Raw genomic sequence first — 115343 nt, 5'->3', positions numbered from 1 at the left:
CGCGGGTTCTCGGCTAGCGAGCTTCGAAATTGCGCAAACGTGTCAGCGGCTTGAAGACCCGATAGCTCGAGGTCCCGATAGAGAATCGCGCGAATGTGCATCTAGGCGAGCTCATTTCTGATTGAGCCGTCGCTCGAACGCCTCCAATGTCGTCCCGCTGACGTGATGCTCGATCCCTTCCGCATCGCGTTCCGCGGTCTCTTTGTCGATTCCCAGGCTCAGAAGAAAGGCGACGACGACCCTGTGGCGGCGTCGACAGATCTCCGCGAGGTCCTGCCCGGCATCGGTGAGGAATATCGCGCGGTATGGCTCCCGCCGGACCAGACCAGCAGCCTTGAGCCGCGAGATGTTCTTGGTCACGGTCGGCGGCTTCACGCCAAGCCGCTCGGCGATCTCGACCGGTCTGGCCTCCCCGCGCGTCTCGATCAGTTCCGCGATCAGTTCGACGTAATCCTCCGCCATCTCGCTTTCATGTGCCTGACGCACGGTCGCAAAGCCATCGGCCTGCGCCTCGGGAGCCCGGTCGACCGCTTCGAATGGCTCACGCCCTTGTGATTGTAGCTTTGTCATACTCGGGACTTTGCAGCGAAACAGCGGGATTGACAACTTGTTTGCTTCGGCTAGATAAGTTAGCCGTGTCTAACTTTGTACTTTGGAGGCCGTGGTGATGCGAAATATTATGAGAGTGCTGCTCGCCACACTCGCAAGTGCGCTCCTCCTGTCCGGACCTGTCGCCGCGACGCCGGCCAAGGAGGCGCCTTGGCTTCCCGAGGCAGCGGCCTACCGTCTGACGCTCTTTCTTGGAAATCTCGAGCCTCTGCCCTGGGACGACATCGAGACCGCCTGGACGGAACCCTACCGGGGTTCGGAATTCTCTGTCGGGGCGCTGGCGTGGCTGGACCGCAAAAGCGATATCGAGCCCGACGGTCTCCTGGACGCTATAATGCGCGAAGACCTGCAGGCGGTCTTCGCCGAGGCGACGCGGCTTGTAGCGCTCAGGATTGAGGAGAATTTGGACCGTGCTCTCGCGGCCGAAGAATCGGCGACAGCACAGCTGGCGGTGCAGACGGCACGCGAACTCTACCGTGCGTTTGAGGATGGTATCGCGGCGGCCGATCCCGAAGCTGCAAGACGCATCGGCCTCGCCTGGCTGGAACTCAACAGCAGCACAGGTTCCGCTGGTGTTCTCGGCGCTGGCGCCACATCTGCGGATCGCGACACGATGGAAGCCGCCCGTGCAGTCATCTCCGGCTATCTTGCGGAGAACTACCTCCTGGACAGTTTCGCTCCGCGCCGGACGCTGAGCGCCCTGCCGGAAACAGCTGTGCTCAGCGGAAAGGCCATCGAGGTACCGCCAAGCCTGCCGCCTGGGTCCGACATCTTCGATCAGGACCCGCTGCCGCTGCTCGTGCTCAACTTCGAGGAACAGGGCATCGACGAGACCGATCTGCCGCTTGTTGCCTACGGCGACATGCTGTTCGACAGCGCGCAACTCTTTGGAAGCCCGGCGCAGGATCTCGGGATCGCCTGCTCGACCTGTCACAACCGCTCGGACGTCAACCAGCGGCTCTTCATCCCCGGCGCCAGCCACCAACCGGGCGCGATCGACGTGGACGGCGCCTTTTTCAACCCGATCTTCAATGACAGGCGCGACGACCCGCTCGACATTCCCAGCCTGCGCGGCTTGCGTTTTACCGGTCCCTACGGCCGCGATGGCCGCTTCGCCTCCTTGCGCGATTTTACCCGCAACGTGGTCGTCAACGAGTTCGGCGGGAAGGAACCGACGCCCTTCATGCTGGACGCTCTCGTCGCCTACATGCTCGAATTCGACTTCCTGCCGAATTCCATGCTGACGACTGATGGCCGTCTGACCGATACGACCCAAGAGGCCGCCCGGCGCGGCGAGGAGATCTTCAATACGCCCTTCGCCCGGCTCGGCGATCGGTCCTGCGCCAGTTGCCACGTGCCAGACGCGAACTTCCTCGACCGGCAGGCCCACGACATCGGCTCAGTCGCGCCGGGCTACGAGGGGGCCCGCGCCGGTGCGCTGGACACGCCCACGCTGCTCGGCACGGCCTATACCGCCCCCTATTTCCACGACGGGTCATTGCCGACGTTGGCCGCCGTCGTGGACTGGTTCGACGAGACGAAATCGCTTGGGCTTACCGAGGAAGACCGCGCCGACCTAACCGCCTATCTCGAGACCGTTGGCGCGGCAGACGAGCCCTATGAAGCCTTCGACACCGAGAACACCGCTTTCCGGCTGGCATTCGCCGAACTGACGACCTTCGCCTCGACAATCGATACGCTACTGCCGCGGCGGGACGCAGAGCATATCCTGCTGCTGACCGACACCGTGGCTGCGGACCTTTCGGCCGACGCCAGCACCATGTCGAACCTCCCCGCCCGGCCCGAGGTCTATGCGCTGGCCGAGCGGCTGGCCGCGGTCGGCGCCGCCGTCCGCGTGGAAGACTGGGAGGCCGCTGAAGCAAGCTGGACCGCGTTCAAGTCCGAAGCCGACGCAATCGAAGAGAGGGCATTCTGATGCCGGTCCATCTGACCCGTAGAACGATACTGACCTTGGTCGGCGCGGGCGCGGTGTCGCTGGCGACACCTCTCGCCGCGCAAGACGTAACCCTGCGGCTTGCCTTCATCCCGCAAGAGAACCCCGACAAGCTTCTGGGGGACATCGAGGCCATCACCGGATGGCTGGCAGAGGAGATCGGCGTCCCCGTCGAGGGGTTCGTCACCATCGACCATGCAGCGGCGGTCGAGGCGCTGCGCAACGGCGACGCGGATATCTCCTTCATGGGCGCCCTGCCCTTCGTTCTGGCCGAGGCCGAGATCGGTGCCGTGCCGCTCCTGTCCGAGGTCTACCGCGACGCGCCGAGTTATACGGGCCGCATCTTCGTGCGGCGCGACAGCGGCATCGGCGCGCTCGCAGACCTGCGCGGGCGCGACATCGCTTTTGCCGATCCGATTTCGGAATCGGGCTATCTCTACCCGCTCGCCGAATTCGTAGAAGCCGGGCTGATCGAAGACCCCGGACAGGCGGAAGCATTCTTCGGCCGCGTCTTCTTCGCGGGCGGCTACCAGCAGGCGATGCAGGCGATGGCCGAAGGCCTGGTCGATGCCGCAGGCGTCAGCCAGTATGCCGACCTGCTTCTGACGCCGCAGCAACAGGCAGAGGTAACCTGGATCGCGGAAAGCGCGCCGATCCCGAGCCATTTGGTGATCGCTCGCCCGGGGCTCGATGCCGCTCTGCGGGACCGTTTTGTCGACGCAATGCTGCGGCTCAACGAGCCGGAGCACCGCAACAAGCTGCGCTATTTTTATGGACCGGATGGGTACGTCAGGGCCGACGGCGCCGCCTATGACGGCGTACGCGATATGGCACGGCAATACGGGCTGTTGCGATGAGCACAGCTGTCGAAGTAGACGACCTGAGGTTTGCCCATACGGGCGCGGACCTCCCGGCGCTGGAGCGGGTCTCGTTTCGGGTTTCGGCGGGCGAGAGCGTCGCTTTGCTCGGCCCGTCCGGGGCGGGCAAGACGACCCTGCTGGCACTGCTCGACGGCAGGCTCCAAGGCTGGAGCGGGCGGGTATCGGTTCTGGGTGCGCCGCTCGATCCCGACCGTCCGCCGCCGAGCGCGCGCCGTCCGGATACCGGTTTCGTGTTTCAGGAGTTTGCATTGGTCGAGCGTTCCTCGGTTCTGCGCAACGTCCTGAATGGCCGCCTGGGGCGCATGTCGCCGCTGCGGGCCCTGTTGGGATCACCGACCAAACATGATCTGGAGATTGCGCGCACGGCACTTGCCGATTGCGGAATTGCCGATCTTGCCGAACGCAGGGTCGACAGCCTCAGCGGCGGGCAGCGGCAGCGTGTGGCCATCGCACGGTGTCTGGCGCAGGAACCGCGCCTAATCCTCGCCGACGAACCGGTGAGCAACCTCGACCCCGCGCATGCATGTGAGATCCTGGCGCTGCTGACCGGGGCGGCGCGAACGCGCGGCGCGACGGCGCTGTTTTCGTCGCACCAGCCCGACCTGGCGCGGCGTTTCGCGCAGCGCATCATCGGCATGCGGGACGGGCGGATCGTGTTCGATGTACCGACCTCCGAGTTGAACGATGATGCGACGGCGGAGCTCTATCGGGAGGTAGGGCCAATCCCCGGTATCGGCCTCAGGGCGGTGTCCTGATGGCGTTCCGCGGGTTTGGCGGCATTGCGACGAGCGGTCTGATCGCAGCCGCGATCCTGTGGTCCTTCGCCACGACCGATGTCGAGTTCTCGCGACTTCTGTCGGCCGGCCCGCGGATCGCCGATTTCTTCGGCCGGATGTTTCCGCCTGACCCGACGGTGATGGCCGAGATCAAGAAGGGCAGCGCGGAAACGCTGAGGATCGCGATCCTCGGCACCCTCGGTGCTGTGATCCTGTCCGTTCCCCTCGGCATTCTCGCGTCTGAGACGATGGTATCGCCTGCGGTGTTTCGGCCGATCCGAACGCTGCTTGCCTTCATCCGGGCGATTCCGCTGATCCTCGTGGCCATGCTCATGGTGGGCGCTGTCGGGCTCGGGCCGCTGCCCGGCATCATCGCGGTCGCCTTTCATGCAACGGGGATGCTCGCCAAGTTCTATGCCGAGGCGATCGACGGCGTGTCCCGCGCGCCGATCGCAGCACTTGAAAGCGCGGGCGCCGGGCCGCTCGTGCGGCTCAGATACGCGATCTGGCCGCAGATGGCGCCGGTCGTCGCCCGCGACACGATTTTCCGGTTCGAGTTGAACCTGCGCGAGTCGCTGATCCTCGGCATTGTCGGCGCGGGCGGGATCGGCTTTTACATCCAGACCTACGTGCGCTCTTTCCAGTATGATAAGGCGGCCAGCGTCACGATTGCCGTCGTCGTCATGGTCATCGCTATCGAAGCCATCAACGTTGCGCTGCGCCGTCGCTTCACCTGACGATCAGGCATAGATGTCGATGGGGGTTCCGTCCCTGACCATGGCGTAGATATCCTCGATTTGCCGGTCTGTGACGGAGATGCAGCCTGCGGTCCAGTCGCGCTTGTTCATCGGGTCGATCCCCTTGCGCGGCCCCCCGTGGATGAAAATGCTGCCGCCCGGCGATTTTCCTTGCGCCTTCGCAAACGCGATATCGGCCTCGTTCGGGAATGAAATGCCGATGGAGAGGTGGAAGAGGCTGTCCGGGTTGCGCCGGTCAATCAGATAGGAGCCCTCCGGCGTGCGGCCGTCTCCTTCGAACTGCTTGTGGCCTTCGGGCGCGAAGCCCAATCCGATGGGATAGGTCCGCAAGACATCATCCGTTCCGTCAAGAACCAGCAGCCGCTGCGCCTTGTATATACGCAGCCGGGTCACTTCGGGTCCGTTGTAGGACCGGAACTTGCTGGCACAGCCAGACAGGAAGGTGGCCAATCCGCCCAACAGCAAGACCCGCCGTGGAATTCTGGTATTCATCACTGCTCGACGCCCCTTTTGCGAGGTCTGGTTGATGTCAGACGTTACTCTACCGAAACCGCCGGATCAATGACCGTGCGCCAGTGCTCCTTTCGCCATCTGCTCGCCCACCGGTTCTCCGCCTGAAGGCCCGGCCTCAACCTGATGGCCGTTCAGGAGCCGAAGTGCGTTGGCGACCACCAGCAGAGACACGCCTACATCCGCAGCAATGGCGCCCCACATTGAGGCCATACCGAACGCGGTCAGCCCGACGAACAGCGCCTTGGTCGCCAGCGATATGCCGATATTCTGGTGGATGATCGTCATGGCACGGCGCGAATGGCCGATAAGCCAGGGTACCTTGCCGATGTCGTCGGTCATCAGCGCGATGTCGGCCGTCTCGATCGCGGCATCCGATCCGACAGCGCCCATGGCGATGGCATAATGCGCCCGCGCCATGGCCGGTGCGTCATTCACACCGTCGCCGATCATCGCCACCATGTCGTGGCTTTCGACGAGTTCCTCAATGGCCGTCACCTTGTCTTCTGGCAAAAGTTCGGCGCGCACCTCGTCGATGCCGACTTCGGCTGCCACCGCGCGCGCGGTGCGTTCGTTGTCGCCCGTCAACATCACGATGGTCTTCACACCCTGCGCATGCAGACGCGCAACGATCCCCTTTGCATCTGGGCGGATGCGGTCGCGAAGCTCCAGTACGCCGGTCACGCCGGTCTCGTCACCCACGGCAACGAGGGTGCTCCCTGCCCCTTCGATCCGATCCCGCAGATCCGCCGGAATGGCATTGCCGAACCCCTTCTCTTCGGCGAAGCGATCCGAGCCGAGCCAGATAGCGCGCCCGTCGGCGCGTCCTTCCAGACCGCGCCCGGGCACGGTACGGGTGTCCTCTGCGGCAGACACGGAAACACCATCGGCTTCGGCGCGCGAGAGGATGGCGCGTGCCAGCGGGTGTGAAGACCGCGCCTCCAGGCTTGCTGCCAGCGCCATGAGATCGCGTGCGGAAACGCCGACCAGTGGGTGAACCGCCGCCACCTCAGGCTCGCCCATGGTGATCGTCCCGGTCTTGTCCATCGCCAGTGCCGTGGTCCGCCCCGGCGCCTCGACATAGGCGCCGCCCTTGATGAGCACCCCCGCCCGTGCCGACGCGGTCAGCGCTGCCACGATGGAGACCGGCGTAGAAATGACCAGCGCGCAAGGACATGCGATGACCAGAAGGACCAGAGCATTGTAGAACCAGTAGTCCCAGGCGCCGCCGAGCAGCAGTGGCGGCACCAGCGCGATGGCGATCGCCAAAGCCATCACGATGGGTGTGTAGATGCGCGCGAACTTGGCCACCCACTGTTCGACCGGCGCGCGGCGGGCATGGGCATCGCCCACCATGCGAATGATTTTCGCCAGCACCGTGTCCGAGGCGGCTTTGGTCGCCCGCACCGTCAGTGTGCCCTCGCCGTTGATAGTGCCGGCATAGACCTCGTCGCCGGGCTCCTTGGGCACCAGTGCGCTTTCGCCGGTAATAGGAGCCTGATCGACGGCCCCTGCCCCGTCCACGACTTCACCGTCGAGAGGGATCCGGTCGCCGCCGCGCACGATAAACCTTGCATTGACTGCCACGGCAGCGGCCGGAACGTCGGCTTCCGATCCGTCGTCGTAAAGAACCCGAGCCGTAGGCGGCGCGAGGTCGAGGAGAGATGAAACCGCGTTGCGTGCGCGACCGACACTCCAGCTCTCAAGATAGAGCGACAAAGAGAAGAAAAACGCGACCGTCGCGGCCTCGAAGAATTCGCCGAGCCCGATGGCTCCTGCAACGGCCACCACCATCAGTAGGTTCATGTCTGGCGAAAGTCGCCGCGCCGAAGACCATGCCTTGGGCGCAACCAGCCAGACCCCAAAGAGGATCGCGACGGCGAAGATCCCTGCTTCCGCCATAGGCATAGGCACCTCGCCATGCCCCGCAAAGAGCCCGAGCGCGCCGCCCATGCCGGTCTCGACAATGTGAAAAAGGAATCCCGCCGCCCAGAAGCCGCCGCTCAACGAGGTAAAGCGCTTCTGACGTGCCAGATGCGCGGCCTGATCCTCTGCTGCGTTGTCGGCGTCCCACGGTTTTGTGCTCATGCCGGTACTCGCGACCAGTTGCGAAACCTCGTTGTCCGAAATTCCGACTGCGGTATCCAGAATCGTCATCCGACCATTGATGACATCGAACGCCAGATGCTCAGTCCCGCCGACTTTTGGACCGACCACCCTATTCAGGATTGCCACCTCTTCGGCACAATCTAGACCGGAAACTTGAAAACTTCGCCCATTCGAGGGGATGGATTGTGCCGGTCCCGTGTTGGCTCCAGCACCGCAGCACGCAGCACCTTTTCCATGAGAGTGGGGAACTACGCTCGCATGTTTGTGATCATCACCATGATCGTGACTGCAGTCAGAGCTGTGCTTGTGGTCGTGGCGGTGGCCATTGGAAGACATGGGATTGACCTCGGGATTCGTTCATTCCACATTGAGATAGCCCCTACAGTAACTAGAGCTTCAAGAGCAAAAACAGAAACTTGGTCAAATAAGGACACAGACCTGCGGAACCTTGAAACGCGCCGCTAAGTCTGAGGACGCGGCTGACCTGCCAAAGAGTGAGATAGATATGCTTCAAAAATATGCGGTGATCATGGTTGCAACATTGGCCCTGGCTGGCTGCGCGGTGCCTTCTAAGGAAGACAACGATCCATTCAGGATCGGAAATGTTCCAGAATCTGTCGCAGCCCTCGCTGCACCCGACCAGGATCTCATCACGGCACGGCTACGTCCCGAAGATAATTGCTATTGGTATGCCCATAGTGGGCCGGTGGAAACGACCTTGGTCCCGTTGCGATCGGCAGGCGGCAATCCCATCTGCGTCGCGCGCCAATCCTGATTGACGCGTCCAAGCGTCGGATTGACGGCGCGGCTTGGGTCAACTCTGCGGAGTCACGCTGTCCTCGGCCGAATATAGGAACGCCGTCGAGCCAATCTCCACATTCGGATACAGATCGTTTATGTGCGCCATGACCATCCGGACGCAACCGGAACTGGCTCGGCCGCCGATGCTTCGCGGCTGTGGTGTACCGTGGATGCGCAGATAGGTGTCTCGGTCCCCGACATAGAGATAAAGCGCCCGTGACCCGAGCGCGTTCTCAGGTCCGGGTTCCATACCGTCAGCGATGTCGGCGTAGAGCTCCGGGTCGCGGTCAATCATGTTCTGTGTTGGCTGCCAATGCGGCCACCTGACCTTGCGCTTGATCGTGTAGACGCCTGGCTCATAAAGTTTGCCACGAGCAATCGCTACGCCATAGCGCATCGCCGTGCCGCCTTCCTCGATATGGTAAAGATAGCGCGCGACAGCATCGACATGGATGTCACCGGCCACAAGACCATCTTTAGTTATAACCCGCTGCGGCAGAAAGCGCGGGTGCAGGCCCCACGGGTTTGATGTGGCTGGGTTATAGCCCGGCGGTGTAATCTGTGCATCCCAAGCCGCCTTTTCCGCTTCAGTGGGCCAGGTGTCAGCGAGGAGCGGACTCGAGATAGACGCCGAGAACAATGCGGCAGTCGTCTGGATGAAGTGTCGTCTTGTCAGCATGTATCGTGCTCCGCGCAGTTTCTAATTTGGTGCTGGATCTGTCAGATCAATTTCTTTCATGCTAAAACGTCTAGCCACTAGAGGTTCAAGGGTTAAATTTTCACTTAACCGCGAGAAGCAGAGAATAGAATAGCGATTTCAATGCTAGACGTTCACGCGCCAACTGGGTCAGCAAAGGGCTAAATCTGAAAAGGCTTCTCTACTATATCGTTGCGCGCCACATCCGATAGCGCCCCTGCCCGGTCACCTCACGGATCAGACCCCGCGCTTCCAACCAGCTAAGGTTACGTTGAACAGCGGCGCGGCTGGCGCCAGTCAAGATCTCGGTCATCGGTGCAGAGACGAGTGGCCACTCGATCAGTACAGCGCGAAGAGCAGGTGGCGTCTTGCCCGAGAGCGGCGCCATTTCGGTGTCTGCGCGCATAGCCCATGCCTCTATGTCGTCTAGGTGCCGCATCGCGCTCAGGGATGCTATCATCATCCCATCGAGCCAACGCGACAGACGGTCAGCGGGTGGGCCGCCAGCGCGCAGCCCCCCTGATCCGCCCATGGCCAGAGGTACAAAGACCGCCCCCCTTCCCGCACCGGCCGCAATCCTTGCGGCTGTGACTGCCGCCTCCATCCCGTCTCCGTGCTGTCCGAGACCCGCGAGGTTCCAGAGGTGGAAGCCCATGCAGGCGCGGCTGATCGGATGCAGATCGACAGCTCTCGCCATCAGATCCAGCCACCCGCTCGCACGATTCATGAAAGGTTCGGCATCATCACCAAGGTTCTCGGGGTCGCGGCGGTCGAGAAAGGCGGAAAGGTCCACCTCGGGCCCCGGCCCGCCGCTCAAACGGCGAACTGCCCATCCGACACGCGCGAGTGCTGCGGTGTCCTCCTGAACGCCTGATAGGCGCATGGATATCCAAAGAGCAAGGCGATCCGGGCCGATACGATCACCCACAAACCAGCTGAGGTCAGCTGCCTCGATCAGTGCAAGCCTGTGTCGCCATCCTTCGGGGCCGCGCTTCAGGCGGTCGTGCAGCGCGCCGACGCGACCAGCTACACTGGCAAGACGCGCGGCGAGGCCCGCCTCTGCTTTCCGCCAGTCATCAAGGACCTCGGTTTCACGCGGTTCGGTCCGTGGTCCGGGTGGCAGATAATCCGGCTCTTCTTCCATCGGACCGGGCAGGAACCAAAGATCCTCCTCTGACGACTGTCCCACCTCTTCAGCGTCGAGGAAGAGAGCATCAAAATCATCATGTAATGTAGGCGCTTGAGGCTTCATATGTGCAAAATACTAGAATTTTGCACTTTACTAAAGGGTTTTGTCAGAGTGCGACCACGCTCTTTATATGGTACGCGCGGGCGATGGTCGGCGAGGGCTCTCACATCGCGCTCAGCCTATGGAAACCAAGGGCTTTCCGCTGAACCAGGCCACAGAGAGCATCCTTGCATCCGTTTACAAACGGTCGTTTAGTAGTGACACCTAAAACTGCAAACGGACCGTTTTCATGCCCTTGATAGGCTACGCGCGAGTTTCCACGGAGGATCAGACCCCCCTGCCCCAGTCTGAGGCCCTGCAAACAGCGGGATGCGTCGAGATCTTTGAAGAGCACGCCTCAGGCGGCAACCGCGCGCGTCCTGTGCTTGCGCGTGTACTCGAACGTGTCCAGACTGGCGACACGCTGGTCGTCGTGCGGATCGACAGGCTTGCGCGATCTCTGTCGCACTTGCTGGAGGTGATCGAGCGGCTGGAAGCCAAGGGCGCATTCTTCCGGTCCCTACAGGACCCGATCGACACGGCATCGCCGCAAGGCAAGTTCACGTTGCAGGTTCTGGGCGCTGCGGCCGAGTTCGAACGTGCTCTGATCCGAGAGCGAACCAAGGCCGGGCTGGCCTCGGCCCGCGCCAAAGGGCGAGTGGGCGGCAATCCTGGGCTTCGCGCCAAGGATCCTGCCGCGCAGCGCAAAGTGCGGCTGGCGCGACAGGATGGCTACATGGAGCGCCTGAACGAGACAGCGCAGGATTGGGTGCCCCATGTGCGCCGCTTGCGCCCCGATATGGCTTGGGAAGACGTCCTGCGGATTATCAATGGCCCCCTGCCCCCAGATCGCCATTGGACCCAAAGCCGCTTGCTGCGCGCCGTTAAGGCCTACGTCCGCGACGGCTTTCTGTCCGCTGAGGTGCTGGGCCGTGCAGGACGCCGCGAAACCGACGACCGCCTCCCCGCGATCGTCGCCGGCATCAAAGGAGCGGACCCAGACATCACGTTGCAGGCGATCTGCGACCGATTGGAGGCAATGCGCGAGCGCACCCCTCGTGGGCGAACCAGTTGGCAGCCATCCTCGGTCAAAATGTTGCTTGAACGAGCGGAAAGGCTGGGGTTGTTGGGGTGAATTTCGACGCAAAGCCTGCTCGTCGACCTTATGCTAGTGCGGCAACTAAATCCTTGGCATGAAAATGTCGGGAAGCTTCTTGTCAAATTCCCAGAGGTCTATGTCCGGGACAGCGGGATCGTGCACGCCCGATTGAATATTGGAACTTCGGCGGGCGTACTTGGGCACCCGGTCGTTGGCAGCAATAGGTAAGGCTTCTGCATCGAAGTTCATCTTGCCACAGTGCCTTCTGGTCCAGAACAATTCTTCTATCGCTCCTCTGCCGGGCCCAACTTGATTTGGTCCTTCGCCCGCCGGATGGCGACATCTGGGCCATCGAAATCAAACGTACGACGACACAGAAGTCACTCGCGACTTCCATATGGGTGCGGAAGATATCAAGGCGTACCGCAGCTACTGATCTACGCTGGCCGGCATGACGTCCTTGTAGCCGAAGGCATTCGGGCAATGTCTCGCGAACACGGAATCGAGGTGCTGAGAAGACTTAATGGCAGCGCAGGTTCTCCCCATTGGGTGCTTGTCTATGGTGTACTAGCCTCAGCACTTGAATGAGTTTCCGCTACTCGGCAAGATGGCCGAATGAATGGCAGTCGCTCGTGGACGGTAGCCTGGTCCTCGGCGTGTCTTCCGATGTAGTTAGGGCGCATCATTTGCATGTGGCAGCAGTCGTCACTTCCTAGTCAATTGTCGTCGACTCCCCTCCCCTGCCCCGCGGCGCTTCGTGTCCGGTGTGGCTCATTTTTAGTCAGCTACCTGGCTGCTCAACGTCTACCTGGAACCGATGTGCGACTAGGTCGATGACAGAAGGTGGCGAGATCGTTTTCACCACGTTTGGCGTCTGCATCTCGATGCTGATCTCGAGGAAGGGAGCATAGGATAAGGTACGAATGCTCGTTGTCACCACGTTTACAGCTGTAAACTCGGCGTAGATTGCGTTCGTGGATATAGTTCCCTGCCGTATGTTTAGACACTAAATAGAGGAAAAATCTTGACTTAGCCGCGTGAATCGCTGCTTTTATCCTCAAGTGGCGTGAAAAAGGCCACATTTTGGAAATTGAGGCAACCAGATGATTCCCGTGACACCATTGGCAAATGAGCGCCCATCGGCACTTGCGACCGAGATATCCGAACGGCTCAACGCTGCGATCAGAGAGCACCTACTATCTGCTTTTGCCCCAGACAATTCAAAAACGCTACGTTCTTTTTCAGCTCCAGAAACTGCTGAACTCTTGGGTGTGTCCGGGCAATTCATGCGAAAGGTCCACGCCGAAGGGACACTTCCGGAGCCCGAAGACATCCGGGGTGGCAGGCGGTACTACACAGCCCAAGAGATATGGGATGCCCGCGAAATCCTGGAAAAAACCTCTCGGAAGAAGGGGCGGTATATGCCTCGCCGCTCCGGCGAGGAAAAGCTGCAGATTTGGCAGTTGATGAATTTCAAAGGCGGTTCAAGTAAAAGCACAACGAGCGTCCACCTCGCTCACTACTTTTCTCTTCGGGGCTATCGGGTCTTGGCGTTGGACCTGGATCCACAGGGGTCGCTCACATCAATGTGTGGGATTAGCCCCGAGATCGAGTTTGATGGACTGACCGTTTATGATGCGATCCGCTACGACGATCCGGTCAGCATGGCGGACGTTGTCGTTCAGACATATTTTCCCGGGCTCTCGATTGCGCCTTCACGCTTGATGTTGTCGGAATTTGAGACGGAATCGGCCGTTCATTCGAACCCGGACCAACCATTCTTTACCCGCATCCGGAATGCCTTGGCGCAGGTCGAGGATGATTTTGACATTGTTCTGATGGATAGCCCGCCACAACTGGGTTTCTTGACCATTGCAGGGATGGCTGCCGCCAGCTCCCTTATCGTTCCTCTAACTCCATCGATGTTGGACGTTTCTTCAACAGCTCAGTTTCTCGAGCTGGCTGGAGCTTACATGGGTGTGATCGAAGATGCTGGCGCATCTCTGCAGTATGATTTCTTTAAGTTTCTCATCACTCGAGACGAACCAACGGACGTGCCTTCTCAGCAGCTGACCTCATTCATGCGGGCTCTGTTTCAAGACCGGGTCATGTCGTCAACTGCTTTGAAGAGCACAGCAATCAGTGATGCCACCATGCTCAAGCAGTCGATTTATGAAGTGGTGCGTTCGGAGATGACACGCGCCACATATGATCGGGCCAAGGGCTCGATGGATGCGGTCGGGCTCGAAGTGGAAACGATGATCCATCAATCGTGGGGGCGTAAGTAATGGCTAGGAAATCTCTTCGCGAAATGTCGGGAATTGCCAACACAATCGCCCGTTCCGGCGGATCACTGCCAGAGAGAGCGCCAAAGACCAGCGCTCCGGCTTTGGGGGCTCTTCAAGGCTCTTTGGCATCTATCCGTGAGATTGATCCCAATCTGATAGACGACTGGGGGCCAGTAGACCGGCTTGAGGAGTTTACAGCTGTAAACGTCGAAGACGACGACGAGAGCTTCGAACGATTAAAGAGCAGCATTCGCGAAGGCGGGCAGCAAGTGCCTATACTCGTTCGGCGGTCAAAAGCCGCTGACGGGCGCTTTGAAGCAATCTACGGGAGGCGCCGCTTAAAGGCCTGTCGCGAACTCGGCATGAAGGTACGTGCAAACGTCCAAGATATTGATGATGCTACGGCCTTGCTGGCGAAAGGATTGGAGAATGCAGCGCGCCGCAACCTGTCTTTCTACGAGAAGGCAAGGTTCGCCGAGGCCATCCAAAATGCTGGCCACGATGGAGCAACTGTTCGGCAGGTTCTAAACCTGTCGGCGTCAGGTCAGTCACACCTTACGAAGGTGACGCAGAATGTCCCAGTCAAGATCGGTGACCTCATTGGCGCGGCGCCAAAGTCCGGCCGCCCGAGGTGGACGGAGTTGGCCGAGCTCTTTCTCTCTAGGAAGCTCACTGAACGTACGGCTCTCGATATCTTGGCTAAGATCAGGGCAACATCGAATTCAGACGAGCGCCTTGAATTGCTCATTAAGGAAGCGACTAAGCGCGGCGCGAAGAACTCGCGCGAAACTCGGGAGATCACGCCCGTAGAGGGAGTGACGATCAAAGCTGGTCGCGCAACACTGTCACTTTCGGTGAAGAAGTCTGGCGCAAACGCTGAGTTTGCAACCTGGCTTGAGAGTAATCTCGCGGAAATAATCAAGCAATCCTATGCTGAATTTACGGATGTAAATTCAGTGGATGACAACTGAGGACGAGCAGAAAGGAGGAACGGCAAACAAAGAAAACCCCCGAAACCGGAGCTTCGAGGGCTGCTGCGCAGAGCGCAATTCTTAGATTAGACACCTAGAATCTAGCAGCCAACGAATCATCACACAAGAGAAAACGCTTCTGAGCGAACGGGATTTTTTTGCCGCTTACATAAAATGACAAAATTGAATGATGCTCCGCATGGAGCGACTGGGACAGTCATGCCTCAGAACGGCGGAGGTATGTCCAATATCAACCAACCCTCGGGATGGCGCAAAGCGACGGCCGGACTGGCGGTTGCTGAACAGCACGCACAAGCTGGTGAAAGAGCAGCCGTGCCCAAAACACAGGCCTTTGTCGCCGTGAAACGCGTTGGTGCGCATATAGGCCTCAAGGCTGGCGACATGCTGCTTCTCGACACGCTTGGGGCATTCACGCAAGCCCAGGACTGGGAAGAGGGACAGCGTCCGATCGTCTGGGCGTCCAACTCTTATCTGATGGAGCAAACAGGCTTCTCGCTCTCGGCGCTCAAGCGCCATTCCCGGCGTCTGGCCGAGATCGGCGTGATTGCCTTCAAGGACAGCCCTAATGGCAAGCGGTGGGGCCACAGGGACGCTGACGGCCGTATCATCGAGGCCTATGGCTTTGATTTATCGCCGCTTTCGGCTCGCGCCGAAGAGTTTGAGCGGCTACATGCTGAACTGCAGGCTGAACGTGAACTCTGCCAGCGCCTGAAGCGCCAGATCACAGTTGCGCGCCGAATGATCCGCGCGAGGATCGAAGCGGCCCAAGGGGGCGCTCTGAGTGGCCCCTGGACACAGCTCTCACGTCTCTTTGAGGATCTTCTGGACCGCTTGCCACGCCGGAACACGGCCTCTGAGGCGCTTGCGCGGCTCCTAGAATGGTTCAGGGAACTTCAGGAGCGTGTCGAGACGACCTATCTCAAGGCAGTTCGTGCGGATGAAGTTGTGGAAAACATGCCTACAACCCCGGAGCAAAGACTTCAAAAGACTCAAGAAATGAACCCCAGGGAGGTCATTTCTGATCCTCATATACTAATTACAAATCAACTTAATCCTGTAATCTGTAAGTCCTCAGAAAAAGAGAACGCAGCGGGCGTGGTGCCAAATGCGCCACCGGAAGAGAGGGTGGATAGGGAACTAGAAGACTGGGTAGCTGAAACACGTAAGAAACGTGGTGCAGCGCTTGATTTGCCGACTGTGATGCAGGCTTGTCCTGAATTCGCGTCCTGGGCACGCAATATGGGCGGTTATTTGAAGGATTGGGGCGATCTTCATCGCGTTGTCGGGCAACTCAGGCCGATGATCGGTGTCTCAGAACACGCTTGGAACCTCGCTCAGGACCGTCTCGGACCCCAAATCGCGACAGCAGCGCTGGTTCTCACGTTCGACAAGCATTGCGCCGGCGAAGTGGCGTCTCCGGGCGGATATCTGCGGGGTATGGTCGAGAAGGCTGGGGCAGGGGACCTGCATCTCGAGCGCAGTTTCTACGGTCGGCTCAGCGGACAGGCGGCGTAATGGGAAGGGTAGCAGTTATCCCGCGTTTGAAGTTCCAGGTCGAGCACGCGGAGATTGCCGCCCTTTTTCTCCGCACCTTCTGCGGTGTTTGCTGTTGTCTTGCGGAGATTGTGCCGTATAATCTCCGCAAGGAATGCGTAAAATATGACCTACATTCACGAACTCCCTGATTGGCCCCAGTTTACCTGGGACAAGGCCAAACTTTCGTCACAACTTGCTGCGGTCCGCCACCGCCAAGGCAAGCTCTTGGGACGCATGCAGGGTCTTGGCTTTGATCTTCGCAACGAGGCGATGCTCAGAACACTAACCAGTGATGTCGTCAAAAGCAGCGAGATCGAGGGGGAGATGCTCGACAGGGATCAGGTCCGGTCGTCCATTGCGAAACGTCTGGGTCTCGACGTTGGCGGGCTGATCCCGTCGGATCGTCATGTCGATGGGGTCGTCGAGATGATGCTGGAAGCGACCCAAGCGTATGACCAGCCACTGGACGCGGAGCGCCTGTTCGGTTGGCATGCGGCCCTCTTCCCGACCGGGCGAAGCGGAATGACCCGGATCAGGGTGGGAAATTGGCGTGACGGTCCCATGGAGGTTGTATCAGGACCCTATGGCCGCGAACGGGTGCATTTTGAGGGGCCTGCGGCCAACCGGCTGGAAACCGAGATGGCGCGGTTTTTGGAATGGTTTGACCAGCCCCCCGAAACAGATCCCGTCATACATGCCGCCATCGCCCATCTTTGGTTTGTCACCATCCACCCGTTCGATGATGGCAATGGTCGCGTTGCGCGCGCGATCGCAGACATGGCCTTGGCGCGTTCTGAGCTCAGTGCGCAGCGGTTCTACAGCATGTCGACGCAAATTCGGCAGGAGCGGAGCGCTTATTACGACATGCTCGAGACGACGCAGAAAGGCGGGCTTGATGTCACGGCGTGGCTCGTTTGGTTCTTGGCTTGCTTGGACCGCGCATTCGATGGCGCAGAGATCATCCTTGAGGCTGTGTTCCAGAAGGCCCGGTTCTGGGAGAAACATGGAACTGCCAACATAAATGACCGGCAGCGGGACATGCTGAACCGCCTGCTGGATGGGTTCGACGGAAAACTCACGACGTCGAAATACGCGAAGATCGAGAAGTGTTCACAGGATACGGCCTATCGCGACATTCTCGATCTGATCGACTTGGGAGCCCTTGAGAAAGATGAGGCTGGCGGACGTAGCACCAGCTATTCACTGGCCGCGACGTAAGAGCCTTGTCTTAGGCAGAGCCCCAGACGTCGACTCCAAGCAAGTATCAGACAAGCACCGGTGAGGCTTGCCGGTATGTTCATAATCCTAAATCGTTGATAAGGTGTGCCAATCAACCGGTTTAAACAATTCTTTGCCGATGTACGTTGCCGATCTTGAGGTGCTGAGTGCAATGAAGGTGAACCGTGGAACTGACGGCCTTGGAATTCCTCGGCCTGTGCCTCCGGGCGGGCAGAAAGGGAAAGTTTCCTTCGGGTTATGTGACTGACGGATGAGGGCCTTTGGGAACCCTCAGACGGGTCCGGGCCGGATTCCGGTCTGTCTTTCCTGATTAAGGGCATTCTCATGCAAACGGATGTCTTACGCGTAGTGCGCGCAACTGCTGCCTTCTGGTGGCGGCATAGAGAGCTGCACAGAACTGGCCAAACGGCGCTGGCGCGGCAGCTCGAACGCGAGACTGTCCTGCGTGATCTGGGCTATCTCAGGCAGGCGGCGACAATGCCGGACGCGCATGTGATCTGCGGGGAGGGTGGCACTTTCCTGCATCTCGGCTGGACCACCGTGTCGACTCTCACGCCGATCGAGTGCTTTCCCTTGGCCGCCCTGGCGGTCGCACGAGGGACGCCCCTCATCGATATCCGGCCCATCACCGATGTCATCGCCTTCGCGAACCTGCCGCAGGTGAGGCGGGACGGATCGGTCAACCCTGAGCATTCGGGTGTCGGCAGGTCTGTCACGCTGTCCACCTACATCGACATGGTCGAAGAGCTCGGCGCAAGCATCACCAACGATCCGCGCCCCTGTCGGTCAACCTAGTCGCCACTCCCTCTCATCAACACTCGAAAGGAGGCCAGCCATGGCCCGATCCCGCACGCCCAAATTCGATGCCTCCGAGGTCATCACCAACGAAATCATCCGCATCATCGAGCGCGGCGTCCTGCAGTGGCGCAAGCCCTGGACCGCAGGTGGCAGCTCACGTCCCCTGCGCGTGGGCGGTGAGCCCTACCAGGGGGTCAACAACTTCCTGCTGACGATGCGCACCGTGATGGCGGGCCACAGCTCGCCCTTCTGGATGACGCTGCCGCAGGCCAATGCCTTGGACGCAAAAGTGCGCAAGGGCGAAAAATCCTCTGTCGTCGTCTATTACGGCCAAAGCCGGAAAGACGCGGGCGGCGAGGGCGACCGCAGCGATGGTGATGATCACTGCGAGGAAGCCCGCGTCTTCCGCTTCCAGAAATCCTACCGCGTCTTCAATGCCTGCCAGATCGAGGGGTTACCTGATAGCTTCCATCCCGAGCCGGACCCGGTGCCTGAGCATCCGCCGTCCGAGCCCATCCCGCATATGCAGGCGTTTTTTGACGCCATCGACATCACGACCGTTTTCACGGGAACAGAAGCCTACTATTTGCCGCCCGTGGACAAGGTCTTCATGCCGTCGATCGCGCGGTTCGAGAACCCGCGGAACTTCTACGGGGTCTGGGCACATGAACTAGCCCATGCCACGAAAGCCCCGCATCGCCTGAACCGTGATTTTGGTATTTCGAAGTTCGGCAACACCTCCTACGCGCGGGAAGAAATCGTCGCGGAACTGACCTCCGTATTCCTGGGACAAACGCTCGGCTTCACGGCCCATACGCTCGAGATGAATGCCGCTTACCTCTACAACTGGCTGCGGGTGCTGCGCTCGGACAAGCAGGCGATTTTCAAGCACGCGGCCGATGCGCAGCGCGCCTGTGATTACCTGATCGCGCGATCAGAGGCGGGCAGGGCAGGGGAGGTCGACCAGGCCGCTTGAGGAGATGTGTGTCGGCAAAGGGAAAGCAGGCTTTGGGAAGAGTGTTTCAAACTTCTCAAAGGACAGACCTATGACCAACGCAGCACAGCCTCTGACAGACCGCCCAGACCCCGCCTTAATCGCCGCGCAGAACGACGCGTTTCGCAAGCTCGCGTGCCTTGGAGTGCCGCCCGCGCAGCCCATCCAGGGCCGCATGCATGTCACCCGCTCGCTTATGGAGGCGGGGGACGGCTTCATGGCCGAGGCGGTGAAGGCCACTGGTGAGTTCGACACTTTCGAGCCTGAGAATGATCCCGAGGGATGGCATGATTTCGGGGCGGTCGAGATCCGGGGCGAGACCGTGTTCTGGAAGATCGATCTCTATGAGGCAGGCTCTGATTTCCGTTACGCGGCTGAGACCCCGGACAATCCCGCCACCACCACGCGCGTGCTGACCATTATGATGGCGCGCGACTGGTAAAGGGGCAGGGGACGCCTCCCCCTGACATCTCAGACGATGAAGGCCCGCTGCCCCTCAAAAGGCAAAGCGGGCCTTCTGTCGTTTTGATCCCCGAAGCCGGGGATTGGTCGCGCGCCAGCGCGGGCCGCACCATACCCATCGAAAAGGACATCCTATGACCGCAAGTTTCAAACCCGTCTCCGTCGCTATCGGCGATCTGACCGCCCATCCCGCCAACGTGCGCAGCAACTCCCCGGAAACCTATGACCCCGAGAACATCGCGCATCTCAAAGCCAGCATCGCCGTTCTGGGCCTGCTCCAGCCGCTCCTGGTCCAGAAGCTTGACGGCAAATACGCCGTCCTCGCTGGTGGGCGGCGCCATGCCGCGCTGAAGGAGCTGGTCGCCGACAAGGTCGCGAAGGGGTTCACCGCGAAAACCAAGATCGACTGCCGCCTCGTGCCGGACGATTGCGACGTCACCACGGCGCTGTCGCTCGCCGAGAACATCACCCAGGCACCCATGAATGCGATTGACGAGTTCGAGGCCTTCGCGCGGATGATGGAGGTCGATGGCCAGACGCCTGAGACCATCTGACCTGCCCCCCGCTGGTCCCTCGCTCATGACGAGAGTCTGCCGGTTTGATTTTGGTAGTCGTCGGTTTCGGGCTTGGCAAGCGTGGCAGGCGCGGAGCCCTCAAATAGCTCAAGCGCCTGCCGCGCTTGCTTTGGCGTTCTGTTCCCCAGCGAAGAGTGCGGCCTGACGTTGTTGTAATCGTAGCGCCACAGCGCCAGCTTGCGGCGGGCATCGTCGAGGGTATCGAACAGCTCTTCATTGAGAAGCTCGTTCCGCAGGCTGCCGTTGAATGACTCGATAAAGGCATTCTGCTGCGGTTTTCCGGGGTCGATGTAATGCCAATCCACGCCGTTCCTGTCGGCCCATCTCAGGATTGCCCGGCTGGTGAATTCCGTGCCGTTATCACTGACAATGCAAGCAGGCTTTCCGTAGATCCGGACGAGCGCGTCCAGTTCTCGGGCAACTCGCTCACCTGAAATGCTGGTGTCTGCCGCCAGGCACAGGTTTTCCCGGCAGCAATCATCATTCACGGCCAAGATGCGAAACTTCCGCGACGCCCCGAAGCTGTCCGACAGGAAATCCAGGGACCAGCGCTGGTTGGTCTGTGTGGCTTCAGGCATTGGCGTTCTCGAGCCCCGGGCGCGTTTACGGCCCCGCCGTCGTTTCACTGCAAGGCCCTCCTCTCGGTAGAGGCGGTAAAGCTTTTTGTGGTTCATGATCATGCCTTTTCTCTCAAGCAGCACGCCGATCCGCCGGTAGCCGAACCGGCGGCGTCTGCCAGCGATCTCCTTCATCTCCTGGCGGATCTCAGGATGGTCGGGCGGGCGTTCGCGCCGGACCGTCTTGGGGTCGACACCGACAAGCCGGCAGGCCCTGCGCTGCGAGATGCCATGATCCCGCATCGCATTGAGCGCTGCCTCTCGCCGCTCCTTCGGTGCCGTCAGCTTTTTCCCAGCAGGTCTTTCAGAACCACATTGTCGAGCATCGTGTCTGCCAGCAGCCGCTTCAGCTTGCCGTTCTCATCTTCCAGCGCCTTCAGCCGCGCGGCCTCTGACACCTCCATGCCGCCATACTTGGACTTCAGCTTGTAAAAAGTCGCCGGGCTCAGGCCGTGCCGACGGCACACCTCCGCTGTCGGCATCCCGGCTTCCTGCTCTTTGATCATCCCGATGATTTGCGCCTCGGTGAAACGGCTCTTACGCATTCGTCTGCTCCTTTAGAGTTGGCGCAGACTCTACATCATGGTGAGGGATTTTGCGGGGGGCAGGTCACATCGCAAAGACTTTCGGCACGACCGTTGCCGCCGTGAAAGGCCGGTTGCGCTACGGGCTGATCCACCCCGATATCCGCGCCGCCGCTCGGGCGAAGACGATCACGCTCGACACGATGAAGGCCTTTGCCGAGCACCCGAGCCAGGAGGTTCAGCGCGAGGTCTACGAGGCGCTCACCAAGGAAGACAGCTATCTGCAGGCCTATACCGTCCGGCAAGCGCTCAAATCCCGCGGCGTGCAGGTCAGCGACGATATCGGAGCCTTCGTGCGCGCGGACTACGAGGCGCGTGGCGGTGCCGTCGCGGCTGACCTTCTGGAAGAGCATTCCGTGCTCGAGGATGCGGCGCTGGTCGAGACCATCCTGCTCGAAAAGCTCACCGCCACCGCCGAGGACGCCCGCGCCAAACTGGGCTTTGCCTGGGCCGATGCGATGGTGCGCTATGATTACGCGACCATGGCCGACTACGGCCGCGTTTATCCCGGCCCGATCGAGCCTGATGAGGCAGCGCAAAAGCGCGTGGATGAAATCACCGCCGAACTCGAGAAACTGCAGCTTGAGATGGAGGATGAAGGGCTCGAGGACAGTGCCTACAATGCCCTTTACGAGCGCGTGGACGCTCTGGAAGAGGAAGCCCGCGACCTGCAGGAGGCCTACAGCGCCGAGGACCTGGCGCGGTCTGGGGTGATCGCGTCGTGGCAGGGTGGGCAGATCACGCTCCATGTTGGCCTCGTCCGCCCGGAGGACACCGCGAAAGAGGAGGGCGCGCCCAGTTCCTCGACCAACACCACCGGAGAGGAGGCCCCCGACGCTGGCGAAATCACCTATCCGGCCTCGCTGGCAGAGGACCTCAAGACCGAGCGGGCCACGGCGCTCGGGGCGGCGATGGCGCTGCATCCCGAGGCCACGCTCGATCTGACGCTCTTCAAGCTGGTCAGTGACGTTCTGGCCAGTGGCATGAGTGTCACGCAGGCGATCAAGATCGATGCCCGCAAGGAATACCGCAGCCACGCCAAGATGGACGAGATCGACGAGACCTCGCTCGAGCAGGTGGCGGCGGCGCATGATGCGCTTGATCTCTCGTGGCTCGATGACACCTGCCCGCCAGCTGATCAGTTCGCGGCGTTTCGCGCGCTGGAGGCAGGGGAGAAGGCCAAGCTCGTGGCCTATGCGACGGCGAGCACGACGCAGTCCTGCTTCGCGCGGGACCGCCAGCGCGACAGCCTGATGCATGACTTCGAGATCGAGATCATGCCCGACATTCGCGCGCATTGGACGCCGAACGCTGCGCTGTTCAATCGCTTCAAGAAGGCCTGGCTCCTGAAGATCCTCGGCGATGATCTGGGTCTGGCCCAGGAGGCGGTGACGCTGGCCTCCTCAAGCAAGAAGGAGATCGTCGCCTTCTGCGACAAGCTCTTTGCCGAGCCCTTCGCCACGCTCACCGACGCGCAGCGCACTGCCGTGGCCGCATGGTGCCCGCCCATGATGCAGACCGCCGGTGTCGCCTTGGATGAGGCAGAGCCTACTGCGGAAACCTCCGAGCCTGACAGCGACATCGCACAAGCGGCCTGAGCCCTCATGCGACCCGCGCGAGGCATTCTCTGCGCGGGTCCACCCTCTCACACCCAACCGAAAGACATCCCCATGGCTATTCTCAAGTTCTCCGCGTCCGCTGTCGCGGCGCAGATCGCCCATGCGCGCGCCTGCAAGACCTTCCTGCCCAACTGGAACGGGCCCGTGGACAGGCCTGCTCTCATCCTCATCGTCGGCAATGGCGTGCATCTGCGCTCCAATGGCATCGATGGCACAACCACCCGCATCGTCACCACCGACCAAGCCGATCCCTCCTTTGCTTTCGCCGACGGCATGAACCCGTTCCGGGACACCGACTGGATGGCGCAGCGCCGCATGGCGTTTCGCGATCTGACCGGCCAGTTCTACACCGACATCCTGGATGACGTGCAGGTGCTCATCGACCGGAGGCGGGGTGCCATCCGGCTCGCCACCGATGGCCACAGCATCCGTGTCTTCGTGCGCCGCGCTTCGGACTATCTGATCGGCGGAACCTACGAGGTGCTCTCGGGCCTCGGCGGCACCTTCCGGGTCATCCTCAAGGATGCCTGCGACACCTTCGCGATCGTGCAGAACTGCGGCAATTGCGAGGATTTCGACGCCATGCAGCCCTACCGCGTACCGCTCGATGCGCTGATGGAAGTCGATGACCGGAGGGTGGCTTGATGGGTTGGCTCTTTTACACCGACCGCCGCGTCCAGACCTACGCGGATGAGAAAGCGGAGATCACCCGGCTTTGCAGCTTCGAGGGCGACACGCGCAAAACCGAACTGGTCAAAGCCTGCAAGGTCGGCTCGACCTGGTATGTGGCGGCAAGGGTCACCAGTTTCGACGGCAGCCCTGTCGAGGACGCGACCTATGTCACCGATCCTGACGGCTCGATCACCTTCGGCGCTGTCTTCCTCACCCGATACGATGACGGCTGCTGGGGCTACAAGGACATGGAGGAAAGCGCGGGACCGAACGAGTCGCGGGCTCCCCTTGGGCTGATCGAGCTCCTCTCCGACCTGAAAGACCCCGACAGCTACGCCCGGGACTGGCGTCAGCGCTGCCGGGATTGGGCTGCGATCCCGGACTACGAGGAAGGCGACAAGATCAAGCTCGCCACCCCTGTGACGCTCACCGATGGCAGCACCTGCCAGATCGTCACCGCGACGCACTACAGGCGGGGGCGGCAAAAACGCCGCTGCTACCGCATCGAGGAAACCGGTGGGCTCGTACGCCTGTCGAAGGCCTCGCTTACGGGCTCAGAGCTGCTCAGCTCCGCGAAAGGTGCTGCTAGCCCAGTGCTGGCGGAGTATCTCGCGGGGCGAGAATAGGTGCTGCGCCGGACAGTTGATCGACCTGCCCGGCGACAGCAGATCCTGCGGCTTATCTTGACAAGGCAATGCAAATGCATTACCTATCGCGGGCAGCAAAGCCCCCCATCCTTTAAGGAGACTGCCATGACAGCGCTCGCACAAGATGTCTCGAAACTCACGGACCGGTATCAGACGACCGTGCCGGCGGGTGTGCGCAAACAGCTAAAGTTGGGTAAGGGCGACCAGATTCGTTACTGTACCGAGCCGAGTGGCCGGGTCTATATCGAACCCGTGCGCAGCGACGAGGATGATCCCGCGCTCGGCGCCTTTCTCGATTTTGTCGAGGCCGATATCAAGGCGCATCCGGATCGCATTCGGGCGTTCGATGGGGCTTTGCATGACCGTCTTGCAGCACTGGTCGGAGACGTTGATGTCGATCTCGATGCGCCACTATCACTCGAGGATGAATGAGCGGCGATAGCGTGCCCGCCCAAGCGCCCCTTGTCGTAAACGGATGGTCGATTTATGCGCATCCGCTCTTTCTGGACCAGCTCGAAGGGCTGATCGAGGAAGTCGAGGCGCGTAAGGCACGCGACCCCAAGACCTGGCGCAAGAAAAATTCCACAAAACGGCTGGCCGCCATCTTCAAGCTGGTCACCGAGGCCATACCGGCGGACCCGGGTGCCGCCGCCTACCGGCAAGGCGGCACACTCGGCGATCACCGCAAGCACTGGTTCCGGGCTAAATTCTTCCAGCAGTATCGGCTGTTCTACCGCTTCAACAGCGATGCGAAGGTCATCGTGCTGGCTTGGGTGAACGACGACAAGACCCTGCGCGCCTATGGCAGCAAGACGGATGCCTATGCGACATTCAAAGGGATGCTGGAAGACGGCAACCCACCTGACAATTTCGACGCGCTCTTGAAAGAAGCTGCTGCGGCGTACAAGCGGTTCGAGACGTCCCTTGAAGCGGCGCCTGATCGGTAAGTGGGGTCGAATGCTGAAGGCGGCAGAATCCTAAGCTAAGGTTGTCCGTAATGGGGTCGTTTGGCGTTACAATCTCCCAGCATCTTTGAGCCGAGTGAAATAGGCGACATTGGTGTGTCATGTGGCTGGTAAGATGAAATTCTCAGAAGCCCCACCGTATCCGTACATTTGCCGTTCGCTGCAACGTATATGAACTGGTAAGGTGCGGACAAAGCCCCAATTCGCTGCGGCTGTGCCAATGGCTGTTTTCCTATTCTGCCGCCGCCATCAGCTTTCGCAAGGCACCATCCAGCGCAGCGATCTCCTCGTCGCTGAGCGCCGCCAGTAGTGATCGCTGCGTCTCCACATGCTCCGCGACGGCCACGTCGATCAACGCGAAGCCCTTTTTCGTCAGCTTCACCACCGCACGGCGGGCGTCCTTCGGGTCCGTCGTCCGGGTGACCAGGCCCAGCTTGGCCAGTTGGTCGATGCGATTGGTCATCGTGCCGGAGGTGATCATCATAGCTGCCATCAATTCGCCCGGTGACAGCGCATGCGGTGGCGTAGATCGGCGCAGGGTCGCCAAAACGTCGAACCCGGCGGCGTTGAGGCCGTGGCGGGCAAAGGTCTCGCCCATGCGCCGGGCATTGTGGTGGAACACGCGCGACAAACGCCCGACCGGCCCCATGGCGCTGACATCGAGGTTGGGCCGCGCTTGCCGCCATTGTTCGAGTATTCGGTCTACGAGATCCATGCGTGCAGTCTAGCGGGTGGTTGTCTTGACATCAAGATATCTTGCTATTATCTTGATGTCAAGAGAAATGGAAGGAGCCCCCCCATGCCCCGCTCTCTCGATCTGTTCCTGACCGCGATTGCCCCCGCTGTCTGGGGCAGTACCTATATCATCACGACTGAGCTGCTTCCGGACGGCTACCCGATGACGGCGGCGATGCTGCGGGCCTTGCCAGCGGGCATCCTGCTACTCATGTTAACTCGCACCTTGCCGCACGGGAAATGGCTGGTCCGGTCCTTCGTGCTTGGCGCGCTGAACTTTTCGATCTTCTGGTGGCTCCTGTTCGTCGCCGCCTACGAACTCCCCGGCGGGATTGCTGCCACGGTCGGGGCGATCCAGCCGCTGATCGTACTCTACCTGTCGAAGCTGTTGCTCGACCAAGGCATCCGCCCGGCGGCTGTGATCGCCGGAATCGGCGGCATCCTCGGCGTGGCGCTGCTGGTCCTGACGCCCCGCGCCGCGCTGGATTGGGTAGGCATTCTCGCAGCTCTCGGCGGCGCAGTTTCAATGGCGTTCGGCACCGTGCTGACCCGTAAATGGCAGCCGCCGGTGTCTGCGCTGACCTTCACATCGTGGCAGTTAACGGCGGGTGGTCTTATCCTGTTGCCCTTGGCACTCTGGGCCGAACCGGCGCTGCCGCCGCTCGACACGGGCGCGGTTCTCGGTTTCATCTATCTCGGTTTGATCGGCGGTGCCTTGACCTATTTCTTTTGGTTCCGCGGCATTGCGCGGCTCGGCCCCGCAACGGTGGCCCCGCTCGGCCTGCTCAGCCCCGTTGCCGCGACACTGCTTGGGCTTCTGATTCTGGGCGAGTCGTTGACCCTACTACAGACCACTGGGATGCTTCTGGTCCTCGTCAGCGTCTGGCTCGGCCAGCACGCGCAACGCACTGTCCCGATGCCCGCGCCGCAAGCGCCCGCTGCACCGATGTCAGCGAAAACTTGACGGACGCGGAAATCGAAAGGAGACGAAAATGACCCAGCCAATCTTCTGCTCGTCACCGGCTCTCTGCGCGCGGATCGTATACGCGCGGCCGCCTGAGACAGACACCCCAATCACAGTTTTTTGGTCAAATTCACGGATGCGGGCATTCGTGCGTAACGCAGCATCGGTCAAACTGGGCTCCTAGCTGTCGATCGCCGCGCGCTGCCTCAATGTCGGCTTTTTGATCAATAAATTCAGCTGTTTTGCTGCGTGGCTTTCTCTTTGTTGCTGAGGTGGGCGGACCACGTTGACGGCCCGCCCTTCTTAATGGCTTTTGGGTCGGATCTCCTGAAAAGCGAAAGCGGGCTTTTTGTCCTTTGGAACTCAGACCCTGATCCAAAGGAAAATCCCCATGACCAAGCCCAAACCGGCAAATCCGGCTCTCTCAATCTCCCACCCTGATCTCGCCTCTGCCCTCGCGCAGATCGGCGCGGAGGTCGACAACCAGCCCCTGCGCAGCTCAGCGCTCGCGCGCATCATGCGCGAGACGTTCCATGGCAGCGATGCCGGCGGTGCCTGGGACTGGCGCATGGCCTATGACCTGATGCAGGCCGCGGCCATCCAGGTGCTGCTGCGTGAGGACGGTGCAGCAGGTGACATCGCCGCTGCAAAGCTGCTTGCCTCACGGCTGCTGACGGAAACCCGCCGGTCAGAGCAGCAAATCCGGCTGCAGCAATTTTCCACGCCGTTGCCTTTCGCGGCAATGGTCGTGCGGGCGGCAGCCATTCGCAAAGGCGAGACCGTGCTTGAGCCCTCGGCTGGCACCGGTGCCCTGGCTGCTTTCGCCGCCCGGGCCGGTGCCACGCTTTTGCTCAACGACATCGACCCCTTTCGCCAGCGCCTCCTGCGCGCGGTTTTCGGCGGCGAGGTCACAGGCCATGACGGGGAGCATATCGACGATCTGCTGCAGGCACCGGTTCTGCCCGACGTGGTGGTGATGAACCCGCCCTTCGCCTCCTCGGTCGATCGCTCCCGCGACAAGCACATCGCCGCCAAACATCTCATCGCGGCTGCAAAGCGTCTCGCGCCCGGTGGGCGGCTGGTGGCGATCATGCCGCCGGGGTTCACGCCCGAACGCGATGCCGCGCATTGGTCCCGCGCCTGCGGCCTGCTCACGCCGCGCCTGTTCCTCACGATGCCGGGGCAGGTTTACCGCAAGCTCGGCACCTCGGTGGAAACCCAGCTGATGGTCTTCGACAAGGTGCAGGAGGACGGCGAGATGAACCGCGTCCCTGTGCGGGATCTGGATGAAGCCCTTCCTTTTGTCGACGCCGTGGCCGCAACCCGGACCGAGATGCGCCCCGTCCAACGGGCTGAAGCGATCCCTCATGCTCGGCCGACTGTTGCATCATCTGCCCCGCGCAAGACCGCCGCTGCGCCTGTCGCCCCCTCCAAACCCCGGGCCAAGGCCGTTGTCCCGCTAACTTTCACGAGACTTGAGACCCCGCGCGACAACACGCCCATCTCGGACATCTATGCGCGCTACCGTCCGCAGCGGATCGAGATCGCGGGTGCGCAGGAACATCCCACGCCGCTGGTCGAAAGCATCGCCATGGCATCGGTCGCGCCGCCGGTGCCCTCAAACACGGGTAGTGATGACTTGCGCCTGCCCGCACGGTTGATCGAGGAGGGAGATCTCTCCGAGGCGCAGCTCGAGACCATCGTCATGGCACATGATGCCCATGGGCGCGACCTGCCGGGGCGGATGCGCCTAGATGACGACCAGACCAAGCTGACGCGCGCTGATGATGACCCTAAAGCCCGGGCCTATCGCCTCGGTTACTTCCTCGGCGACGGCACTGGCTGCGGCAAGGGGCGCGAATGCGCGGGTCTCATCCTTGTGAACTGGCTTGCCGGGCGCAGAAAGGCGATCTGGGTCTCCAAATCCGCCACGCTCATCGAGGACGCCACCCGCGACTGGACCGATCTTGGCGGCTCGCCCGCCGACATCCAGCCGCTCTCCAAATGGAAACCGGACCAGCCCATCCCGATGGGCGACGGGATCCTCTTCGTCACCTACGCCACGCTGCGGTCCGCGGGCAAATGCGGCACCACGCGACTGAGCCAGATCCTCGACTGGATGGGCGAAGACTTTGAAGGCGTCCTCGCTTTTGATGAGGCCCATGCCATGCAGAACGCGGCGGGGTCCGAGCAGGGCAGGGGGGTCAAACCCTCCCAGCAGGGCCTTGCGGGCCTGCGGCTGCAACTGGCAGCACCCCGCGCCCGCGTCTTCTACATCTCGGCCACGGGCGCCACGAGCGTGCACAACCTGGCCTATGCTGCGCGTCTCGGTCTCTGGGGGCAAGGCCCCGAATACCCCTTCCCAAGCCGCGAGAGCTTCGTCTCGGCGATGGAGGCGGGCGGTGTCGCCGCGATGGAGGTGGTCGCACGCGATCTCAAGACGCTCGGGCTCTACACGGCCCGTGCCCTCAGCTTTGATGGGGTGGAGTACGACGTGCTCGAACACGCGTTGACCCCGGCGCAGATCGAGATCTACGACGCCTATGCGGGCGCCTTCCGCACGATCCACCATAATCTCGACGCGGCACTGACAGCGACCGGCGTCAACGACGCCTCGGGCGAGACCAATGCCTCAGCTGCACGCGCCTCGGCCAAGTCCCGGTTTGAAAGCACCAAGCAGCGCTTCTTCAACCATCTCCTGATGGGCATGAAGGCCCCGACCATCATCCGCGCCATCGAGGACGACCTGGCAGCGGGCAACGCTTGCGTCGTCCAGGTGGTCTCAACGGGTGAGAGCCTGCTGAAACGCCGGCTTGAAACGATGGACCCCGACGACGAGCTCGTCGAGGGGGCCTTGACGCCGCGCGACTATGTTCTGGGCTACCTCGAACAAGCCTTCCCGATCCACGCGCAAAAGCTCGTGGAGATTGACGGCAACATGGTGGCCGAGCCGCTCCGGGATGAGACCGGCGCGCTGGTCGTCTCGCGCGAGGCGCTCGCCTTGCGTGACGCGGCCATGATGGAGTTGATGACTCTGGCCCCGATCCCCTCGGCGCTCGACCAGATCCTCTGGGCCTTTGGTGACGAGGCTGTCGCCGAGGTCACTGGGCGATCTATCCGGCCCCTCAAGGCCGAGGACGGTCATCTCTTCATCGAAAAGCGCGCCGCCAGCAGCAATTCCTCCGAGACCCAAGCCTTCATGGACGGGGAGAAGGATATTCTGATCTTCTCCGATGCGGGTGGCACGGGCAGGTCCTACCATGCGGCACAAACGGCGAAGAACCAGAAGCGGCGGCGGCACTACCTGCTGGAACCCGGCTGGCGTGCCGATACGGCCATCCAGGGGCTCGGCCGCACGCATCGCTCGGCTCAGGTCAACGCGCCCTTCTTCCGGGTCTGCACCTCGGATGTGCATGGCGAAAAGCGTTTCACCTCGACGATAGCCAAGCGCCTCGACCAGCTGGGGGCCTTGACCAAGGGTCAGCGCGAGACCGGCTCGCAGGGCATGTTCCGCGAAGAGGACAATCTCGAAAGCCCGATCGCGCGGGCGGCGCTGCGTGGGTATTTCGCCGATCTTGCCGCCGGGCGCGCCGAGGCGATGAGCTACGAGAGCTTCACAGACTGGACAGCCCTGCGGCTGATCGACAAGGACGGTGTGCTCCTCGAGGAGCTTCCCCCGATCCAGCGGTTTCTGAATCGGGTGCTGGCGCTGCCTATCCACATGCAGAACGCGCTCTTTGCCGAGTTCATGCGCCGGATTGCCGATCAGACTGAACGGGCGCGCGCGGCGGGCACGCTCGATCTCGGCGTCGAAACCCTGCGCGGCGAAAAGATCGAACAGGTCGGGGCGGAAGATCTCTGGACCTGCCCGAAATCCGGCGCGGTGACGCGGATCATTGGGCTCAAAGTGACGGACCCGGTCCATGTTCTGGGCGCCGAAGAGGCCATGTCGCGCAATCCCGATAAGCTGCCGATGGTCAACCGCGCGTCTGGCCGCGCGGCGCTCATCTCGGCGCGACCGATGCAGATGTATGACGAGGACATCGTCACATGCATGCGCAAAGCGGTGCGGCCCAGTGGGTCCAGCTATCTGGAGGAGACGAGGTTCGGGTCTTCGGCCTGGGAAGAGATCGGCAAGCCTGAGTTCGCACGGCTTTGGGATGCCGAGGCTGCGTCCTTGCCGAAAATCACCACGACCAAGCTCTACCTGCTGACCGGGCTGCTGTTGCCGATCTGGAAGGACATTCCGACCACCAATGAGCGCATCTACCGGGTCACGCCGGATGGGGCGACCGCGATGATCGGGCGCACGCTGAGCGAGGAAGGGGCGGCCGCGCTGCGCGCCCGCTTCCTCGTCTCGAATCCGCAAACGCCGCAGGAGATGTTGACCGCCGCATTGGGCACTACCGCACCTGTGGATCTGGGCCGGGGTCTCACCTTGACCCGTCGCCGGGTCGCAGGCGAGATGCGTCTCGAGCTCTCTGGCACGGATCGAGGCATGATCGACAGCTTCAAGGCGATGGGGTGTTTTACCGAGATCATCGCCTTCCAGCTGCGGGTGTTCCTGCCGCATGGGGACGGGGTCGACACGGGGAGCATTCTGGCCCGGATCGTTGGGCAGGGAACCACCAAGGCGGCAGAACAAGCCGCCTGAAAAGTCAAAGCGGGCTTTGGGTCGGGCGTCGCGGATCGGGATTTGGCCGGTCTGCGCTTTCCGGGCGCGCGCTGACCAATGCCACGCCCGGCCCCCCAACTTCAGACAAGAGGACGGACCCATGACCAATCCCCAGATCGACTATGCCGCAATGGCGGCTCAGTGGCGTGCAGAGCGCGAAACCACCTTGAAGGCATCCCGCACGGAGCTGCTCGCGCAACTCCGTGCGCTTGGCATCAGCGAGGTCACCGCCGAATACGAAGGCTATGGCGACTCCGGCAATGTCGAGGATGTGACGGTGCAGCCTGCAGAGGTCCAACTGCCGGAGGCGCTTGCCACAGAGGTTGGCGACTTCGCCTGGTCGCTCGCCTACCACCATCACCCGGGGTTCGAAAACAATGAGGGCGGCTATGGCACGCTGACCTGGGACTTGCGCAACGACAGCATCACGCTCGATCACGCGGATCGTTACGTCGAATGCTCGCACAGCTATGACGAGGGACTGTGAGATGGCCCATCCGCTTCATCATGCCGAAAGCTCTGCCCGGAAATTCGGCGGGGTGCCGTCCGACTATCAGGCTGTGCACGATTGGTTTGACGCCTCGAAAGAGCACCTCGCGCTCTTCACGCACAGAGCCATGCGCCACCATGCCCAAGGCCTGTTCGAGGCGGAACGTGTCTTCGGCCTGACCCTGACCAATAGCGCGGGTCGGGACATTCCCGTGCGCTGGATTGGCGAGCAACATGTCCGCGAAGACTGCCAGGGCCGCATTCCGAGTATGGCAGACTGGCTGCGTCGGATCCAGCCTGAGCCATGGATGGCCAATGGCCATATCGACCAGCAAGCCGGCGATGAGCCCTGCGGCGACCCAAGGGTTGCCTGGGTCTCCGAGGTCGCCGCCGGCAGAACGGTTCTTGGCCTGAGAGCTTGGATGGCGGCGCGCGCGACGCAAGCCACGCAAGGTGCCTGACAGCTCCCGGCTCTTTGCCAAACAAATGCTGCATGGAAGCCCGGTTGGACGACCGGGCGTCTTGCGTCGTTTCCCCACCATTTTTCTTCTGGAGTTTCACATGACACTTGAAGACATCAAGGCAGCCGTCGATGCCGGCCAGACCGTGCATTGGGCAAATACCGGCTACGTTGTCCACATGGACCGGCTCGGTCAGTACTTGATCACCTATGTGCCGAACGGCAGTTGCATCGGCCTGACCGACCGGAGCGGGCAAAGGTTGAATGGAGATGAGGCAGAGTTCTTCATCGCGCGATCGAAGGACGGCGCGGTAAATCCGGGCAGCCAATCAAGACCAGACGGGCAGGGGAGGGGCGTCGCACCCGGAGGCGCGGGGGCATTCCCACTCGGACGGCAGCTCTGACCCCTCGGCGGGGCTGAAAGGAAAGCAGGCTTTCTGATTTGTGATCCCTCAAGGGGTCGAGAAAGCAATCCCGGATGCTCTGGCAAGAACGTCAGGCACCGGCCAATCTGAAAAGGAACCATCCCATGTTCGCAGGAACCCTCACCCGCAATGCCGAAACCGCAGCCGCCGAGTACACCGGCATGATCCATTCGACGCGCTTCGATGTCGCCATCCAGCTTGAAAACCGCCCGAAGATGTCCGAACGCAGCCCGGATTACGACGTGACGGCAGTCAACAAAACAGGCCGCAAGGTGCGCATCGGCACGGCCTGGAACGAGACCGGCAATACCAGCGGCAATCCCTACATCTCGATGCAGATCGATGTCGGCCTCGGCCCGTTCCGGGTCAACGCGGTGCAGACGAAAGAGGCGCGCACGGCCCAGAGCGGCGCATTCGAGATCATCCCGCTGGTCTCGAACGGCCTGATGAAATCCGGCTCGATTTCAGGCGAGCTCACCGCGATGGACGCGGACAACGCCTTCACCGGCTACATCGCCAACATGATGTTCGATCTGGAGGTCATGCTGATCGAGAACAGCTACAAGACCGAGGAGACCCACCCAGATTACCGGATCGAGGTCAGCTCGCCCCGGGGCGCACCGATCCGGGTCGGCTCGGCCTGGATGGCGAAAAGCAGCCGCACGGGCAATGACTACCTGTCGCTGCTGATCAACACACCCGATGGCGATCTGCGCGTCAACGCCGTGCAGAACGAAGAACAGCGCGGCGGTCAGACCTTCTCGATCATCCCGTTCATCGACAGCGGTGAGCAGCCGCAGGACGCGGGCGCGGGGCTGTCGCTGGTCGCGTGATCAGCGCACGCGGTTAGACGATACGCACCGAAAGGGGAGCCGTGGTAACACGGTTCCCCTTTTTCTTGTCTCGATTTTGCGGCGAGACAAATCCCACGATTCTTGTGACTGTGTCATCCATATCCTGCCAAAGGTTGAGATTGACATCAATTTCAGGATGCTACGCTGCAGCTTGGCAAATGAAACAATCGCTGTGGTCGTTAGGTACCGATTCAAGTGAACTCGCACATCGCTGCGCAGAGAGAGTTGTTTCGAAAAAGACCCGAAGACGCTGTTACGTCTCATAGAAACGCTTCAGATCGCATCGCTTGCTCAGTTGTTGCGGCCGATATGGTTTAACCTCTCCGAATTGAGCGACCGCGGTCGCCTGCATGCGTTCTTGTACAGATGGGTGGAGAGGGAAATCATCGCCAACTTCTCGGGTTCCTTTCTTCCATGGGATGCTGATTGGTCCTAATCTCACGATCGCGTCCTCGCGATGCTGCAGGCCCAAGGGGTCAGGAGCGCGGTTGAGATAATTCTCGTTGATTTTGATTGAAGGCACACACTCCCTCAACTCATCCACCATCCAGTCTAGGGCGATATCACTGAGACGGGATTCGGCCTCGGGGTAGCTGCCACCGATGTCGCTGTGACAACCCGGAAACCAGATCTGCTTGAGCCAAGCCGGTTCTCGATCTTTGGTCTCAATCGCGGCTTTTTTAGACGCCCATCCGACTCGCGGGAAGTCTGCGCGGTCTTCGTCGATCGCCATTGCGTGGCGGGCGTGGTTAACGTCGGGATCAAGCCACATGTCGTAGTTGCGCTTGTTCCAAGCGGCGAAATGTCCTGTCTTCAGAATCTGCGGCCAGTCTGTCGGGCGCCAAATCTTCAGTTTGCGATCAGGATCATCAGAGAAATACTTGAAATTATCGAGCAATAGAGAGCCCAGCTGCCAGATAAGCGCGCCGAGCAGGACGCCAAGAGGAATGACCAGAAGCAATGACCACCCTAGCACAAGACCGGCGACGAAGGCGGCACCGATTGCAAAGGTGCTGCCCCAGACCAAAGTGCGCACGACTGCTGTCCGCAGCGACGCCACCGTATCGAAAACCCCGATGAAGGTCGGCTGGACGTTGCCTTGGTTTTCGTCGCCCTCCTGCGGGGCACTTGAATACTTCTGGCGAAACCTGCGACCAAGCTCTTCGCGGTGCTTGAAGTAAGGGTTCTGCCCTCGAGGCTTTCCGGCACCGTGGTTATAGACAAACTTCACTGCATCCTTGGCGATCTTGCGTAAACCGGGCCCGTGGCGCGGAACGGGTTTGCCATCGGGCATTTGTGTCGGGATACCGCAAAGGTTCATGACATTCGCCAGTGCCCTGACCGTGTAAGCCCCGCGCGAGAAGCCGAACAACAGCACGCGGTCGCCGGGCTCATAATGGGCGATGATTTGTTCATAGCAATCGATGATATTGTGATCGATGCCGGTGCCGACTGCACTTTCGAGGATAGGTTTGACGCGGCCAAAGAGCCCCCCGCTTTCGCCCGTACCCAGCCCAGGATCGTAAAAGGCGACTTGATCCTTTGGGTTAATTGGTGAGTCTGGGCCGGGACGCATGGCGCGATACATCTTGTAGACGTTCGAAAGGCGTTGGTCCGGCCTAGACCCGCCCATTTGCCCGGTTCCATCGGAAAAAATACAGATATTCTTTGTCATTATTTACCTTTTGCCTTCAGTTTGATTGACTTCTTTCTGTTTAGGCCGTCCGCCGGATCGCTTTAGCGAGAGCGGAAGAAAACAGTCTATCTCGTCATCCGTGAAGGTCATGTCTTCCATCTCCTTCAGCCGTCTTTGGGTCTCCTTGTAGGCTTTTCCGTCAGTCTGAGGGGCTCCTTCATAGAGGGCTGCAAGCATGGCCTGTAGTTCGTCGCGACGCTCAACTGCGGCTTCATGTGACAGTCTCGGCAGATCGGTTAGCAGTGAGAGGTAGCATTCTCGGACGTTCCAGAGCTTCGCGGCTGCGTCACGATGTTTTTGGGCGGTAGCACCGGGATCGAAGTTCTTCAGATAGGCCGCAACAAATAGCGTCATAAATGAAATGCCGACAGTCGCGACCTCGACCCATAATTCTTCTCCCACCACGACTCCGATCGCCCCTGCGCTCGTCAGTGCTGAAAGGGTGATTTGCAAAACCTTGTACCTGCGAAGTGTATCGGCAGAGCGATCGGCCATACGTTCGTGGGTTTTGTGAGTATAGACCACCCGTCCAAAGCATTCACGGACCTGATCCTCGAACGCGATATCGTAATCAGGCGGCATAGTCTTCATCCTCGGCATCTCTCACACGGATCGGGACGTGGATGTTGTCACGCGCAACGACCACGCCTCGGCTGACCGCGTAGCATTCTACGAGGTGATCTCCGCGGAAGTTTGTGGTCTCTCGGCGCTCACCGCGACCTTCGTCGCGCACGATCTGTCCCCGGATCACGTCTCGACGCTCGGCTTCTTCGCCACGGTTCAAGATTTTCCAAAACAACTCGGTATCATCGGGAAGATCGGTTGCATCCGCGATGAAGAATCGAAGGCTCTTTTTCGGCAGCAGAACGCCATGCCGCTCCAATAGGTCCCGAAGCATTCCCGGACGGAATCCATCCTGCGTCACTTCGCAGTTGATACGAAGATGGTATCGAATATCGACCGGAAATCTGTCTTCGACAAACTGCTCAGTGTTCTTGAAGACATGCGCGAATGCGGCAGCCTCTCCCGCAGCACTCTTTGCCGGTGCTGGGTAGGCGTTCCCGAACAGATCCCGCCATTTTTGGCGCTCGTTCTTCTGTCCGCTCGCATCGATGGCTTTCAGACATAAATCGTATGCCTTCTTCGCCTTCCGCTCGAACCGCTTCTTGACGCGGACGCGTTGGCGACTGCCAAGCGCTGCATACTCGGATTGCTTGGGCTGATCAGCCAGGAATTCGAAGAAATCTCGGCACATGTAGTCGTAGTAGTGGAAGCTCTTGGTATCGTATTCGTCGGTCGACTTGAGGAAGTTGTAGGCGAGAGTGTCGATCAGAAGGCCGCCCATGGCGACGCCGTGCTTGTTCTTCCAGGCGCGCGCCATCTTGCACAAGCGGCGAAGGTTCCGGTTCTTGCGCTCATTGGCTTCTCTCATTTCATCGAGTTCAGCCTGCGGCTTGGTATTCTTCCACGACCCACCGTTTGCGGTGTCAGGGTACTTGTAGCTCCCATCAGCTAGCTTGAAGGCCGGCATCACTTCGATGTGGAAATCGTTGTAAAGCACCCGGACAACCAAACGATCCACCTTGACGGTCGTCGAAGGGTATCGCCGCTTGATCGCAGCCTTGGCATCGTGAAGAAGCCGATACTGGCCCCCATCCTTGTAGCTATCCCACTTCCCGGCAGGCATGATGTAGATCATGTCCAAGTCGGAAATGCCCTTGATCGCCGTCCAACGGCCATAGGAGCCAACTTGAAGGCTGTTAGCCGTTTTTGACTCTGTGTCGCGAAACTCCTTGTTAAGGGAAGCAGTGACTTCGCCGTATCGCAAGGCAATCGTCGCGGCATTATCGATCTTGATGTTATCGAGAAAGGTCTTGAAGTCTTCCGAGATGCCCATTGAAGCCTCGCGTTTTTGCCGGTTCAGCGCCTCTTAGGCCGGAGCGGCGGTTTACAAATTTGCCTTCCTTTTGGCGTCATGTTACAAGTTAGGGACAAAAAGCCGCGCTTTCAAGCGTTGTAGTTTACAAAATATTAATCACATGGGTGGAATGTAAACCACCCACTGGGAGGACGTTATGATTGGCAAGCGACTCAAAGGAGCCCGAGCGGCATCTGGCCTCTCGCTCCGTGCACTTTCCGATGCCATGGAGAACAAGGTATCCGCTCAAGCCATAGGCAAGTACGAGCGCAATGAAGACATGCCCGGATCGGGCGTGCTGCTAAGTCTTGCCCGAGCACTCGACGTTTCTGTGGATTTCCTGCTCAGCGATGACGAGCTTGAGTTGGAGGGCGTGGAGTTTCGCAAGTCAGCCAGCTCGTCAGCCAAGGAGATCGCGACGATCGAAGCCAAAACGCTCAATATGGTTGAAAAGTATCTAGCTATCGAAAGCTTGCTGAATCTTTCGAGTCAGGAATGGGATGCCCCGCACGAAGCGCCCTACTGGGTGGCCGATGTTCGTGATGCCGAAGACGCGGCTCGCAATATGCGTGCTTCCTGGCAGCTGGGTCACGACCCGATTCCAATGCTTGCCGAACTCTTAGAGGAGCACGGTATTAAGGTGTTGTCTTTGGACGTTGATCGAGTTGATGGGCTTGCGGCGAAAGTCCGTCGAAAAGAGCATCACTCCGCGCGGGTGATCATGATCAAGAAGAAGACCTGGTCTGAGCGGAAGCGCTTCAGTTTAGCTCACGAATTGGGCCACATGGTTCTTAAAGTCGCCGAAGGATGCGATTCAGAACGCGCCGCAAATCGATTTGCTGGTGCGTTCCTCGTTCCGGCAGAAGTGCTAAGGCAGGAGATTGGTGCCCGCAGAACGGACATAAGCATTGGTGAGCTCATTAGTCTGAAGGATCGGTTTGGCGTTAGCATTCAAGCGCTGACGTATCGATGCAAGGATTTGGAGATCATCAACCAGGCAACCTTTGCGCGCCTGTTCAAGGTCTATAAGCAACGTGGTTGGAGGGATGAGCCGTTCGAGGAGCCAAATTCCATTCCTTGGGAACGAGAAGAACCGGACCGCTTTCAGAGGTTGTGTTTTCGTGCCCTGTCCGAGGGGTTGATTGGGTTGTCTCGCGCAGCTGAGCTTCTCGAAATACGAGTAAAAGAACTGGAATTACGGTTGGACCACATGGCATAGTGCATATGTGCAAGTTCTTGTTTCTGATACCTCCGTCCTGATCGACATTGAAAGAGCCTCGCTGACGGCGAGGCTCTTTGATCTCCCCTATGATTTTGTTGTCCCAGATATTCTTTATGAAGCGGAACTCCTCGACTGGATGGGTCCTGATCTGATCGATCTGGGACTGAGAGTAGAAGAGCTCACGCCAGAAGAAACAGCACGCGCGACAAAGCTGAAGCGGGCGAAAGCTATGTTATCGACGCCAGATGTCTTTGCATTTTGCCTGGCGGCTGGAAGAGATTGGGTTCTCCTTACCGGAGACGGTGCGCTCAGGGCTGAGGCAGAGCGCCAAGAAATCGCGATGCACGGCGTCTTGTGGGTGTTCGATGAGATGGAACGTCACGAGGTTTGTTCGACCGCCCTCCTCAAGTCGGGTCTCGAGGCGGTTCGTGATCATCCGAGATGCAGACTTCCCATTAGGGAAATCAATAGGCGCCTTGTGAGATACTAATTTGTTTATTCGGCTCGATGGAATAAAATTGTTGCGAAGCTCTTCTTCGCTTCAGCCTGTCGGCCTCCCCAGCTCGGCTTCGCGTGTCGCAGGGGAGAACGGCCCTTCGGTCCGTCGCGCATTCGGCCATGCGGCCTCACCGCGGCGTCGCACCCGGCATCCCGGTTTGCCCGCCTCGCGAGCACGTCCCTCCCCGGCCGCTCCGCCGGATTGCGCTCTGGTCTGTTTTGCGGGGCAAAACGATCCCGCCGCTTCATCCGTCTCCCGCGTCCGGTCGGGCCGTTTGCCTGCTCGGGTCGGGCAAACCTACCGTCAGAACACACACACATGAGTGCGGAAGCATATCCTCCGGATGGCCCCCAAATCAGCCCGCGTCAAGGATCGCAAAACTTTTCGGCGAGGGCGGGGCCTGTGGCGGGGGCGGTCCTGTGCGTGAGGCCGCGCATGTGTCGGGTGCCGCGCTCGGAAAACTTTTGCGCCCGGCAAGCCGGCGGCTGCGCCGTCCCTGACCCGGGCAGATTCGGAAACCAGGCATTCGGCCATGCCCCCACACTCACGTGGTGGCCTTGGAACCGAACACTGGAGACCAGACATGGCTTACGAGAATGCGAACACCTACGAGACCATCGAACTTTTCGGACTGACTGAAAAGGACGCGCAGCTGCCGATCCCGGAGGATCACGTTCTGACCGACCACATCGTCCGCGAGAGCTTCGAGGCTTTGCTCGGCCAGCTGCGCGGGACCGGGCTTGAAGCAGAAATCGAACCGCTGGCCCATGGGCTCGCGACGATCCTGCAGCGCCGCAAGGTGGCACTCGGCAAGGAGGTCGACCGCACCGCCGACAAGATCGGTGCGTTGGCAAAATCCCACGACGGATCGGAGATCGCCGAGACCGCGCTTGAAGAGGCGCAGGCGCGCTTCCTGCAGCTGCGCGAGATCGTCGGCGCCATCGAGGTGATGAGCGAGGCGGCAGCGGAATGCTACGAGATTGAGACGGGCCACGCCTTCATCCCGGCAGCCGGGTCGCGCGCCAGCGTCCGGGCGCAGGAGACCGGGGCGGTCTTCGAGGCACGGCAGCTCCTGGAGCAGCACGACCGTGAAACCGCCGAAAAGTCGAAAGTCGAGGGGGTGCCCCTGATCGTCTCAGGTGCCACCGACTGGACCGATGTCGATGTGATCTTCAACACGCTTGACAAGGTTCGCGAGCGGATCAAGCAGAACCGCAACCAGGAGATCTTCCTCTGCCACAAGGGCGGCAAGCACGGGGCGGAGATGATCGCTGCCCGGTGGGCCCGGGCACGCGGGATAGCACAAGCGCGCTTCGATCCGCGCTGGTCCGCGCATGGGCGTGCGGCACCGTTCAAGTGCAACGATGAGATGCTGGACGACAAGTTCGCGGCGACGGGGGTTGTACTCTTCGGCGGCAACGGCGTCGCGCTGAACCTCGGGCAGAAAGCGGAAGCGAAAGGACTTACGGTCATGCGGGTTGCGGACCCGGCGAAGAATACGTCGCAGGATTGAAGAGAGTGGGTCGCGCTTGGCGCGGCCCTTTCGTCATGTCTCATGGCGCGTGCGGTCGGTCACGCGTGATCGGCAGCTCGCGGCGGCCAGCACCGTTATCCCTCTACCCGGTCCGTCACAGTGCGGCCCATCCGCAAAGGTACGGGCTGGGGATGGTGCGCACCTCACGCTCATCGCCAACTGCTCACGATGCCGGGGCTCGATACGCAGCCCTTGAGGCTGAAGACCAGCACGGGCCTCGGGGGGTGTTTCGGAACATCGCAGCCACGCGGGCGGGCTTTGTCAGCTCCCCGGCCAGGCTCGGTGGGACGCGGACATTGATGTTGGCGGCTGCGTGATGGCAGAGGTCATTTGGGTCTCTCCTTTTTGCTCATTGATGTGGATCGCACGGGGTCGGCCCAATCGTGCCCTGCGCTTGCGCTTCGGCAAGCACAAATACGGCTTCCACGGCGGGGCCGCGGACCCTCCGCATTTGCACTTGCGACTGGGCCTCTTGCCCCCGTGCTGGCAGATCCCCATCGCAACAAGGAGTAACCCAAATGATCAACCACTACGTCGCCACCGTCCCCGTCAAGTTCACCGATACCGATGGCCAGGAACGCACCCGTTTTCAGCGCGTGGGCGCGATGTTCCGCAACACCCGCAACGGGGACGGCTCGGAGTTCTTCAGCCTCAAGCTCGACTTCCCGGTCGCGGTCTCGGAGCTGGTGATGTTCCCGCCGAGCGCAAAGGACCCCCAGGACTGAATCCTGTGACGAGGATGGGCCGCCCCAGGATGATCCGGGGGCGGCCCGATCCCTGTTTCAGGGATGCCGGGTCCGGCGGTCAGATCGCGCGAGGCGACCTCACGAAGCTGCCGCTCGCTGCCCATTCAACGGACGCACTTCCCCAGGAATGATCAGGCCGCGACAGGGCGGCCAGTCAGCCTCAAGGGGGCCATCCACAAAAACCTATCGGCCAGGGCCTCCCGGTTTTTGCGGCAGAGATTTGGGGACCCAAATCTGGCCCTCCTTGACCCTGCCTGTCCGCCCTGTCGGTGGGGTTTGCGCCCGCCCGCGTTTCCGTCCGAACACGTGGCGTTCGGCCAGACCCTCGGGCGGTGCTGGTGGACGGGACCCCTAGGACAGGTAGGTCGCCCGGTGGTGAGGGCGGCAGAGCCGCGTCCCTGCGGGCCGCGGGGGAAGCGGACACCAAGGCTGCCTGAGACTGAATGCGACGTAAGTATATAATTGACAGCTAGGTATATTATCGTAAGGTGGGAGCAGCCTTGGTGGAAGGTGGCAGGAAATAGGGGGGCTTTCTTCGCATGTCTCGTTCAAAACGTCTCACAGATGTGGACCGCATGGAGATCGTTCGCGAGGCTGCGGAAGGTGTGTCGACATCCGTGTTGGCGGAGCGGTTTGGAGTGTCGCCGCGAGCAATCCAATACACCCTCAAAGCCGATGCCGAGCGCCAGACGGATGCTGCGATCCCGGTCTCAGCGGTCAGTGTGAAGGTGACCTCTGCGGAGCTTGCAGCCCTCGATGCGGTGCTGGTGACAGCCGGGATCGAGAGCCGGGCCGATGGGCTGCGGCGGCTCATTCAAGCGGCAGGCGGGGTGTTCGTTCCGGACGCGCAATTGGCGGCCGAGATGGCGCGCTACAGGGCCTCGCTGCACGAGGTCGGCAATGGCGTCGCGCAGATCGCCAAGCAGATGACGCAGGCCAACCGGCAGGGGCAAGGGGCCGTGGGGGGCACGAGTGCCGAGTTCTCCGAATTGCGCCTCGCGCAGATGCGCGGGCTGGCGCGGTTCATCCTCGATTCCGCCGACGAGATTGACTTGGCGATCCGGCGCCGTCGGGACGCGATGCAGCTCGAGGCCACGGCCGCGCTGAGGGAGTTTGCGCATGCGGCTGAATGATGCTGTCCATGCCGTCACGGGCGAGGTCTTCCGGGACGGCTGGAGCCGCGTCCGGGGCTCGATGCAGGGGCTGCATGTGGCCAAGCAGAAACAGCTCATGCGCGCGGCGGCAGGGCACCGGCCGGCGGTCTTTAAGGCGATCCGGAGCGGCGGCACGCATACCAAATCGCAGCTCGCAAACCAGCTCGATTACCTCACCACCAAGTCCACCCATATCGTCGACTCGAGCGGGTTCCTGGATGGCAAGGCGAAGCTCGAGGCGGGGGACATCAAGGACCTGACCGAGCGGTTTGCCAAGCGGTGGGATGCGGGCTTCAAGCCCAAGCTGGGCCAGACCACCCATATGCTCATGTCTTTCCCCATCGGTACGCGGGGCGAGGATGTGCGCGACATCGCGACGGATGTGGCCGAGCGGTTCTTTCAAACGGATGAGGGACATTTTGATTACATCATCGCGGTGCATGAGGACCGCGATCATCCCCATGCGCATCTGGTGCTGAACCGCCGCTCGCAAGAAGGCGAGTTCTTCTTTCTGGGGCGCAACCATCGCTTCAACTATGACGACTTCCGCCTCGCTATGGTCGAGGAGGCGGAAAAGTACGGCGTGCGCCTGGAAGCCACGCGCCGCGTCGATCGCGGGGTCGTGCATTACCCGGCTCGTACAAGCGAGGTCTACGCCGCGAAGGACGAGGGCCGCGCGCCCCGCGAGCGGGAGCGTGTGGGGCAGGACCTGACGCGGACGCTGGCGGAGATCGCCAATACCAGAACCGTCTACCATTCGCTGGCCGCGGAGGCTTCGCGCGAGGCCCGCGAGGATATTGCCGCGGCACTCTTCCGCGCGGGCGAGGTGCTGGCGCATGGCGGGCAGGTGGACCGAACAGGAGATGTCTATATGGCCGAGGATCAAAGCTTCGAGGATCTGAGAAGCCTCTATGCGGAAAAGCTCGCGCGGGTGCAGGGCATGATCGCCGAGAAGTCTGACGCGGAACGTCCCGTGCTGGAAAAACGTCTCATCGAGATCCAGACGCAGGTCGAGTACATGCAGCCTCTCGGATTGCGATCATCCACGCTGTCAGAGACCCCCTCGGAGGGCGGGATCTATTCCGAGGCCAATATTGACACCAACCAGCTCGCGCGTCTGGCCGAGCCCGATCTGAGAGCGCGCATTGATGCAGCACTACGGGGCACCGGGATCAGCACATCGGAAGTGGTGGCCCGGATCGAAACGGGCGCCTCAAATGCTGCTCTCGAGCATCAATGGATCGCCGATGATCTCTCCAAGGTGGCTGAGGCGCGCGATCTGAACCTTGAACGCCGCGCTGATCTGGACCAGGCGCGAGACATTCTCAACGATGTGCATGTCGCGCTTGGTACGCTGTTGGAGCGCGAGAACGTGCTGCGCCGGGATGGCGTCATGGAAGCGGAACCGATCAGCGAGCGGTTCCATTATCACCGGGACGCGGTCCGGGCGATGGAAGGGACAATCCGTCAGGAGATGCGCGCAGAGGGTCTGACAGCGCAGCAGATCGAGGACCGGGACTGGGAGGTTGTCTCACGGGCGGAGCGCCGGATCGAAACGGAGCAGCGTGCATATCTCGAGGCACACCCGGATCTGCTCGCACGCCCTGGCGATGTGATTGACCGGTCTGAGCCCTACAGGGAGACCATCACCGATGCGGCCCGCGCCAGCGAGATCACCCGTGAGGTCGACCGGATCATGGAGGCACGCGACCTCCGCACGTCCGTTGCAGATGCAGTCACGGATGACTTGCGCGCGCGCTATCCGGACATGCCGTCCCACCTTGCCCGCGGGCTCGGTGCGACCTATGCGGCCGTCGTCGAGATACGCGACACGGAGGTCATCAATCAGGTCCGCCGCGAAAACGAGATGCGCGACGGGCTTGGGTCTGGCACGCGCGACGACATCCCCGCCACCCGCGATGAAACGGCGGCGCAGTTTGACCGTTCCGACCGTGTCCCAGAGGAGATTGCACGTGTCCTTGATCATGAGCGGGCCGGGGAGTTGTCCGCGCCCTTCGAGACCGAGGCGGAGCGGGACGCCTTCCGTGGCGAGATCGCGCGGGTGCTGGACGTTCGCCAACTAGACCGGCTCACATCTGGCGATGCCGATGCGCTGGACAAGGTTCTCGAGGACCGTCTCGACCGGCTCTATGTCGCCAAGGTCTATCTGCAATCGGATGCAGCGACGGCCAACACGGAGGCCTTGCGCCAGGTGGTCGATGATCTTGCCGACACCGAATATGAAAAACACCGCGCGACAGACGTGGATGGCGAAACCGAGCGGGGACAGGTCCATTGAGCGCCTCCATGGGAAAAGCGCGGATCGCCACGGGCGTTCTGCTCGTGACGCTGGTGACCGGGGCCATGGGCTATACCATCGCCTCGGCGGTGCTGACCTACCAGGATCTCGGGTTCGGTGCCGAGATCGACTTTGCCTATATCGCGCAGAACTACCTGGCGATCCTCGATCGCCGCCCGGAGGATGCCCAACTTATTCACCTGATCATCGGCAGCTTTGCCGCTGCCGGCCTGATGCTGAGCCTCGCCCTCTCAGGGTCCGCCCTGACGCGTTTTGGCCAGACCCATTGGCAGACCGCGCGCGAGATGAAGGCCAATGGCTTCTTCGGGGCGCCGGGCACCGGGTTCATCCTCGGCAAGCTGGGGCCGCCGGGCTCCCGCGCCAATTACATTTGCTCGAAGGTTTTCCCGCATGCGCTGATCGTGGCGCCCACGGGTCGCGGCAAGACCACGGGCTTCGTCATTCCGAACCTGCTGACCTGGCAAGGCTCCACCGTGACGCTCGATGTGAAGGGCGAGTGCTTTGAGGCCACGGCCCGGCACCGCGCAGCCCAGGGCGACAAGGTCTATCGCTTTGCCCCCACCGATTGGGAGGGCAAGCGCACGCATCGCTACAACCCGCTCCTGCGCATCTTTGAGCTGAAAGATCCCGCGCGCCAGCAGATGGAATTGCAGCTCCTGGCGACGCTCTTCCTGCAGAGCGACAATGACCGGGTGCAGGGGCTGCTCAAGGGCGGGATCGATCTCTTTGTGGCAGCAGGCCTGCTGGCGTTCCAGCGCAAGCGTCCGACCTTGGGCGAGATCTACCGCATCGCGGCGTCGGGCGGGAACAAGCAGAAGGAGTATTTCGCGCGGGGCCATGAGGTCGACAACAGGGCCGCCAAGCTGATCTTCACCCGGCTGGCCTCGACGAACAACGACACGCTGACCTCTTACGTCTCGCTCCTGATGACCTCGGGGCTCGATCAATGGCAGAACCCGGCCATCGATGAGGCGACGGCAGTCTCGGACTTTGATTTCCGCACGATCCGCAAGAAGCCCTTTTCGGTCTACCTCGTGGTCCAGCCGCTGATGGTGAAGCCGCTCGCGCCGCTGATCCGGCTCTTCTTCTCCGATCTTCTCTCCGCCATGCAGGAAAAGGATCCCGGGCCGGATGAGCCATGGCCCGTGATGATCATGCTCGATGAGTTCAACCGCTTGGGCAAAATGCCGATAGTGGTCGAAAGCATCGAAACCCTGCGCACCTATCGCGGCCACTTGGCCGTGGTGACGCAAACCATCCCCGCTCTCGATGAAATCTATGGCGAGAACACGCGCCGTGCCCTGCAGGGCAATGCCGGTGTGAAGCTCTATCTGACACCTTCAGATGAAAAGACCGTCGAGGAGTTGAGCAAGGCGGTCGGTAAGACCACGAAGACCGTCATCACGCGCTCTCAGTCCATCGGCAAAAACCCCTTTGAAGGGCGCAGCCAGTCGACCCGGACCGAAGAAAGCTCGTTGTTACCTGAAGACGAGGCGCGCCGTCTGCCGCTCGATGAAATCGTCATGGTCATTGATGCCCAGATGCCGGTCCGGGCCAAACGGATCCAGTATTTTGACGACCGGCTCTTCAAGGCGATCCATGCGGCGCAGACGGGCGAGTTGCCGTTTCCGAAGCCGGGGGGAGGTGGACCGCAGGGCACGCTGCCGCTGAGTGTCCGCGCCATGCCGATGACTCCGCCTGCGAGTGGACGACATGGATCTGAAACTGACGCGGCTGTGGAGAGCGCAAGCCAAGTTGTAGGCAGCGACCAATCTTCAGGACAAAACGACACCGTTCCAAAGAAGACCGCGCCCGTCGTTCAAGCCGTCATCGCCGAGGAGCAGCGCCAGATGGAGATGGATTTTGGGAGCCAGGTTGCGGATGGCGAGGCAGCAGGCGTAGGCGATGAGGCGCGGTTGCGCTCCGCGGTGGATGGTCTTGATATGATGGAGGCAACCATGGAGCGGAGTAAGAACGGCTTGCGAGAAGGAATCTAGTCAGATTGGTTGATAGTCAGTTTTCGCGCGCTCAAGTCTAGCGCCAAGGGTATCCAACCCCCACCGCCGATCAAAAAAGAACTCTAAAGCTTTTCTGGTTTCGACCTGGAGCCATTCGCCTTCAAAGCCGAATTCACGTCTGACGACCTTTGCTTGCTGATCTGAAAGGTCTGCCTTCGGTCGCAGCCAGATGATTGCTCGAGTGTTCCATTCCACGTCCTCCGGCAGTGGCTCAACCAGGAGCTTTTCCTTGAACGAGCTGTCAGGATCGATGCGGATCGGGAGGTAGTTCCGATATTCGCCGTGCTTGAAGCTGTGGGCCCGCACGTGAACGCTTTCACCGTCCGACGTGAAGCGGGTCGGCACGATCCACTGCTCTTCGTCGGCACCGGACGACATCGACGTGTATCGTACGTGGATGGCTTTCCCCGACCTGATTGCCTGGTGAAGCAGCGCGATGGTCCTCCGATCTGCCTTTCGTTCCGGTCGTGGCAACGCGGAAGGTGGCGTGCATTCATCATCGATCATCAGGATATCAAAGGCTTCGGTCAGGCCGGATCGTGCTAAAGGCTCGTGTTCGCTCGCAGCTATATAGGTCTTTCGCACCGGATCATAGGTCGGCGGTGTAATGTGCGCGAGGCCGAGATAGACACGGAAGTCTAGCGCTGCCTGCGCGGTCGAAATACCAAAGCGGTCGATCAGATCCTTGCGGTTTGCCATACCCCGCCAGGTCAGGCATCGGTCCAGAAAGATCAGGCGCTCTCTCTGAGCATGTTTGAGGTCGTCGAGCTTCATGTGCCCATCCCTACCTTGACTCCCAGCGATTTGTCCATATAGAAATTATACGAATAAAAATTATATGGACTACTGTCATGAGGATTCTCCACACCGCCGACCTTCATCTCGGGCGTCAGTTCAACGGGATTCCTCTCGATGCCGACCACGGAGCAATTCTCGACCAGATCGTTTTAGTGATCAGCTCTCGCGGTGCCGATGTTCTTGTGATTGCAGGAGATATATTTGACCGGGCTGCCCCGCCGGCGTCTGCTGTGCGGCAGTTCAATGGCTTCCTGGCGCGCGTTGCCTCGGAGACGGAGGCGGCTGTGGTGATGATCGCCGGTAATCATGACTCTGGTGATCGAATCGGATCCATGGCGATCATGACAGACACACGACGCGCTTTGATACGCGGGGCGATCAGTGCGGACGAGAAGCCGCTGTTCCTCACCGACGCCTACGGACCTGTGGCGTTCACGGGGTTGCCCTTCGCCTACGAGTATGCCGCCCGCGAATGTTTCGCCGATGAAGCTCTCCACACTCCCGAGGACGTTCTCGCGGCTCAGGTGGCTTGCGGCCGGCGTAACATTCCCGATGGTACGCGTTGGGTCGTCGTTTCGCATGCTTTTGTAGCCGGGGCATCGAGCAGCGAAAGTGAGCGGCCTCTTACTCGGGTCGGAGGCATCGAGACTGTCAGTTCAGCCGTGTTTGAAGGTGCTCACTATGTGGCGCTTGGGCATCTGCACCGGCCGCAATCGGTCGGTGCCTCCCATATCCGGTATGCGGGATCGCCGTTGGCATTCGGATTTGATGAATCTGACTGCCAGAAGTCGATGAGCCTCGTCGAGATCGATGCGGTCGGGCAAGCCACGATTGAGAACATTCCTTTCGAACCCATTCGCCGGGTGCGCGTCTTGAAGGGACGTCACGCAGAGCTTCTCCTCGCAGACCGATCTGACGATTTCATCAAGGTCGTGCTTACCGATGATGCGCCTGTAATCGATGGAATGAAGCGCATCCGCGACGTGTTCCCGAACGCCTGTGAACTTGTCTACGAGCGGGATGAGCAGGCACCAGAAGTAAAGTCCCTAGCTGGACGTGCCCTAGCGGTCGCGAACCCTGTCGAAGTCATTGGCGACTTCCTCGAACACGTGCGGGACGAAGGGTTCTCAGAGAGCGAACTGGCCGTTGTAGCGTCGGCACTCGGTCGCTTGCGTGAGACGGAGGATATGCAATGAGACCAGTTCGGCTAACACTTCAGGCGTTCGGTCCCTATCCGGGCCGGGTGGTCATCGACTTTCGGGATGCCGTCGAAGCGGGTCTTTTCGGCATTTACGGACAAACAGGGTCGGGCAAATCGACCATATTCAGCGCGATGACCTTTGCGCTCTTTGGAGAAGCGGCGAAGGCGGAGCAAGACGCTCCTTCCCTGCGCTCGGATCACGCCGATCCGGATGTAATGACTGAGGCGGAGTTCGTGTTCGACATTGGTGAACGGCGATATGTTGTGCTTCGCCGACCCGACCAGATGCGACCCAAGGCACGCGGTGAAGGCGAGACTCGGAGCGCACATGAAGCCTATCTGTTCGATGCGACCGGAATGTCGTTGGACGAAATCACAGACGCGGCGCGGGGCAAGATCGTGGCCGAGAAGAAGGTGCGCGACGTCGATGCGGCGGTCGTCGAGATGCTCGGATATGGCTCCGAGCAGTTTCGCCAGATCGTCCTGCTGCCGCAAGGGCGCTTCGAGAAGTTCCTTTCGGCCAAAACGAAAGAGCGTCTTAAAATCCTGCGAGAACTCTTCGATGTCTCGTTGTACGAGAAGCTCATGGCCGATCTCAAGTCAGCAGCCGATGAAGCTGAACGGCAGGTGCGGCAGGAACGCGAACTCTGCGCGAGACAGCTCGCGGCCGAAGGATTCGAGAGCACCGATGCATTGATCGCGGGCATCGAAACCGCAACTGCGAAATGTGCAGAGTTTCGCGCAAATGAAGAAACCAAGAAGGCGACGGCTGAAGCTGCTGAGAAGGCGCTGCGCCAGGCAGAGGCCATCGAGGAAAAGTTTGCGGCGGCTGAAAAGATGAGGCAACGGCTTCGCGCAATTGAGGCGCGGAAGGGTGATGTCGAGGCGCTTTCGGAGCAGGCCCAACAAGCCGAGCGCGCGCGCGGTCTGATTGATGTCGAGGAACGTGTGAGGGATGCCGAACGCGAGGTTGGTGAAGCCGAGAGTGCGCGCGAAAAAGCAAATGAGACAGCTGAGGGTGCCAAGGAACAAGCAGAGAAGGCGGCAGAGGCGCTTCGAAGTGAGGAAGAACGCGCTGAGGAGGTCGAAAACCTGCGCAAGAGGAGCGCTGAACTGGAGAGGTATGGTCGTATCCTCGAGGCAGCAGCCGATAGCAATCAGACCGTCGAAATCGCGCTGAAAGAGCAGCGGGACGCCGATAACGCATTTAAGGCGGCAAAGGCACAACTGAGCGAAATGCAGGAGAAGCGCACCTCAAAAAGCGCAGCGTTAAAAGTGGCGCGGGAGACGGAGACGAAGCGCACAGAGATCGCGGGCCGGCGCACAGAGCTCGACAAAAGGCACTTGGCCGCCCAAACCTACGAGGGCGCTTTACAGGATGTTGCAACGGCTAAGGGCGCTGTCGAAGAACAGCTTCGGATGTCGGAAGCTGCCTCAGGAAGGGCCAAGTATGCGCAAGAAAATCATGAAACGGCCGAAAAGAATCTCGCGGCCGCACAGGCGGTCCACCTTGCGACAAGATTGGAAGCAGGGTCGCCATGTCCGGTCTGCGGCGCAACCGAACATCCTTTGCTGGCGACCGGCGCGATCAGTAGTGCCGGCCTGGACAAGGCATTTCGAGAGTCACGAGAAGCATGGCTGGCCGCCGATCGCGAAGCCCGGCAAGCCGGCGAAGCACTGGTCGGGGTGCAAGCGACGCTCGAAGAGCGACGGAAACGCTTGTCCGCCCTGGAGCCCCCAGAGGAGCGTGCGGACGTCATCGCTGCGCAAATAGGCCGTGAGGATGCCGCGCTCGCGGCGCTTGGCCCCCGGGTCAACATTGTTGTCGCGGAGGCCGGGATCGAGGACCTGGGACGGCAGATCGGGGAACTGGAGCGGAAATGCGATGAGTTGCGGGACTGCTTCGATGAGCGGCGGAACAAGGCAACGGAGGCCAAGGCGGCGCGCGATGGCAGGCTCGCCGAGGTCCCGGAGAACCTGCGCGATGCGCCGGCGCTGGCGGCCACACTGCAGAAGGTAGCCGGATCGCTGGAGTCGCTGCAGGCGGCGCGGATTGCGGCGGAAAAGGCGCTGAGCACTGCGCGCGAAAAGGCACTCGGCGCGGTCAAGGATCTCGAAAGCGCGGACAAGACGCTCTCGGACAGCAAGGCGCGCCATCAGAAGGCGGTGGAGGTCTTCAGGACCAGACTGGCTGGCGCTGGCCTCACATCAGAGGCGTTTCAGTCTCTCAAACCAGCCATCGAAACGCTCAATGAAGATAGAGAAACGGTCGAGACCTACCGGCGCGAGCACAAGAGTGCGTCTGATGCAGTCACAGATGCTGCCTCTGCGATTGAAGGCATGTCCCGGCCTGATATTGGAGCGTTACGGGAAACGCACCAGACCCATGCTGAGGCACTCGGCAGGGCGACCGAAGAACGCGTCGCCGCCCAGACCCGTGTCGATCATTTGGATCGGCTTAGGAAGGGGATGGAAGAGACGCTGCGCAAGCTTGACGAAGCCGAAGCGGCATCAGGCCCGCTGCGCGGACTAGCTGCGCTGGTGAACGGGCAGAACTCGCAAAGACTGACCTTGGAAACATTCGCGATAGGCGCGATGTTCGACCAGATTCTGGAAGCGGCAAACTTACGCTTCGGCCCGATGACAAACTATCAGTATAGTCTTGAGCGCGAGATGGAGAACGGAGGGCGAGGAAAACGAGGCCTTGGAACACAGGTGTTTGATGCGCACACCGGGAAATCACGCGCCACAAGCACACTCTCAGGCGGCGAGACGTTCATTGCGGCACTCGCTCTCGCACTGGGTCTTGCCGACGTGGTCGAAGCGGCGAGCGGCAAGGTCCGGCTCGACACGATTTTCATCGATGAAGGGTTTGGAAGCCTCGACACCGAAAATGGGTCGGGCACCCTCGAACAGGTCCTACAGGTCCTCAATTCCATCGTCCGGCAGAACCGCGCCGTGGGTCTGATTTCGCATGTCCCGCTCGTCCAAGAGGCGATCCCCAATGGCTTCTATGTCAGGAAAGGGATGTCTGGGAGTAGTGTAGAGGAAAGGGGGTTGGTGTGATGGCTTCCCAACGGGAGATCAGCGCGAAGAAGACCTTTGGCATTTTCAACTACAAAGGCGAGGATGTCGTTGCTATCTCGGTTTGTATGGGGACACTTCTGGTAGCACAGCATGTGCAACAAACCGCTAGGGTCAAATACAATGGCCTTTGGGGGCAGAGATCACTTGGAGGATATCGTGGCCGATAAGCTGAATATAGATCTAAGATATTGTTATGGTATTGGAAAACTAGAGGCGGAGCTGGAGTTCAAGCATAAAGGCTACGCCATCTACGCTCCGAACGGTGTTATGAAAACATCGTTTGCGAAGACAATGATGGATCTTTCGGAAGGCAACACGCCTAAGGACCTGCACTTCCCGAATCGCGAACCTACTTGCGAGATCACCCTGAATGGGGAGGGGCTTAAGAAAGAGGAAATTTTCGTCGTTAAGTCGTACGATGACAAATTCTCCTCAAGCCAGGTATCCACTCTTCTCGCAAACGCTGAGCTTAGATCGAAGTACGAAAAAATCCATCAGTCTATTGGCGAAGCAAAAAAATCTTTGGACAGAGCTCTCAGAAACGCTGCAGGGTTTGGTGAAAGGTCACGGGAGAATTTAGACTCGATTATCGAGGATGTGTTTGGCAGTAGCTACTATGAGGCACTTGCTGCAATAGAGGATGAACTCGGGGGAGTCAGCCAGTCAGACCTTTCCAAAGTCGACTACAAAATCATTTATGATCCCAAAGTTCAGCAATTCCTTTCCAGTGAAGACGTAGCGGCTGCAGTCGAAGACTTTGCGCAAAAGTATGATGAGATCACCGAGCAGTCTCCAATCCTACGAAGGAACTTTCAGTATCACAATGTTGCTCAGGTTCAGCAGCAGCTGGAGGCGAATAATTTCTTCGGTGCTGGGCATCGCATCAGCTTGGTAGATGAAAACACTGATCAGATGGAAGAGGTTTCCTCGGACCAATCTCTCCGCGAACGCATTGAGGAGGAGAAGCTTCGCGTTCTGAACGATGAGACAGTCGCGAAGAAGTTTGACACATTCAACTCGAAGCTCAAAAATAAAGAACTACAGGCTTTCCGGGACTATATCACAGAAAACAAACACCTTCTGCCGATGCTAAGCGATCCGGAAGGCCTTAAACGTGACCTGTGGATGCAGTATCTTCGGGTTGCATTTGATGAGTACAATACGCTTGTTTCTGAGTATCGAACCGGTCAACGGGACCTGGACGCAACCGTCACAGAGGCAGATGAAAGCAGAGGCGATTGGGATGCCGTGGTTGCCGACTTCAATCGCCGCTTTCTTTATTTGCCATTTGAACTTGCTGTTGAGAACAAATCAGATGCGATTCTCAAAGGCAGTGCTCCATCCATAGCCTTCGTTGTCAGAGATGCGGGCGAGGAGAGGCGATACGCGTCATCTGAAAAGCAGGATTTACTTTGTGCTCTGAGCACCGGCGAAAGCCGAGCACTGTACATCTTGGACATCATGTATGAGGTGTTTGTGCGGTGGAAGAACCGAGCTAAGACCCTCTTTGTTTTTGATGATATTTCGGACTCTTTTGACTACAAGAATAAGTTTGCGATCATTGATTTCTTGGAAGATGTGACCAAGGTCGAAGATACTAATTTCCTAGGCTCAGGATGCATTGATTTCGGCCGCACCGCGTGATTCACGGCTCTTAAAACGGAGCTGTGACATGAGCGATCTTTTCTGGCTGACCGACGCGCAGATGGCGCGTCTGAAGCCCTTCTTTCCGAAATCGCACGGAAAGCCGCGCGTTGACGACAAGCGTGTGTTGAGCGGCATAATCTTTATCAATCGTAATGGCTTGCGCTGGCGTGACGCTCCTGCCGCCTACGGCCCGCACAAGACGCTCTACAGCCGATGGAAGCGTTGGAGCGAGAAAGGCATCTTCGCGCGGATGATGGCGGGTCTGGCCGCCCTGCACGGCGAGAAGAATACAGTGATGATCGATGCGACCTACCTGAAGGCACATCGCACGGCGTCCAGCCTGGGCGTGAAAAAAGGGGGCGTGGTCGCCTGATCGGTCGCACCAAGGGCGGCATGAACACCAAACTGCACGCCATCTGCGACAGTCAGGGGCGCCCGCTCGACCTGTTCGTCACCGCCGGTCAGGTCAGCGATTACATCGGCGCGCGGGCATTGCTCAGCGGCCTTCCAAAAGTCAATTGGCTGCTCGGGGATCGCGGCTACGATGCCGACTGGTTCCGGGAAGCGTTGAAAGACAAAGGGATACGCGCCTGCATCCCTAGCCATCGTTCTGACTCATAACTTCGATTTCCTTCGAACAGTTTCAAGTAGAGATATCTGTCCAGCACATCAGTGTCGGCTGGCCTTTCGATCTGAGGATGGAATTAAACTTGAGCCTTTCGAGCAGACAGACATCCAGAGTCCGTTTCGTAAGTGGCAGGGAAGGTTGGCGGAACCGTCCGTTCTAATCGCGTATATCCCGTTCCTGCGTAATTTAATTGAATACACGATCGGCCCTAAAGATTCAGATGGGAACGCAAACGCTGATTACCTACAGCTTACTAGGATGCTCCACTTTAAGGATGAAACTGAAGCCCTTACTATTCAGGACTACAAGATAGTATTCGAACGTCATTTGACGGGTTGTACATTTCCAGATGTTGATTTGACGAAAAAAGTTGTGGAGCATTTATTCGCGACTGCCGATGAGTGTGAGAACGTTGCCGATGGCATAAATTTAGAGCATAAAATTGCTCTCTCAATTGCTATCAGGATGCGAGCCGAACGCTACATGGTCGCAAAGATCCGTTCTGCGGAAGCAGATTATGATGTTTCGAACAAAACGATGGGAAAGATACTACAAAAATTCAAAGACTTGTTCAACAACGAAGCCGAGAAAATTGGACTTCTACGCCGCGTCAATCTAATCACGCCAGCGAACATTCACCTCAATTCTTTCATGTATGAACCAATCCTAGACATGGGTATGGCTGAATTGGTGGCGCTGTATCAGGCCGTTAGGGTCAGGATTCATAACCAATAGATGACAATAGCTGCGAGGGCTATGGCAGAGAGGAATACCTTTGGACAGCGGTCATAGCGGGTCGCGACGCGCCTCCAGTCCTTGAGCCTTCCGAACATGATCTCGATGCGGTTGCGCCGCTTGTATCGGCGCTTGTCGTATTTGACCGGGGTCTTGCGTTGCTTTCGACCTGGGATGCAGGCGCGTATCCCTTTGTCTTTCAACGCTTCCCGGAACCAGTCGGCATCGTAGCCGCGATCCCCGAGCAGCCAATTGACTTTTGGAAGGCCGCTGAGCAATGCCCGCGCGCCGATGTAATCGCTGACCTGACCGGCGGTGACGAACAGGTCGAGCGGGCGCCCCTGACTGTCGCAGATGGCGTGCAGTTTGGTGTTCATGCCGCCCTTGGTGCGACCGATCAGGCGACCACGCCCCCTTTTTTCACGCCCAGGCTGGACGCCGTGCGATGTGCCTTCAGGTAGGTCGCATCGATCATCACTGTATTCTTCTCGCCGTGCAGGGCGGCCAGACCCGCCATCATCCGCGCGAAGATGCCTTTCTCGCTCCAACGCTTCCATCGGCTGTAGAGCGTCTTGTGCGGGCCGTAGGCGGCAGGAGCGTCACGCCAGCGCAAGCCATTACGATTGATAAAGATTATGCCGCTCAACACACGCTTGTCGTCAACGCGCGGCTTTCCGTGCGATTTCGGAAAGAAGGGCTTCAGACGCGCCATCTGCGCGTCGGTCAGCCAGAAAAGATCGCTCATGTCACAGCTCCGTTTTAAGAGCCGTGAATCACGCGGTGCGGCCGAAATCAATGCATCCTGAGCCTAAGGTTAGTGATGACGCGAAGAGGCAATACCTTGCAGATAAAAAATCGGGACAGTTCCTACTTCACGAATACAATGAGTGGGAGAACGACAGAGGCAAACCCGCGTACGTATTGGGGTTGTGGGCAAGATTGCATCCGCACGGCAGCCATCCGGGTCTATCAGATGAAGAAGATTGTGCTTTTCGGTTTCAAATAATCCTGATCACAGCCCGCATATTTTTAAGACGTTTTGATAAGCGAGTGAAAGGTCAATGATCAAAGGTTTTCCCTCCATTTCGATTATTTATGCCACCAACGGTAGCCCGGCCAAGCCGAACGATCAGCGTCGGCGGGCAATACAGGAATGCCCCTACGACAAACGCTGCCCAGGCGTGGTGGGTCAGAAAGTGGACACACTATGACCCTTGACCCTGTCATGAGCGCGGAACGCACCCGCAGGTTGGTGGACGATCTGCGTGCCAAACCAGCGGAAACCACATGGATCGAGTTCAAGGAAAACAATGCCGACGGGCCGTTGATCGGCAAGCTGATCTCGGCCTTGTCCAATGCCGCACGTCTGGCCGATCAGCACTTTGCCTATGTGGTTTGGGGGGTGCGAGACGGTGATCATGCGGTTGTCGGCACGAGTTTCGAGCCGACCGTGAAAAAGGAGAAGGGGCAGCCGCTCGAACTGTGGGTGGCCAACCACCTCCAGCCGGGCATCGAGTTCCGGTTCGAAGAGGTCGAACATGACGGGCAGCGCCTGATCCTGCTGACTATCCCCGCCGCCGCAACCGCTCCGGTAGAGTTTGACCGGACCGCCTATTTGCGCATCGGCAGTGCCACGCCGCGCCTGTCCGACCATCCGGAACGCCTGCGTGCCCTCTGGAGCAAGTTGCAGCCCTACGCTTGGGAGACAGGCGTCGCGGCGCAGTTCCTGTCCGGCGACGACGTTCTTGCGCGGCTGAATTACGCCAACTACTTCGATCTTACGGGCCAGCCCTTGCCGGATAACAGGCAGGGGATCTTCGACAAGCTATTGGCAGATCGTCTGATCCAGAAAGATGTAAGCGACCGCTGGAACATTACCAATCTGGGCGCAATCCTGTATGCCAAGAAACTTTCCGATTTCGGCCCCTCTGTAGAGCGCAAAGGGGTTCGTTTCGTGGCCTATGCTGGCACCGGACGTGCAGATGACGTGAGTCACCGCCAGGATGGCCAGCGCGGCTATGCAGCGGGTTTTCAGGGTTTGGTGGACTATATCGACGGTCTTCTGCCCCGCAACGAACTGATTGGTAAAGCGTTCCGCGAGGAGCGACCGCTTTACCCGTCGATAGCGATCCGCGAATTGATCGCCAACGCATTGATCCACCAAGACATGACAATCACCGGCGCAGGACCACTCATCGAGTTGTTCAGTGATCGAATGGAGATCACGAACCCGGGCGCCCCCTTGGTTAGCCCCGACCGGTTTTTGGACTCGCCGCCGCGTTCCCGAAATGAAGCCCTTGCGTCGTTGATGCGGCGGATGAAACTTTGCGAAGAACAAGGCACCGGCATCGACAAGGTGATCTCGGCGGTTGAGCTGCACCAGTTGCCCCCACCGGATTTCCGCATGGAGGGAGACGCCGTGCGCGTGGTTCTGTTTGCACCACGCCGATTTGCGGACATGACACCGGAAGAAGCCGTGCGAGCGTGTTACCAACATGCCGCGCTCAAATACGTAGGCGGTCAAAAGATGACGAACGCGACACTTCGGGAGCGGCTTGGCATCGACGACCAGAACGCTGCGCAGGCATCGCGGGTTATTCGCGCAACGCTGGATGCTGATCTGATCCGTCCTGCGGATGCTGAACGCCCTCGTGCCGGATATGTCCCCTCATGGGCGTGACAGGGACAACATTTGATCGGGTTTTGATTGTGCGTATGTGGGCTAGAGGGCGTAAATTGGAAAACACATATAAATCATACTGTTACGATAGGCAGGGTGCGGTATCGCTACTTGATCGGGTTTTGATTGCCTGCCCCAAAGCGAATGATTCCGCGCCCCTCAGAAGGAAAACATCATGACACAGCAGGTTCCTTCCGTCTCTGTCAATTACGCGGCCAATGGAAGCTCGACCAAATCGAACGAGCTTGGCATGCGCGAAATGCAAGAGGGTGCCTATGAGAAGCGGGGCGAGCAATACCTGCTGATCAAGTCGCCCCCGGCCTCGGGCAAATCGCGCGCGCTAATGTTCATCGCGCTCGACAAGCTGCACAATCAGGGCCTGCGTCAGGCCATCGTCGTGGTGCCAGAAAAATCCATCGGGTCCAGCTTCAACGACGAGCCGCTGAGCAAGTACGGCTTCTGGGCAGACTGGACCGTGCAACCGCGATGGAACCTATGCAACGCTCCCGGCGGGGATGACGGCAAGGTCGGCGCTGTCGGCAAGTTTCTGGCGAGCGACGACAAGATTCTGGTCTGCACCCACGCGACCTTTCGGTTCGCCGTGGACAAGTTCGGGATTGAAGCGTTTGATGATCGGCTCATCGCGGTAGACGAGTTTCACCACGTCTCTGCCAACCCTGATAACAAGCTGGGCACGCATCTGGGCGCACTGGTCGCGCGCGACAAGGTGCATCTGGTTGCGATGACCGGGTCCTATTTCCGCGGCGATGCCGAAGCCGTTCTGTCGCCCGAAGATGAGGCAAAGTTCGATACCTTCACCTATACCTACTATCAGCAGTTGAATGGTTACAAATACCTCAAGACGCTCGACATCGGGTATTTCTTCTATTCCGGGTCCTATGCGGACGACATCCTCAAGGTTTTGGATCCGACCGAGAAGACAATCCTTCACATCCCGAACGTGAACTCGCGCGAAAGCACCAAGGACAAGCATCGCGAGGTCGAGCATATCATTGACGCCCTGGGCGATTGGCAGGGAGCGGATCCCATCACAGGCTTTCAGCTGGTCAAGACGCCCGACGAGCGAGTCTTACGCATCGCCGATCTGGTGGACGACGAGCCATCCAAGCGTGACAAGGTTTCCGCCGCGCTGAAAGACTCCACGCAGAAGAACAACCGCGATCATGTCGACATCATCATCGCCCTGGGTATGGCGAAAGAAGGGTTCGATTGGATCTGGTGCGAACACGCCCTGACGGTGGGTTATCGCGCCAGCCTGACGGAGATCGTGCAGATCATCGGCCGCGCCACCCGCGATGCCGAGGGCAAGACCCGAGCGCGGTTCACCAACCTTATCGCGGAGCCCGACGCCGCGGCCGAAGCCGTGACCGAGGCAGTCAACGATACACTGAAGGCGATCGCTGCAAGCCTGCTGATGGAGCAGGTGCTGGCCCCACGTTTCAACTTCACGCCCAAGACCGTGAAAAGTGGCCCTGTCGAAGGGTTCGATTACGGCGAGGGCGGCTATGACCCCAACAAAGAGAACGTTGGCTTCAGCGAGGCCAGCGGGCAGTTCCAGATCGAAATCAAAGGTCTGGTCGAACCCAAGAGCAAGGAAGCCAAACGCATCTGCCAGGAGGACCTCAACGAAGTCATCACAGCTTTCGTTCAGGACAAGACCACGATCGAGCGCGGGCTCTTCGATGAGGAGCTGGTGCCGGAGGAACTGACGCAGGTCCGCATGGGCAAGATTGTCGGTGCCAGGTTCCCAGAGCTAGATGCAGAGGATCAGGAAGCGGTGCGCCAACACGCAGTTGCTGCGCTGAACCTGACCCAGAAGGCGAAAGAGATCGCGCTGTCGAACCGCGATGACACAGAAACAACCGGCAATACCGCCTTGATCGACGGGGTGCGCAAATTCGCAATGGACGTGCGCGAACTCGACATCGATCTGATTGATCGCATCAATCCGTTCGGCGAAGCCTACTCGATTCTGGCAAAGACGATGAGCGAGGAAAGCCTTCGGCAGGTTCAGGCCGTCATCTCGGCGAAAAAGGTGCAACTGTCACCGGACGAGGCGCGAGATCTGGCGAAACGCGCCGTCAAGTTCAAGCAGGAGCGGGGCCGTCTGCCTTCCATCACATCGCCTGATCCGTGGGAGAAGAAAATGGCCGAAGGCGTCGCCTATCTCGCGCGCATGAAGCAGGAGGCTACCAATGGCTAAGGGTTTCACCGACGAAGACGACGCCCTCCTTGCTGAGCTTGGCGTCGAGGTCGAGGTCAAGAAGCAGCTCAGCCGCACACCACGCGAAGAACGCATCATCGCAGGTTTTGAGGAAATCTTGCGATTTGCAGATGAGCATGGCCGGCCTCCCCAGCACGGGGAGGATCGTGATATCTTTGAACGCCTCTACGCCGTGCGTCTTGATCGGATCCGCGACTTGCAGGAATGCCGCGACCTCCTTGCCCCACTCGACGAGCAGGGTCTCCTAGCAAACACTCCTGCGCCCTCAGCATCAGACTCCGATGACCTCGATGACGATGCCCTCCTCGCCGAACTGGGCGTGGAAGTTGCTAAATCACCTCTCACGGAATTGAAGCATGTCCGGTCAACAGCCGAGAAAAAGGCCGCCGATGAAGTCGCAAACCGCGAGAAATGCAAGGATTTCGCGACGTTCAAACCCTTGTTCGAGCAGGTCCAGAAAGAACTGGATAGCGGCTTGCGCGAAACTCGCCCGTTCGAGATGAAAGCCGAGATCGAGAAGGGACGCTTCTTCATCGTCAGCGGTCAAAAGGCCCATGTCGCCGACAAGGGCGAGACCATCACCAACGAGCAAGGTCGCACGGATGCGCGTCTGCGGGTGATTTTCGACAACGGGACCGAGAGCAACATGCTGATGCGCTCGCTTCAGCGCGCGTTGAACAAGGACGACGCCGGACGGCGGATCACCGATCCTTCGGCAGGGCCACTTTTTTCCGATCAGACACTCGACGGTGATGAGGCGAGCGGGATCATTTATGTTCTTCGCAGCAAATCCGATCATCCACTCGTCACGGCAAACCGGGAACTCGTGCATAAGATCGGCGTCACCAATATGAGCGTTGATAAGCGGATTGCTGGCGCGCACTTGCAGCCGACGTTTTTGATGGCGAACGTCGAGGTGGTTGCAACTTATGAACTCTACAACATCAACCGAACAAAACTGGAGAACCTGATCCATCGCATTTTCGAACCCGCACGGCTCGAGATCGAAATCATGGATCGCTTTGGAAGGCCTGTGGTCCCACGAGAATGGTTCCTCGTACCCCTCTTCGTCATCAACGACGCTGTTGAAAAGATCAGGGATGGCACAATAACGAGCTATCGCTATGATCCCCGCGCTGCCGAACTCAAACGGATTTCGGGGTAGACGCCGCAATGGATGCTGCGTGCCGCTTTCTGGCACCCTCGACCAGCGGGATGTTGGCGGTCGTGCAGCTCATATCGGCAAGGCCGACGATGATCTTGAAATCACGCAGCTTGAGAACGCTGCGGCTGATGACGAGCATATTGTTGTCTCCCCAGTCAGGGAGCAACCGCCCGGGAGACCCGGGCTTCGCACCAGCCATTATGTCGCTTCTAGGAACCTTCCTTGCTGAGTGCTTCCATGAGATAGCAGTCGGCCAAGAGTAAAGTCGCATAATGAAGTTTATGTTAACCAACTGGCGCCCTGAGCCGCTAAAACATTACGATTTGATAATGCCCCGGCAAGGGCAGTGCCACCGTACCAAAGTTACTCCTTTGCGAAAGGAGCGACCATGTTCAGAACTTTCGGATTGCTCTTGGGTCTCGCAACTGCTGTAGCTCTTTTGTTTATGGTTTCGAACAGATGCTGTCTTCTGCGAAGGCATCTGATTGAAAGCTACTCTACCTTTCACTTGCCCAGGCGATTGCCGCCTTCATTTCCGCCGGGTCGAACTGACGGAGTTCTGCCGTGGTCAGCACGTCGGCGAACCTGGTTCCCCACTCCAACAAAGCCCCTTCGCCCACCACAGCGACGCGGCGGAAGTCATTCCTATGGGCTGTGTCGATTTTCAGATCTTCGAGCAGAGCGGACGGCCCATCGTAGCCTTCGAACCTCGTGAGATCGAGAACCAGGCCGGGCTTACTTGTCTCTTGCAGGCGCTCATGAAGCAGGGCGTGCATCCGTTTCAGGTCGCTTTCGCTGAGCTTGCCCTCGCAGGCGAGGCCAATCGTGTCGTCATGAGCTGTCAGTGTCTCGGTGAACATGGTTTTCCTCCTCTTTTTCCGGTTTGCCGTGACCGTAAAGGTCAGCGTTTTCGTGTGCGCGGTCTTCGTGCTCAAATTCCAGACTCGAATGACCGATGCTGAAATCGTCCTTCAGCCGGTCCTTGATCGCGGCCTTGATCTTTTCGATTTGACCCCAGCCGTCCGCTGTCAGCACGACGTGGCAGTCCAGAGCCGCCTCGTGCTCCTGCATCTGCCACAGATGCACGTGATGAACGTCCGCGACACCATCCACACCCCGCATCGCCTGAACGACGGTTTCATTATCGATGTCCGGTGGACTGCCGAGCATCAGCGTCCGAATCGGACCGCCGATCTCGGTAAATGCGAGGTAGAGGATGTAGAGAGCGATGCCGATGGTGATCGCCGGGTCGACCCACCGCATGTTGTAGAGGAGGATGAGCGAGCCGCCGATGATGACCGCCACGGAGGCCAAAGCGTCCGATAGGTTGTGCAGGAAGAGCGCACGGATGTTCACGCTGCCTTTCTGCATCGAATAGGTGAGCAGCGCCGTCAACGTGTCGACGACCAGTGCCACACCGCCCAGGATCACCACCGTCCAGCCCTGTACCTCTGGTGGGTCGATCATGCGCATGCCACCCTCGTAGATCAGGTAGAAGCCGATCAGGATAAGTGTCGTGTAGTTGATGAGCGCTGCGACGATTTCTACCCGCCCATAGCCGAAGGTCATGCGCTTGTCCGCCGGGCGGCGAGCGATCTTACGCGCGAAGAAGGCGATCACCAGCGACGCCATGTCCGAGAAATTGTGGAGGGCATCCGCGATCAGCGCGAGGCTGCCGGAAAGGATCCCGCCGACGATCTGCGCGACCGTCAGGAGGCCGTTGGCCCAGATGGCGATGGAGACGCGACGATCACCGGATTGAGGATCGATGTGGGCGTGGCCGTGATCATGCGGCACGGTTCGTCTCCTCATGGCGGTGGTTCGGCCGATCGAATCCGGGGACCGGCGGCAAGATTCCGCGGCGGATGCGGCGAACCCTGGCATTCATCCAGTGACGGATGACGTGGCGATAGAGCAAGTCGCGCACAAATCCGAAGTTCTGGCGGTGCTTTGAGTAAAAATCGTCGGGTGCGTTGAAGGTTCCAAGATCGCGAACAATACCGGTTTTCTGGATGTAGGTATCATTGCCGGACCAAGTGACAGGCGGGGCGCTCAGACACTCCGTTCCAACCCCGTAGCCGCACAGACTATCCGTCTCGCGGAATTTCTGCTGCAGCGTCTGCAGGAAAGGCGCGTCCAGGATGAAGCCTTCAAGATTGACCCATCCGTCGCCCAAGTCCACCTCTACCCAGGAGTGGAGGATTTCGGACGGCGCGAGGGGATAGACGAGTTCCGGAACGACGCCTCTCTGAAGCGCCTTGTGGATTGTGAACCCGTGCAGTCGGCAGCGAACTCCCACGCCACGCAGCAGGGCCATGAGGAGCGTGCCCTTGGTGTTGCACTGCCCGTGGCCATCTGCGAGGACCTCGGACGCCGGAATGTCGTCGGCGCGGTTGTAGCCGAAGGTAATCTCGTTCCTGACGAAATCGTAGATGGCCCCAATTCGGTCGTCGCTGGGAAGGTCTGCCCAGCCGCGCTCCTCGATCAGTTTTGCAATTGAGGTCGCGTCAAAATCCAGCAGCCGGGTTTTGGCCAAATGAGGGTCGGCGGGGTTCACGGGATATCTCCTCGAATCGTTCACGAGAATATGTAGTTGCTACAGTCACTGTAGCTTCAAGCCCCGATTTCAGGCCGAGTCCTTGGTTACCTGATCGTCATTGTGCACCGCCTTGTGGTGTTCACCATGCGCGTCTCTCAGGATTCCGACGCCACCCCAGGCCGCGATGCCGGCGACAATCACGCCCACGACAAGGTCCGGCCAATTCGTTCCGAGCCAGGCTACGAGCCCGCCTGCGACGACGATTCCGAGATTGGCCGCGAAGTCGTTCCAGCTGAACGTATTCGCCGCTCGGATGTTCACGTCCGGATCGCGAAGCCGTGCCAACAGCCAGACGCAAAGTGCGTTGATGGCCGCCGCTACCAGCGCCATGACAATCATGATCGTGCCAAGAGGATCCGATCCGCCGACGTAGCGGCGCCAGGCGTCATACAGGATTCCAAGGGCGAAGAGGATCAGCAGGCCGCCCGAAACGTTCGCCGCTCCGCGCTTCCACCTGGCGGAGCGGGACAGCGCGAAGAGGCTGATCGCGTAGACGAAACTGTCCGACAGATTGTCGAGGCCATTGGCGATAAGCGCGCTTGAATCGCCGAATGCGCCCGAGGCGAAGAAAGCGATTGCCAGCCCGATGTTAAGACCCAGCACGATCCAGAGTGTGCGTCTTTCCGTTGCGTTTCTCTGCTCCGCCATGCCGGGTATCCAAATTAGTGAATTGCCAATGAGTAACTAACACCGGGCTTTTTGCGTTCCGATCAAAGGTCGTCGAAATTGCTCAGGCGCCGATCTCTTCATGGTCGGTCAGGCATTCGGAATGGTCGCGCAGTACCTCGAGCACACGGCAATCAGAAGTCTGTCCGCCGCTGCACTCATGCACCATCCGCTTCAATTCCGTCCGCAGCGCCTCGAGCCGCGCCAATCGTTGCTCGACCTGTTTGAGTTGCCGACGGGCGATTGCATCCGCCTCTGCACAGGACTTTCCCGGATGATCGCTGAGATCGAGGAGCTCACGGATCGCGTCCAACGAGAAGCCCAGTTGCCGAGCGTGCCGGACGAATGACAAGCGGTCGAGTTCGGCGTCGCCATAGCGTCGTTGGCCCCCCTCGGTCCTGCCGGGCTCAGGCATAAGTCCGATCTGCTCGTAATACCGGATGGTCTGCACTTTTGTTCCGGTCTTCTTCGCCAGAGTCCCAATCGTCAGCATTTCCGCTCCCCACATTACCTACAGTGGGTGTAGCTTTATGCGGTGCGCATCACAAGCTTCACCTGAGTTTCACAGATAGGTGATTGTTGGCCGATCGGTGACAATCACGCTTGAACCTACAGTAGCTAGAGGATGTAAACGCACACAAAATATAGAATCAAGTTCGGGCGGAGCGGCGTGAGGCTTTCAGGTCTTCAGAAGGTATTGTGGGTGTTGGCGGGCGCGGCGGCGTTCGTTTTCATCTGGCTGTTGCTATGGTCCGACTACCGTGCCGACCTTGCCCGAGCCGAGAATGAACCACCGTTTCTTGCTGATTTCGAACTGACCGATCATCGCGGCATTGTCCAAACGGACGAAGATTTCGCAGGGCGCTGGATGCTGGTCTTCTTTGGCTTCACCAATTGCCCTGACGTCTGTCCGACAACACTGTCCGAAGTCGCGGCCGTGATGGAGGGCCTGGGCGATGAGGCGGCAGTGGTTCAGCCGATTTTCATAACGATCGATCCCGAGCGAGATACGCCGACGGCTTTAGCGGAGTACGTGCCCATGTTCGACGCAGGGATCATCGGGCTTACCGGTACACCGGAGCAGATCGCCGCGACATCCGAAACTTTTCCGATATTCTATGAACGGATCGAGCAGGCGACTGCGCCGGGCGGATACACGATGGGTCACACGTCGCATCTTTTCCTTTTCGACACGCAAGCAGGCTTCGCGGACTCCTGGCCCTACGGCACGCCCGCCGAAGAGATCCTCGCCGATCTGAGAGAGAGGATCTGATCGTCATGACCCGACTTTCCGGAGAGACGGCCCTCGGGCTGGCCTGGATCATCGCGCTCACCGCGTCGCTTGCAGTGCTCTTCATCGGCGAGGTTCTGGGGCAGACACCTTGCGTGCTTTGCTGGTTTCAGCGTGCCTTCATGTTTCCCTTGGCCATCGTCCTCGGGCTCGGGCTGTGGTGGCAGGATCGGCGCGTGGGTCGCTACGGGATCGCGCTGGCAATCGGGGGCGCCGCCATAGCGCTCTGGCACCTCGGCCTCTATGTCGAGCTGATCCCCGAACGCATCCAGCCCTGCACGGCGACAGGCCCATCCTGTACTGACGACAATCAACTGGTCTTCGGCATTCCGATTCCTCTGATGGCGCTCGTCGCCTTCGTGGTGATCGGGCTGCTGTCGGCTCTCTCACTGAAGGAAGCACAAGAATGAAACGACGCGGCCTCATCCTGTCCGTTCTCGCGCTCGGGGTCGCCGGTTTCGGCGGGGCCGCCTGGTATGCCACCCGCCCCGACCCGATTGCCGCGTCCGATCCCATCGACCCTGAAATGGCCAACGCGCTGATCCGACCCTATTCCCCGATCCTCGGGCCCGAGGATGCGCCCGTAACCATCGTTGAATTCTTCGACCCGGCCTGCGAGGCATGCCGCGCTTTCTATCCGGTCGTCGAGGATATCATGGCGGAGCACGGAGACGCGGTGCGCGTTGTAATCCGCTATACGCCTTTTCACGGCGAGGCGTCGGTAGAAGCGATCCGTGTGCTCGAGGCGGCGCGCATGCAGGACGTGTTTGAACCTGTGCTCGAGGCAGTCTTGCGAGAGCAGCCCAGATGGGCGTCTCACGGGACCCCGGCACCCGGATTGATCCTTGAGATTGCAGCAAGCGGAGGTCTGGATGTCGAAGCTGCCCGGACACAGATGCTGGCCCCCGGTGTTGTGGCGGTGCTCAACCAGGACCGCGCCGATGTCGAGACAGTCGGGGTCCGCCAAACGCCCACGTTCTTCGTGAACGGCAAGCCTCTCGATCCGTTCGGTGAGGCCGAATTGCGGAGGCTGGTGGCAGTGGAAGTTGCGGCAAGCCAAAGCTGATTTGCGGAGGCAGGAGAAACGAGTGGTGAAGAAGTTGAGATATACCAATGCATTGGCCGTGCTTTTGACGGTTGCAGGGCTGTCGGCCCCCGCACTGGCCGGTTCGGAGGATGTCGTGGTCGAGAATGCGTGGTCCCGCGCCTCGATCGGCGTCAACAGGCCAGGTGCCGCCTATATGACCGTGCGCAACACGGGTGAAGACGCCGTTACGCTGACCGGACTTGCGACACCGCTGGCAATGATGCCCGAGATCCATGAGTCGAAAACCAACTCCGTTGGCGTCAGTTCCATGGCACCTGCAGGCGAGATCACGATTGAGCCCGGCCAAAGCGTGGCATTGGAGCCGGGCGGGTTGCACGCCATGCTCATGAAGCTGCAAGAGCCGATGACCGAAGGCGAGAATTTCCCGCTGACACTGACCTTCTCGGATGGCGGCAAGGTGACGGTCGAGGTCCCAATCCTCGGAATCGCCGCGCGTGGACCGGAGGGCTGATGCAACGTCGGCAGGTCCTTCTATACGGCGCAGCCGGTGCCGGCGTTCTTGGCCTGACGCTCTTCGTGGGCTGGTGGCGGGTGGACGGGCCCGGTGCGCCTGAACCAAAAGGGCAGCGGCCCCTGCCCCTATCGGCGATGGAGTTCCGGCTGACCGACCACGAGGAAAATGAGGTAGGGCCTGGCAACCTGATCGGTCGTCCGACAATGGTGTTTTTCGGGTTCACCTACTGCCCGGACGTCTGCCCGACGACCCTATCGGATATTTCCGGCTGGCTTGAGGAACTGGGCGACGAAGCATCAGAGATGAACGTGGTCTTCATCACGGTCGACCCGGAGCGGGACACGGTCGAGGCCATGGCCGAATATGTCGGCTATTTTCATCCGGTCATTCGTGGTTGGACGGGGCCGGAAGACCAGATTGCCCGCGCTGCAGAAGGGTTTCGTGCCTCATTTGAGCGCGTCCCGACTGAGGGCGGCGGCTATACGATGAACCATACGGCAAGCGTATTCCTGTTCGATGCCGAGGGTGAGCTCGTCACCATGATCGACTATCACGAGCCAAGAGAATTCGCGGTGCCGAAGATCCGGCGCGCACTGACAGAAGACGTAGAGGGGGCAACATGAAGATAAGAACTGTCTTGGCGGCCGTTGCGGTCGCAGGCGCATTTTCGGTGACCGCCATCGCCATCTCTGGCGTTCTGTCCAAAGAACCGGTGCCCCCTGCGATTGCTGAAGCGACCCTCTGGACTCCCGATCCGCTTGCGCCGCCTCGGATTACCGAAACCAATTCGGTCCGCCCTACACTCGCCCAGGCAGATATCGCATTCGAGTTCAGACCCCGGCCCCTCCTGACCGTTTCCCCCGCTGATACCTCCTTGCCATCTATCGAGCCCCAGCTGGTCACCTGGTCGCGCGAGATTGCGTCGGGCGAGACGCTTGATGCGGTCCTTTCCGATGCGGGGCTGGATGCTTCGGATCGCGCCGAAATCGCCTTGGCGATTGGCGCGGAATACGATCTGCGCCGTCTGCGTCCGGGTCACATCATTACCGTGGTTTCCACAACGGACGACAACCCGCGTCGTGTAGAACTAGCCGTCGATGACGGTGTCCGGATAGAGGCGGTCTTCGGCGAACAGCTTGCCGCCCGCGTGTTGGAGCCGGATCCCGAATTGGTGACTTTCGCTGGCGAGGCGGTGATCGAGAGCTCGATTTTCGCCGCCCTAGACACGGCAGACATCCCCGCCCGTTTTGCGGTGGACCTGGCGCAGATGCTGGGCGGCACCGTGGATTTCCGTCGTGATCTTGCGGGTGGCGAGACGATGCGCCTCCTTTGGCGCGAGGCCCGAGACGGGAACAAGAGGATTGGTCAGCCCGAGCTTGCCTTTGCCGCACTGGATATCGATGGCTCGGTCTATGAAATCGTCTGGCCGAACGACGGCAGCGGCCAAGCGACGATCTATGTCGACGGAGAAGTCCTGCGCGTGTTTGCGCAACCGGTCGAAGGTGCACGGCTGAGTTCTGTGTTCGGGCGCCGCACCCATCCGGTCTACGGCAATGTACGGATGCACACAGGGGTCGACTTCGCGGCGGCGCGCGGCACGCCGGTACAGGCGACGGCGCCGGGCCGCGTTCGCTTCATCGGCCGACGCGGTGGGTATGGCCGGGTCGTCGAGATCGCTCATGGCTCCGACACCCTGACGCGCTATGCGCATCTGAGCGCCGTACCGGACGGGCTCACACAAGGGCAACGCGTGATGGCCGGAGATATGATCGGGCGGGTCGGTGCGACGGGTACCGCGACAGGCCCCAACCTACATTACGAAGTGCTGGTGGACGGTCGCCCAACCGACCCTCTCTCTGACGACCGATTGGCAGAGGCGGCCGAGCGTGAAGCGGACGACACGGCCGCGCTTGAGCGACTGCGTGAGGCGCGTTCACTTCTTGCTGAGAGGCTCGCCAGCGAATTTGCACAGACGACAACCGAAAGGCTTTGATCCATGAAACGATTTACTCCCGCCCTTGCCATCGCATTTGCCTTGCTTCCCGCGGCGCAGGCCGTCGCAGAGACGATTCAGATCGACGTCCGGAAGACAAACGGCTGCGGCTGTTGCCTGTCCTGGATGAAGCACCTCGAGGAGAATGGCTTCGCGCCGATGGGCGAGGACATGTTCGGAGGATCTCTTGTGCGCTTCAAACTCGACAATGGCGTGCCGCAGCGCATGGTGTCCTGCCATACTGCTCTGGTCGACGGCTATGTGATCGAGGGCCACGTGCCGGCGGCTGACATCCAACGCCTGCTGGAGGACCGGCCAGACGCGGTAGGCCTGGCGGTGCCGGGAATGCCCTACGGGTCGCCCGGCATGGGACCGGAGGACGACCGGGAGGCTTACGATGTCTTCCTGATCCACGAAGACGGATCGACCGAGGTCTACACCAGCTACTCGGCTCCTGACTGAACTCGCGGCAGAACCTTAACAATTGGAACCCCTCTCCCCCATAGCGCTTGGCTTTCTTGGAAGCCTGGCCGCCGGATCGCTGACCGCGGTCGGGGCGGTCCCCGTTCTTTTTGGGCGCATCCCGTCCCGGGCCACGCGCGATCTGCTGCTTGGCTTCGCGGCGGGTGTCATGCTCGCGGCTTCGTTCTTCTCGCTGATCATCCCGGCTCTCGACGCAGCTGAAGGACAGTTCGACAACGGTGCTCTCCCGGCGGCCATCGTATGTGTTGCGATCCTGCTTGGCATGGGCGCGGTCGCTCTGATGAACGAACGGCTGCCGCATGAACATTTCAAGACGGGGCGGGAAGGTCCCGACGCCGCATCGCTGCGGCGCGTCTGGCTTTTCATCATCGCGATCACTATCCACAATTTTCCCGAAGGGCTTGCCGTCGGCGTCGGGTTCGGGGCTGACGGTTTGTCGGGCGGGTTGCCACTTGCGATCGGTATTGGATTACAGAATGCCCCCGAAGGTCTGGCGGTGGCGGTTTCGTTGCTCGGCGAGGGCTATTCCAGGTTTCGCGCCTGGGGCATCGCCGCCCTGACCGGTCTCGTCGAGCCCGTCGGCGGGCTCATCGGCGCGGGTATCATCGGCATCTCGCAACCGCTGCTGCCTTGGGGTCTCGCCTTCGCAGCAGGGGCGATGCTCTATGTCATCAGCCACGAGATCATTCCGGAAACCCACCGGTCCGGACATCAGAACAGGGCGACGCTCGGCCTCGCGGTTGGTCTTGTGATCATGTTGTTCCTCGACGTCTGGCTGGGATAAGCGGATGAGATCTTGCCTCTTCGTCGGTCTGCTTGCTGCTCTGATCGCCTTTCTTGTCGATCAGGCAACGAAGGCAATCGTTGTTTCCAATGCGACTGTTCTTAGTTCCGGCGTATCGGTCTTTCCCGGCTTCAATCTCATCTACCTGCGCAATGACGGGGTGACCTTCGGGCTTCTCGGCGGTGCGCCGTGGTGGAGCCTTGTCGTATTGGCACTTGGCATCTGCGTCTGGTTGGCGGCTATGCTGATCCGTTCCAGCAGCCGGGTCGAGGCCATTGCCTATGGTGCGATCATCGGCGGTGCTCTCGGCAATATTCTGGACCGCCTGCGCTATCGTGCGGTGACGGATTTCCTCGATTTCTACATCGGGACGGCGCACTGGCCTGCCTTCAACATGGCCGATGTTTTTGTGGTTGGCGGCGTGATGCTGCTGCTCATTGCGCCGTGGGTTGGCGCTCGACTTCAGACCGATTCATGAAGCCGGGTTTGCCGCAGATCGTTAGTGAGGACCCGAACCTGTTCCAGTGCATGGGTCTTGCCCTTGTTGCCGGCGGATTGACGGTTTTGACCCTTCCGCCGTTTTCTTGGCTCATGGCGGTCCCTGTCGCCTTCTCAGTGCTCTTTATCGTTCTCCGGAACATCTCAACCTCGCGCGCTTTCCTTGTCGGTTGGGCTTTCGGACTGGGCCAATTCGGGATTGGAATTTCCTGGATCGCCGAGAGCTTTTACGTCGATGCCGAACGTTTCGGCGCACTGGCGATCCCGGCGGTCGCGGGTCTGTCCGCCGGACTTGCCATCTTCCCGGGCATGGCGGCGATGCTTTTTGCCGCCATCATGCAGCGCCGAGCTTTCGGCGGCATTGCGGCGGGCCTTCTGTTTGCAACCTGCTGGGTGGTCACGGAGTGGCTGCGGGGTCATATCCTGACGGGGTTTCCCTGGAACCTTGCCGCTTATGCCCTTGTCGACTATGCCGCCCTGCGCCAACCCGCCGCCTGGGTCGGCAGCTACGGTTTGGGCTTTCTCACGGTCTTCATCGGCATATTGCCAGGTGTCGCGTTGCCCTTAAATCTGAGACACGACGCGTTCGGGGATATTTTTTGCCCTTAATTATGAGATTCCACTGCCATCGCGCCTATGCTTTTCGCGCGCTGCCGGGCGATGTAAACAACCGCGGCAAGCAGACGTGGCTCCTTATCGAAGGCGCGCAATAGAGCAACCCTTGCATAGTCGTCGATGCCGGAGCTTGAGATGGCCGCTTTGACCAGTGGACGGGATTGGGCTGCATCAATTGCAGCAAGGCCAAACAGCCTTACTTCCAGCCTGTGGCCCTGAAGAGCGTATAACGGATCTCCGCGGAAGGCCTTTAATGATATGGCAAAGGTGACCGCGCGCATTGCGCGCCGAAATTGCTTGGAGCTGCGTAATCGCGCGGCGTATTCAAGCCGCGCGGCGCCGTTGCGCGCACGATTTATCAGCTTTTCGGGCATCTGTTCGCCACTGGCCTTGCCGAGCGTCGGCACAAGTCTCGTCCCACAAACCTGGCAGTCGAATGCCCAGGCTCGCCTCCAATGCTTGAGCGAAAGGCCCTCTCTGGAACATTGCAGGCAATGCTGGAATGGTATCTGGGCCGTCAGCGAGGCTTCTCGTGTCGTCATTGCTGGGAAGGTCAAAGATCGCACAACATCTGGGTCAATCCGTGCGGCGTTGGCAATCTTCGCCGCCGCAGCCGCGTCGACGTTGAAGTTCAAGGCGGTGCCATGCGCGGTATCGATTCTGAGATGAGCCAGTAGTTCCGCATCATCACAGTAGTTGGCCGCCGCCAGCCTAGACAACCAACCTGACAACAACTCGTCGGGCAGCGGCGCGACAGTCTTGGGCAGCGGGTGCGGCTTCACACCCCGGACTTCTCGAGCCGCCGATGGGGGTTCGCATGGCGCGACCAAACCGGCGTCCATTTTGCGATTGCGTCATCGGTGATGCATTCATCACCTGTGACAATGGCGTCGATGGAAAGATCCTTGATCAGGGCGAAGATGCGCGAGGTCACCCCGCCGGTCAGCGCAAGTATCTGCTTTAGTGACTTGACCTTCAGATTGGATTTCTTCTCGAGGGGCATTGCCGCGATGAGTGTCTGGATCATGTCCGAGAACTCGGCGTCGTCGCGCCAGTTTGGAAGGTGATGTTCGTCCAGCCGCCTGGCAAGCTGGATATCACCACGGATGGCATCGACGGCCTCGCTGACCCCCAGGCAGACCAGCGACACTTCGAGTTCATTGCTGAGATACCGCAGAACATTGAGAAAGCGGCGCTGTTCGCGGTGGGTCCCGGCCAAGAGGTTGTGGACTTCGTCGATCATGATCATCCGCAGGCCAAGGTCGCGCAAGAGCGCGACGACACGGACTTCGAGGGAGGCCACATTTTGAGCGCGCGCGCTCAGTGCCGTGGCCGGTGCCCCGACGGTCGCCAGGATGTGCAGATAGAACCGTCGTTCGTCGGGAGCTGGTGGTGCTTGTAACAGTAACAGCGGCGTTCGCGTAATTCCCGATGCTGGGTCATATTCCGGTGCATATCTGCGCGAAAGATTGCGGGCGATCATCGTCTTTCCGATCCCGGACGCGCCATGCACAAGAAGGCCAGGCATACGGGTTTGCCTTGGCGCTTCGATCATACACTGCAAACGGTCCAGAACTTGTTCGGCCCGCGGAAAGCCAATCCAGATATCCGATTGAATGAGGGTGATCCGACCGTCTTCCTCTGTTTTTCCTGCCCTCAATTCACCATCTCTCCACCTTGAACAATGGGCGCGATGTATCACCCGTATCGATCGCGCGCAGCCCTTCGGTTGTTGAGACGGCCGAGTTGGCGCCCTCCAATGTCCCTTTTCTTTCACGGGATCGGCGTTCGGCCCTCGTCAGGCTCCGGCTTTCAGACTCGATTTGGCGTTGCTGTCGGATCAGCTCAGCCAGGACCAGCTCATTGGACCCGGACTTGCCAAGGGCACGGGCATTCCTCATGGCTTCGCGATATTCCCAGAGCGACACAGGCGGAATTTCCAGGTTTCGGTACCGAGCTTCGACGTATCGGTCATTATCCAGTTCGACCCAGATCACCGAGAGGTCGCGAGGGTCGTAGCGGACGACCACCTTTCCATCCCCGCGCCCGATGTGGCCTGCAAGCGCATCGGACCAGTACCGTATCTGGAACAGATGGATGCCGTCACGCCTGACCTTGCGCAGTTCACTTGGCAGAAAGCTCACCCGAAAGGCTTCAATCTCGAAGGGGATATCGCCCATCATTTGCTCTGAGAGCGCCTCCCATTTGGCAACGGGCGTGCAGCCAAGACTTGAATGAATGCTGTTGTTGTAGCGGCAGATTTCCAGAGCAAACCAGCGATCGAAGTCGCTTAAGGTCATCGTGGCCATGCCCTCGGCGTCATAGTCGCCCTTGGCCACGACCGAGGATTGCGTTGTTCCAGGCAACAGGTGCACGGCCCCCATCATCGTGCCGATCAATCGTTCGATGTGCCCTCCGAAATGAGGACTGCCTGGCGGCCGATAGACCAGATCGATCCCCCATTCCGCACATGCCGACCGAAAGGCATGCGACCGGAAATCGCGCCCGTTATCGACGTGGATGCTATGCGGTTTACCCTGCGCGGGCCAAGGAACATTGCGCACCAATTCCGCCAGAAGTTCCGCCTTGGGGGCCACAGCCTGTGTCAGGCAAAGCGCCACCGACAGACGCGAAGGTGCCTCGAGAGAGGTGTAATATCCGGTCACCATCCGCGTTGCGACGTCGATCGCCAGCGTGACCCAAGGCCGCCCAATTGGTTTGCGTTCAAAACTGTCGACGAGAATGATGTCCGCAGGCGTATGGTCGATTTGCACGACCTCCAGTGGCCGGTTTGCCTTGTTGTCGCCTACGACCGGCGCAAATTTCTGGCGGGCCGCCTTTGCGCCTTCGCGTGCCTTGGCAATTTCACGGGCATCCATTGCATCCAGCCTGCGCTGAACCGTCCGACGTGTCGGCGGTTGCAAGCCCTGCTGCCAGCACGCGCTTCGGATTTCTGTCACGATGCGCGACAGGCTTGGGCGTTCCCGCCGTAAGAAATAACGGCGAAGATGTTCTTCGATCACCGCTTCCACCTTGCCGGATATCAAGGTTGTACCAGTCGGGCGGCCCCGTTTCCGAGAAGCCAGCGCGCTGGTGCGCCCACCCTCTTCGGCCAGACGCTTTATCCAGCGCCAGACAGTCGCCCTGCTGACACCAAGCTCCCAAACGGCGTCATTGATGCCACTTTCCAGACTGCCAGTTCCTTTGAGATATGCCTGAACAAGCGGACGCAGAACGGCCGCCCTGCGCGCCTCCTCAGCACCAGCGGCAACGAAGTCTTCGCGATCATCATCCATCAATATTTGCCACACGAAGCTGCGAACCCTGTCTCAGGTTTAAGGGCAAAAATATCGGATTTAAAGGCAAAATATCATATTTAAGGGCAAAGCAAGGCCGTTGATTTCGTTGGATTTCTCATCTCACAATTAAGGGCTACGCGACAGGCATGTTCATGCCGCTGCCCGGCCGGGCACATGGCTTGGCGAGATGCTGACGCGCAAGCCGCCGATGCTGGTGCGGGTCGCGCTGGCGAACAAAATGGCGCGGATCGTCTGGGCGCTGATGGCCCGAGGCGGCGCCTACCAGTCTCCGACCGCTGCGGCGTAAGCCGTCACTGGTCGCGAGGACGTCGGAGCGGAAGAGGGCAAGGAGACGTTTGGCGCACGGTCGTGAGACGGGATCGGGAGAACCAGAGCGCAACAGAGTGCCATCGAGCACGCGGCTTTGATCTGGACCCGACCTGCGAACACCATACGGGCCCGCGGCGTGATGATGGCCGCAACAGAGGCCGGATACATGTCAGCACCCGACACCGCGCGAAACTGATCCAGAAACCCTCTTGCGCAAGGGGCGGTTATACATGTTGCGCAAATGCTGTGAAGGTTTCACCTTGCGAATCCAGTCTGTTAGTCAGGCTGCATGAGCAGACCCATACCCCCGACCTACAAGACCAGGAACTGGCCAGCCTACAATGAAGCAGTCAAGCGCCGGGGCTCGCTGACGATCTGGTTTGACCCCGAGATGAGCTGGGATGCCGCGCCGACAGGCAGGCGTGGCCGCCAGCAGACCTACAGCGATGCCGCTATCCAGACGTGCCTCTCGATGAAAGTGCTGTTCGGCATGGCGCTCCGGCAGACGACCGGGTTCGTCGAGAGCCTGCTACGGCTGGTCGGCCTGAACTGGACGGTGCCCGACTTCAGCACGCTATCTCGCCGCCAGAAGACCTTGGCCGTGAACATCCCCTACCGCGGCTCCAAGGGGCCGTTGCACCTGCTGATCGACAGCACCGGGATCAAGGTCGAAGGTGAAGGCGAGTGGCACGCACGCAAGCATGGCGGCCCGAAACGGCGCGTCTGGCGCAAGCTCCACCTTGGGATCGATGAAGAAACGTTGGAGATCCGGGCCGTCGAAGTCACCGGGAGCCACATCGGTGATGCGCCCATCCTACCCACCTTCTCGACCAAATCCCGCAGGACCAGGAAATCGGTAGCGTTACGGCTGATGGCGCCTACGACACGCGCAAATGCCACGATGCGATTGCAGATCGCGGTGCCCATGCCGTCATCCCGCCCCGCAAGAACGCGAAGCCCTGGAAGACGATCACCGCCGGAGCCGTGGCGCGAAATGAGGCCCTGCGCGCGGCGAAATACCTGGGCCGCGCGCTCTGGCGACGATGGAGTGGATACCACCGCCGAAGCCGCGTCGAGACAAAGATGCATTGTATCAAGTTGCTGGGCCAGCGGCTCATGGCACGGGACTTCGATCGACAGGTCGCCGAACTCCAGGTCCGCATCGCCGTCCTGAACGGCTACACCGCGCTCGGAATACCCGTCACGGAAGCTGTGGGATAAGTCCGTCCGGGGAAAGGGGAACCTCGGCCTTAAGCCGATTTGTGCATCAGAGCCCTTGACACTAATAATTAGCTATCTATGTTTTTCCCGGCGATGGTTCCCCGGAAGAGGAGCCGGATTTCATCGCTGCATCAAACTGGAGGAAATTCATGTCACGGACAGCCAATTTGGCCGGCCCGCGTTCGCGGACCGGAATGGTGGTGCTTTGCCTCGCTCTGACCGCGGGCTTCGCCCCGCTCGCGTCGGCGCAGGAGCAGCCCGCCTTCAACGAACATGCGGGAACCCTGCCGGACGGGACGGCATGGCTGATCCGCGTGCCCGAGAACTGGAATGGTCGACTACTCAGGGATCTGGATTTCGCCAGCAACGTTTCGGTCGCGTCAGCGGTCCAGCGGTATGACGACCTGCTCGGTCGTGGCTATGCCTTCGCCGGGCTCGCCCGGCACCCGCTGCGCCTGTGGCAATACGATCCGCAGCGTGAAATCCTGAATCTACAAGCTGTTCAGGACATTTTCACGGACCTGGAGCGCGCTCCTGACATGGTGCTGCAATACGGCTGTTCTGGCGGAGGGCTCGACAGCCTCGCTTCGGCCGAGGATTACCCGGACAGGATCGACGGTGCCGCCGTGCTTGCCGCCCATACGCCGGTCTGGATCATGAGCAGTTTCCTGGATGGCTGGTTCGCCATGCAGACCCTGCTGGGCGAAAGCTATGAGGCCGCTGGGCACGGTCCGGCCAGCGATCTCGCCATCGTCGGCCTGCCCAATGCCGGAGCGGGTGGCGAGCGCAGCCTTGACGCGATCCGTGCGTCCTGGATGGCCGCCATCGAAACGGCGGGCGAAAGCCCGGAGGGCCGCGCGCGGCTGGCGCTTGCCTTCGCCATCGGACAGTGGTCGCCGTGGATGGTCGAGGGGACCGAACTACCCGACACCGCGGATGCCGGCGCCATGGCCGACATGATCGTGGCCTCGGCGCTGCGCATCGGCGGTAATGTTGGCGGGTCCTCGCGGCTTCTGTTCGAAAACGCCGCATCGGGGCAGCAACTTTCCGGGAACGAGGGGGTCGACTATGCCGCCTTCTACCAGAATGCCGCACCCGCGATGGCGCGGACGGTTGAGGCGCTCTACGAACAGGCCGGTTTGGACCTTCAGGCCGACATTGCCAGGATCGACGCCGCCCCCCGCATCGCGGCCTCGGATTATGCGCGCGATTTCTGGGCCGCAGACGGGCGCACGACGACCGGCGATCTGCAGGTTCCGGCGATCCGCATCCACATGCTGGGCGACTGGGCCATTCCCTACACGCTGATGGAAGGCTACGGCGCGCTGGTGCAGGAGCAGGGTACCGGCGATCTGTATCGGCAGTCGCTGGTCCAGGGCACGGGCCATTGCGAGTTCACGGCTGCCGAAAGCACGGCCATCGTCGAGACCCTGGTCGAACGGATCGAAACGGGCGCCTGGCCCGAGACATCGCCCGAGGCGCTGAACGCCGCAGCCGAGGCGCTGGAAACCGGGAGCGCCCCCCGGTTCATCGAACACGGTGATTGGCGCGTGGCAGCCTATAACCGGCCCTGGGTTCCGGCAGAATGAGCCGATGGGGAACTGGCGCTGCGCCGGTTCCCCCACAGGTCCGGTGGCGCAAGTCATTGGTGGACCGTCGCCAACGCGCAGTGGGCATCTCTGGCGAGGGCAAGTGTTCCCATGTCTGGACGACCCCTGCTGCGCAAGCTGGGAATTGACGCGCCTATGCCGAAAGCAGTCATGTCTACGGCCTTTGTGGTGCGGTCTAGCCGCTGGCCCAGATGAAGTCCGCGGATCGGGTCCCAATCAAAATTGCGCGCTTTCTGCGCCTTGACCCCCTGGGGTGTCCCGATCCCCGGTTCGACCGGTTTGTCATCTCTTCTCAGCTTCACGCATTCCGTCAGCGGTTCCGCGCTCAGGAGACAGGGGCCGCGTAGATCTCGTTGCGGCGCAGGAGCGCCCAAGCGATCCGGGCAGTCTTGTTGGCGAGCGCGACCGCAACGACTTTCGGTCGCTTGCGTGCTTTAAGCCCAAGCATCCAAGCCTTGCCGGCATCGCCCTGCCTTGCAAAGCGAAGCACCGCAGTCGCGCCGGAAACGAGCAGTCGCCGGATATATCCATCACCCTGCTTGCTGATCCCGGTCTGTCGATCCTTGCCACTGCTTGAGTTCGCCCGTGGCGTCAGGCCTAGCCAGGCCGCGAACTGTCGTGCCGAGCGGAACAGGCTCGGATCCGGAACATTTGCAGCAATTGCGCTGGCGGTGATCGGTCCGATACCGGGAATGGTCGCCAGTCGCCGGCTCGTCTCGTGCGTCCGGTGCCACTCGAGGATCCGTTTCTCCAGGGCCTCAGCCTGATCGGCAATCGCCTCCGCTTGGCAGATCAACGCATGGATGGCAGCCGCAGCATGGTCAGGCAACTGTCGCGTTGCCCTTAAATCTGAGACACGACGCGTTCGGGGATATTTTTTGCCCTTAATTATGAGATTCCACTGCCATCGCGCCTATGCTTTTCGCGCGCTGCCGGGCGATGTAATCGACCGCGGCAAGCAGACGTGGCTCCTTATCGAAGGCGCGCAATAGAGCAACCCTTGCATAGTCGTCGATGCCGGAGCTTGAGATGGCCGCTTTGACCAGTGGACGGGATTGGGCTGCATCAATTGCAGCAAGGCAAAACAGCCTTACTTCCAGCCTGTGGCCCTGAAGAGCGTATAACGGATCTCCGCGGAAGGCCTTTAATGATATGGCAAAGGTGACCGCGCGCATTGCGCGCCGAAATTGCTTGGAGCTGCGTAATCGCGCGGCGTATTCAAGCCGCGCGGCGCCGTTGCGCGCACGATTTATCAGCTTTTCGGGCATCTGTTCGCCACTGGCCTTGCCGAGCGTCGGCACAAGTCTCGTCCCACAAACCTGGCAGTCGAATGCCCAGGCTCGCCTCCAATGCTTGAGCGAAAGGCCCTCTCTGGAACATTGCAGGCAATGCTGGAATGGTATCTGGGCCGTCAGCGAGGCTTCTCGTGTCGTCATTGCTGGGAAGGTCAAAGATCGCACAACATCTGGGTCAATCCGTGCGGCGTTGGCAATCTTCGCCGCCGCAGCCGCGTCGACGTTGAAGTTCAAGGCGGTGCCATGCGCGGTATCGATTCTGAGATGAGCCAGTAGTTCCGCATCATCACAGTAGTTGGCCGCCGCCAGCCTAGACAACCAACCTGACAACAACTCGTCGGGCAGCGGCGCGACAGTCTTGGGCAGCGGGTGCGGCTTCACACCCCGGACTTCTCGAGCCGCCGATGGGGGTTCGCATGGCGCGACCAAACCGGCGTCCATTTTGCGATTGCGTCATCGGTGATGCATTCATCACCTGTGACAATGGCGTCGATGGAAAGATCCTTGATCAGGGCGAAGATGCGCGAGGTCACCCCGCCGGTCAGCGCAAGTATCTGCTTTAGTGACTTGACCTTCAGATTGGATTTCTTCTCGAGGGGCATTGCCGCGATGAGTGTCTGGATCATGTCCGAGAACTCGGCGTCGTCGCGCCAGTTTGGAAGGTGATGTTCGTCCAGCCGCCTGGCAAGCTGGATATCACCACGGATGGCATCGACGGCCTCGCTGACCCCCAGGCAGACCAGCGACACTTCGAGTTCATTGCTGAGATACCGCAGAACATTGAGAAAGCGGCGCTGTTCGCGGTGGGTCCCGGCCAAGAGGTTGTGGACTTCGTCGATCATGATCATCCGCAGGCCAAGGTCGCGCAAGAGCGCGACGACACGGACTTCGAGGGAGGCCACATTTTGAGCGCGCGCGCTCAGTGCCGTGGCCGGTGCCCCGACGGTCGCCAGGATGTGCAGATAGAACCGTCGTTCGTCGGGAGCTGGTGGTGCTTGTAACAGTAACAGCGGCGTTCGCGTAATTCCCGATGCTGGGTCATATTCCGGTGCATATCTGCGCGAAAGATTGCGGGCGATCATCGTCTTTCCGATCCCGGACGCGCCATGCACAAGAAGGCCAGGCATACGGGTTTGCCTTGGCGCTTCGATCATACACTGCAAACGGTCCAGAACTTGTTCGGCCCGCGGAAAGCCAATCCAGATATCCGATTGAATGAGGGTGATCCGACCGTCTTCCTCTGTTTTTCCTGCCCTCAATTCACCATCTCTCCACCTTGAACAATGGGCGCGATGTATCACCCGTATCGATCGCGCGCAGCCCTTCGGTTGTTGAGACGGCCGAGTTGGCGCCCTCCAATGTCCCTTTTCTTTCACGGGATCGGCGTTCGGCCCTCGTCAGGCTCCGGCTTTCAGACTCGATTTGGCGTTGCTGTCGGATCAGCTCAGCCAGGACCAGCTCATTGGACCCGGACTTGCCAAGGGCACGGGCATTCCTCATGGCTTCGCGATATTCCCAGAGCGACACAGGCGGAATTTCCAGGTTTCGGTACCGAGCTTCGACGTATCGGTCATTATCCAGTTCGACCCAGATCACCGAGAGGTCGCGAGGGTCGTAGCGGACGACCACCTTTCCATCCCCGCGCCCGATGTGGCCTGCAAGCGCATCGGACCAGTACCGTATCTGGAACAGATGGATGCCGTCACGCCTGACCTTGCGCAGTTCACTTGGCAGAAAGCTCACCCGAAAGGCTTCAATCTCGAAGGGGATATCGCCCATCATTTGCTCTGAGAGCGCCTCCCATTTGGCAACGGGCGTGCAGCCAAGACTTGAATGAATGCTGTTGTTGTAGCGGCAGATTTCCAGAGCAAACCAGCGATCGAAGTCGCTTAAGGTCATCGTGGCCATGCCCTCGGCGTCATAGTCGCCCTTGGCCACGACCGAGGATTGCGTTGTTCCAGGCAACAGGTGCACGGCCCCCATCATCGTGCCGATCAATCGTTCGATGTGCCCTCCGAAATGAGGACTGCCTGGCGGCCGATAGACCAGATCGATCCCCCATTCTGCACATGCCGACCGAAAGGCATGCGACCGGAAATCGCGCCCGTTATCGACGTGGATGCTATGCGGTTTACCCTGCGCGGGCCAAGGAACATTGCGCACCAATTCCGCCAGAAGTTCCGCCTTGGGGGCCACAGCCTGTGTCAGGCAAAGCGCCACCGACAGACGCGAAGGTGCCTCGAGAGAGGTGTAATATCCGGTCACCATCCGCGTTGCGACGTCGATCGCCAGCGTGACCCAAGGCCGCCCAATTGGTTTGCGTTCAAAACTGTCGACGAGAATGATGTCCGCAGGCGTATGGTCGATTTGCACGACCTCCAGTGGCCGGTTTGCCTTGTTGTCGCCTACGACCGGCGCAAATTTCTGGCGGGCCGCCTTTGCGCCTTCGCGTGCCTTGGCAATTTCACGGGCATCCATTGCATCCAGCCTGCGCTGAACCGTCCGACGTGTCGGCGGTTGCAAGCCCTGCTGCCAGCACGCGCTTCGGATTTCTGTCACGATGCGCGACAGGCTTGGGCGTTCCCGCCGTAAGAAATAACGGCGAAGATGTTCTTCGATCACCGCTTCCACCTTGCCGGATATCAAGGTTGTACCAGTCGGGCGGCCCCGTTTCCGAGAAGCCAGCGCGCTGGTGCGCCCACCCTCTTCGGCCAGACGCTTTATCCAGCGCCAGACAGTCGCCCTGCTGACACCAAGCTCCCAAACGGCGTCATTGATGCCACTTTCCAGACTGCCAGTTCCTTTGAGATATGCCTGAACAAGCGGACGCAGAACGGCCGCCCTGCGCGCCTCCTCAGCACCAGCGGCAACGAAGTCTTCGCGATCATCATCCATCAATATTTGCCACACGAAGCTGCGAACCCTGTCTCAGGTTTAAGGGCAAAAATATCGGATTTAAAGGCAAAATATCATATTTAAGGGCAAAGCAAGGCCGTTGATTTCGTTGGATTTCTCATCTCACAATTAAGGGCTACGCGACACCAAGCCTTCGTCCATCAGACGATAGATCTCGGTCAGCATGGCAAACTGAATTCGGTTCACAAGAAAGCCCGGACGTTCGAGGATCGCGACACCAACATGTTCGATGTTCTGCACCAGCTTGCGGCTCCATGCCACCAACTCCGCCGGTGTATCGGCCGCGTGGATCAACTCGATTACCGGAACGATATGACCCGGAGTAACATAGTGAATGCCCATCATCCGCTCTTTGCGCGTCATTTGCGCGGCGATGTCGGAGATCAGGAAGGACGAGGTGTTGGTTGCCAGCACCATGTTTTCTGGACAGATTCTGTCGAGTTCCGCGAACAGGGCCTGTTTGACTTCCAGGGATTCCTGCACTGCTTCATGCACGAGGAAGGCCCCTTCGACTGCGCTTGCAAGATCCGGCTCAAGTGTCACTCCGGCTAGCATGGCCTCCGATGCATCCGAATTCTCGACCAGTCCTGCCGCGATCGGGCGGGCCCGCTCCACATAAGTGTCAAGCATGGTCTGATTGCTGTCGCAGATCACCGCATCATAGCCGTGATGCGCATAGAGTGTCGCGATGACGCATCCCATGAATCCGGCCCCGACGACGCAAATCCTACCGGACCCGGGCGGCTCCGTACCGAACGCAAATTCCTTCAAACTTTCCTCCTCCCTTGAAATGGTATGAACCTTCGCCTCTTCTGGACGACAGGCTTATAGCCGACTGTTTCACCCGAGCCGCTGCGATAGCCGCGCGAGGATCAGGAATGTTCCGATTGTGCGATGCCGAGCGGCCTCGCGTCCAATACGCAAACGTCGACAATATATATGGCTATGGTTATGATTTAATGCCGGGCGCTCAATCAACTGAGTTGATTCCTGAACTTGCCCGACTGATTTATTGTGGTTTTGGTATGCTTCCGAGCCATCAAACCGGATGCCTGACACAGGAGAACAGGAATTGCCCAAAGATCGGCCAGAAGAACCGAGCGACACGCTGTCGAAAGACTTGCTTCGGTCGCGCAACCTCACGCTGCACAAGCTGCACGTCTTTTGCACGATCGCCAAATTCAACAGTGTAACCCGCGCGGCGGAGTATCTGAATATCGCGCAACCCGCAGTTACCGCCCACCTGCGCAGTCTTGAGAAGAGCCTTGGTGTCAAGTTGGTGCGCAAGGCTGGGCGCAACATCGAACTAACACAAGCCGGGCGTCGCACTCTTGCCTGGGCGAAGGAAACTATTCAGCGCAGCTCAGATATGTTTCTTGACCTTGCAGACATCAAGAAAGGTCTGGTTGGCCGAACGCGGATCGCCTCGTCGATGGTGGCCGGCACTTACAAATTGTCTGAAACTATAATTGCGTTCAAAAAGGAATTCCCATCAGCCAGGATTTCGGTGTCGATGGCCAGCCCCTACCTTGCCACGGAATCAGTACTGCTTGGGGATTGCGACTTCGGGATCACTTTGGTTGATCACAATCGCGACACCTCACGGTTGGAGATCGAATTGCTCTGGCGCGAGCCGCTTTATCTGGTGGCCGCGATAGAGAGCCGATTGGTCGGCGATGTCGCTTATATCGATGAGCTAGGGACATTGCCGCTGATCACCCCGCCGAAGGGGCAAATGGCGCGAGAACTCATCGACGAGGTGCTGCGCGCCGCTGGGGTTGTGAGAACCAACAGCGTACTGGCCTTCGGGCATCCCGAGCCGATCCTAAATGCGATCCGCGCCGATGTCGGGGCCGGTTTCGTCTTCAAGAGCGCATTGCCGAGGGACCCAGAGGCGTCGGGGCTTCGCCTTGTGGATACACCAGAGCTGGAAATTGCGATGCCACTGTTCCTAGTCTACGACAAGAAGACGGTGTTCTCCGCGCCGCAAATTCAGCTCATGGATCGAATCCGCCAATCCTTCGCCGAGCCTGCATGATCATGTACAGAAGGCCCCGCGCGGGGGGCGACACTGCGAGCCATGCAAAGGACACCCTCCGAAGGGCACGACGATGCGGTCAGTGGGACATGAACACCGGCACTTGGCTGCTCCTGATGACTTCGTGGGTAACGCCCCCGAACAGGTCTTGCGAAAACTTGCTGTGTTCGAAAGCCCCCATCACGATCAACTTTGCCCCCAACTCGGCAGCGGTCCGTTGAATAACGTCGGCTATGCCGTTCTTGCCTTTGGGGCGCTCGACCTGTTCCACGTCAACACCATGGCGTCGGAGGTGGGTGACAATGTCTGTTCCTTCGGGCATTTTCGGCAGGCTCGCGCCAACGCTCAAGATCGTGACCTTGCGCGGTCTCTCCTCCAAGATCGTCATAGCGTCGTTGAGCGCTCGGGCTGCCGAGCGCTTTCCATCCCAGGCGACGAGAGCATGTGAACCAAGTTTGTCGGTGGAGTATCCATTGGGTACAACAAGGACTGGGCGGCCGCTTTGTAGTGCCATGAGATCGGGGTTCACAGCACGAAATTCATCGGTAGGAAGGTTCGAGTGGTAGCCTGTCACCACAAAATCAAAATTACGTGCGATTTCGGGCAAACTTAACTTTCCGATCTCGCTTGGCATAACAAAACGCGACCGTTCGGCCACTCCAGCCGAAGAAGCTTGCTCCTCAAAAAAGGCTCGAGCAGCTTCGATTTTCTCATTCCGCACATTTCCGAGCTTGCCGAGAAGGTCTTCGGTCAGGCCGAGAACATGTTCGAAGTAGGAAGAAGTGCTGCCATATACCGCCGTCAGCCATGCATCGTGCTTGGCCGCAATTTTTGTCGCATGACCTACGCCACTCGGGAATCCAGCACTCCCGGAATGCGTAATAAGGATATTCTTGATGCTCATCTTCGCCTCACTGATCGAACGCTAAGGCACGCTATCATCTGATTACTTAGATGTCTATGTTTTTTGCCGCACTTCAAGAGATAGCCGGGTCGCGATCGCCGCTAGTAAGCGTCCGATAGCCCCGGCCATCAGCGGTGCGGTCCTGGACGAAGTCGTAGGACCAGACATGGTTGGGTCGCTCGGGCCGCAGGCGCACACACGACCCGTCGTTCAGCCAGAGCCGTCCCTTTTTCTTCTGCTTTTTGGGGTCCTTCAGCCCTTCGCGTCGCCAGATGCGCTCGACCCGCTTGTGGTTCACCAGCCAGCCCGCGTTGTTCAGCAGACCCGTCACCATCCGATATTCATAGCGCCCGTACTAATCGGCCAGCTCGATGATGTCGCCTGTCAAACGTGTCTCATCAACACAGCCCAGCGGAATTTTACACTGCGTGAATCGGTGCTGGGCCAAAGTACGGCAGGCGCGGCGCTCAGACACGCCCAGTTCCTGCCGAACTTGGTCAATGCACTTGCGGCGACGCGAAGGTTAAGAAGTTTCCCCTGGCTGCCTCGGTTGGAATGAGCTCGTCCAAGCTCAGATTAGACACCGCCCGTCTCAGCCTCTGGTTCTCTTTCTCAATCTCTCTCAGCCGAGCAAGTTGTGACCGCTGCATCCCGCCATAAAGTTTACGCCATCGATAAAACGTTTGCTGCGTCACGCCGATCTGACGCACCGCCTCGACAAGTGTCACACCTTGTCCCTGCAGCACTTCAACCTGTCGAAGCTTAGATACAATATCTTTCGGCTTCTCTCGTTTTGCAGCCATCGCTGATCCTCCAATCTATGGGACAAAGCTATCCCAGTTGGTGGACCACTTTCAGGGGGCTGCTCCAGAGTCACAGGTTCAATCCCTGTCATACCCGCCATTTTCTCAACTGGACGAGCGCTGAGCAGAGCCCGTATCCTGTGTTTGCGTTGGGCTGATTCTCTACGACTCGTTGATAAGAACTAGGATAAGATCAAGGATCTGATCGCTGTTGCGTTCGAGCATCATCATGTGTCCGTTTCCGGTGATGTCATGGTCGGGTAAGTATACAAAGCGGCTGATCATCCCCTGTTCCGTCAGGAAATCGCCGATAGCGGAGTCCGTAGCGGGGGGATGATCGGGGTCGCTGTCGCCGGTGACAATCAGAACCTGGGTCCCGGCCAGTGCATTTGGGGTCAACATTCGCAATTGCTGACCTTCGAAATTGACACGCTCCAGAAAAAGTTGTCGAGGGACTGCCTGCAGTCCGGCAAGGTAGCTGTCAGTGTGTTGACGGGGAAACTGCGTGCTTGAGCCTATGAGTTTGGCGCGGGCTGCCTCATGGCTGAGCACAACCGGCCCGTTCGGATGTACATCGAGTGGAACGCCGGCAAATTCCATGGTCAATCGATCCGGGCCTTGAGACATCAGTTTGGCGACTGGCTGGATGTTGCCAGGCGGGCCAGGCGCGATCGCGACCAAACGGCTGAGCCGGCCGGCCAGCAATTCGGCAATCCGCCAGCCAATGGCGCCGCCCATAGAATGGGTCCAGAGGATGATTTCGCCCTTGAGAGTTTTTACCGCCGCAGCTATCTGGTCGGCAACGAGCTGTCCCGTCAACTTTTCGGGCGGGACATAACCGCTGCGGCCGCACCCCGGCCAATCGACGCATATGACGCGATCACCGGTGCGAGCGAGCCGTAAAGCCCAACCTTCCCGGTTATCCGGCGTCCGCATCCAGCAGGCGCCAGTGTGCATGCCGCCGTGTACCATGACGTGGGTTCTTGCGAAATCGGTGTCAGCCGGGGCAATGATGTCGGCGTAAACGCAATCCAGCCCAAGGGGGCCGGATGTTTTGGACAGGCATGCGTCCTCAATCATTGGATTCCATTGCCTTGGGGCAACCTGAAGCTGCACCCTCCAGGGATCAATGCATTGGGACGCATCAGAGGACGCTGTCGATGGTGTCGGCCAATTCGCGTGGGCGTGTCATCATCGCCTGATGGCTGCCGGGACTTTCGGCGGTTTTGGGATTTTCCAGGCGGGACGCCATGTTGCGATAGACCTCAGCAGGCATGGCCATATCTTCTTTGAGGAAGACGTAGGCAGATGGGTGTTTCTTCGCCCAGAAGCTGTTGAGGCGGATCGGTTGATCGAGCCATCCCATCGGGCAGGGTATCAACCGCTGCGCAAGCCGGTCCAAGCTTTCCGCATTGGCGTCCTGCATGAAAGCTCTGTCCCACAACTCCCGGGTCATGGGGACCGTGTCGTCAGGAGATGCGCTGGCCATCGCGGTCAGACCTCCCACGAGTTCTGCGGGCAGTACATCATTTATGCATTCGCCATCGTGCAGGACCCAGGCGTCCACAAAGGTAATGTTTTTTACTGCATCCGGCATAGCGTCAGCCACCAATTGCGCCAGCGGGCCGCCGCCGCTATGTCCGACTATTGCGAACTCTGTCCAGCCTTGGTCCTTGATCCTGGCAATGAGGTCGTCGGCAATTTTGGAAATTGTCACCCCGGCCCTGTCGTCGTCCTTTTCGTGGCCCAACATTGTGGGGTGGAAGGTCTCATGGCCCTTCTCTTCAAGCGCTGCGGCGACGTCGTCCCACGCCCAGCCGCCCTGCCAGCCTCCATGCACCAATATGATTTTCATGATTACCTCCCATGGCGTTAAGATGTTATTCAGTGTATATATGATAGGATGAATTCGTTCCATATGCAACTATGAAATCCGATGAAAGCAAAAATGAGAAGGATGTGGGTTTACAGGACCGCGATGCGATCCTGAACGGTACTGAAATACCGTTCGCCTACAAAGCCTCCTATATTCTCAACTTCTATCGAGAGCCCTTATTCAGGGTTATTGAAAATGAGCTTGGCCTGAAGCGATCCGAGGCGATCTTGCTGCTTTTTTTGTCGTTTCGCGATGGCGTGGCGGCCCAGGAAATGTGCGATCTGACCGGTCATTCCAAGACCAATGTAAGCCGTGCAGTTAACGCGCTGAACAAAAATGGCATGATTACACGAGATGTCGATCCGGGTGATAATCGCCGTCAATTGCTCTACCTGACCGATCTGGGACGGCGTGCGTATAGTGCATTCATTCCCGAACTCATGGCCAGGGAGGCGTCCATGCTGGCGCCCCTTTCAAAGGCGGAGCGGCGGCAATATATGTCGCTACTGACGAAGATCGCTGGCGGCGTTCCAGGTTGGACTGGCAAGAGCGACGATCTGGATGCGAGCGCACGGCGCATGCGCCGTAAATTCGTCGATTAACCCCAAGCGTCAAAGGGGCACTTCTTATTGCATGTGCAGTGGGCGGCTATTTCCTTTGGAAACCTAGGACCTCACCCGTCAGCGATAAAAAAGCCGACATTCCAATCGGCGGTGACCAGTCAAGTGGGCAGAAAATTGCTGAAGAGTGGAACCGCAAGAGCATGCTCACCTAAAATCAGAGGCCATTTCGAATGACCGCAGATCGGAGGAAGATATAGACAACAACGACCAGATTTTCTCCATCAAACGTGTGACAGAAGATTTCCTGTGCCGCCTATGTAATGTGCTACCCAACGCGCCCTCGGCGGTTGTCAGAGTTTCCGCCCTTTGATCAGGTACACGGGCTGGTGTCGTGCGCTGTTTTCATCAGGTACGCCGGGACTTTGTGCCCGATGGCGCTGTGCGGCCGTTCCTCGTTGTAGTCTCTATGCCAAGCCTCCAACTTTTCCGCCGCATCTTCAAGGCTCATGAACCAATGGCTGTTCAGGCATTCTGCCCGGAATCGCCCATTGAACGCCTCGATGAAGGGATTGTCCGTCGGTTTGCCTGGTCTCGAGAAGTCGAGCGTGATGCCGCGCTGGTAGGCCCAAAGGTCCATGTCGCGCGAGATGAACTCGCTGCCCTGGTCGACCCGGATCGTGGCCGAATAGCCGATACGGCGGCATACCCGCTCGAGCGTAGCGACCACATCCTCGCCTCGATAGCTGAACCGCGGATCAAGCACCGGCACGAAGCCTGAGAAGGTGTCGACAACCGTCAGAACTCTGATCTTCCGCCCCGTTGCCAGTCGGTCATGCACGAAGTCCATGGCCCAGACATCGTTCGGCCCAACGGCTTCCGTACAGTCCTCTCGTAGCTTCGCCTTCACCCGCCGCTTGGGCGTCTTGTTCCTGAGCTGCATGCCCAATTCCTTGTAAATGCGATAGGTCTACTTAGCATTGATCTCCTAGCCCTCGCGCTTCAACAGCACATGGACACGACGGTATCCGAACCGGATCACCGCACAGGCCTGGCGGATCGACACCTGCCAATCCGCCAGCATCTCATCGACCAGCGTCCTCTTTCGGGCAGACCTCCGCGACGGGCGTCCCGTCCTCGGCCTGCTTGATGATGAACGCCTTCTACGCGTCCGTGAACTTCGATGCCTTCATGCGTTTCCGCTCCTCTCCCAGCCTGGGAAATCTAGCGAAAAACCCTAACCAGAATCGAGGGCGATTCCGGGGGTCACATCATCCTCGACACCGTTAGGGCGGGTTCAACGGACGCTCACGCCGTTAGACAAACTGCGCGCCGCTCGAGCATGAAAAAGGCCACCCGGATGTTCTCCGGGCAGCCTCGCAGCGATCCGTATATGCGTGTCCTGTTGGAAACGGACGACGAGAACGGCGTCAACCTTTGGCGTTTGCCTCCAGTTTCCACTCGGACATAACTGGGTCAAGATTGAACAGTTTCTGCGCGTTTCCACCTAGAATGCTCCGCTTGGCCTTCTCGTCCAAGAACGGAAGATCATAGATCGTGCTCGGAAGATCCATATCCCAATGCGGGTAGTCGGACGAATAGAGCAACTGCGATTCTGCGTTTATCATCTTGAAGGTGACCTCCAACGCTTCGCGGTTGTCCACCAGCTCCATCGGCTGCGTAGAGTAGAACATCTCGCGCATGTAATCGCTGGGTTTTTTCTTCAAGAGCGGGGCATCGGATGTACGCATCATGTACTCGTTGTCCAGCCGTTGCATCAGGAAGGGAACCCAAGCCAGACCACTTTCGATCCACATGGTTTTCAATTTTGGGAAACGCTCGGGCATGCCGTTCATAACCCAGTTGGTCATGTGGATGATGTTACAGAAGCTGAAACCAAGCGCGTGAACTGAGATAAACTTGTTCAGCTGTGCCAACGAGGTGTCGGCCCAGTGATAAGCCGCGTGGAAGCCAAGAGGCATTCCGTGCTCTTCCAGTTTGGCATAAATACGCATGTTTGCGCTGTCATGCACTGGGCGCTTGAGATAGCCAGTCGAAAGGAACCCAACGACGCCTTTCTTTTCGGCGAACTCGTCAATCATCTTCTCGGCTTCGTGCGGCTCGTTCATGGGCAGATAGACCATGGATACGAGGCGATTGTCTTCTTCAAGAATGCGCTCGCTCAGCCAACGGTTATAGGCGCGGGCCATTGCCACCTCGACCTCGACTTGGGGGTGCGTCGCCAACAGCAGCATTGGGGTTGGGAAAAGGCACGCCATATCCGTACCCATCGCGTCCATCCAGCGCCGGGCCAAAGTGATGTCGCGGTGCGGCTCTTCGGGGACAATTTCTTTGTCCCGACCCGCATAGCGCGTCACGCGCCCAGCCATGTCCTGCGAACCGATCGCCTGCGGAATAAGGCCGGCTCGACCAACGTTACCGGCTGACAAGCCAAGATGGCGCATCACTGGGTCGTCCATGTACTGCAGGATTTCCGGCAAGGCCTCAGTCTCATAGTGGTGGCTGTCCACATCGCAAATGAAGAAGTCTTTGTAGTTGCGATCTTCCGCTTGCTTACGTGCGTTCTTCAGCAGCTTGCTGGTATTAAATTCCTGGATCGCCGGATCGTTATCCGAACTGTAGTTCATCGTGTTGCCCGTTAATGACATTTTATCTCTCTCCCCTCGTGTTACGGATTTAGTGTCTGCCACATGCCCAACTCGAACACCGCCATATCGGCGGCATCGAGAATGCCGGTCGCGGCGATGGCGACAGCTGTCGCCGAGACATCGTTGTCTCGTGGGAATGCGGGCAAGCCGTCATTGGTTTCGCGAAGTTTTGCATATGCAGTCACAGCGTGTGAAAGCAGCGCCTGAAGTTGCTCGGCGCGCAGGCCACTGCTTTCGGGGTTGCGAAGTGCATTCAGGACAGCATCGAGCGATGCGTCCAGAGCAGGAGCTTCAGTGGCTATTTGATCAAATTTCGACATAGACCTCACCCCCTCTCTCCACCACGTTGTAGCGTTTCATTTTGTATTTCGGATCGCCGACCGCTTCGCCCGTCGCAATCTTGAATTCCCAGCCATGCCACGGGCAAACGAAATGCAGTTCGTCTTCGTTGAAGGTCTGCCGGAGCGTGCGCTGCTGGTCGTCGAGTTCGACGCAGACCTGCGGCATCTTTAGGCCTTCGCATACCGGCCCGCCCTGGTGCGGACACACGTTCTTATATGCAACGATGTCTCCTTTGTGCCGAATGACCCCGATCTCGATCCCGTCGACCTCGCAAATTTTTGCCGTCTTGTCGCTCAAGTCCGACACCGCGCATAGCAATCTTTCTGGCATCTTAGCTCCTCCGTCTGTTGCCCAGTCTTGCTTCAAGTTAGTAAGATTGCCTTACTATAAGAACAGCTTTAGAATTGTCAAGAAATAAGACATCTAAATTAGGGGGCGCAAGTCGTGCCGCAATCACCTTCCAAGAAACGTGGTCTTGGGGCGTCGCTCCGCCTGGCGCATCATCTTTATGGTAAGCTGCTGCAGGAGCAGTTGCGCGAAACCGGGCTCAGCATGGCGCAGTACATTCATCTCCGGTGCCTGAGAGAGGAAGGCAAGCTAAAACAATCCGAGCTTTCCGGGTTGTTGGGCATCGAAAAGGCGTCGTCCACACGCGTCCTGGACGAGCTCGAAAAGCGAGATCTTATCACGCGTAACCGCAGCCAGTCCGACCGGCGCGTGGTTCATGTCGACCTGACTGACGCAGGCCTTCGAACGATAGATGGCGCAATGAAATCTGCGCGTCTCGCGGCAGATCACGCCTCGGCGGGATTTGAACCCGACGAGTTGGGTCACCTTTTCGCTGCGATGGACAAGCTGCTGGACAATCTCGCAATTGCGTGTTGCCAGTCCCACTAACCAAACCTTGGCGCAAGGGCGAGAAGTGTCACACCGGTCGCGGCTAGTGCAGACGACAGGTAGAATCTGGGACCCGGGCGCCGTTCGGTTTTGAAGATGTGGCCTGCGAGCCAGGCGGCAAAGAACATCTCGATCGAAGACATGATCGCGACGACGGTCACATCAGTGAACATAAGCGAAAAGAACAGCGCCACTTGCCCAACGGTCATCGAACTGCCAGCCAGCAGTTGCCACCCGCTCGGCCGCTGAATTCGCCAGGACAACGCGTTGCGCGATTTGAACCGGAACACCCAGGAGACCGCGAACCACATTAGGCCCGTCATCGCACCGATGAACACGCCGGCCAGAGGGTCAGGCAAAGTCTGCATGGCGAGCTTTCGGGAGACAAAAGAGCCGCCATACCCGGCGGCGGACGCTACGGCCATCGCGCGGCCCTTGTTCCTCTCTTGAGGGTCGGGATCTCCGACCGCCAAGTCAGAAGCCGATTTGACCGAAGCGCGTGACATCATGATTACCACGCCGCTGGTAACCAGGAAGAAGGCGATGACCACTGGTATCGTAATGACCTCACCCAGAAAAAAAAACGCCAACAGCGCCGCAAACACAGGTATCAGGCGTCGGATGAATCCGGTTTCGATGGCTCCGGCAAGCTCTACGGAGCGAAACAGCGTGAGACGGCCGAGAACGTTACCAAGCACCCCTGCTGCAACGAAATAGGCCACACCAATGAGCACACCGAGTCCAAGTTCCGGCATCGTTGGACCCAGGAGCAGCCAAAGCGCCCCTGAGACAAAGGCGGTCATCAGCACAGAGATAAGAACGTCGTTGCCGCGGCCTTGAACCGATTGGGAACTCTTGGCAATGGAAACCGAACTCAAGGCGTAGCAGAACGCTCCGAACGCGGCCAAGAGGCCGCCGAACCCCGCAGTCATCGCGCGTGTCGGCGCGGATTGTACCTGCTACTTGTCATGGGCCAGCAACTGATCCAGGAAGTGGTCTGAGGATATAACCTCGCGCATTGGCAGCGTCTCCTGCTGCTCCATCAGCTCGGTAGAATAGGTCAACCCTTGGCCGTCCCAGAACCACCAATAGATGATCTCGCCTTGCTTGTCGCGAATCGGCATCCGGAAAATCGGGAAACTTCTTTCCGAATGCGGAATGTCCGACCTTCCGGCAAGCGCGTGCTTCAACCCTAACCGATTCAATGCCCCTGTTAAGGGTACCATGGCCATCGGTGCGGGTTTTTCGGCCAATACAGTCACATTGTCGGGCCGGTGCTCGTAAGGCCCCGGGAGGAACTTGACCACGGGAGGATAGCTCGGGTGGGTATGGGTGAGCTGCACGTAAGCCAACCCCTTCGGTGTTTCGACCTCGACGATATCTCCGGGTGCGTACTCTTCCATTGTGGCGCTCCTCTTAAAGGCTGTAGGCTTCTAGGGTCGAGGGATGGAACAGTTCTTCGATCTCCACTCGGCGCGGGGACAGACCCTGACTCGCGTGGTAATCCAAAAACTTGTTCAGGACATGGGCGTTGCCGCCGACGCCATAGCTCCATGGGTCGTCACCCATTAGCGCATGCACGCGGTTGAGATTATCCTCGACGAAGGGCATCGTTACTTTCGTTGCCGAGGTGTCAGACAGAGCTTCTTCTGCCAACAGCTTCGATTGCGTGAACGCCTTGAGCAGGGCGGCGGGTAGGAACGGGTATTCTTCTGCGAGGCTGCGGCGCACCCCAAGGACATGCATGATCGGAAAGATCCGTGTCTTTTCGAAATAGGCTTCGGCCGTAGCGATGCTGTCTGCAAAGAGCCGACCTACGTGCGGATGCCGCTCGGCGAAACAACGCGGCCAACGCGGGCCGACGAAGCCGTCGATCTCACCGGCCTCGAGCATGCCATTCAGCGTGCTGCCAACTGGCGCCTCTTCCATGCGGATATTGTCGGGTAACTGAACCTTGATCTTTTCGGGCCGGCCCGGCGTATCCATACCGCCGCGCACCCAGATGATGTCGGAGGGTTTGACACCGTATTCCTCTTCGAGAATGCCGCGCACCCAGACATTGGCGGACAGCTGGTATTCGGCGATGCCAATGCGCTTGCCCTTTAGATCCTGCGGCGTGTCGATCCCTTTGTCGGTTCGAATGTAGACTGAAGTGTGACGGAATGCCCGGCTCAGAAAGACCGGGATCGCGACATAGTGCGGATTTCCGCGGGCGACCGAGATCGAATAGGAGGACAACGAAATTTCGCTGATATCGAAAGCTTCGTGGCGGAATGCCCGGAAGAACATTTCCTCTGGGGACAGTAGCATGGGCACGGGATCGACACCGTCTATCTGCACTCTTCCATCCACAATGGCACGCGTCCGGTCATAATTTCCCATGGCAAGGGATAGTTTGAGATTGCTCATCCAGTTTGTTCCTCCTCATTTGTTTTGCATTGTTGCCGCAGGTCGACAGGTTGGCCGGTCGAGGCGGACTGCAGGATCGCATGGCAAACCTCCAGGCTTGCCAGACCCCACGCGCCCGTCTGGACGGGGGCCTTGTTCTGGCGGACAGCGGCTACCAGTGCATCGTTCACGGTTCTACGTGGCGCGGGCCCGAATGTCACTTCGATGAAGCCACGCTCGGTGTCACCAAATACTTCAACTCCGTCCGGAGTCAGCTTTAGGTCGGCACGGTCGCAAAGCGCGATGACTGGGCCAAAATGCTCGTTGTGCTTTGCGTCGACCGTCTTACCGCTGCCGAATGTGCGCGTCGTCTTGAGGCGCGCCTCGTCATCGGGATCGAGGTCCATCAGCGCCCGCCTTGCATCGCCATAGGCGCCGGCGAGTTTTCGCTGCCCCAGCTCTCCGACGTCGTTCATCCAAATGTCGCTATCGAAATGGGCATAGCCCGAATAGGTGAGATTGGCGACGCATCCACCCTCAAAGTTCATCAGCGCCGTAAAGGCGCCTTCTGTTGGACGCTTTGGATCCCATGCCCCGGTCATGGCATAAATCTTCTCTCCCATGCCGCCCGCAAGCCGTCGGACCACGTCGATCTGGTGGATGGCCTGGCTGAACAGCACCCCTCCTCCTTCTTCGGTGCGCAGCTCCTCCGGGCGTCGGGGACGATACAGGAAGTCAGTGTAGTTAAGGGCCTGGATCATTCTCAGCTGGCCGAACTTGCCGCTCGCGATCAACTGCGCGGCCAGCTCGACCGGCGGATCGAAACTGTGGCTGGGCCCAACGATCAGGTGAACCCCCGCCTCGTTCGCGGCGGCGACCATGGTCTCGGCGTCTTCCATCGAGATCGCGAGCGGCTTTTCCACGAGAATGTGCTTTCCAGCGCGCGCCGCGGCCAGAACGTGATCTACATGCATTTGGTGCGGGGTGGCGATGTAGATCGCTTCCACAGATGGATCGGCGCATAGTTCCTCGACAGTCGGATAGGCGACACCGCCGTATTGCTCTTCGAATGCGGCCCGGCTTTCCGCCCTCGGCGCGGCCGCGGCCGTGAGCTTGACGCGTGCGTCGGCATCAAAGGTGGGGACCATCAGCATGAAAGCCCGCCCCAATCCCGCAACTCCGAGGCGGACGGGATCAGAGGTCAAGAACCAGCCTCCCCGATAGCGCGCGCGATACACAAATCATTATATGGTCGCTTTTTTCCTCTTCCATAAGCACCATGTCGCGATGGTCAGCTTCCCCTTCGAGGAGGCGGATCTTGCAGGTGCCGCATGTGCCACTTTCACAGGAGCTGGACGTTGCGAATCCGGCGTCACGCAATGCCTCCAAGATCGAACGATCTTCGGGCACCGTGACGGTTTCGCTACTTTTTTTCAGCTCCACTTCGAAAGAGACATCGTCTTGGCGCACCACATCGACGGGCTTGAAATCCTCGAAGTGAACTCGCCCCTCCGGCCAGTGCCCGGAAACGGCCTTGATTTCATCCATCAGCGGTTTCGGACCACAACAGAAGACGTGAGTGGCACGGGGCGTGACGAGATCGTCCCAGAAATCGTAGACTGCATCCGGAGCGCCGCCGTCATGGTGCACAATGATCCGGCCATCGAAATCTCTCATCAGTTCATCCAGATAGGCCGATTCCTCCGGACTGCGGCTGACGTAGATGATTCTGAGCATCTTGCCCTTCTTGTCGAGATACCGTGCCATCGACAGAATCGGCGTGATCCCGATACCGCCGGCGATGAGCAGGTACTTCTGAACATCGGTTAGCGGGAAATCGTTTTCCGGGAATTCGACTGTCAACTCGGACCCGACGGTCGCCTGTTCGTGCATCGACGCGGAGCCCCCACGCGAATTCGGTTCTCTTTTGATCGCGACAACAAATTCCTTTGGGTCGCTGCCATCGTTGATCAGTGAATAGCGACGCATCGCTCCGGACGGAGTTTCCAAGGTGATGTGAGCACCAGGATCGAAACTAGGGAGCACATCGGCCCCAACCGGCACCAGGGTGAATTCGGCGATGCTCGGGGTCAAGTCACGCCGTTTCTCGACGCGCATCTTGATATTCTCCATGAGGTCCTCCCATATGGTCGTGATTGTGAATTTGTTTAGATAGCTAAGTTATGTGTGTCAACCGACCTTGAACTACGCAGTCATCCAAAACGTTGATCGTGCAAGCGCTACTGGCGGAGGAACCATTTATTACCGTCGAATTTCGACGTTGAAATCAGAGACCGCAGACACGGATCTTGCGCCCACAAAGGTCATGGTCCTCGTCATCTCCTCTTCAAGGATCGAAAGCGCCCGTGACACGCCCGCCTCGCCTTGCGCCGCCAAGCCATAGAGCGGCGCGCGACCCAGCAGAATGCCCTTCGCACCCAAGGCGAGGGCTTTCACGATGTCACTGCCGCGACGAATGCCGCCGTCCAGCAGAACCGGAAACTTCCGATCAAGAGCCGCGATGATATCTGCGAGTACGTCGATGGTGGCAGGAGCGCCATCAAGCTGACGGCCACCATGGTTCGAGACGACGATTCCATCCACACCGGCGCGTTGCGCGTCAATCGCATCTTCTGGGCACATGATACCCTTGATCAGCAGCGGGCCTTTCCATTTCTCCCGAATGCGGCGAACATCTCCCCAAGAAAACTCCGGGTTCCGCTGAGATCGGGTAAACTCGGCCAGTTCTCTGTCGCTCGCGCTGTTTCCGACAAAGTCCAAGAGGTTCTCAAGTCTGGGACGGTGCGGCCCGAGCCATACGGAGGTCAGCCAAGCAGGATGCAGAAGCCCATCGAGAACAGTCCGGGGGCCAATGCGGATTTCGTGGGCGAAGCCGTGCCGCAGATCACGTTCGCGCTTGCCGCCCACGAGTGAATCGACAGTCAGTACCAGAGCCGAGTAACCGGCCGCCTGTGCCCGGTCGATCAGCGCATCAGCGAATGCGCCCTTCCCCCACGGATAAAGCTGGAACCAGAGGGGACCCTTGCTCCTCCGCGCGATCTCTTCCAGCGTCGTGTTCGAGGCGGTCGAAACCGTGAACCCGACCCCGGCTCGTTCGGCCGCAGCGGCGAGGTGCAGATCTCCCTGGGGCCAGTAGAGGCCGTTCAGCCCTGTCGGCCCTATGAAAAACGGCTTCGAGTATGTTTCCCCGAACAGCTCCAAGGTGAGATCGACGCTCCCCCCTTTGAGGATTCGCGGCGTGAGAACGATATTCGTGAAGGAACTGCGATTGTGCCGCAGCGTCACCTCCGATTCCGCGCCCCCATCCAAATAATCGAACACCACCCGTGGCAGGCGACGCCGTGCCTGCGCCCGCAAGTCTTCGATATTGATTGCTGTCGTCATAACGCCTGTCGCCCGCCGAGCAGAATCCGTCGAGGGAAGCTATGAAAGTCCGACGGCACCACGAAAAAAGAGCCGCCCAAAACCCCTTGAGGCCTTGGACGGTTCAGGGAGGAAACATGTGCGCAAGTTATTCCGCCGCTTCCGTCTTGCTCGACGTGTCCACCAGTGTTCGCCAATCGACGTCCTTAGGATACACTCCCTCGTGAGAGGCGATTACCCTTTGCGGAATCTTCGACTCGGTGCCGATTGCCTGGCCACCTTCGGCGACTTTCTTTGCCGCATCGGCCATGAGGCGGCGGAACTCGACAATCGCCAGGTCGGAGGCCCCAAGAATGTCCGTGTGACGCTGTACGCGGCTACCCATCGAAACCCACATCACAATATCTTCGTTCGGAATGCCGTCCACGCCGGTAAAGTGGCCCTCTTTCATCCTTTCTCGGTCCTGCTTGAAGTCGTTCTCCAACGTCCGGAGAGAGCGCCATTTGTGGTCCACGTCCTCACCCGGTACGGCATGGGCAAACTTGCGCCACTCTTCAGTGGAGGGAACGTTCGGTCCGTCGAAGGCTATGAAGTGAAACGCTGTCTCATCGTCATTGATCGGCACGATGACGCTGGCGACCCGGTAGTTGTTGTTCGGCGGAATCAGCGAATAATAGGGCGCGATAAATTCGGTGATCCGGAGATAGTTGTGCGTCTGAGCGTTTTTGATCGGCTTACGGATCGCCGCGTAATGGAAACCGTAGCTCGTGGTTTCAGTCTGCATACGCGGAGATTTGTCTGTCGATGGGCGGTACCATGATTTGTCGTCCGCCGCGGCGCCCTCGACCCGTGCCGGAACCATATTCGAGGAATGGAGCGATGATGAATGCGCGCTATCGATCTGGCCCTCGTGAATCTGCGCCCAGTTGGCGGGCACGCGAATCTTCAGGATCGAAACTGGGGTGTCTTCGGTTGGCGCAAAGGCCGGCGGCTGGAACTCGGGCATATCATCTTTCTCGCCGAGCCAAGCCCAGACGAAGCCGCCCCACTCCCGCACGGGGTAGGAACGATGTTTGACCTTGTCCATCAATGGACTGCCTTCCGGCTCTGAAGACATTGCGACGACATTGCCTTCAACATCCATCTTCCAGCCGTGATAGAGGCAGCGCAGCCCACATTCCTCGTTACGGCCATAGACCAGAGAGGCCTTTCTGTGCGGGCAAAGCTCATCCAGCATTCCCAGACGACCCTTGGTATCCCGGAACGCGACATAGCTTTCGCCGAGAACTTCGACTCGAAGCGGTTTGCCGTCCGACTCTTCAACCTCTTCGATCAGGCATACAGGCGTCCAATGCTGACGCATAAGTCGCGCCATCGGGGCATCCCCCGTTACGCGTGTAAGCAGTTCATTCTCTTCGGGTGTAAGCATCTGGGCTCCTCCAATGGCATCCGACTCTTTCAGTGGATGAGTGGTTTTCGACCTCTCAACTATTCTTAGCTCTCTAAGTTTTATCTGTCAACGTAACCTGCCACTTTTTTTTCCCGCGTTGTAGGTATCGACCTAACTTGTTGTCCGAAATAGCGGGTTCTGAACTAGATCAAGCTGACGAGATCGCAAAACCGAGATACTTTCGCGCAATTGTGGTCCGGAACCTCCCCGACAGCGGCTTGCCGGGCCCGTCTCTGAGGTGTCATGGCAGCCAGCCTGTGCATAAGTCGCGGCAAGCGAACCATCTCGCTTCACCGTGTGAGCCATGGACGCAATCTCTTGCCCAGAAACGGCGCAACGTAGACACCGTTCACTCCGGTGAGCACCAGCGCAACAAGAAACAGAGACACGGGACCTGGAAGGTTTTGCGTGAGCGGTTGCAGCGCGTAGTAGATAAGGATCAGCAGGGGATAGACACCCAGCATGCTGGTGACCCAGGCCTTCCAATAGCGCGGCGCGGCTGGCGGTTTCGGGTCAGTACCGTTGGCCGGCACCTGGTGCCCTACAGTCACCGAAGCGAAGCTCAGCCTCTCTTCGAGATCATGGGCCAAGGCGGCCATTCCGTCTCGGAGCGAAACGGATGCTTCTTCCCCAAGCAAGGTCACCGAAAAGATGATCTGGTCAATGCCAGTCTGATTCTGTAGGGACATGCGAGCGTCAAATCGGTTCCAATCTAGGTGATACAGAGCGGCATCGTTTATCGCCTTCGCGACGACCGCGGCCTGTGCAAGGGGTGCTCTGATGGAAACCGACAGCTCGGGGATCGCGTCGGTGCCAATACTAAGCTGTTTTGGCCCAAGTTCTTCCGGCCCCGGTGTTTCATTCATTTCCTGAACCTCGAAATACTTTGCGCCGGTTGCGAAGTGATCAGCTCCCACCTATGGAAGTAGCCGCCTGTGTTCCGCGTCATAGGCCGACCGGCCCGGACCAACCTTAAAAATTGGCCCAGGCCACATGCCGTCTCTGGGTTGAATCCCTCGATGACCAGACTGCGCTTCAATCGGGTCAACCTGCTGAGGCGCCACAGCTAGGCACTGTCCACGCGGGCGTTTTCTGTCGTGAATGCGATCTGCCGGAATAGCATTGCGACAATCACTAAAATACAGATCGCGGATACCGCCAAGTAAGGGCTTACGGCGCCAATCGCAGCGATTGGCAGTACGCCCCGTTCGACTGCACTGAGTTGCGTCTTGACCAAGCCTTCCAGAGAGGCTGCGACCGCGAGTGCTCCGGCAAAGGCGCCCACTACGGCCAAAGTGTTTGCCAGAGGACCGAGCTCTAGGAGGATGCCTGGGTTCCACACGAAGGCGAAGGGCAGAAGGAAGCCGACGATGGCCAGCCGGACTGCGGAGAAAGCGATCTTGAAGGGGTCTTCGTCGGCGATCGCTGAGGCCGCGATTGCTGCCACGGCGATCGGTGGCGTAAGTGCCGAGAGAATCGCATAGTAGAGCAGAAACATCTGGCTCGGCAACGTCGGGAAACCGAGCTTTGCCAGCGCCGGTCCGACCAGCACGGCTGCCAGGATATACGCACTGGGCGTTGGCATCCCGAGACCGAGAACAATCGTGACGACCGCGGCGATAACGAGTGTCAGCAGTGGTTGCATGTTGCTGACAGTCAAAATGACGTTCGCGGATTTCATTCCAAGGCCGGTCATCGACAAGCCGCCAATCACAAGACCGGCCGCGGCACAAGCGCCGGCGACTGGCAGAATCTGGAGCGTAGTCGCCCCCAGCCCTTCCACCAACTGCCACAGTGACAGCCGTGTGTCTTTCAGCATCATCGCGGACAGGATGGTTACTAGAACTCCGACACCGGCTGTGAAGGTCGGGGAATACCCCAGAATGAGGGCGACGATGATGCCGATGATCGGCAGCAGGAAAACCCATCCGGTCCTGAATGTTTCCTTTGCTGAAGGTATTTCGTCTGCAGAGGGTCGAAGGTTGTGCTTGACTGACCGGAAGTGAACCTGAGCGAAGACACCCGTGTAGTATAGAAGCGCCGGCACCAGAGCGGCGAGCACGATGGCGTTGTAGGAAATGCCGGAATACTCGGCCATGATGAAGGCTGCTGACCCCATGATCGGAGGCATCGCGCTTCCGCCAGACGACGCCGCGACTTCCACCGCCCCCGCGAACCGTGCCCGATAGCCGAGTCGCTTCATGACAGGGATCGTGATCGACCCCGTTGCAACAACATCGGATGTTGGGCTCCCGGACATCGTGCCGTACAGGCCCGACGAAATGATCGCGATTTTGGCGGGGCCGCCGCGCGCATTGCCGGTCACAAGCGCTGCAAGGTTGAAAAAGAAGTCCCCTCCCCCGGCCTTGGCCAGGAATGTTCCAAACATCACGAACAGGAAAACATAGCTGGCAACGACCTGAAGCGGCACGCCAAAAAGTCCATCGGTGGTGAAAACCAGAATATCCAAGAGATAGCTGAACTCGCTGACGCGATGCCCGAATGGCGGCGGCAGAAGAGAGCCAAACAGATTATAAATCAGGAAGAGGGCGACAACGCCGGTCAGGCCTAGGCCGGTGGTCCGGCGGGTCGCTTCGATGGTCAGAAACAACAAGGCTGAGCCAAAGAAAAACTGATCGGTTGTGAATTCGTCGAGTAGACTGATCCGGTCCGCAATCGCTCCCGAGGTCACGTAGAAATACACCCCTGTGGCCAGGCTCAGCGCAGAGAGAACCCAATCATAGATCGGAATGCTGTCCGGCGCGCGCGAGGTCGCGCCGATCGCGAGGAAGAGAATCGTGAAAATGCCCGATACGAACAGAATGCCCTGAATGAGCGGATCGGAGATGATGAAGAGGTTCGAGTGGATTACCCAAACCGCGAATGCCGCCGCCAGAACCATGACGATGGTTCTCATCGGCGAGCCTAAATTTCTACGACGACCGGTTTCTGTAAGCGAAGGAAAATTCATGTAGACCCCGTATAAGGCAGAGAAGAGAAAGAACCGCGATGTATGGGCCGCGCGATGACATGACGTGACATCTCACGTAGCCACCGCGGGGCATTGCTCTGTGCAGTCCATGAGTGGGCCGGCGCGTGTCGTTGCAGCGCGCGCCGGCCGGATCGCGGGATCGACCTTACTTGAGCAGACCCAGTTCCTTGTAGGCACGCTCCGCACCAGGATGGAACGGCAGCGTGGTCTGCGACGTCAGAAGTTCCGGTGTGAGCGCCTGCATCGCCTTATGCACGCCGCGGATCTCGTCGATATTGGACGCGATGCTCTTTGCGAGCATGTAGCCAGTTTCTTCCGGCAGTACATCGGAAGTGATTACCATCGCACCCAGTGCGAGCGTGACGACATCTTCGGTCTGGTTCTTGTAGCTGTCGGCTGGAATTGTGAACGTGCCGGTTCCGAAACGCTCGTTGGTCGCAGCGATGATGTTTTCGGGAACGCTGAGCAACACGACGTCATTGCCCTCGTCAACTTTACGGAACGACGAATGTCCGATGAAAATGCCGTTGATCACCATATCGGTGCGGCCGTCTGCAATCAGATCTGCTTGCTGTGACGAACCACCGCGGACAAGCACGCCGCCATTGGACTCGATCGTGGCTTCGTCGTAGCCCGCCTCTTCGAGCATGAAGGTCGTGATGTTGGCGACGATGTTCCCGGCATTGTTGTTCGCAACACGGATCGCCGCGCCGGACGTCGCGAGGTCGTCAATGCTGTCGATGCCATATTCTTCGGCAAGAGACTTCTTGATGAAGAAGTGCATCGGCGCCCAGTTGTACATGTAGCCGATGGCTTGAAGGTTCTCGATCGGCGCGTCAAACGGTTCGTCCCCTGCGAGGGCCAGCTTGATCTCGGCATCATGTGCCATCCCCAGGTCGGTCCGTTCACGGCCCAGAAGGCCGATGTTCGCAAAGCCACCCCCGGTGGCCTGATAGGTCACCACGCCGCTCGGGTCATCCGCCTTGACGGCACGGTCAATACCAGCGCCCAGAAGCGACCAAAGCCCCGAGGGATTGCCGCCTGAAAGGGTCACATTAACGCTTTCTGCGGAAGCAGCGCTCGCAAGAACCGCAAGGCCGATCGATGCGGCAACGGCTTTGATTGGAAATTTCATGTCTTCCTCCCTGTTTTCAGTAGACATCTAATATTAGATATCTATCTTTAATGCTAGTAGTCTATCCACTCGCACCCGTCAACCCTGATTGAAGTCGAGACTATTGTTCAGCGAAAGCCACTCAAGTCATAGTTCCTGACGCGGAACACGCCGAAGCCGTGTGTCCGGCGTAGGTGCTTTGTCGTGACGCACTATCAACCCGTGGAGCCCCGGAGCAGCAGGCCTCAAACCCCCGCCCCCATAGGCTCTCTATGTCCGCAACCGCCATTGAATGGCCCGCGCCGGACACTCGGCACGCATGGCTCGCGATTCAGTTTGCTGTGTTGCCCTTGGTCGGGGGAACACGGACCCCTCTGGCGGCCGCATCCTGTTCGTCATTTTCGAGGTTCCGGATCATCACGGCAAGTGCGTGTCGCAAGTCTTCCTGAGCTTTCTTGGACAGTCCCGCCATCGCTGCATCGTTCACTTCGAGCGCCAGAGGTTCGAGAACGTCGCGCAGCTCCAAGCCCTTCCGCGTCAGAAACGCGTGCTGGCGCCGTTTGTTGCCCTCGACGTTGCGTCGCTCTATGAAACCCAATTCTTCCATTTTGATGAGCGCGGTGTGGGCGGTGGGTTCGGTGAGATGCGCCCGGTCGCTCAGTTCGCGTTGCGACAACCCGTCTTCCTGCCAGAGGATGCGCAGGAAAATCCACTGACCGAACGTAACATTTTCCGTTTGCAGTCGAAGTTGAAGCGCCCGGTTGAACCCGCGGGCCGCCAGTCGTACCAGCCGGGCCATGCGCTCGTCGGGTTGGACAGGTACGTGGCTTGATTGCTTTTCTTTCATCGCATCGCTCACGGCCTGTCTCCACACATGGTTTTTATCCAAACAGCGCGCCCGCCCGGACTTGATAGCTAAGAACTCCAGAGTTGTGGCGCGCGCAACATAGGTGCCGAGCCTTGGTACAAAGTCAAGACATGGAAGCCGGGGTGCCTATCGTTGGGCCCGAGTATGGACTTTCTTCCGGGGTGGTTTTGCCCCTGTGTCGGGATTGTGCGCCGGTTGCTTTCCAGTACGCGACCATCATGCGCCGACACCTGCCTTGCACCACTGTGCCGCACAGCGCCGGGCAACCGTTGTGTAACGCCTCCGGCAAACCCGGCGCGGTTCACGGCCATTCAATAGGTGCAAGGAACATAGGCTCTGCAGTTCGGCTGTGCACACCGTTCGCGCGGAGGGGTTGGTCAGTTCAGATCGTTCAACTTTTGTCGCCAGCGTTCCACCACATCGGGGTTCCTGACATATGTCGGCAGATCACCTTTCATGATGCGTGTTGCGTTTTCGACGAGGACGTCGGGCATGACCGTGTAGAGATCAATGGTGTGGCCCAGGATATGCGGGGTGAGGATCACCCGGTCGAGGCCGCGCAGCGGGTGGTCGGCGGGCAGCGGTTCGGTTTCCGTCACGTCCAGCCCCGCACCGGCCAGGTGTCCTGCTGTCATCACCCGCACCAGCGCATCCTCGTCAATGAGACCCCCGCGCGAGGTGTTGATCAGAACCGCATTTGTCTTCATCGCGCGCAGTTCCGCCTCGGCAATCATGCCTCGCGTCTGCGCGTTGAGCGGCACATGCAGGCTGACCACATCGGACGTGGTCAGCAGCGCGTCGCGCTCCACCAACCGTACGCCCGCGGGTGCGGTGTCAGGTGTCAGGAACGGATCGTGCACCAGGATCTGTGCCGGCTCGAACGCCAGCAGTCGCTCGATCACCCCGGCCCCAATCCGGCCAGACCCGATCAGGCCGATCGTCCGGCCCCGCACCATCCGCGCATACATCTGCTGCGGCCGGCCCGCATTTTCGCGTAGCAGGCGTTCGGATTCATGCAGCCGGTACAGCAGCACCAGCATCAGCATCACTGTCGCCTCTGACATCGCCAGAAAGTTCTCGGGCGTTGCACCATTGGCCACGATCAGACCACGCGCGGCACAGGCCTCCAGATCGACCGCATCCACCCCGATCGTCGGAAAGACCAGCGCCCGCAGCCGTGGTGAGGCATCCAGATCCGCCTCGCTCAGCCGCGACCGCGAGCTGGCCACGATGATATCAACGTCCGACAGCAGCGCCTGCCGTTGCTCTTCCGTCAGCCGCAGCGGAACACCCGGGGTGATCTGGGGGCCGCGAACGACCTCCCAGCCTTCGGCCCGCAGCCGATCCGTTGCGGTGTCCAACACCTCTTCCAGCACAGGATCCTGCGCAATATAGATCTTCGGGGTCATCATCAGTCGCTCCGCGTCAGGCCAGCGACCATGTTGGGGTTATACCCCGGCTGGACACGTGCATCGATCACTACGCTCTTGCCCGCGCGCACCATCTCGACGCCCTGTTTGATCGCCTCGACCAGCTCGCCCGCGGTAAAGACCGGGCCGATCCCTTCGCAGCCCTGCGCCCGCGCAACTCCGGCAATGTCGATATCCGGATCACCGATACGCTGGCCGATCCACTTGTTCTCGACCGGGCGGTTGCGGGCCACTGCCACGCGTTCCTGGTGCACCTCGTCATTGTAGAACGAGCGATTGTTCGACACCACCGCCAGGAACGGAGTGCCATAATGCGCCGCCGTCCAAAATGCCGAGGCCGCCATCATGAAGTCGCCGTCCCCAAGAACCGCAACAGGCAGCCGGTCGCTGTCTTTCAGCGCCAGCGCCGCCCCGATCAGCATCCCAGGACCCGAGCCGATCCCCGCGCCGCCATCCGAACCCAGGAAGTCCAGCGGATGACGGAAGTGCCACGCCTCGCCCGCCCAACCCAACGGCCAACGCACAAAGCTGGCACAGACACCTTCCAAACCTTCGCCAAGCGCCCCGGCCAGCGTCATGATATCAAGCTCAACATCTGCATCGGGGGCGTTCAGCGCGGGTTTGACCGGCAAATCACCGGGCATCTCGCCCGCCCCTACACCCAGGGCATCGGCAATCGCATGCATCGCAACATCCGGGCCACAGGCCAGGTGCAGATCCAGCGCAGGCAGCGCCTGATGCTCCATCCCCCAGCCATTGTGCAGCTGATAATCCAGCGACGCCTGGATCACCTGCGCCGTCACTTCGCCCGCCAGTTTCAGCGTACCCGCGACATCCAGCCAGTCCAGACTCAGGATCACATCGGCCTCGCGCAGCACCGCGCCCGCCGCGTCGTCGATGAAGAAGGCTGGTTTACCCCGATGCCGCGGGTGATCCGTCGGGAAAGACGCCCCGATCCGGATATCCGTCAGAACCTTCGCCCCCAGCCCCTCGACAAAGGCCACACGCCGCGCCCAATCCGCCGGATCGCGCGACACCCGCCCCGCCAGCACCACAGGCGCCTTGGCGTTCTTCAGCAGGTCCGCCGCACGTGCCACGCCTTCGGCCGAAGGAGCCGCAGGCAAAGGCGGCTGGTAACGCGCAAAATCCGGCAGCGCCGGGGCCTGCGCGTGCTGCTTTTCCTGGATCGACACATCAAAGTTCACATAGGTCGGCCCTTTCGGCTCGCTCCGCGCGATCACATCCGCACGCAACATCGATTCCAGCGCCGCCTCCATCGAGCCAGGCTGATCGTCCCATTTCACATAATTCCGGATCATCGACGCCTGGTCACGGCAGGTATGGAGCCAGTCAATCCAAGGACGCCGCAGCGCCGCATCAACCGGCCCCGTCGCACCATAGATCAGCACAGGAACCCGATCACACCATGCGTTGAAGATCGCCATCGTCCCATGCATCAGACCCACGTTGCTGTGCAGAATCACCGCCAATGGCTCCCCCGTCACCTTCGCATAGCCATGTGCAATCGCAACCGCATGCTCTTCGTGCAGACACAACAGCATCTGCGGATCTTCATTACCAAGGTGGTTCACAAGGCTGTCATGCAAACCCCGAAAGCTCGACCCAGGGTTCAGCGCAACATACTTCACCCCCAAACCTCGCAACATATCCGCAAATACATCGCTACCCCAAACTCCCAAACTATCCGACGATACTGGGCGCTCAACCTGATACAGCCTGTGCTCTGTCATGTGTTTTGGCCTTTCCTTATGAAGTGTTGATGCAGCAGCGCCCCATTTTGAAAGGCGTACGCAATAGGTATTTATTGCCCGCCGAAAGGGCGGGCATTTTGCATTTCAGACGGTCTGGAGCGGTTCAGAGGATCAGAAATCCAAACCGAAATCGACGGTCCCCGCCGAATGGGTCAAAGCACCGGAGGAAATATAATCCACATTTGCCGATGCGATTTCGCGCAAACGGCCAAGGGTCACATTCCCGCTGGCTTCTGTCTTCGCCCGCCCGTCAATGCGCTTTACGGCTTCGGCCATGTCTTCGGTCGACATATTGTCAAACATGATGACATCTGCGCCCCCGGTCTGAAGCACCTCGTCCAACTGATGCAAACCGTCGATCTCGATCTCGACCACGACCATGTGACCCACATTTCGCTGAACGGCTTCCAACACCTGTTTGATGCCACCAGCCGCTGCGATATGGTTGTCCTTGATCAGGATTGCATCGGACAGGGAAAACCGGTGATTGTGGCCGCCGCCATGCAAAATCGCGAGTTTCTCGACAAGCTTCAGCCCCGGTGTGGTTTTGCGTGTACAGGTGATACGTGTCTTGGTACCCGCAAGTTCCTGCACATAGGACGCTGTCAAAGTTGCCGTCCCGGACAACCGCCCGGCAAAGTTCAGGGCAACACGCTCTGCGGCAAGGATCGACGCCGCCGATCCCTCTATACGCATCAAGGTATCGCCCGTTTTGCAGGCCGTACCATCCGCGACAACAGTCTCGACAATAAGATCGGGATCAATCAGCCGAAACGCCAGAGAGGCCACCTGCATCCCAGAAACAACCGCGTCCTGCCGTGCACGCATTTGCGCCTTGTAGCGCGTGCCTTCAGGCAGAACGGAACGGGTTGTCACGTCGCCTGCTGCACCCAGGTCCTCCACAATGGCGTTCCGAACCATAGGTTCGAGGATGATATCGGGGACGTTCGCAACATTGCTCATTATTTTTCAGATCCTTGTCGGTTTGCAGAAAGGGTAGGAAGGGATGGTCTCATCCCGGCCAAAGCAATCAATAAAGAAAAAGCTTTTGGATCCCAGACCCCGTTCGCACATTACCTCTGCACCGGGTTACTGACCCGACAGATTGATATGCACATTCTTTTCATGGGTGAAGGAAATCAGCTCGCCAATACCTTCTTCGCGCCCGATACCCGATTGTTTGACCCCACCGAACGGGGCACCAAGGAAATGCCGGCCAACTTCGTTAACCCAAACAAACCCGGCCTCGACACGAGCAGCCGTGCGATGAGCCGTAACCAAGTCCCGAGTCCAAATTGCGCAGGTCAGCCCCAGCTCAAGTGCGTTGACCTCGTTCAGCATGGAATCTTCGTCCGACCATTTGCGGACCGCCAGAACTGGCCCGAAAATCTCTTCGCGAGCGATACGCATCTGCGGCGTTACATCCGCAAAAATCGTCGGCGCGATGAAGCTTCCCTGTGCCAGCGCACCTTCGGTCACCGCATGGCCGCCGGTTACGGCACGCGCGCCTTCGCTCATGGCGGATTCGATGAAGTCCATGATCCGATCGAACTGTGTCCGGCTGACGATCGCCCCCATCGTGGTCTCCGGCTCTGTCGGAATGCCTGGCTTGTACCGTTCGACAGCCGCTTTGAGATGTGAGATGACCGCATCGTGGATGTCTACATGCAAGAAAGCGCGGCTCGTCGATCCGCAAGATTGCCCGCACCAGCCGAAATTCATGCCGCCGACGATCGCATCGGCGATCTTCTTCGGATCGCTGTCCGGATAGGCGATCAGCGCGTTCTTGCCGCCGAGTTCGAGCAGCACTGGTTTGACGGTGTCGCTCGCGCTGCGCATCACCGCCCGGCCCGCGGGTACGGAGCCGATGAGTGTGACCTTGGCGACGTCGGGATGTTCGGCCAGCCCAGCTCCTGCCTCGACGCCGCCCGGCAGAACATTGAACGTGCCTTTAGGCAGCAGGCCATCGATGAGCTCCGCCAGCCGCAGCGAAGACAACGGAGCCTGAACCGGCGGCTTGATGATGACGGCATTGCCTGCGGCCAGAGGCGCTGCCATCTTTCCGCCGCAGAACATGAACGGATGATTAAAGGCAAGAATCCTTGCAACCACGCCCATCGGCTGGCGTAGGGTCATGTTGATGCGCTCTGGTCCCATAGGGATCGTATCACCCTTCATTTCGGTCACAAGACCGGCGAAAAACTCCATCTGCGCTGCCGCAATCGCGGCGTCGCCGCGCATTTCAGTATAGGGGTTGCCACAGTTTGCAGCGTCCATCATCGCCAGTTCATCGCCATGCTTTCGCAAGAGATTTGCGATTTCCTTCAGGATACGTGCGCGTTCCAGCGGCACAACATCCCGCCATACCTCGAACCCTTCTTTCGCTGCCGCAACCGCCGCATCGACATCGGCGCGACTTGCCGTCGCAACCGACCCGATCCGCTCGCCGGTTCCTGGGTTGAAAGTGTCTTCGTACTTTCCCTCTAGTGGCGGCACCCATGCGCCGCCGTAGTAGAGATGGGCTGGTTCTTGAAGAGAGAGCTTCGCGTCTAGTTTCAGATTTTCCATCTAAGGTATCCTCCCGGCTTGAGGCCCTAATAACTTAGACTTCTAAATAATGTCAATCAGAGAACCCGCCCGAGGGCCGATTGGACGCCAAGCAAGTGCGGCAAGTATGTTTCAATCGTCTGCTTCGGTGTCCAGCCGGCAGACGACAAACCGATATTGAGAGCAGCGACGGTCAAACCCTTGCGATCATTCAGCGGAACAGCGATTGACCGTAAACCCGTTTCCACTTCCTGGTCCACAAACGCATATCCGTCCTCTCTCGCAGCATCGATCCGGCACAAGGTCTGAACTGGGTCGAGTATTGAGAACTTGGTCCGCGGGGTAAGGTCCGAGCGTCTGACAAGCAGGTCAGCCTCTTCGCGAGGCAGCGCAGCCAACAGAACCCTTCCCATCGAGGTGCAATGGGCGGGGAGTCGTGACCCAGGCATGAGCCCGATGGACATCACACGTTTCTGCGCCGCGCGCGCGATATACACGATCTCGGTCTCATCGAGCAGTGCCACGGAACAGCTTTGACCAATTTGCTCGGAGAGTTGGTCAAGCCAAGGTTGGACAATCTGCGAGAGCGGTAGGGAAGCAAGTGCGGCCACTCCGAGCCGTAGGATGCGCGGGGTAAGAGTAAAAAACTTACCGTCATAGTCGGCGTAACCTTCGCGGTGGAGCGTCAACAGTACGCGTCGCGTAGCAGCGCGATCCAAGCCACTGGCGACGGCAGCTTCGGATATCGAAAGACGCGGGGATGTGGGTCCGAAGGCTTCGATCACTTTCAGCCCCTTGGCGAGCGAGGCGATGTAGTCGGTGGGATTGTTCAACATGCGAACGTTGATATACACATGTTGAAAAAAGATCAATATATGAACATTTTACTCGCTACGGCGGTAATCTAGGGATATTTCGAAGTGAATGTAAGGAGGATCCTGATGAACAAAACATCGCCCAGCCTCGCTGACGCGGTTGCGGATATCCCCGATGGCGTACAGGTTATGATCGGTGGCTTTGGAGGCTCCGGAGCCCCGATCGAACTGATCCACGCTTTAATCGACCGCTTTCGTGCCACCGGCAGCCCCAAGAATCTTACCGTGATAAACAATAACGCGGGAAACGGCGCGATCGGAATCGCCGCGATGATCAAAGCGGGGATGGTCAGGAAGATGATCTGCTCTTTCCCGCGCAGCTCCAACGCCGAGGCATTCAACGAAAAATACCTGGCAAGCGAAATCGAGCTCGAGTTGATCCCGCAGGGTACATTGGCCGAACGCATTCGCGCGCGCGGAGCAGGCATTCCCGCTTTTTATACGCCAACTTCTTTTGGTACCGAGCTTGCCGAAGGCAAGCCGACAGAGACGTTCGACGGCAAGATGTACGTGCAAGAGTTGTGGTTGAAGGCCGACTTCGCCCTGATCAAAGGCCATGATGGTGACGAGACCGGCAACCTTACCTATCGTTTGGCTGGCCGGAACTTCAATCCGTTGATGGCGATGGCTGCCGATCGCACGATTGCGCAGGTCTCCAACCTCCGCGCACCCGGCTCCATCGATCCTGAGGCGGTAGTTACCCCCGGAATCTTCGTCGACAAGATTGTCGAGGTTCCCGCGCCTCAACAAGAAGAAGTACTCGTGCGTAGGGGGGTGGTCTACTGATGTCCGGTTTCAATTTAATGGAAGACAAACTGACGAACGCGCAGATCGCGTGGCGTGCCGCTCAGGATATCGAAGATGGTTCCTATGTGAACCTCGGTATCGGATTTCCCGAGATGATCGCCAAGTTCCAGCCCGATGGCCGCGATGTAACCTATCATACCGAGAACGGCGTGCTGGGATTCGGAAAAGCCCCTGCGGAGGGACAGGAAGACTGGGATCTTATTAATGCGGGCAAAAAGGCGATTACATTGAAGCCCGGTGCATCCTTTTTCCATCATGCCGACAGCTTTTCGATGGTGCGCGGTGGCCACCTCGATCTGGCCGTTCTTGGCGCGTATCAGGTCGCCCAGAACGGCGATCTGGCGAACTGGCGCGTAGGCACCAAAGGCGTGCCGGCCGTGGGTGGAGCAATGGACCTTGTGCATGGGGCCAAGCGTGTGGCGGTTGTAACTGACCATGTAACCAAGGATGGCGGCCCGAAACTGGTCGAGGCCTGTACTTTCCCGCTGACAGGCGTCGGGTGCGTGACCCGCGTCTACACCTCTCTGGCCGTGATTGACATCGAAGATAGCAAATTCGTGCTTCGTGAAAAACTGCCGGGCATCACTTTGGACGCCTTGCAGGCGGTGACTGGCGCGACGTTGCACATTGTTGGCGAAGTTGCCGAACTCAATGTTCCCGAGGGAATCTCATGACTGACGTATACATATGCGACTACATCCGCACACCAATCGGCCGCTTTGGCGGTGCGCTTTCCTCCGTCCGCGCTGACGACCTTGCCGCGATTCCGCTTCGGGCCATTGCCGCGCGCAATCCGGGCCTCGACCTTGCCGCGATCGACGAGGTGATCTTCGGCTGCGCCAATCAGGCTGGCGAAGACAACCGCAACGTCGCCCGCATGGCGCTGCTTCTCGCAGGCTATCCCGAGACGGTGCCGGGTACGACGATGAACCGACTTTGCGGCTCGGGTATGGATGCGGTCATCACTGCAGCTCGGGCGATCAAATCCGGCGAGGCCGAGCTGCTTGTCGCCGGAGGGGTAGAGAGCATGTCGCGCGCGCCATTCGTGATGCCCAAGGCCACCTCCGCCTTCTCGCGGGCCAATGAGGTCCACGACACCACTATCGGCTGGCGTTTCGTTAACAAGCTGATGAAGGAAAAATATGGCGTCGACAGCATGCCCGAGACGGCAGAGAATGTGGCCGAAGATTTTGGCATCTCGCGCCCCGATCAGGATGCCTTCGCCTTGCGCTCGCAGCAGAAAGCGGCCAAAGCCCAAGTCAATGGCCGTTTGGCCCAGGAGATCGTGCCGGTTACGATCCCGCAGCGCAAAGGTGATCCTCTGGTCATCGACACCGACGAGCATCCGCGTTCCACGACTACATACGAAGGCCTGAAAAAGCTTCGGCCCTTCGTGAAAGCCGATGGCACTGTGACAGCGGGCAACGCCTCTGGCGTGAATGACGGGTCTGCCGCTTTGATCCTTTCGACGAAAGAAGCTGCCGAAAAGCATGGGCTTAAGCCGATCGCCAGAGTGCTCGGCGGGGCGACCGCCGGCGTGGCGCCGCGCATCATGGGCTTCGGCCCGGTTCCGGCCTCGAGAAAGCTTCTGGCGCGTCTTGGCCTGCGCCAAGAGGAGTTCGCAGTGATTGAGCTTAACGAAGCTTTCGCCTCGCAGGGCCTCGCCACGTTGCGTAATCTTGGGATTGCTGATGATGACGTGCGTGTGAACCCCAATGGCGGGGCAATCGCGTTGGGTCATCCGCTGGGCATGTCGGGTGCGCGGATTACTGGCACCGCGATGCTTGACCTCAAGCCTGGTGAGAAATCGCTATCCACCATGTGTATCGGTGTAGGACAGGGTATTGCTATTGCGCTAGAAGCCGTCTGACTGGCTCAACGACGGGCGCAATCCTCTTCAACCCGCCGGTGTAGAAGCCGCGCCAGCAGATCGGCATGGCTGTCTTCGTCGAACGTGAACTTGCGTGTCAGACCTACCGCCCCGGCCATGTAATCCGACTTTAGATCGAGCGCAGCAAGGCTGCCGCGCGCAATTTCCCGCGCCACGACGCCGCGCGAGATGAACCAGAGCATCTCAGAACCTTCGAGAAGCGTTTGCGCCGCCGGCAGGGCCACCGTCTCGAACACCGGTGTGAGATCGGATAACCCCATCGCGGCAAGGTATTGATCCACGCTCTGACGGATGATCGCGCCAGGGTTGGGCAGGATGAGGGGATAGCGTAGCAGAGCGTCGGTCACCGGCAGATCCAGCGCTGGATGTCCGGCGCGCGCCACCAGCAAGATCGGCTCGTCATAGAGATACTCGAAAGACAGGTGTCGCGTTGCCCTTAAATCTGAGACACGACGCGTTCGGGGATATTTTTTGCCCTTAATTATGAGATTCCACTGCCATCGCGCCTATGCTTTTCGCGCGCTGCCGGGCGATGTAATCGACCGCGGCAAGCAGACGTGGCTCCTTATCGAAGGCGCGCAATAGAGCAACCCTTGCATAGTCGTCGATGCCGGAGCTTGAGATGGCCGCTTTGACCAGTGGACGGGATTGGGCTGCATCAATTGCAGCAAGGCAAAACAGCCTTACTTCCAGCCTGTGGCCCTGAAGAGCGTATAACGGATCTCCGCGGAAGGCCTTTAATGATATGGCAAAGGTGACCGCGCGCATTGCGCGCCGAAATTGCTTGGAGCTGCGTAATCGCGCGGCGTATTCAAGCCGCGCGGCGCCGTTGCGCGCACGATTTATCAGCTTTTCGGGCATCTGTTCGCCACTGGCCTTGCCGAGCGTCGGCACAAGTCTCGTCCCACAAACCTGGCAGTCGAATGCCCAGGCTCGCCTCCAATGCTTGAGCGAAAGGCCCTCTCTGGAACATTGCAGGCAATGCTGGAATGGTATCTGGGCCGTCAGCGAGGCTTCTCGTGTCGTCATTGCTGGGAAGGTCAAAGATCGCACAACATCTGGGTCAATCCGTGCGGCGTTGGCAATCTTCGCCGCCGCAGCCGCGTCGACGTTGAAGTTCAAGGCGGTGCCATGCGCGGTATCGATTCTGAGATGAGCCAGTAGTTCCGCATCATCACAGTAGTTGGCCGCCGCCAGCCTAGACAACCAACCTGACAACAACTCGTCGGGCAGCGGCGCGACAGTCTTGGGCAGCGGGTGCGGCTTCAC

At 59.4% G+C, this 115343-nt stretch carries 103 protein-coding genes and 9 pseudogenes; 60 read left to right on the top strand and 52 right to left on the bottom strand.

Translation table 11 applies throughout. The features are described 5' to 3' along the window. Window positions 1-111: 111 nt before the first annotated feature. Window positions 112-570: a manganese-binding transcriptional regulator MntR gene (gene mntR, locus AC0J5K_RS21405; protein WP_050532592.1), complete on the bottom strand. Its 459-nt coding sequence runs from the start codon at window positions 568-570 to the stop codon at window positions 112-114. A gap of 109 nt (window positions 571-679) precedes the next feature. Here mntR and AC0J5K_RS21400 point away from each other — a divergent pair, with 109 nt between their 5' ends. The 4 genes from AC0J5K_RS21400 to phnE are packed head-to-tail and all read left to right on the top strand — an operon-like array spanning window position 680 to window position 4957. Then, entirely contained in the window at window positions 680-2545 is a 1866-nt protein-coding gene (locus AC0J5K_RS21400; protein WP_050532593.1) for a cytochrome c peroxidase, read from the top strand. Beyond that, entirely contained in the window at window positions 2545-3420 is an 876-nt protein-coding gene (locus AC0J5K_RS21395; RefSeq protein ID WP_274563377.1) for a phosphate/phosphite/phosphonate ABC transporter substrate-binding protein, read from the top strand. The genes AC0J5K_RS21400 and AC0J5K_RS21395 overlap by 1 nt, the downstream gene beginning before the upstream one ends. Then, window positions 3417-4199, top strand: coding sequence for a phosphonate ABC transporter ATP-binding protein (locus AC0J5K_RS21390; protein ID WP_159965608.1), 783 nt, complete (start codon window positions 3417-3419; stop codon window positions 4197-4199). Before AC0J5K_RS21395 ends, AC0J5K_RS21390 begins: the two co-directional genes overlap by 4 nt. Further along, complete coding sequence (gene phnE / locus AC0J5K_RS21385; RefSeq protein WP_048535504.1) at window positions 4199-4957, top strand: phosphonate ABC transporter, permease protein PhnE; 759 nt, start codon at window positions 4199-4201, stop codon at window positions 4955-4957. The genes AC0J5K_RS21390 and phnE overlap by 1 nt, the downstream gene beginning before the upstream one ends. Before the next feature lie 3 nt (window positions 4958-4960). Here the strand turns inward: phnE and AC0J5K_RS21380 are convergent, their stop codons facing one another. After that, on the bottom strand, window positions 4961-5470 hold the full coding sequence (locus tag AC0J5K_RS21380; RefSeq protein ID WP_420398424.1) for a L,D-transpeptidase family protein: 510 nt from the start codon (window positions 5468-5470) through the stop codon (window positions 4961-4963). A 66-nt stretch (window positions 5471-5536) separates the two neighbouring features. Further along, the gene (locus AC0J5K_RS21375; protein WP_432760099.1) at window positions 5537-7933 is read right to left on the bottom strand and encodes a heavy metal translocating P-type ATPase; all 2397 of its coding nucleotides are present in this window, start codon (window positions 7931-7933) and stop codon (window positions 5537-5539) included. 169 nt (window positions 7934-8102) lie between these two features. Here AC0J5K_RS21375 and AC0J5K_RS21370 point away from each other — a divergent pair, with 169 nt between their 5' ends. Next, window positions 8103-8372, top strand: a complete 270-nt coding sequence (locus AC0J5K_RS21370) for a hypothetical protein (RefSeq protein WP_005613342.1) — start codon at window positions 8103-8105, stop codon at window positions 8370-8372. Between the two features lie 39 nt (window positions 8373-8411). On the opposite strand, the gene AC0J5K_RS21365 is transcribed toward AC0J5K_RS21370, so the two are convergent. Together AC0J5K_RS21365 and AC0J5K_RS21360 are read right to left on the bottom strand one after the other, a co-directional pair. Next, on the bottom strand, window positions 8412-9077 hold the full coding sequence (locus tag AC0J5K_RS21365; protein ID WP_005613343.1) for a L,D-transpeptidase: 666 nt from the start codon (window positions 9075-9077) through the stop codon (window positions 8412-8414). A 202-nt stretch (window positions 9078-9279) separates the two neighbouring features. Then, on the bottom strand, window positions 9280-10347 hold the full coding sequence (locus AC0J5K_RS21360) for a hypothetical protein (protein WP_050532597.1): 1068 nt from the start codon (window positions 10345-10347) through the stop codon (window positions 9280-9282). Window positions 10348-10573: 226 nt separating this feature from the next. On the opposite strand from AC0J5K_RS21360, the gene AC0J5K_RS21355 reads away from it, so the two are divergent. The 10 genes and pseudogenes from AC0J5K_RS21355 to AC0J5K_RS21310 all read left to right on the top strand — a co-directional run. Next, window positions 10574-11458 (top strand): recombinase family protein, encoded by an 885-nt coding sequence (locus tag AC0J5K_RS21355; protein WP_274563336.1) that lies wholly within the window; start codon window positions 10574-10576, stop codon window positions 11456-11458. Next, window positions 11459-11650, top strand: coding sequence for a DUF4143 domain-containing protein (locus AC0J5K_RS21350; protein WP_423135767.1), 192 nt, complete (start codon window positions 11459-11461; stop codon window positions 11648-11650). Between the two features lie 875 nt (window positions 11651-12525). Continuing rightward, complete coding sequence (gene repA / locus AC0J5K_RS21345; RefSeq protein ID WP_274563335.1) at window positions 12526-13710, top strand: plasmid partitioning protein RepA; 1185 nt, start codon at window positions 12526-12528, stop codon at window positions 13708-13710. After that, window positions 13710-14681, top strand: a complete 972-nt coding sequence (gene repB, locus AC0J5K_RS21340; RefSeq protein WP_274563333.1) for a plasmid partitioning protein RepB — start codon at window positions 13710-13712, stop codon at window positions 14679-14681. Before repA ends, repB begins: the two co-directional genes overlap by 1 nt. A gap of 240 nt (window positions 14682-14921) precedes the next feature. Continuing rightward, window positions 14922-16217: a plasmid replication protein RepC gene (repC, locus tag AC0J5K_RS21335; RefSeq protein ID WP_274563331.1), complete on the top strand. Its 1296-nt coding sequence runs from the start codon at window positions 14922-14924 to the stop codon at window positions 16215-16217. Window positions 16218-16361: 144 nt separating this feature from the next. Then, complete coding sequence (locus tag AC0J5K_RS21330; RefSeq protein ID WP_274563329.1) at window positions 16362-17456, top strand: Fic family protein; 1095 nt, start codon at window positions 16362-16364, stop codon at window positions 17454-17456. A 345-nt stretch (window positions 17457-17801) separates the two neighbouring features. Next, window positions 17802-18272 carry a hypothetical protein gene (locus AC0J5K_RS21325; RefSeq protein ID WP_274563327.1) on the top strand — a complete coding sequence of 157 codons (471 nt, stop codon included), beginning with the start codon at window positions 17802-17804 and terminating at the stop codon, window positions 18270-18272. A gap of 40 nt (window positions 18273-18312) precedes the next feature. Next, a complete protein-coding gene (locus AC0J5K_RS21320; protein WP_274563325.1) occupies window positions 18313-19251 on the top strand; it encodes an ArdC family protein in 939 nt (312 codons plus the stop codon). A gap of 70 nt (window positions 19252-19321) precedes the next feature. Further along, window positions 19322-19711 (top strand): DUF3768 domain-containing protein, encoded by a 390-nt coding sequence (locus tag AC0J5K_RS21315; protein ID WP_274563323.1) that lies wholly within the window; start codon window positions 19322-19324, stop codon window positions 19709-19711. A 154-nt stretch (window positions 19712-19865) separates the two neighbouring features. Further along, window positions 19866-20282: pseudogene (locus tag AC0J5K_RS21310) on the top strand (ParB/RepB/Spo0J family partition protein); the annotation flags it as partial. A gap of 26 nt (window positions 20283-20308) precedes the next feature. On the opposite strand, the gene AC0J5K_RS21305 reads toward AC0J5K_RS21310, so the two are convergent. Further along, window positions 20309-21468, bottom strand: a protein-coding gene (locus AC0J5K_RS21305; RefSeq protein ID WP_203277091.1) for an IS3 family transposase whose coding sequence is annotated in 2 segments (ribosomal slippage) — window positions 20309-21210 and window positions 21210-21468 — 1161 coding nt in all. Because the reading frame shifts where the segments join, the coding sequence is not laid out codon by codon here. Window positions 21469-21536: 68 nt separating this feature from the next. Here AC0J5K_RS21305 and AC0J5K_RS21300 point away from each other — a divergent pair. The 5 genes and pseudogenes from AC0J5K_RS21300 to AC0J5K_RS21280 all read left to right on the top strand — a co-directional run. Further along, window positions 21537-23105 (top strand): annotated as a pseudogene (locus tag AC0J5K_RS21300) (ParB/RepB/Spo0J family partition protein); the annotation flags it as partial. A gap of 72 nt (window positions 23106-23177) precedes the next feature. Continuing rightward, the gene (locus AC0J5K_RS21295) at window positions 23178-23771 is read left to right on the top strand and encodes a regulator (protein WP_274563590.1); all 594 of its coding nucleotides are present in this window, start codon (window positions 23178-23180) and stop codon (window positions 23769-23771) included. Beyond that, the gene (locus tag AC0J5K_RS21290; protein ID WP_274563588.1) at window positions 23771-24424 is read left to right on the top strand and encodes a DUF6927 domain-containing protein; all 654 of its coding nucleotides are present in this window, start codon (window positions 23771-23773) and stop codon (window positions 24422-24424) included. Before AC0J5K_RS21295 ends, AC0J5K_RS21290 begins: the two co-directional genes overlap by 1 nt. A 126-nt stretch (window positions 24425-24550) precedes the next feature. Next, entirely contained in the window at window positions 24551-24877 is a 327-nt protein-coding gene (locus AC0J5K_RS21285) for a type II toxin-antitoxin system PrlF family antitoxin (protein WP_036562940.1), read from the top strand. Next, window positions 24874-25392: a type II toxin-antitoxin system YhaV family toxin gene (locus AC0J5K_RS21280; RefSeq protein ID WP_274563581.1), complete on the top strand. Its 519-nt coding sequence runs from the start codon at window positions 24874-24876 to the stop codon at window positions 25390-25392. The genes AC0J5K_RS21285 and AC0J5K_RS21280 overlap by 4 nt, the downstream gene beginning before the upstream one ends. A gap of 250 nt (window positions 25393-25642) precedes the next feature. Here AC0J5K_RS21280 and AC0J5K_RS21275 read toward each other — a convergent pair whose 3' ends face one another. Then, window positions 25643-26125, bottom strand: a complete 483-nt coding sequence (locus AC0J5K_RS21275; protein ID WP_274563579.1) for a MarR family winged helix-turn-helix transcriptional regulator — start codon at window positions 26123-26125, stop codon at window positions 25643-25645. Window positions 26126-26209: 84 nt separating this feature from the next. Between AC0J5K_RS21275 and AC0J5K_RS21270 the strand changes: the two genes are divergently transcribed. The 6 genes from AC0J5K_RS21270 (at window position 26210) to AC0J5K_RS21245 (ending at window position 33991) form a co-directional block, all read left to right on the top strand. Then, entirely contained in the window at window positions 26210-27109 is a 900-nt protein-coding gene (locus AC0J5K_RS21270) for an EamA family transporter (protein WP_274563578.1), read from the top strand. A gap of 391 nt (window positions 27110-27500) precedes the next feature. Then, on the top strand, window positions 27501-31763 hold the full coding sequence (locus AC0J5K_RS21265; protein ID WP_274563576.1) for a strawberry notch-like NTP hydrolase domain-containing protein: 4263 nt from the start codon (window positions 27501-27503) through the stop codon (window positions 31761-31763). Between the two features lie 121 nt (window positions 31764-31884). Next, window positions 31885-32271 carry a DUF6878 family protein gene (locus tag AC0J5K_RS21260; RefSeq protein WP_008282931.1) on the top strand — a complete coding sequence of 129 codons (387 nt, stop codon included), beginning with the start codon at window positions 31885-31887 and terminating at the stop codon, window positions 32269-32271. A 1-nt stretch (window position 32272) separates the two neighbouring features. Next, window positions 32273-32734, top strand: coding sequence for a DUF6915 family protein (locus AC0J5K_RS21255; protein WP_274563574.1), 462 nt, complete (start codon window positions 32273-32275; stop codon window positions 32732-32734). Window positions 32735-32834: 100 nt separating this feature from the next. After that, window positions 32835-33137 carry a hypothetical protein gene (locus tag AC0J5K_RS21250; RefSeq protein WP_274563572.1) on the top strand — a complete coding sequence of 101 codons (303 nt, stop codon included), beginning with the start codon at window positions 32835-32837 and terminating at the stop codon, window positions 33135-33137. Between the two features lie 125 nt (window positions 33138-33262). Continuing rightward, window positions 33263-33991, top strand: coding sequence for a DUF736 family protein (locus AC0J5K_RS21245; protein WP_274563570.1), 729 nt, complete (start codon window positions 33263-33265; stop codon window positions 33989-33991). Window positions 33992-34265: 274 nt separating this feature from the next. Here the strand turns inward: AC0J5K_RS21245 and AC0J5K_RS21240 are convergent, their stop codons facing one another. The 3 genes from AC0J5K_RS21240 to AC0J5K_RS21230 are packed head-to-tail and all read right to left on the bottom strand — an operon-like array spanning window position 34266 to window position 37605. Further along, the gene (locus tag AC0J5K_RS21240; protein ID WP_274563568.1) at window positions 34266-35687 is read right to left on the bottom strand and encodes a phospholipase effector Tle1 domain-containing protein; all 1422 of its coding nucleotides are present in this window, start codon (window positions 35685-35687) and stop codon (window positions 34266-34268) included. A 3-nt stretch (window positions 35688-35690) separates the two neighbouring features. Further along, the gene (locus AC0J5K_RS21235; RefSeq protein ID WP_473009961.1) at window positions 35691-36299 is read right to left on the bottom strand and encodes an SLATT domain-containing protein; all 609 of its coding nucleotides are present in this window, start codon (window positions 36297-36299) and stop codon (window positions 35691-35693) included. Continuing rightward, a complete protein-coding gene (locus AC0J5K_RS21230) occupies window positions 36280-37605 on the bottom strand; it encodes an SMODS domain-containing nucleotidyltransferase (RefSeq protein ID WP_274563565.1) in 1326 nt (441 codons plus the stop codon). Before AC0J5K_RS21230 ends, AC0J5K_RS21235 begins: the two co-directional genes overlap by 20 nt. A 178-nt stretch (window positions 37606-37783) precedes the next feature. On the opposite strand from AC0J5K_RS21230, the gene AC0J5K_RS21225 reads away from it, so the two are divergent. The 7 genes from AC0J5K_RS21225 (at window position 37784) to AC0J5K_RS21195 (ending at window position 47098) form a co-directional block, all read left to right on the top strand. Beyond that, a complete protein-coding gene (locus AC0J5K_RS21225) occupies window positions 37784-38845 on the top strand; it encodes a helix-turn-helix domain-containing protein (protein ID WP_274563563.1) in 1062 nt (353 codons plus the stop codon). A 7-nt stretch (window positions 38846-38852) separates the two neighbouring features. Beyond that, window positions 38853-39338, top strand: coding sequence for a PIN domain-containing protein (locus AC0J5K_RS21220; protein ID WP_274563561.1), 486 nt, complete (start codon window positions 38853-38855; stop codon window positions 39336-39338). Window positions 39339-39930: 592 nt separating this feature from the next. After that, window positions 39931-40860 carry a DUF2493 domain-containing protein gene (locus tag AC0J5K_RS21215; protein WP_274563559.1) on the top strand — a complete coding sequence of 310 codons (930 nt, stop codon included), beginning with the start codon at window positions 39931-39933 and terminating at the stop codon, window positions 40858-40860. 539 nt (window positions 40861-41399) lie between these two features. Next, window positions 41400-41606 (top strand): hypothetical protein, encoded by a 207-nt coding sequence (locus AC0J5K_RS21210; RefSeq protein WP_138578410.1) that lies wholly within the window; start codon window positions 41400-41402, stop codon window positions 41604-41606. A 560-nt stretch (window positions 41607-42166) separates the two neighbouring features. After that, the gene (locus tag AC0J5K_RS21205; RefSeq protein ID WP_274563552.1) at window positions 42167-42760 is read left to right on the top strand and encodes a helix-turn-helix domain-containing protein; all 594 of its coding nucleotides are present in this window, start codon (window positions 42167-42169) and stop codon (window positions 42758-42760) included. Beyond that, window positions 42747-45080 carry a relaxase/mobilization nuclease domain-containing protein gene (locus tag AC0J5K_RS21200; RefSeq protein ID WP_274563550.1) on the top strand — a complete coding sequence of 778 codons (2334 nt, stop codon included), beginning with the start codon at window positions 42747-42749 and terminating at the stop codon, window positions 45078-45080. The genes AC0J5K_RS21205 and AC0J5K_RS21200 overlap by 14 nt, the downstream gene beginning before the upstream one ends. An 8-nt stretch (window positions 45081-45088) precedes the next feature. Further along, a complete protein-coding gene (locus AC0J5K_RS21195) occupies window positions 45089-47098 on the top strand; it encodes a type IV secretory system conjugative DNA transfer family protein (protein WP_274563592.1) in 2010 nt (669 codons plus the stop codon). On the opposite strand, the gene AC0J5K_RS21190 is transcribed toward AC0J5K_RS21195, so the two are convergent. Then, the gene (locus AC0J5K_RS21190) at window positions 47099-47893 is read right to left on the bottom strand and encodes a BrxR family transcriptional regulator (RefSeq protein WP_274563548.1); all 795 of its coding nucleotides are present in this window, start codon (window positions 47891-47893) and stop codon (window positions 47099-47101) included. 77 nt (window positions 47894-47970) lie between these two features. Between AC0J5K_RS21190 and AC0J5K_RS21185 the strand changes: the two genes are divergently transcribed. The 5 genes and pseudogenes from AC0J5K_RS21185 to AC0J5K_RS21165 all read left to right on the top strand — a co-directional run bounded on the left by AC0J5K_RS21185 (window position 47971) and on the right by AC0J5K_RS21165 (window position 55215). Continuing rightward, window positions 47971-49113, top strand: a complete 1143-nt coding sequence (locus AC0J5K_RS21185) for an exonuclease SbcCD subunit D (RefSeq protein ID WP_274563546.1) — start codon at window positions 47971-47973, stop codon at window positions 49111-49113. After that, window positions 49110-52184 carry an AAA family ATPase gene (locus AC0J5K_RS21180; RefSeq protein ID WP_274563544.1) on the top strand — a complete coding sequence of 1025 codons (3075 nt, stop codon included), beginning with the start codon at window positions 49110-49112 and terminating at the stop codon, window positions 52182-52184. Before AC0J5K_RS21185 ends, AC0J5K_RS21180 begins: the two co-directional genes overlap by 4 nt. A gap of 177 nt (window positions 52185-52361) precedes the next feature. Continuing rightward, complete coding sequence (locus AC0J5K_RS21175) at window positions 52362-53849, top strand: hypothetical protein (RefSeq protein ID WP_473009959.1); 1488 nt, start codon at window positions 52362-52364, stop codon at window positions 53847-53849. Between the two features lie 28 nt (window positions 53850-53877). Continuing rightward, a pseudogene (locus AC0J5K_RS21170) lies at window positions 53878-54464 on the top strand (IS5 family transposase); the annotation flags it as partial. Between the two features lie 154 nt (window positions 54465-54618). Beyond that, window positions 54619-55215, top strand: a complete 597-nt coding sequence (locus tag AC0J5K_RS21165; RefSeq protein ID WP_473009958.1) for a hypothetical protein — start codon at window positions 54619-54621, stop codon at window positions 55213-55215. Here the strand turns inward: AC0J5K_RS21165 and AC0J5K_RS21160 are convergent. Further along, window positions 55203-55960, bottom strand: a protein-coding gene (locus tag AC0J5K_RS21160) for an IS5 family transposase (protein ID WP_420398465.1) whose coding sequence is annotated in 2 segments (ribosomal slippage) — window positions 55203-55624 and window positions 55624-55960 — 759 coding nt in all. Because the reading frame shifts where the segments join, the coding sequence is not laid out codon by codon here. The two genes, AC0J5K_RS21165 and AC0J5K_RS21160, sit on opposite strands and share 13 nt — an antisense overlap. A 462-nt stretch (window positions 55961-56422) precedes the next feature. On the opposite strand from AC0J5K_RS21160, the gene AC0J5K_RS21155 reads away from it, so the two are divergent. The 3 genes from AC0J5K_RS21155 (at window position 56423) to AC0J5K_RS21145 (ending at window position 61305) form a co-directional block, all read left to right on the top strand. After that, window positions 56423-57895 carry an ATP-binding protein gene (locus AC0J5K_RS21155; RefSeq protein ID WP_274563474.1) on the top strand — a complete coding sequence of 491 codons (1473 nt, stop codon included), beginning with the start codon at window positions 56423-56425 and terminating at the stop codon, window positions 57893-57895. Between the two features lie 175 nt (window positions 57896-58070). Next, window positions 58071-60119 (top strand): pseudomurein-binding repeat-containing protein, encoded by a 2049-nt coding sequence (locus tag AC0J5K_RS21150; protein WP_274563475.1) that lies wholly within the window; start codon window positions 58071-58073, stop codon window positions 60117-60119. After that, entirely contained in the window at window positions 60112-61305 is a 1194-nt protein-coding gene (locus AC0J5K_RS21145) for a GIY-YIG nuclease family protein (protein WP_274563477.1), read from the top strand. Before AC0J5K_RS21150 ends, AC0J5K_RS21145 begins: the two co-directional genes overlap by 8 nt. On the opposite strand, the gene AC0J5K_RS21140 is transcribed toward AC0J5K_RS21145, so the two are convergent. The 6 genes from AC0J5K_RS21140 to AC0J5K_RS21115 form a co-directional block, all read right to left on the bottom strand. Beyond that, complete coding sequence (locus AC0J5K_RS21140) at window positions 61286-61444, bottom strand: hypothetical protein (protein ID WP_235604638.1); 159 nt, start codon at window positions 61442-61444, stop codon at window positions 61286-61288. The genes AC0J5K_RS21145 and AC0J5K_RS21140 overlap by 20 nt on opposite strands. Before the next feature lie 358 nt (window positions 61445-61802). Next, a complete protein-coding gene (locus tag AC0J5K_RS21135) occupies window positions 61803-62165 on the bottom strand; it encodes a SpoIIAA family protein (protein WP_050532584.1) in 363 nt (120 codons plus the stop codon). Continuing rightward, on the bottom strand, window positions 62137-63102 hold the full coding sequence (locus AC0J5K_RS21130) for a cation diffusion facilitator family transporter (RefSeq protein ID WP_007803480.1): 966 nt from the start codon (window positions 63100-63102) through the stop codon (window positions 62137-62139). Before AC0J5K_RS21130 ends, AC0J5K_RS21135 begins: the two co-directional genes overlap by 29 nt. After that, a complete protein-coding gene (locus AC0J5K_RS21125) occupies window positions 63092-63862 on the bottom strand; it encodes a transglutaminase-like domain-containing protein (RefSeq protein ID WP_005645237.1) in 771 nt (256 codons plus the stop codon). Before AC0J5K_RS21125 ends, AC0J5K_RS21130 begins: the two co-directional genes overlap by 11 nt. 69 nt (window positions 63863-63931) lie before the next feature. Continuing rightward, the gene (locus AC0J5K_RS21120) at window positions 63932-64552 is read right to left on the bottom strand and encodes a cation efflux transmembrane domain-containing protein (RefSeq protein ID WP_152453295.1); all 621 of its coding nucleotides are present in this window, start codon (window positions 64550-64552) and stop codon (window positions 63932-63934) included. An 82-nt stretch (window positions 64553-64634) separates the two neighbouring features. Further along, window positions 64635-65063, bottom strand: a complete 429-nt coding sequence (locus tag AC0J5K_RS21115; protein WP_007803476.1) for a MerR family transcriptional regulator — start codon at window positions 65061-65063, stop codon at window positions 64635-64637. A 213-nt stretch (window positions 65064-65276) separates the two neighbouring features. Here AC0J5K_RS21115 and AC0J5K_RS21110 point away from each other — a divergent pair, with 213 nt between their 5' ends. The 10 genes and pseudogenes from AC0J5K_RS21110 to AC0J5K_RS21065 all read left to right on the top strand — a co-directional run. After that, window positions 65277-65843 carry an SCO family protein gene (locus AC0J5K_RS21110; protein WP_040643209.1) on the top strand — a complete coding sequence of 189 codons (567 nt, stop codon included), beginning with the start codon at window positions 65277-65279 and terminating at the stop codon, window positions 65841-65843. Window positions 65844-65848: 5 nt separating this feature from the next. Next, on the top strand, window positions 65849-66271 hold the full coding sequence (locus AC0J5K_RS21105) for a disulfide bond formation protein B (protein ID WP_046002647.1): 423 nt from the start codon (window positions 65849-65851) through the stop codon (window positions 66269-66271). Then, the gene (locus AC0J5K_RS21100) at window positions 66268-66927 is read left to right on the top strand and encodes a DsbA family protein (protein WP_050532586.1); all 660 of its coding nucleotides are present in this window, start codon (window positions 66268-66270) and stop codon (window positions 66925-66927) included. Before AC0J5K_RS21105 ends, AC0J5K_RS21100 begins: the two co-directional genes overlap by 4 nt. A gap of 22 nt (window positions 66928-66949) precedes the next feature. After that, on the top strand, window positions 66950-67420 hold the full coding sequence (locus AC0J5K_RS21095) for a copper chaperone PCu(A)C (RefSeq protein WP_005647556.1): 471 nt from the start codon (window positions 66950-66952) through the stop codon (window positions 67418-67420). Further along, window positions 67420-68046: an SCO family protein gene (locus AC0J5K_RS21090; RefSeq protein ID WP_152453297.1), complete on the top strand. Its 627-nt coding sequence runs from the start codon at window positions 67420-67422 to the stop codon at window positions 68044-68046. The genes AC0J5K_RS21095 and AC0J5K_RS21090 overlap by 1 nt, the downstream gene beginning before the upstream one ends. Continuing rightward, window positions 68043-69416 carry a M23 family metallopeptidase gene (locus AC0J5K_RS21085; RefSeq protein WP_152453299.1) on the top strand — a complete coding sequence of 458 codons (1374 nt, stop codon included), beginning with the start codon at window positions 68043-68045 and terminating at the stop codon, window positions 69414-69416. Before AC0J5K_RS21090 ends, AC0J5K_RS21085 begins: the two co-directional genes overlap by 4 nt. Before the next feature lie 3 nt (window positions 69417-69419). Beyond that, window positions 69420-69878, top strand: a complete 459-nt coding sequence (locus AC0J5K_RS21080; protein ID WP_050532589.1) for a DUF411 domain-containing protein — start codon at window positions 69420-69422, stop codon at window positions 69876-69878. 22 nt (window positions 69879-69900) lie between these two features. Next, the gene (locus tag AC0J5K_RS21075; RefSeq protein ID WP_048535492.1) at window positions 69901-70683 is read left to right on the top strand and encodes a ZIP family metal transporter; all 783 of its coding nucleotides are present in this window, start codon (window positions 69901-69903) and stop codon (window positions 70681-70683) included. A gap of 4 nt (window positions 70684-70687) precedes the next feature. After that, complete coding sequence (gene lspA, locus AC0J5K_RS21070; protein ID WP_048535494.1) at window positions 70688-71161, top strand: signal peptidase II; 474 nt, start codon at window positions 70688-70690, stop codon at window positions 71159-71161. Further along, window positions 71158-71736, top strand: a pseudogene (locus tag AC0J5K_RS21065) (apolipoprotein N-acyltransferase); the annotation flags it as partial. The gene lspA and the pseudogene AC0J5K_RS21065, both read left to right, overlap by 4 nt. A gap of 50 nt (window positions 71737-71786) precedes the next feature. Here AC0J5K_RS21065 and AC0J5K_RS21060 read toward each other — a convergent pair. The 3 genes from AC0J5K_RS21060 to AC0J5K_RS21050 are packed head-to-tail and all read right to left on the bottom strand — an operon-like array spanning window position 71787 to window position 75092. Next, the gene (locus AC0J5K_RS21060) at window positions 71787-72578 is read right to left on the bottom strand and encodes a TniQ family protein (protein ID WP_008335465.1); all 792 of its coding nucleotides are present in this window, start codon (window positions 72576-72578) and stop codon (window positions 71787-71789) included. After that, complete coding sequence (locus AC0J5K_RS21055) at window positions 72575-73456, bottom strand: TniB family NTP-binding protein (RefSeq protein ID WP_024099410.1); 882 nt, start codon at window positions 73454-73456, stop codon at window positions 72575-72577. Before AC0J5K_RS21055 ends, AC0J5K_RS21060 begins: the two co-directional genes overlap by 4 nt. 1 nt (window position 73457) lies before the next feature. After that, the gene (locus AC0J5K_RS21050) at window positions 73458-75092 is read right to left on the bottom strand and encodes a Mu transposase C-terminal domain-containing protein (RefSeq protein ID WP_024099411.1); all 1635 of its coding nucleotides are present in this window, start codon (window positions 75090-75092) and stop codon (window positions 73458-73460) included. Between the two features lie 145 nt (window positions 75093-75237). Between AC0J5K_RS21050 and AC0J5K_RS21045 the strand changes: the two are divergent. The 3 genes and pseudogenes from AC0J5K_RS21045 to AC0J5K_RS21035 all read left to right on the top strand — a co-directional run. Continuing rightward, window positions 75238-75402 (top strand): annotated as a pseudogene (locus tag AC0J5K_RS21045) (IS110 family transposase); the annotation flags it as partial. A 390-nt stretch (window positions 75403-75792) separates the two neighbouring features. After that, a pseudogene (locus AC0J5K_RS21040) lies at window positions 75793-76646 on the top strand (IS5 family transposase). Between the two features lie 149 nt (window positions 76647-76795). Next, window positions 76796-78235 carry a hypothetical protein gene (locus AC0J5K_RS21035; protein WP_024099412.1) on the top strand — a complete coding sequence of 480 codons (1440 nt, stop codon included), beginning with the start codon at window positions 76796-76798 and terminating at the stop codon, window positions 78233-78235. 346 nt (window positions 78236-78581) lie between these two features. On the opposite strand, the pseudogene AC0J5K_RS21030 reads toward AC0J5K_RS21035, so the two are convergent. The 5 genes and pseudogenes from AC0J5K_RS21030 to AC0J5K_RS21010 form a co-directional block, all read right to left on the bottom strand. Beyond that, window positions 78582-79097, bottom strand: a pseudogene (locus AC0J5K_RS21030) (IS110 family RNA-guided transposase); the annotation flags it as partial. Between the two features lie 43 nt (window positions 79098-79140). Then, the gene (locus AC0J5K_RS21025; protein WP_007803196.1) at window positions 79141-79932 is read right to left on the bottom strand and encodes a TniQ family protein; all 792 of its coding nucleotides are present in this window, start codon (window positions 79930-79932) and stop codon (window positions 79141-79143) included. Further along, a complete protein-coding gene (locus AC0J5K_RS21020) occupies window positions 79929-80810 on the bottom strand; it encodes a TniB family NTP-binding protein (RefSeq protein ID WP_024099410.1) in 882 nt (293 codons plus the stop codon). Before AC0J5K_RS21020 ends, AC0J5K_RS21025 begins: the two co-directional genes overlap by 4 nt. 1 nt (window position 80811) lies before the next feature. After that, window positions 80812-82446, bottom strand: coding sequence for a Mu transposase C-terminal domain-containing protein (locus AC0J5K_RS21015; RefSeq protein ID WP_024099411.1), 1635 nt, complete (start codon window positions 82444-82446; stop codon window positions 80812-80814). A 129-nt stretch (window positions 82447-82575) separates the two neighbouring features. Continuing rightward, window positions 82576-83238, bottom strand: coding sequence for a 3-hydroxyacyl-CoA dehydrogenase family protein (locus AC0J5K_RS21010; protein WP_099249681.1), 663 nt, complete (start codon window positions 83236-83238; stop codon window positions 82576-82578). Window positions 83239-83539: 301 nt separating this feature from the next. On the opposite strand from AC0J5K_RS21010, the gene AC0J5K_RS21005 reads away from it, so the two are divergent. Further along, window positions 83540-84505, top strand: coding sequence for a LysR family transcriptional regulator (locus AC0J5K_RS21005; RefSeq protein ID WP_274566150.1), 966 nt, complete (start codon window positions 83540-83542; stop codon window positions 84503-84505). 79 nt (window positions 84506-84584) lie between these two features. On the opposite strand, the gene AC0J5K_RS21000 is transcribed toward AC0J5K_RS21005, so the two are convergent. The 4 genes and pseudogenes from AC0J5K_RS21000 to AC0J5K_RS20985 form a co-directional block, all read right to left on the bottom strand. After that, a complete protein-coding gene (locus tag AC0J5K_RS21000; RefSeq protein ID WP_235872053.1) occupies window positions 84585-85409 on the bottom strand; it encodes a universal stress protein in 825 nt (274 codons plus the stop codon). A 103-nt stretch (window positions 85410-85512) separates the two neighbouring features. Beyond that, window positions 85513-86212 (bottom strand): annotated as a pseudogene (locus tag AC0J5K_RS20995) (IS3 family transposase); the annotation flags it as partial. Between the two features lie 162 nt (window positions 86213-86374). Next, the gene (locus AC0J5K_RS20990) at window positions 86375-87292 is read right to left on the bottom strand and encodes an alpha/beta fold hydrolase (protein ID WP_099249683.1); all 918 of its coding nucleotides are present in this window, start codon (window positions 87290-87292) and stop codon (window positions 86375-86377) included. Between the two features lie 64 nt (window positions 87293-87356). Beyond that, entirely contained in the window at window positions 87357-88067 is a 711-nt protein-coding gene (locus AC0J5K_RS20985) for an alpha/beta fold hydrolase (RefSeq protein ID WP_274566154.1), read from the bottom strand. Window positions 88068-88138: 71 nt separating this feature from the next. Here AC0J5K_RS20985 and AC0J5K_RS20980 point away from each other — a divergent pair, with 71 nt between their 5' ends. Beyond that, window positions 88139-88690: a MarR family winged helix-turn-helix transcriptional regulator gene (locus AC0J5K_RS20980; RefSeq protein ID WP_074743516.1), complete on the top strand. Its 552-nt coding sequence runs from the start codon at window positions 88139-88141 to the stop codon at window positions 88688-88690. Between the two features lie 331 nt (window positions 88691-89021). On the opposite strand, the pseudogene AC0J5K_RS20975 reads toward AC0J5K_RS20980, so the two are convergent. The 4 genes and pseudogenes from AC0J5K_RS20975 to AC0J5K_RS20960 all read right to left on the bottom strand — a co-directional run. Further along, window positions 89022-89684: pseudogene (locus AC0J5K_RS20975) on the bottom strand (IS3 family transposase); the annotation flags it as partial. Between the two features lie 394 nt (window positions 89685-90078). Continuing rightward, on the bottom strand, window positions 90079-91317 hold the full coding sequence (locus AC0J5K_RS20970) for an amidohydrolase family protein (RefSeq protein WP_274566159.1): 1239 nt from the start codon (window positions 91315-91317) through the stop codon (window positions 90079-90081). A gap of 20 nt (window positions 91318-91337) precedes the next feature. Further along, window positions 91338-91637, bottom strand: coding sequence for a hypothetical protein (locus AC0J5K_RS20965; RefSeq protein ID WP_274566160.1), 300 nt, complete (start codon window positions 91635-91637; stop codon window positions 91338-91340). Beyond that, the gene (locus AC0J5K_RS20960) at window positions 91624-91989 is read right to left on the bottom strand and encodes a Rieske (2Fe-2S) protein (RefSeq protein WP_274566162.1); all 366 of its coding nucleotides are present in this window, start codon (window positions 91987-91989) and stop codon (window positions 91624-91626) included. The genes AC0J5K_RS20965 and AC0J5K_RS20960 overlap by 14 nt, the downstream gene beginning before the upstream one ends. A 114-nt stretch (window positions 91990-92103) precedes the next feature. Between AC0J5K_RS20960 and AC0J5K_RS20955 the strand changes: the two genes are divergently transcribed. Next, on the top strand, window positions 92104-92556 hold the full coding sequence (locus tag AC0J5K_RS20955; protein WP_274566163.1) for a MarR family winged helix-turn-helix transcriptional regulator: 453 nt from the start codon (window positions 92104-92106) through the stop codon (window positions 92554-92556). Here AC0J5K_RS20955 and AC0J5K_RS20950 read toward each other — a convergent pair. The 16 genes from AC0J5K_RS20950 to AC0J5K_RS20875 form a co-directional block, all read right to left on the bottom strand. Then, window positions 92553-93488, bottom strand: a complete 936-nt coding sequence (locus AC0J5K_RS20950) for an EamA family transporter (RefSeq protein WP_274566164.1) — start codon at window positions 93486-93488, stop codon at window positions 92553-92555. The genes AC0J5K_RS20955 and AC0J5K_RS20950 overlap by 4 nt on opposite strands. A 27-nt stretch (window positions 93489-93515) precedes the next feature. Continuing rightward, entirely contained in the window at window positions 93516-93959 is a 444-nt protein-coding gene (locus AC0J5K_RS20945; protein ID WP_274566165.1) for a hypothetical protein, read from the bottom strand. A 13-nt stretch (window positions 93960-93972) separates the two neighbouring features. After that, on the bottom strand, window positions 93973-94965 hold the full coding sequence (locus AC0J5K_RS20940) for an ABC transporter substrate-binding protein (protein ID WP_274566166.1): 993 nt from the start codon (window positions 94963-94965) through the stop codon (window positions 93973-93975). Further along, the gene (locus tag AC0J5K_RS20935) at window positions 94962-96149 is read right to left on the bottom strand and encodes a Gfo/Idh/MocA family protein (RefSeq protein ID WP_076626059.1); all 1188 of its coding nucleotides are present in this window, start codon (window positions 96147-96149) and stop codon (window positions 94962-94964) included. The genes AC0J5K_RS20940 and AC0J5K_RS20935 overlap by 4 nt, the downstream gene beginning before the upstream one ends. After that, window positions 96139-97077 carry a PDR/VanB family oxidoreductase gene (locus tag AC0J5K_RS20930; protein ID WP_007803173.1) on the bottom strand — a complete coding sequence of 313 codons (939 nt, stop codon included), beginning with the start codon at window positions 97075-97077 and terminating at the stop codon, window positions 96139-96141. Before AC0J5K_RS20930 ends, AC0J5K_RS20935 begins: the two co-directional genes overlap by 11 nt. 129 nt (window positions 97078-97206) lie before the next feature. Continuing rightward, the gene (locus AC0J5K_RS20925) at window positions 97207-98349 is read right to left on the bottom strand and encodes an alpha-hydroxy acid oxidase (protein ID WP_007803174.1); all 1143 of its coding nucleotides are present in this window, start codon (window positions 98347-98349) and stop codon (window positions 97207-97209) included. A 127-nt stretch (window positions 98350-98476) separates the two neighbouring features. Further along, complete coding sequence (locus tag AC0J5K_RS20920; RefSeq protein ID WP_040545925.1) at window positions 98477-99757, bottom strand: Rieske 2Fe-2S domain-containing protein; 1281 nt, start codon at window positions 99755-99757, stop codon at window positions 98477-98479. Window positions 99758-100068: 311 nt separating this feature from the next. Further along, window positions 100069-100644, bottom strand: a complete 576-nt coding sequence (locus AC0J5K_RS20915; protein WP_040545926.1) for a putative antibiotic biosynthesis monooxygenase — start codon at window positions 100642-100644, stop codon at window positions 100069-100071. A gap of 200 nt (window positions 100645-100844) precedes the next feature. Further along, on the bottom strand, window positions 100845-102695 hold the full coding sequence (locus tag AC0J5K_RS20910; RefSeq protein WP_007803178.1) for a TRAP transporter permease: 1851 nt from the start codon (window positions 102693-102695) through the stop codon (window positions 100845-100847). 220 nt (window positions 102696-102915) lie between these two features. Continuing rightward, window positions 102916-103905 carry a TAXI family TRAP transporter solute-binding subunit gene (locus AC0J5K_RS20905; protein WP_076626055.1) on the bottom strand — a complete coding sequence of 330 codons (990 nt, stop codon included), beginning with the start codon at window positions 103903-103905 and terminating at the stop codon, window positions 102916-102918. 310 nt (window positions 103906-104215) lie between these two features. Next, complete coding sequence (locus AC0J5K_RS20900) at window positions 104216-104743, bottom strand: MarR family winged helix-turn-helix transcriptional regulator (protein ID WP_229678654.1); 528 nt, start codon at window positions 104741-104743, stop codon at window positions 104216-104218. A gap of 386 nt (window positions 104744-105129) precedes the next feature. Further along, on the bottom strand, window positions 105130-106161 hold the full coding sequence (locus tag AC0J5K_RS20895) for a 2-hydroxyacid dehydrogenase (protein ID WP_110740142.1): 1032 nt from the start codon (window positions 106159-106161) through the stop codon (window positions 105130-105132). A gap of 2 nt (window positions 106162-106163) precedes the next feature. Continuing rightward, on the bottom strand, window positions 106164-107933 hold the full coding sequence (locus AC0J5K_RS20890) for a thiamine pyrophosphate-binding protein (protein ID WP_040545931.1): 1770 nt from the start codon (window positions 107931-107933) through the stop codon (window positions 106164-106166). A gap of 132 nt (window positions 107934-108065) precedes the next feature. Then, complete coding sequence (nadC, locus tag AC0J5K_RS20885) at window positions 108066-108917, bottom strand: carboxylating nicotinate-nucleotide diphosphorylase (protein WP_007803184.1); 852 nt, start codon at window positions 108915-108917, stop codon at window positions 108066-108068. Between the two features lie 126 nt (window positions 108918-109043). Further along, window positions 109044-110522: an aldehyde dehydrogenase family protein gene (locus tag AC0J5K_RS20880; RefSeq protein ID WP_007803185.1), complete on the bottom strand. Its 1479-nt coding sequence runs from the start codon at window positions 110520-110522 to the stop codon at window positions 109044-109046. A 56-nt stretch (window positions 110523-110578) separates the two neighbouring features. Continuing rightward, window positions 110579-111337, bottom strand: coding sequence for an IclR family transcriptional regulator domain-containing protein (locus AC0J5K_RS20875; protein ID WP_008335451.1), 759 nt, complete (start codon window positions 111335-111337; stop codon window positions 110579-110581). Window positions 111338-111442: 105 nt separating this feature from the next. Here AC0J5K_RS20875 and AC0J5K_RS20870 point away from each other — a divergent pair, with 105 nt between their 5' ends. From AC0J5K_RS20870 to pcaF, 3 genes are read left to right on the top strand one after another with little or no spacing between them, the layout of a single operon-like run. Continuing rightward, window positions 111443-112162 carry a 3-oxoacid CoA-transferase subunit A gene (locus AC0J5K_RS20870; RefSeq protein WP_007803187.1) on the top strand — a complete coding sequence of 240 codons (720 nt, stop codon included), beginning with the start codon at window positions 111443-111445 and terminating at the stop codon, window positions 112160-112162. Window positions 112163-112179: 17 nt separating this feature from the next. Next, window positions 112180-112857: a 3-oxoacid CoA-transferase subunit B gene (locus tag AC0J5K_RS20865; protein WP_008335453.1), complete on the top strand. Its 678-nt coding sequence runs from the start codon at window positions 112180-112182 to the stop codon at window positions 112855-112857. After that, window positions 112854-114053 (top strand): 3-oxoadipyl-CoA thiolase, encoded by a 1200-nt coding sequence (gene pcaF / locus AC0J5K_RS20860; RefSeq protein WP_007803192.1) that lies wholly within the window; start codon window positions 112854-112856, stop codon window positions 114051-114053. Before AC0J5K_RS20865 ends, pcaF begins: the two co-directional genes overlap by 4 nt. A 5-nt stretch (window positions 114054-114058) precedes the next feature. Here the strand turns inward: pcaF and AC0J5K_RS20855 are convergent, their stop codons facing one another. Continuing rightward, the gene (locus tag AC0J5K_RS20855; protein ID WP_083783479.1) at window positions 114059-114496 is read right to left on the bottom strand and encodes a LysR substrate-binding domain-containing protein; all 438 of its coding nucleotides are present in this window, start codon (window positions 114494-114496) and stop codon (window positions 114059-114061) included. A 55-nt stretch (window positions 114497-114551) separates the two neighbouring features. After that, a partial coding sequence (locus AC0J5K_RS20850; RefSeq protein ID WP_473009950.1) for a TniQ family protein occupies window positions 114552-115343 on the bottom strand: 792 nt, incomplete at its 5' end.

This window comes from Marinovum sp. E3 (assembly GCF_055755275.1).
The sequence above is the reverse complement of the archived record's forward strand: the minus strand, read 5'-3'. Positions and strand labels throughout refer to the sequence as shown.

Excerpts from the sequence above, each read along its gene's own strand:
- AC0J5K_RS21255 (WP_274563574.1), top strand. The coding sequence starts at position 32,273 with ATGGCCCATCCGCTTCATCATGCCGAAAGCTCTGCCCGGAAATTCGGC.
- AC0J5K_RS20925 (WP_007803174.1), bottom strand. The coding sequence starts at position 98,349 with ATGACGACAGCAATCAATATCGAAGACTTGCGGGCGCAGGCACGGCGT.
- AC0J5K_RS20915 (WP_040545926.1), bottom strand. The coding sequence starts at position 100,644 with ATGAATGAAACACCGGGGCCGGAAGAACTTGGGCCAAAACAGCTTAGT.
- AC0J5K_RS21000 (WP_235872053.1), bottom strand. The coding sequence starts at position 85,409 with ATGAGCATCAAGAATATCCTTATTACGCATTCCGGGAGTGCTGGATTC.
- AC0J5K_RS20990 (WP_099249683.1), bottom strand. The coding sequence starts at position 87,292 with ATGATTGAGGACGCATGCCTGTCCAAAACATCCGGCCCCCTTGGGCTG.
- AC0J5K_RS21250 (WP_274563572.1), top strand. The coding sequence starts at position 32,835 with ATGACACTTGAAGACATCAAGGCAGCCGTCGATGCCGGCCAGACCGTG.
- AC0J5K_RS21355 (WP_274563336.1), top strand. The coding sequence starts at position 10,574 with ATGCCCTTGATAGGCTACGCGCGAGTTTCCACGGAGGATCAGACCCCC.
- AC0J5K_RS21105 (WP_046002647.1), top strand. The coding sequence starts at position 65,849 with ATGACCCGACTTTCCGGAGAGACGGCCCTCGGGCTGGCCTGGATCATC.
- AC0J5K_RS21315 (WP_274563323.1), top strand. The coding sequence starts at position 19,322 with ATGACCAACGCAGCACAGCCTCTGACAGACCGCCCAGACCCCGCCTTA.
- AC0J5K_RS20950 (WP_274566164.1), bottom strand. The coding sequence starts at position 93,488 with ATGACTGCGGGGTTCGGCGGCCTCTTGGCCGCGTTCGGAGCGTTCTGC.
- AC0J5K_RS21100 (WP_050532586.1), top strand. The coding sequence starts at position 66,268 with ATGAAACGACGCGGCCTCATCCTGTCCGTTCTCGCGCTCGGGGTCGCC.
- AC0J5K_RS21270 (WP_274563578.1), top strand. The coding sequence starts at position 26,210 with ATGCCCCGCTCTCTCGATCTGTTCCTGACCGCGATTGCCCCCGCTGTC.
- AC0J5K_RS20905 (WP_076626055.1), bottom strand. The coding sequence starts at position 103,905 with ATGAAATTTCCAATCAAAGCCGTTGCCGCATCGATCGGCCTTGCGGTT.
- AC0J5K_RS21185 (WP_274563546.1), top strand. The coding sequence starts at position 47,971 with ATGAGGATTCTCCACACCGCCGACCTTCATCTCGGGCGTCAGTTCAAC.
- lspA (WP_048535494.1), top strand. The coding sequence starts at position 70,688 with ATGAGATCTTGCCTCTTCGTCGGTCTGCTTGCTGCTCTGATCGCCTTT.
- AC0J5K_RS21200 (WP_274563550.1), top strand. The coding sequence starts at position 42,747 with ATGCGGCTGAATGATGCTGTCCATGCCGTCACGGGCGAGGTCTTCCGG.
- AC0J5K_RS20970 (WP_274566159.1), bottom strand. The coding sequence starts at position 91,317 with ATGTCATTAACGGGCAACACGATGAACTACAGTTCGGATAACGATCCG.
- AC0J5K_RS21280 (WP_274563581.1), top strand. The coding sequence starts at position 24,874 with ATGAGCGGCGATAGCGTGCCCGCCCAAGCGCCCCTTGTCGTAAACGGA.
- AC0J5K_RS21400 (WP_050532593.1), top strand. The coding sequence starts at position 680 with ATGAGAGTGCTGCTCGCCACACTCGCAAGTGCGCTCCTCCTGTCCGGA.
- AC0J5K_RS21145 (WP_274563477.1), top strand. The coding sequence starts at position 60,112 with ATGGCTAAGGGTTTCACCGACGAAGACGACGCCCTCCTTGCTGAGCTT.
- nadC (WP_007803184.1), bottom strand. The coding sequence starts at position 108,917 with ATGAGCAATGTTGCGAACGTCCCCGATATCATCCTCGAACCTATGGTT.
- repC (WP_274563331.1), top strand. The coding sequence starts at position 14,922 with ATGTCCAATATCAACCAACCCTCGGGATGGCGCAAAGCGACGGCCGGA.
- AC0J5K_RS21155 (WP_274563474.1), top strand. The coding sequence starts at position 56,423 with ATGACCCTTGACCCTGTCATGAGCGCGGAACGCACCCGCAGGTTGGTG.
- AC0J5K_RS21240 (WP_274563568.1), bottom strand. The coding sequence starts at position 35,687 with ATGACAAAGAATATCTGTATTTTTTCCGATGGAACCGGGCAAATGGGC.
- AC0J5K_RS21320 (WP_274563325.1), top strand. The coding sequence starts at position 18,313 with ATGGCCCGATCCCGCACGCCCAAATTCGATGCCTCCGAGGTCATCACC.
- AC0J5K_RS20965 (WP_274566160.1), bottom strand. The coding sequence starts at position 91,637 with ATGTCGAAATTTGATCAAATAGCCACTGAAGCTCCTGCTCTGGACGCA.
- repB (WP_274563333.1), top strand. The coding sequence starts at position 13,710 with ATGGCTAGGAAATCTCTTCGCGAAATGTCGGGAATTGCCAACACAATC.
- AC0J5K_RS21375 (WP_432760099.1), bottom strand. The coding sequence starts at position 7,933 with ATGTCTTCCAATGGCCACCGCCACGACCACAAGCACAGCTCTGACTGC.
- AC0J5K_RS21115 (WP_007803476.1), bottom strand. The coding sequence starts at position 65,063 with ATGCTGACGATTGGGACTCTGGCGAAGAAGACCGGAACAAAAGTGCAG.
- AC0J5K_RS21140 (WP_235604638.1), bottom strand. The coding sequence starts at position 61,444 with ATGCTCGTCATCAGCCGCAGCGTTCTCAAGCTGCGTGATTTCAAGATC.
- AC0J5K_RS21225 (WP_274563563.1), top strand. The coding sequence starts at position 37,784 with ATGATTGGCAAGCGACTCAAAGGAGCCCGAGCGGCATCTGGCCTCTCG.
- mntR (WP_050532592.1), bottom strand. The coding sequence starts at position 570 with ATGACAAAGCTACAATCACAAGGGCGTGAGCCATTCGAAGCGGTCGAC.
- AC0J5K_RS21330 (WP_274563329.1), top strand. The coding sequence starts at position 16,362 with ATGACCTACATTCACGAACTCCCTGATTGGCCCCAGTTTACCTGGGAC.
- AC0J5K_RS21295 (WP_274563590.1), top strand. The coding sequence starts at position 23,178 with ATGGCTATTCTCAAGTTCTCCGCGTCCGCTGTCGCGGCGCAGATCGCC.
- AC0J5K_RS21135 (WP_050532584.1), bottom strand. The coding sequence starts at position 62,165 with ATGTTCACCGAGACACTGACAGCTCATGACGACACGATTGGCCTCGCC.
- AC0J5K_RS21265 (WP_274563576.1), top strand. The coding sequence starts at position 27,501 with ATGACCAAGCCCAAACCGGCAAATCCGGCTCTCTCAATCTCCCACCCT.
- AC0J5K_RS20895 (WP_110740142.1), bottom strand. The coding sequence starts at position 106,161 with ATGACCCCGAAGATCTATATTGCGCAGGATCCTGTGCTGGAAGAGGTG.
- AC0J5K_RS21285 (WP_036562940.1), top strand. The coding sequence starts at position 24,551 with ATGACAGCGCTCGCACAAGATGTCTCGAAACTCACGGACCGGTATCAG.
- AC0J5K_RS21390 (WP_159965608.1), top strand. The coding sequence starts at position 3,417 with ATGAGCACAGCTGTCGAAGTAGACGACCTGAGGTTTGCCCATACGGGC.
- AC0J5K_RS21365 (WP_005613343.1), bottom strand. The coding sequence starts at position 9,077 with ATGCTGACAAGACGACACTTCATCCAGACGACTGCCGCATTGTTCTCG.
- AC0J5K_RS20985 (WP_274566154.1), bottom strand. The coding sequence starts at position 88,067 with ATGAAAATCATATTGGTGCATGGAGGCTGGCAGGGCGGCTGGGCGTGG.
- AC0J5K_RS21325 (WP_274563327.1), top strand. The coding sequence starts at position 17,802 with ATGCAAACGGATGTCTTACGCGTAGTGCGCGCAACTGCTGCCTTCTGG.
- AC0J5K_RS20890 (WP_040545931.1), bottom strand. The coding sequence starts at position 107,933 with ATGACAGAGCACAGGCTGTATCAGGTTGAGCGCCCAGTATCGTCGGAT.
- AC0J5K_RS20865 (WP_008335453.1), top strand. The coding sequence starts at position 112,180 with ATGGAAGACAAACTGACGAACGCGCAGATCGCGTGGCGTGCCGCTCAG.
- AC0J5K_RS21050 (WP_024099411.1), bottom strand. The coding sequence starts at position 75,092 with ATGGATGATGATCGCGAAGACTTCGTTGCCGCTGGTGCTGAGGAGGCG.
- AC0J5K_RS21180 (WP_274563544.1), top strand. The coding sequence starts at position 49,110 with ATGAGACCAGTTCGGCTAACACTTCAGGCGTTCGGTCCCTATCCGGGC.
- AC0J5K_RS21120 (WP_152453295.1), bottom strand. The coding sequence starts at position 64,552 with ATGGCGGAGCAGAGAAACGCAACGGAAAGACGCACACTCTGGATCGTG.
- AC0J5K_RS21015 (WP_024099411.1), bottom strand. The coding sequence starts at position 82,446 with ATGGATGATGATCGCGAAGACTTCGTTGCCGCTGGTGCTGAGGAGGCG.
- AC0J5K_RS20875 (WP_008335451.1), bottom strand. The coding sequence starts at position 111,337 with ATGTTGAACAATCCCACCGACTACATCGCCTCGCTCGCCAAGGGGCTG.
- AC0J5K_RS21360 (WP_050532597.1), bottom strand. The coding sequence starts at position 10,347 with ATGAAGCCTCAAGCGCCTACATTACATGATGATTTTGATGCTCTCTTC.
- AC0J5K_RS21235 (WP_473009961.1), bottom strand. The coding sequence starts at position 36,299 with ATGAAGACTATGCCGCCTGATTACGATATCGCGTTCGAGGATCAGGTC.
- AC0J5K_RS21230 (WP_274563565.1), bottom strand. The coding sequence starts at position 37,605 with ATGGGCATCTCGGAAGACTTCAAGACCTTTCTCGATAACATCAAGATC.
- AC0J5K_RS21195 (WP_274563592.1), top strand. The coding sequence starts at position 45,089 with ATGGGAAAAGCGCGGATCGCCACGGGCGTTCTGCTCGTGACGCTGGTG.
- AC0J5K_RS21210 (WP_138578410.1), top strand. The coding sequence starts at position 41,400 with ATGATCAACCACTACGTCGCCACCGTCCCCGTCAAGTTCACCGATACC.
- AC0J5K_RS21395 (WP_274563377.1), top strand. The coding sequence starts at position 2,545 with ATGCCGGTCCATCTGACCCGTAGAACGATACTGACCTTGGTCGGCGCG.
- AC0J5K_RS20910 (WP_007803178.1), bottom strand. The coding sequence starts at position 102,695 with ATGAGAACCATCGTCATGGTTCTGGCGGCGGCATTCGCGGTTTGGGTA.
- repA (WP_274563335.1), top strand. The coding sequence starts at position 12,526 with ATGATTCCCGTGACACCATTGGCAAATGAGCGCCCATCGGCACTTGCG.
- AC0J5K_RS21190 (WP_274563548.1), bottom strand. The coding sequence starts at position 47,893 with ATGAAGCTCGACGACCTCAAACATGCTCAGAGAGAGCGCCTGATCTTT.
- AC0J5K_RS20880 (WP_007803185.1), bottom strand. The coding sequence starts at position 110,522 with ATGGAAAATCTGAAACTAGACGCGAAGCTCTCTCTTCAAGAACCAGCC.
- AC0J5K_RS21150 (WP_274563475.1), top strand. The coding sequence starts at position 58,071 with ATGACACAGCAGGTTCCTTCCGTCTCTGTCAATTACGCGGCCAATGGA.
- AC0J5K_RS21380 (WP_420398424.1), bottom strand. The coding sequence starts at position 5,470 with ATGAATACCAGAATTCCACGGCGGGTCTTGCTGTTGGGCGGATTGGCC.
- AC0J5K_RS21275 (WP_274563579.1), bottom strand. The coding sequence starts at position 26,125 with ATGGATCTCGTAGACCGAATACTCGAACAATGGCGGCAAGCGCGGCCC.
- AC0J5K_RS20930 (WP_007803173.1), bottom strand. The coding sequence starts at position 97,077 with ATGGAGAATATCAAGATGCGCGTCGAGAAACGGCGTGACTTGACCCCG.
- AC0J5K_RS20960 (WP_274566162.1), bottom strand. The coding sequence starts at position 91,989 with ATGCCAGAAAGATTGCTATGCGCGGTGTCGGACTTGAGCGACAAGACG.
- AC0J5K_RS21205 (WP_274563552.1), top strand. The coding sequence starts at position 42,167 with ATGTCTCGTTCAAAACGTCTCACAGATGTGGACCGCATGGAGATCGTT.
- AC0J5K_RS21080 (WP_050532589.1), top strand. The coding sequence starts at position 69,420 with ATGAAACGATTTACTCCCGCCCTTGCCATCGCATTTGCCTTGCTTCCC.
- AC0J5K_RS20870 (WP_007803187.1), top strand. The coding sequence starts at position 111,443 with ATGAACAAAACATCGCCCAGCCTCGCTGACGCGGTTGCGGATATCCCC.
- AC0J5K_RS20940 (WP_274566166.1), bottom strand. The coding sequence starts at position 94,965 with ATGAGCAATCTCAAACTATCCCTTGCCATGGGAAATTATGACCGGACG.
- AC0J5K_RS20980 (WP_074743516.1), top strand. The coding sequence starts at position 88,139 with ATGAAATCCGATGAAAGCAAAAATGAGAAGGATGTGGGTTTACAGGAC.
- AC0J5K_RS21290 (WP_274563588.1), top strand. The coding sequence starts at position 23,771 with ATGGGTTGGCTCTTTTACACCGACCGCCGCGTCCAGACCTACGCGGAT.
- AC0J5K_RS21085 (WP_152453299.1), top strand. The coding sequence starts at position 68,043 with ATGAAGATAAGAACTGTCTTGGCGGCCGTTGCGGTCGCAGGCGCATTT.
- pcaF (WP_007803192.1), top strand. The coding sequence starts at position 112,854 with ATGACTGACGTATACATATGCGACTACATCCGCACACCAATCGGCCGC.
- AC0J5K_RS21215 (WP_274563559.1), top strand. The coding sequence starts at position 39,931 with ATGGCTTACGAGAATGCGAACACCTACGAGACCATCGAACTTTTCGGA.
- phnE (WP_048535504.1), top strand. The coding sequence starts at position 4,199 with ATGGCGTTCCGCGGGTTTGGCGGCATTGCGACGAGCGGTCTGATCGCA.
- AC0J5K_RS21260 (WP_008282931.1), top strand. The coding sequence starts at position 31,885 with ATGACCAATCCCCAGATCGACTATGCCGCAATGGCGGCTCAGTGGCGT.
- AC0J5K_RS20920 (WP_040545925.1), bottom strand. The coding sequence starts at position 99,757 with ATGCTTACACCCGAAGAGAATGAACTGCTTACACGCGTAACGGGGGAT.
- AC0J5K_RS20945 (WP_274566165.1), bottom strand. The coding sequence starts at position 93,959 with ATGGAAGAGTACGCACCCGGAGATATCGTCGAGGTCGAAACACCGAAG.
- AC0J5K_RS21245 (WP_274563570.1), top strand. The coding sequence starts at position 33,263 with ATGTTCGCAGGAACCCTCACCCGCAATGCCGAAACCGCAGCCGCCGAG.
- AC0J5K_RS21370 (WP_005613342.1), top strand. The coding sequence starts at position 8,103 with ATGCTTCAAAAATATGCGGTGATCATGGTTGCAACATTGGCCCTGGCT.
- AC0J5K_RS21090 (WP_152453297.1), top strand. The coding sequence starts at position 67,420 with ATGCAACGTCGGCAGGTCCTTCTATACGGCGCAGCCGGTGCCGGCGTT.
- AC0J5K_RS21035 (WP_024099412.1), top strand. The coding sequence starts at position 76,796 with ATGTCACGGACAGCCAATTTGGCCGGCCCGCGTTCGCGGACCGGAATG.